Origin of the sequence: Nocardioides sp. JS614 (genome assembly GCF_000015265.1) — a bacterium.
Lineage (GTDB): Bacteria > Actinomycetota > Actinomycetes > Propionibacteriales > Nocardioidaceae > Nocardioides.
Genome location: NC_008699.1, coordinates 4,174,853 through 4,287,434 on the forward strand (window position 1 = coordinate 4,174,853; position 112,582 = coordinate 4,287,434).

General features: G+C 72.6%; 103 protein-coding genes, 1 tRNA gene, 2 pseudogenes and 1 riboswitch (2 of these 107 cut by a window edge). Of the genes and pseudogenes, 33 read left to right on the forward strand and 73 right to left on the reverse strand.

Features of this window, described 5'->3' with window-relative positions; translation table 11 throughout:
• On the reverse strand, positions 1-463 hold the beginning of the coding sequence (locus tag NOCA_RS21495) for an ABC transporter permease (RefSeq protein WP_011757387.1). It extends 2,075 nt beyond the left edge of the window; the window shows 463 of its 2,538 coding nt (coding positions 1-463); its start codon is at positions 461-463; its stop codon lies off the left edge, out of view.
• Between the two features lie 180 nt (positions 464-643).
• The gene (locus NOCA_RS21500) at positions 644-1,411 is read right to left on the reverse strand and encodes an ABC transporter ATP-binding protein (RefSeq protein WP_011757388.1); all 768 of its coding nucleotides are present in this window, start codon (positions 1,409-1,411) and stop codon (positions 644-646) included.
• Between the two features lie 136 nt (positions 1,412-1,547).
• On the opposite strand from NOCA_RS21500, the gene NOCA_RS21505 reads away from it, so the two are divergent.
• Both NOCA_RS21505 and NOCA_RS21510 read left to right on the forward strand, forming a co-directional pair.
• Positions 1,548-2,162, forward strand: coding sequence for an alpha-ketoglutarate-dependent dioxygenase AlkB (locus tag NOCA_RS21505; protein ID WP_011757389.1), 615 nt, complete (start codon positions 1,548-1,550; stop codon positions 2,160-2,162).
• A 110-nt stretch (positions 2,163-2,272) separates the two neighbouring features.
• On the forward strand, positions 2,273-2,908 hold the full coding sequence (locus NOCA_RS21510) for a methyltransferase (protein WP_041548089.1): 636 nt from the start codon (positions 2,273-2,275) through the stop codon (positions 2,906-2,908).
• A 56-nt stretch (positions 2,909-2,964) separates the two neighbouring features.
• Here NOCA_RS21510 and NOCA_RS21515 read toward each other — a convergent pair whose 3' ends face one another.
• The 4 genes from NOCA_RS21515 to NOCA_RS21530 all read right to left on the reverse strand — a co-directional run bounded on the left by NOCA_RS21515 (position 2,965) and on the right by NOCA_RS21530 (position 6,724).
• Positions 2,965-3,174 carry a CDGSH iron-sulfur domain-containing protein gene (locus tag NOCA_RS21515; RefSeq protein ID WP_041546789.1) on the reverse strand — a complete coding sequence of 70 codons (210 nt, stop codon included), beginning with the start codon at positions 3,172-3,174 and terminating at the stop codon, positions 2,965-2,967.
• Entirely contained in the window at positions 3,171-4,139 is a 969-nt protein-coding gene (locus NOCA_RS21520; RefSeq protein WP_011757391.1) for an iron-containing redox enzyme family protein, read from the reverse strand. The genes NOCA_RS21515 and NOCA_RS21520 overlap by 4 nt, the downstream gene beginning before the upstream one ends.
• 213 nt (positions 4,140-4,352) lie before the next feature.
• Positions 4,353-4,916: a LemA family protein gene (locus NOCA_RS21525; RefSeq protein WP_011757392.1), complete on the reverse strand. Its 564-nt coding sequence runs from the start codon at positions 4,914-4,916 to the stop codon at positions 4,353-4,355.
• Between the two features lie 53 nt (positions 4,917-4,969).
• A complete protein-coding gene (locus NOCA_RS21530; protein WP_041546793.1) occupies positions 4,970-6,724 on the reverse strand; it encodes a DUF2207 domain-containing protein in 1,755 nt (584 codons plus the stop codon).
• Positions 6,725-6,808: 84 nt separating this feature from the next.
• On the opposite strand from NOCA_RS21530, the gene NOCA_RS21535 reads away from it, so the two are divergent.
• Positions 6,809-8,164: an MFS transporter gene (locus NOCA_RS21535; RefSeq protein ID WP_083768220.1), complete on the forward strand. Its 1,356-nt coding sequence runs from the start codon at positions 6,809-6,811 to the stop codon at positions 8,162-8,164.
• A gap of 62 nt (positions 8,165-8,226) precedes the next feature.
• On the opposite strand, the gene NOCA_RS21540 is transcribed toward NOCA_RS21535, so the two are convergent.
• The 5 genes from NOCA_RS21540 to NOCA_RS21560 all read right to left on the reverse strand — a co-directional run bounded on the left by NOCA_RS21540 (position 8,227) and on the right by NOCA_RS21560 (position 14,277).
• On the reverse strand, positions 8,227-8,967 hold the full coding sequence (locus NOCA_RS21540; RefSeq protein ID WP_011757394.1) for an SRPBCC family protein: 741 nt from the start codon (positions 8,965-8,967) through the stop codon (positions 8,227-8,229).
• 6 nt (positions 8,968-8,973) lie between these two features.
• On the reverse strand, positions 8,974-9,828 hold the full coding sequence (locus NOCA_RS21545; RefSeq protein WP_011757395.1) for an FAD binding domain-containing protein: 855 nt from the start codon (positions 9,826-9,828) through the stop codon (positions 8,974-8,976).
• A 52-nt stretch (positions 9,829-9,880) separates the two neighbouring features.
• The gene (locus NOCA_RS21550; protein ID WP_011757396.1) at positions 9,881-12,388 is read right to left on the reverse strand and encodes a xanthine dehydrogenase family protein molybdopterin-binding subunit; all 2,508 of its coding nucleotides are present in this window, start codon (positions 12,386-12,388) and stop codon (positions 9,881-9,883) included.
• Positions 12,385-12,855 (reverse strand): (2Fe-2S)-binding protein, encoded by a 471-nt coding sequence (locus NOCA_RS21555; protein ID WP_011757397.1) that lies wholly within the window; start codon positions 12,853-12,855, stop codon positions 12,385-12,387. The genes NOCA_RS21550 and NOCA_RS21555 overlap by 4 nt, the downstream gene beginning before the upstream one ends.
• A 186-nt stretch (positions 12,856-13,041) precedes the next feature.
• Entirely contained in the window at positions 13,042-14,277 is a 1,236-nt protein-coding gene (locus NOCA_RS21560) for a transcriptional regulator (protein WP_011757398.1), read from the reverse strand.
• A 174-nt stretch (positions 14,278-14,451) separates the two neighbouring features.
• Here NOCA_RS21560 and NOCA_RS21565 point away from each other — a divergent pair, with 174 nt between their 5' ends.
• Entirely contained in the window at positions 14,452-17,598 is a 3,147-nt protein-coding gene (locus NOCA_RS21565; protein ID WP_041546795.1) for a PKD domain-containing protein, read from the forward strand.
• Here NOCA_RS21565 and NOCA_RS21570 read toward each other — a convergent pair.
• The 6 genes from NOCA_RS21570 to NOCA_RS21595 form a co-directional block, all read right to left on the reverse strand.
• Entirely contained in the window at positions 17,584-18,780 is a 1,197-nt protein-coding gene (locus NOCA_RS21570; protein ID WP_011757400.1) for an XdhC family protein, read from the reverse strand. The two genes, NOCA_RS21565 and NOCA_RS21570, sit on opposite strands and share 15 nt — an antisense overlap.
• A complete protein-coding gene (locus NOCA_RS21575; RefSeq protein ID WP_011757401.1) occupies positions 18,773-19,885 on the reverse strand; it encodes a vWA domain-containing protein in 1,113 nt (370 codons plus the stop codon). Before NOCA_RS21575 ends, NOCA_RS21570 begins: the two co-directional genes overlap by 8 nt.
• Before the next feature lie 199 nt (positions 19,886-20,084).
• Positions 20,085-20,969 carry an AAA family ATPase gene (locus NOCA_RS21580; RefSeq protein WP_011757402.1) on the reverse strand — a complete coding sequence of 295 codons (885 nt, stop codon included), beginning with the start codon at positions 20,967-20,969 and terminating at the stop codon, positions 20,085-20,087.
• Positions 20,970-21,017: 48 nt separating this feature from the next.
• Positions 21,018-21,575 carry a nucleotidyltransferase family protein gene (locus NOCA_RS21585; RefSeq protein ID WP_011757403.1) on the reverse strand — a complete coding sequence of 186 codons (558 nt, stop codon included), beginning with the start codon at positions 21,573-21,575 and terminating at the stop codon, positions 21,018-21,020.
• A 43-nt stretch (positions 21,576-21,618) separates the two neighbouring features.
• Positions 21,619-22,239, reverse strand: coding sequence for a hypothetical protein (locus NOCA_RS21590; protein WP_011757404.1), 621 nt, complete (start codon positions 22,237-22,239; stop codon positions 21,619-21,621).
• Positions 22,236-22,760: an RNA polymerase sigma factor gene (locus tag NOCA_RS21595; RefSeq protein ID WP_011757405.1), complete on the reverse strand. Its 525-nt coding sequence runs from the start codon at positions 22,758-22,760 to the stop codon at positions 22,236-22,238. Before NOCA_RS21595 ends, NOCA_RS21590 begins: the two co-directional genes overlap by 4 nt.
• Positions 22,761-22,814: 54 nt before the next feature.
• Between NOCA_RS21595 and NOCA_RS21600 the strand changes: the two genes are divergently transcribed.
• The gene (locus NOCA_RS21600; protein ID WP_238383383.1) at positions 22,815-23,942 is read left to right on the forward strand and encodes a tellurite resistance/C4-dicarboxylate transporter family protein; all 1,128 of its coding nucleotides are present in this window, start codon (positions 22,815-22,817) and stop codon (positions 23,940-23,942) included.
• 66 nt (positions 23,943-24,008) lie between these two features.
• Here NOCA_RS21600 and NOCA_RS28565 read toward each other — a convergent pair.
• Both NOCA_RS28565 and NOCA_RS28570 read right to left on the reverse strand, forming a co-directional pair.
• Positions 24,009-24,337 (reverse strand): annotated as a pseudogene (locus tag NOCA_RS28565) (DUF2249 domain-containing protein).
• Between the two features lie 100 nt (positions 24,338-24,437).
• Positions 24,438-24,848: pseudogene (locus NOCA_RS28570) on the reverse strand (hemerythrin domain-containing protein); the annotation flags it as partial.
• Between the two features lie 114 nt (positions 24,849-24,962).
• On the opposite strand from NOCA_RS28570, the gene NOCA_RS21610 reads away from it, so the two are divergent.
• Positions 24,963-25,637, forward strand: a complete 675-nt coding sequence (locus tag NOCA_RS21610; RefSeq protein ID WP_238383384.1) for a helix-turn-helix transcriptional regulator — start codon at positions 24,963-24,965, stop codon at positions 25,635-25,637.
• Positions 25,638-25,888: 251 nt separating this feature from the next.
• Here the strand turns inward: NOCA_RS21610 and groL are convergent, their stop codons facing one another.
• From groL to NOCA_RS21660, 10 genes are all read right to left on the reverse strand, one after another.
• Positions 25,889-27,514, reverse strand: coding sequence for a chaperonin GroEL (gene groL, locus NOCA_RS21615; RefSeq protein WP_011757409.1), 1,626 nt, complete (start codon positions 27,512-27,514; stop codon positions 25,889-25,891).
• A 378-nt stretch (positions 27,515-27,892) separates the two neighbouring features.
• Positions 27,893-28,765, reverse strand: coding sequence for an ATP-grasp domain-containing protein (locus tag NOCA_RS21620; protein WP_011757410.1), 873 nt, complete (start codon positions 28,763-28,765; stop codon positions 27,893-27,895).
• Positions 28,766-28,843: 78 nt separating this feature from the next.
• Positions 28,844-29,863, reverse strand: coding sequence for a LacI family DNA-binding transcriptional regulator (locus NOCA_RS21625; protein WP_011757411.1), 1,020 nt, complete (start codon positions 29,861-29,863; stop codon positions 28,844-28,846).
• A 252-nt stretch (positions 29,864-30,115) separates the two neighbouring features.
• A complete protein-coding gene (locus NOCA_RS21630) occupies positions 30,116-31,012 on the reverse strand; it encodes an SGNH/GDSL hydrolase family protein (protein WP_011757412.1) in 897 nt (298 codons plus the stop codon).
• A gap of 72 nt (positions 31,013-31,084) precedes the next feature.
• A complete protein-coding gene (locus NOCA_RS21635) occupies positions 31,085-31,366 on the reverse strand; it encodes a MoaD/ThiS family protein (protein ID WP_011757413.1) in 282 nt (93 codons plus the stop codon).
• A gap of 26 nt (positions 31,367-31,392) precedes the next feature.
• On the reverse strand, positions 31,393-32,667 hold the full coding sequence (thrC, locus tag NOCA_RS21640) for a threonine synthase (RefSeq protein WP_011757414.1): 1,275 nt from the start codon (positions 32,665-32,667) through the stop codon (positions 31,393-31,395).
• 10 nt (positions 32,668-32,677) lie between these two features.
• Positions 32,678-32,826, reverse strand: a riboswitch (SAM riboswitch).
• Positions 32,827-32,913: 87 nt separating this feature from the next.
• Entirely contained in the window at positions 32,914-35,223 is a 2,310-nt protein-coding gene (gene lon, locus NOCA_RS21645) for an endopeptidase La (RefSeq protein WP_011757415.1), read from the reverse strand.
• 181 nt (positions 35,224-35,404) lie between these two features.
• Positions 35,405-36,250: a trehalose-phosphatase gene (otsB, locus tag NOCA_RS21650; protein WP_011757416.1), complete on the reverse strand. Its 846-nt coding sequence runs from the start codon at positions 36,248-36,250 to the stop codon at positions 35,405-35,407.
• Positions 36,251-36,301: 51 nt separating this feature from the next.
• Positions 36,302-36,793: a LytR C-terminal domain-containing protein gene (locus tag NOCA_RS21655; protein WP_011757417.1), complete on the reverse strand. Its 492-nt coding sequence runs from the start codon at positions 36,791-36,793 to the stop codon at positions 36,302-36,304.
• A 3-nt stretch (positions 36,794-36,796) separates the two neighbouring features.
• Complete coding sequence (locus NOCA_RS21660; RefSeq protein ID WP_011757418.1) at positions 36,797-37,090, reverse strand: DUF3263 domain-containing protein; 294 nt, start codon at positions 37,088-37,090, stop codon at positions 36,797-36,799.
• 117 nt (positions 37,091-37,207) lie between these two features.
• Between NOCA_RS21660 and NOCA_RS21665 the strand changes: the two genes are divergently transcribed.
• Positions 37,208-38,218: a Gfo/Idh/MocA family protein gene (locus NOCA_RS21665; protein ID WP_011757419.1), complete on the forward strand. Its 1,011-nt coding sequence runs from the start codon at positions 37,208-37,210 to the stop codon at positions 38,216-38,218.
• Positions 38,219-38,242: 24 nt separating this feature from the next.
• Here NOCA_RS21665 and NOCA_RS21670 read toward each other — a convergent pair whose 3' ends face one another.
• The gene (locus NOCA_RS21670; RefSeq protein WP_011757420.1) at positions 38,243-38,764 is read right to left on the reverse strand and encodes a sensor domain-containing protein; all 522 of its coding nucleotides are present in this window, start codon (positions 38,762-38,764) and stop codon (positions 38,243-38,245) included.
• Between the two features lie 105 nt (positions 38,765-38,869).
• On the opposite strand from NOCA_RS21670, the gene NOCA_RS21675 reads away from it, so the two are divergent.
• The 4 genes from NOCA_RS21675 (at position 38,870) to NOCA_RS21690 (ending at position 44,764) form a co-directional block, all read left to right on the forward strand.
• Positions 38,870-40,318 carry an alpha,alpha-trehalose-phosphate synthase (UDP-forming) gene (locus tag NOCA_RS21675; protein WP_011757421.1) on the forward strand — a complete coding sequence of 483 codons (1,449 nt, stop codon included), beginning with the start codon at positions 38,870-38,872 and terminating at the stop codon, positions 40,316-40,318.
• A gap of 106 nt (positions 40,319-40,424) precedes the next feature.
• Positions 40,425-41,789, forward strand: a complete 1,365-nt coding sequence (locus NOCA_RS27750) for a histone H1-like repetitive region-containing protein (protein ID WP_041546796.1) — start codon at positions 40,425-40,427, stop codon at positions 41,787-41,789.
• 96 nt (positions 41,790-41,885) lie between these two features.
• Positions 41,886-43,217 carry an MFS transporter gene (locus NOCA_RS21685; protein ID WP_011757423.1) on the forward strand — a complete coding sequence of 444 codons (1,332 nt, stop codon included), beginning with the start codon at positions 41,886-41,888 and terminating at the stop codon, positions 43,215-43,217.
• On the forward strand, positions 43,214-44,764 hold the full coding sequence (locus NOCA_RS21690) for a pyridoxal phosphate-dependent decarboxylase family protein (RefSeq protein ID WP_011757424.1): 1,551 nt from the start codon (positions 43,214-43,216) through the stop codon (positions 44,762-44,764). The genes NOCA_RS21685 and NOCA_RS21690 overlap by 4 nt, the downstream gene beginning before the upstream one ends.
• Here the strand turns inward: NOCA_RS21690 and NOCA_RS21695 are convergent.
• Together NOCA_RS21695 and NOCA_RS21700 are read right to left on the reverse strand one after the other, a co-directional pair.
• A complete protein-coding gene (locus tag NOCA_RS21695) occupies positions 44,713-45,639 on the reverse strand; it encodes a carbohydrate kinase family protein (protein ID WP_011757425.1) in 927 nt (308 codons plus the stop codon). The genes NOCA_RS21690 and NOCA_RS21695 overlap by 52 nt on opposite strands.
• Positions 45,636-46,310, reverse strand: coding sequence for a TetR/AcrR family transcriptional regulator (locus NOCA_RS21700; RefSeq protein WP_158305692.1), 675 nt, complete (start codon positions 46,308-46,310; stop codon positions 45,636-45,638). The genes NOCA_RS21695 and NOCA_RS21700 overlap by 4 nt, the downstream gene beginning before the upstream one ends.
• Positions 46,311-46,377: 67 nt before the next feature.
• On the opposite strand from NOCA_RS21700, the gene NOCA_RS21705 reads away from it, so the two are divergent.
• From NOCA_RS21705 to NOCA_RS21720, 4 genes are all read left to right on the forward strand, one after another.
• Positions 46,378-47,925, forward strand: a complete 1,548-nt coding sequence (locus NOCA_RS21705; protein WP_197687754.1) for a flavin monoamine oxidase family protein — start codon at positions 46,378-46,380, stop codon at positions 47,923-47,925.
• A complete protein-coding gene (locus tag NOCA_RS21710; protein WP_041546800.1) occupies positions 47,922-48,992 on the forward strand; it encodes a hypothetical protein in 1,071 nt (356 codons plus the stop codon). The genes NOCA_RS21705 and NOCA_RS21710 overlap by 4 nt, the downstream gene beginning before the upstream one ends.
• A gap of 164 nt (positions 48,993-49,156) precedes the next feature.
• On the forward strand, positions 49,157-49,813 hold the full coding sequence (locus tag NOCA_RS21715) for a uracil-DNA glycosylase (RefSeq protein ID WP_049774615.1): 657 nt from the start codon (positions 49,157-49,159) through the stop codon (positions 49,811-49,813).
• A 28-nt stretch (positions 49,814-49,841) separates the two neighbouring features.
• Entirely contained in the window at positions 49,842-50,618 is a 777-nt protein-coding gene (locus tag NOCA_RS21720; RefSeq protein WP_011757430.1) for a dioxygenase family protein, read from the forward strand.
• A 122-nt stretch (positions 50,619-50,740) separates the two neighbouring features.
• Here the strand turns inward: NOCA_RS21720 and NOCA_RS21725 are convergent, their stop codons facing one another.
• Both NOCA_RS21725 and NOCA_RS21730 read right to left on the reverse strand, forming a co-directional pair.
• On the reverse strand, positions 50,741-52,300 hold the full coding sequence (locus NOCA_RS21725) for a succinic semialdehyde dehydrogenase (protein ID WP_011757431.1): 1,560 nt from the start codon (positions 52,298-52,300) through the stop codon (positions 50,741-50,743).
• Positions 52,301-52,305: 5 nt separating this feature from the next.
• Positions 52,306-53,943 (reverse strand): GMC family oxidoreductase, encoded by a 1,638-nt coding sequence (locus NOCA_RS21730; RefSeq protein ID WP_011757432.1) that lies wholly within the window; start codon positions 53,941-53,943, stop codon positions 52,306-52,308.
• Positions 53,944-54,087: 144 nt separating this feature from the next.
• Here NOCA_RS21730 and pdxY point away from each other — a divergent pair, with 144 nt between their 5' ends.
• On the forward strand, positions 54,088-54,939 hold the full coding sequence (gene pdxY, locus NOCA_RS21735; RefSeq protein ID WP_041546801.1) for a pyridoxal kinase PdxY: 852 nt from the start codon (positions 54,088-54,090) through the stop codon (positions 54,937-54,939).
• A 57-nt stretch (positions 54,940-54,996) separates the two neighbouring features.
• On the opposite strand, the gene NOCA_RS21740 is transcribed toward pdxY, so the two are convergent.
• Complete coding sequence (locus tag NOCA_RS21740) at positions 54,997-55,746, reverse strand: sulfotransferase family protein (protein ID WP_011757434.1); 750 nt, start codon at positions 55,744-55,746, stop codon at positions 54,997-54,999.
• Between the two features lie 200 nt (positions 55,747-55,946).
• Between NOCA_RS21740 and NOCA_RS21745 the strand changes: the two genes are divergently transcribed.
• Positions 55,947-56,582 (forward strand): DUF305 domain-containing protein, encoded by a 636-nt coding sequence (locus NOCA_RS21745; protein ID WP_083768223.1) that lies wholly within the window; start codon positions 55,947-55,949, stop codon positions 56,580-56,582.
• 4 nt (positions 56,583-56,586) lie between these two features.
• On the opposite strand, the gene NOCA_RS21750 is transcribed toward NOCA_RS21745, so the two are convergent.
• The 3 genes from NOCA_RS21750 to NOCA_RS21760 form a co-directional block, all read right to left on the reverse strand.
• Positions 56,587-56,662, reverse strand: a tRNA-Thr gene (locus NOCA_RS21750).
• 82 nt (positions 56,663-56,744) lie between these two features.
• Entirely contained in the window at positions 56,745-57,467 is a 723-nt protein-coding gene (locus NOCA_RS21755; RefSeq protein ID WP_011757436.1) for an SDR family NAD(P)-dependent oxidoreductase, read from the reverse strand.
• Positions 57,468-57,512: 45 nt separating this feature from the next.
• On the reverse strand, positions 57,513-57,959 hold the full coding sequence (locus NOCA_RS21760; protein WP_011757437.1) for a nuclear transport factor 2 family protein: 447 nt from the start codon (positions 57,957-57,959) through the stop codon (positions 57,513-57,515).
• Positions 57,960-58,024: 65 nt separating this feature from the next.
• Between NOCA_RS21760 and NOCA_RS21765 the strand changes: the two genes are divergently transcribed.
• Positions 58,025-59,230 carry a DUF4032 domain-containing protein gene (locus tag NOCA_RS21765; RefSeq protein WP_011757438.1) on the forward strand — a complete coding sequence of 402 codons (1,206 nt, stop codon included), beginning with the start codon at positions 58,025-58,027 and terminating at the stop codon, positions 59,228-59,230.
• 126 nt (positions 59,231-59,356) lie between these two features.
• Entirely contained in the window at positions 59,357-60,655 is a 1,299-nt protein-coding gene (locus NOCA_RS21770; protein WP_011755226.1) for an ISL3 family transposase, read from the forward strand.
• 233 nt (positions 60,656-60,888) lie between these two features.
• Here NOCA_RS21770 and NOCA_RS21775 read toward each other — a convergent pair whose 3' ends face one another.
• The 9 genes from NOCA_RS21775 to cysS all read right to left on the reverse strand — a co-directional run bounded on the left by NOCA_RS21775 (position 60,889) and on the right by cysS (position 72,688).
• Positions 60,889-61,476 (reverse strand): hypothetical protein, encoded by a 588-nt coding sequence (locus NOCA_RS21775; RefSeq protein ID WP_011757439.1) that lies wholly within the window; start codon positions 61,474-61,476, stop codon positions 60,889-60,891.
• Between the two features lie 2 nt (positions 61,477-61,478).
• Positions 61,479-63,164, reverse strand: a complete 1,686-nt coding sequence (locus NOCA_RS27685) for a hypothetical protein (RefSeq protein WP_011757440.1) — start codon at positions 63,162-63,164, stop codon at positions 61,479-61,481.
• Positions 63,161-63,868 carry an ABC transporter ATP-binding protein gene (locus tag NOCA_RS21785; RefSeq protein ID WP_011757441.1) on the reverse strand — a complete coding sequence of 236 codons (708 nt, stop codon included), beginning with the start codon at positions 63,866-63,868 and terminating at the stop codon, positions 63,161-63,163. Before NOCA_RS21785 ends, NOCA_RS27685 begins: the two co-directional genes overlap by 4 nt.
• Positions 63,865-64,683 carry an ABC transporter ATP-binding protein gene (locus NOCA_RS21790; RefSeq protein WP_011757442.1) on the reverse strand — a complete coding sequence of 273 codons (819 nt, stop codon included), beginning with the start codon at positions 64,681-64,683 and terminating at the stop codon, positions 63,865-63,867. Before NOCA_RS21790 ends, NOCA_RS21785 begins: the two co-directional genes overlap by 4 nt.
• Entirely contained in the window at positions 64,673-66,757 is a 2,085-nt protein-coding gene (locus tag NOCA_RS21795) for a branched-chain amino acid ABC transporter permease (RefSeq protein WP_158305693.1), read from the reverse strand. The genes NOCA_RS21790 and NOCA_RS21795 overlap by 11 nt, the downstream gene beginning before the upstream one ends.
• Positions 66,758-67,228: 471 nt before the next feature.
• A complete protein-coding gene (locus NOCA_RS21800) occupies positions 67,229-68,650 on the reverse strand; it encodes an ABC transporter substrate-binding protein (RefSeq protein WP_041546804.1) in 1,422 nt (473 codons plus the stop codon).
• A gap of 131 nt (positions 68,651-68,781) precedes the next feature.
• Positions 68,782-70,224, reverse strand: a complete 1,443-nt coding sequence (locus NOCA_RS21805) for a metallophosphoesterase family protein (protein ID WP_011757445.1) — start codon at positions 70,222-70,224, stop codon at positions 68,782-68,784.
• A gap of 101 nt (positions 70,225-70,325) precedes the next feature.
• Complete coding sequence (rlmB, locus tag NOCA_RS21810) at positions 70,326-71,270, reverse strand: 23S rRNA (guanosine(2251)-2'-O)-methyltransferase RlmB (RefSeq protein ID WP_011757446.1); 945 nt, start codon at positions 71,268-71,270, stop codon at positions 70,326-70,328.
• A gap of 2 nt (positions 71,271-71,272) precedes the next feature.
• Positions 71,273-72,688, reverse strand: coding sequence for a cysteine--tRNA ligase (gene cysS, locus NOCA_RS21815; protein ID WP_011757447.1), 1,416 nt, complete (start codon positions 72,686-72,688; stop codon positions 71,273-71,275).
• 22 nt (positions 72,689-72,710) lie between these two features.
• On the opposite strand from cysS, the gene NOCA_RS21820 reads away from it, so the two are divergent.
• Positions 72,711-73,907, forward strand: coding sequence for a C39 family peptidase (locus NOCA_RS21820; protein WP_011757448.1), 1,197 nt, complete (start codon positions 72,711-72,713; stop codon positions 73,905-73,907).
• A 155-nt stretch (positions 73,908-74,062) separates the two neighbouring features.
• On the opposite strand, the gene NOCA_RS21825 is transcribed toward NOCA_RS21820, so the two are convergent.
• Positions 74,063-75,628 (reverse strand): molybdopterin-dependent oxidoreductase, encoded by a 1,566-nt coding sequence (locus NOCA_RS21825; protein WP_011757449.1) that lies wholly within the window; start codon positions 75,626-75,628, stop codon positions 74,063-74,065.
• A 38-nt stretch (positions 75,629-75,666) separates the two neighbouring features.
• Between NOCA_RS21825 and ispF the strand changes: the two genes are divergently transcribed.
• Positions 75,667-76,161, forward strand: coding sequence for a 2-C-methyl-D-erythritol 2,4-cyclodiphosphate synthase (gene ispF, locus NOCA_RS21830; protein WP_011757450.1), 495 nt, complete (start codon positions 75,667-75,669; stop codon positions 76,159-76,161).
• Here the strand turns inward: ispF and nirD are convergent.
• The 13 genes from nirD to eat form a co-directional block, all read right to left on the reverse strand.
• Positions 76,133-76,516, reverse strand: coding sequence for a nitrite reductase small subunit NirD (gene nirD, locus NOCA_RS21835; RefSeq protein WP_011757451.1), 384 nt, complete (start codon positions 76,514-76,516; stop codon positions 76,133-76,135). The two genes, ispF and nirD, sit on opposite strands and share 29 nt — an antisense overlap.
• 221 nt (positions 76,517-76,737) lie before the next feature.
• Positions 76,738-77,064: a hypothetical protein gene (locus NOCA_RS21840; RefSeq protein ID WP_011757452.1), complete on the reverse strand. Its 327-nt coding sequence runs from the start codon at positions 77,062-77,064 to the stop codon at positions 76,738-76,740.
• Positions 77,051-77,674: a hypothetical protein gene (locus NOCA_RS21845; protein ID WP_011757453.1), complete on the reverse strand. Its 624-nt coding sequence runs from the start codon at positions 77,672-77,674 to the stop codon at positions 77,051-77,053. The genes NOCA_RS21840 and NOCA_RS21845 overlap by 14 nt, the downstream gene beginning before the upstream one ends.
• Before the next feature lie 81 nt (positions 77,675-77,755).
• Complete coding sequence (gene eutJ / locus NOCA_RS21850; RefSeq protein ID WP_011757454.1) at positions 77,756-78,607, reverse strand: ethanolamine utilization protein EutJ; 852 nt, start codon at positions 78,605-78,607, stop codon at positions 77,756-77,758.
• A complete protein-coding gene (locus tag NOCA_RS28365; RefSeq protein ID WP_011757455.1) occupies positions 78,607-79,170 on the reverse strand; it encodes a cupin domain-containing protein in 564 nt (187 codons plus the stop codon). Before NOCA_RS28365 ends, eutJ begins: the two co-directional genes overlap by 1 nt.
• Positions 79,171-79,204: 34 nt before the next feature.
• On the reverse strand, positions 79,205-79,504 hold the full coding sequence (gene eutM / locus NOCA_RS21860; protein ID WP_041546806.1) for an ethanolamine utilization microcompartment protein EutM: 300 nt from the start codon (positions 79,502-79,504) through the stop codon (positions 79,205-79,207).
• A 142-nt stretch (positions 79,505-79,646) separates the two neighbouring features.
• Entirely contained in the window at positions 79,647-81,182 is a 1,536-nt protein-coding gene (locus tag NOCA_RS21865) for an aldehyde dehydrogenase family protein (protein WP_011757457.1), read from the reverse strand.
• Positions 81,182-81,838, reverse strand: coding sequence for an ethanolamine utilization microcompartment protein EutL (gene eutL / locus NOCA_RS21870; protein ID WP_011757458.1), 657 nt, complete (start codon positions 81,836-81,838; stop codon positions 81,182-81,184). The genes NOCA_RS21865 and eutL overlap by 1 nt, the downstream gene beginning before the upstream one ends.
• Positions 81,838-82,869: an ethanolamine ammonia-lyase subunit EutC gene (gene eutC / locus NOCA_RS21875; RefSeq protein ID WP_238383385.1), complete on the reverse strand. Its 1,032-nt coding sequence runs from the start codon at positions 82,867-82,869 to the stop codon at positions 81,838-81,840. Before eutC ends, eutL begins: the two co-directional genes overlap by 1 nt.
• Before the next feature lie 5 nt (positions 82,870-82,874).
• Positions 82,875-84,242, reverse strand: coding sequence for an ethanolamine ammonia-lyase subunit EutB (locus NOCA_RS21880; RefSeq protein WP_011757460.1), 1,368 nt, complete (start codon positions 84,240-84,242; stop codon positions 82,875-82,877).
• A gap of 30 nt (positions 84,243-84,272) precedes the next feature.
• The gene (locus NOCA_RS21885; protein WP_011757461.1) at positions 84,273-85,709 is read right to left on the reverse strand and encodes an ethanolamine ammonia-lyase reactivating factor EutA; all 1,437 of its coding nucleotides are present in this window, start codon (positions 85,707-85,709) and stop codon (positions 84,273-84,275) included.
• A 6-nt stretch (positions 85,710-85,715) separates the two neighbouring features.
• A complete protein-coding gene (locus NOCA_RS21890; RefSeq protein ID WP_011757462.1) occupies positions 85,716-86,006 on the reverse strand; it encodes a EutN/CcmL family microcompartment protein in 291 nt (96 codons plus the stop codon).
• Between the two features lies 1 nt (position 86,007).
• Positions 86,008-87,468 carry an ethanolamine permease gene (eat, locus tag NOCA_RS21895; RefSeq protein ID WP_011757463.1) on the reverse strand — a complete coding sequence of 487 codons (1,461 nt, stop codon included), beginning with the start codon at positions 87,466-87,468 and terminating at the stop codon, positions 86,008-86,010.
• Positions 87,469-87,723: 255 nt separating this feature from the next.
• On the opposite strand from eat, the gene NOCA_RS21900 reads away from it, so the two are divergent.
• Positions 87,724-88,395, forward strand: coding sequence for an IspD/TarI family cytidylyltransferase (locus tag NOCA_RS21900; protein ID WP_011757464.1), 672 nt, complete (start codon positions 87,724-87,726; stop codon positions 88,393-88,395).
• On the opposite strand, the gene NOCA_RS21905 is transcribed toward NOCA_RS21900, so the two are convergent.
• Both NOCA_RS21905 and NOCA_RS21910 read right to left on the reverse strand, forming a co-directional pair.
• Positions 88,352-88,954 carry a 2-C-methyl-D-erythritol 4-phosphate cytidylyltransferase gene (locus tag NOCA_RS21905; RefSeq protein WP_011757465.1) on the reverse strand — a complete coding sequence of 201 codons (603 nt, stop codon included), beginning with the start codon at positions 88,952-88,954 and terminating at the stop codon, positions 88,352-88,354. The genes NOCA_RS21900 and NOCA_RS21905 overlap by 44 nt on opposite strands.
• 83 nt (positions 88,955-89,037) lie before the next feature.
• Entirely contained in the window at positions 89,038-89,523 is a 486-nt protein-coding gene (locus tag NOCA_RS21910) for a CarD family transcriptional regulator (protein WP_011757466.1), read from the reverse strand.
• A gap of 419 nt (positions 89,524-89,942) precedes the next feature.
• Here NOCA_RS21910 and NOCA_RS21915 point away from each other — a divergent pair, with 419 nt between their 5' ends.
• The 3 genes from NOCA_RS21915 to NOCA_RS21925 all read left to right on the forward strand — a co-directional run bounded on the left by NOCA_RS21915 (position 89,943) and on the right by NOCA_RS21925 (position 92,050).
• Positions 89,943-90,638 carry a hypothetical protein gene (locus NOCA_RS21915; protein ID WP_087530621.1) on the forward strand — a complete coding sequence of 232 codons (696 nt, stop codon included), beginning with the start codon at positions 89,943-89,945 and terminating at the stop codon, positions 90,636-90,638.
• A gap of 94 nt (positions 90,639-90,732) precedes the next feature.
• A complete protein-coding gene (locus NOCA_RS21920; RefSeq protein ID WP_011757468.1) occupies positions 90,733-91,275 on the forward strand; it encodes a hypothetical protein in 543 nt (180 codons plus the stop codon).
• Positions 91,276-91,306: 31 nt separating this feature from the next.
• Positions 91,307-92,050 (forward strand): phosphoglyceromutase, encoded by a 744-nt coding sequence (locus tag NOCA_RS21925; protein ID WP_011757469.1) that lies wholly within the window; start codon positions 91,307-91,309, stop codon positions 92,048-92,050.
• Between the two features lie 516 nt (positions 92,051-92,566).
• Here the strand turns inward: NOCA_RS21925 and phoU are convergent.
• Entirely contained in the window at positions 92,567-93,220 is a 654-nt protein-coding gene (gene phoU, locus NOCA_RS21930; protein WP_041546808.1) for a phosphate signaling complex protein PhoU, read from the reverse strand.
• A gap of 120 nt (positions 93,221-93,340) precedes the next feature.
• Here phoU and NOCA_RS21935 point away from each other — a divergent pair, with 120 nt between their 5' ends.
• The 4 genes from NOCA_RS21935 to NOCA_RS21950 all read left to right on the forward strand — a co-directional run bounded on the left by NOCA_RS21935 (position 93,341) and on the right by NOCA_RS21950 (position 98,044).
• Entirely contained in the window at positions 93,341-94,495 is a 1,155-nt protein-coding gene (locus NOCA_RS21935) for a sensor histidine kinase (protein ID WP_011757471.1), read from the forward strand.
• Positions 94,492-95,169: a response regulator transcription factor gene (locus tag NOCA_RS21940; protein WP_011757472.1), complete on the forward strand. Its 678-nt coding sequence runs from the start codon at positions 94,492-94,494 to the stop codon at positions 95,167-95,169. Before NOCA_RS21935 ends, NOCA_RS21940 begins: the two co-directional genes overlap by 4 nt.
• Positions 95,170-95,361: 192 nt before the next feature.
• Positions 95,362-96,300 carry a DMT family transporter gene (locus NOCA_RS21945; protein WP_011757473.1) on the forward strand — a complete coding sequence of 313 codons (939 nt, stop codon included), beginning with the start codon at positions 95,362-95,364 and terminating at the stop codon, positions 96,298-96,300.
• 73 nt (positions 96,301-96,373) lie between these two features.
• Positions 96,374-98,044: an ABC1 kinase family protein gene (locus NOCA_RS21950; RefSeq protein ID WP_011757474.1), complete on the forward strand. Its 1,671-nt coding sequence runs from the start codon at positions 96,374-96,376 to the stop codon at positions 98,042-98,044.
• Here NOCA_RS21950 and NOCA_RS21955 read toward each other — a convergent pair.
• From NOCA_RS21955 to NOCA_RS21965, 3 genes are read right to left on the reverse strand one after another with little or no spacing between them, the layout of a single operon-like run.
• Positions 98,029-98,628 carry a YbjN domain-containing protein gene (locus tag NOCA_RS21955; protein ID WP_011757475.1) on the reverse strand — a complete coding sequence of 200 codons (600 nt, stop codon included), beginning with the start codon at positions 98,626-98,628 and terminating at the stop codon, positions 98,029-98,031. The two genes, NOCA_RS21950 and NOCA_RS21955, sit on opposite strands and share 16 nt — an antisense overlap.
• Positions 98,625-99,947 carry a D-inositol-3-phosphate glycosyltransferase gene (gene mshA / locus NOCA_RS21960; RefSeq protein ID WP_049774436.1) on the reverse strand — a complete coding sequence of 441 codons (1,323 nt, stop codon included), beginning with the start codon at positions 99,945-99,947 and terminating at the stop codon, positions 98,625-98,627. The genes NOCA_RS21955 and mshA overlap by 4 nt, the downstream gene beginning before the upstream one ends.
• Positions 99,948-99,990: 43 nt before the next feature.
• Positions 99,991-100,374, reverse strand: a complete 384-nt coding sequence (locus NOCA_RS21965) for a hypothetical protein (RefSeq protein WP_011757477.1) — start codon at positions 100,372-100,374, stop codon at positions 99,991-99,993.
• 98 nt (positions 100,375-100,472) lie between these two features.
• Here NOCA_RS21965 and NOCA_RS21970 point away from each other — a divergent pair, with 98 nt between their 5' ends.
• Complete coding sequence (locus NOCA_RS21970; RefSeq protein WP_011757478.1) at positions 100,473-101,219, forward strand: SDR family NAD(P)-dependent oxidoreductase; 747 nt, start codon at positions 100,473-100,475, stop codon at positions 101,217-101,219.
• 156 nt (positions 101,220-101,375) lie between these two features.
• Here NOCA_RS21970 and NOCA_RS26105 read toward each other — a convergent pair whose 3' ends face one another.
• Both NOCA_RS26105 and NOCA_RS21980 read right to left on the reverse strand, forming a co-directional pair.
• Positions 101,376-102,176, reverse strand: a complete 801-nt coding sequence (locus NOCA_RS26105) for a hypothetical protein (RefSeq protein WP_011757479.1) — start codon at positions 102,174-102,176, stop codon at positions 101,376-101,378.
• Positions 102,173-102,745 (reverse strand): DUF6318 family protein, encoded by a 573-nt coding sequence (locus tag NOCA_RS21980; protein WP_238383386.1) that lies wholly within the window; start codon positions 102,743-102,745, stop codon positions 102,173-102,175. Before NOCA_RS21980 ends, NOCA_RS26105 begins: the two co-directional genes overlap by 4 nt.
• Positions 102,746-102,823: 78 nt before the next feature.
• Between NOCA_RS21980 and NOCA_RS21985 the strand changes: the two genes are divergently transcribed.
• Complete coding sequence (locus tag NOCA_RS21985; RefSeq protein WP_011757481.1) at positions 102,824-103,513, forward strand: aspartate/glutamate racemase family protein; 690 nt, start codon at positions 102,824-102,826, stop codon at positions 103,511-103,513.
• A gap of 60 nt (positions 103,514-103,573) precedes the next feature.
• Here the strand turns inward: NOCA_RS21985 and NOCA_RS21990 are convergent, their stop codons facing one another.
• From NOCA_RS21990 to NOCA_RS22005, 4 genes are all read right to left on the reverse strand, one after another.
• On the reverse strand, positions 103,574-104,866 hold the full coding sequence (locus NOCA_RS21990) for a protealysin inhibitor emfourin (RefSeq protein ID WP_011757482.1): 1,293 nt from the start codon (positions 104,864-104,866) through the stop codon (positions 103,574-103,576).
• A gap of 12 nt (positions 104,867-104,878) precedes the next feature.
• On the reverse strand, positions 104,879-107,611 hold the full coding sequence (locus tag NOCA_RS21995) for an immunoglobulin domain-containing protein (protein ID WP_011757483.1): 2,733 nt from the start codon (positions 107,609-107,611) through the stop codon (positions 104,879-104,881).
• 129 nt (positions 107,612-107,740) lie between these two features.
• Entirely contained in the window at positions 107,741-108,214 is a 474-nt protein-coding gene (locus NOCA_RS22000) for a PPOX class F420-dependent oxidoreductase (protein WP_041546809.1), read from the reverse strand.
• A gap of 133 nt (positions 108,215-108,347) precedes the next feature.
• On the reverse strand, positions 108,348-110,159 hold the full coding sequence (locus NOCA_RS22005) for a hypothetical protein (RefSeq protein ID WP_140404212.1): 1,812 nt from the start codon (positions 110,157-110,159) through the stop codon (positions 108,348-108,350).
• A 60-nt stretch (positions 110,160-110,219) separates the two neighbouring features.
• On the opposite strand from NOCA_RS22005, the gene typA reads away from it, so the two are divergent.
• Positions 110,220-112,115 (forward strand): translational GTPase TypA, encoded by a 1,896-nt coding sequence (gene typA / locus NOCA_RS22010; RefSeq protein WP_011757486.1) that lies wholly within the window; start codon positions 110,220-110,222, stop codon positions 112,113-112,115.
• Positions 112,116-112,351: 236 nt separating this feature from the next.
• Positions 112,352-112,582, forward strand: the start of a protein-coding gene (locus tag NOCA_RS22015; RefSeq protein ID WP_011757487.1) for an FAD-dependent oxidoreductase. The gene runs 1,200 nt beyond the window's last position; only the first 231 of its 1,431 coding nucleotides appear in the window; the start codon lies at positions 112,352-112,354; the stop codon falls past the right edge of the window.

Here is a 112,582-nt window from a genome sequence, read left to right on the forward strand (position 1 = left end):
CGGCCGCGACGTCGAGGGCCACCTCGTCGGCGCCCTCCGGCACCCGGCCCTCGACGACCGAGAGCCCCTCGAGACCGTGGCCCGCAGGGGCGTCGTTCCAGTTGACGCCGATGCCGGGCGCGCCGTTGCCGCCGATCAGCTTGTTCTCGCGGCTGACCACGAACACGCCGACGGCGCTGACGTTGCCGTCCACCCGGGCGGCGCCGGGGACCGACTCGAGCCGCGGGAGCAGGTCGGACGGGACCGTGAGCGTGGAGGGGGTGCCGTCGAGGGACGCGCCACCCTCCGGGCGCACGATCACGTCGCCGACCGTCGAGGCGAAGATCGCGGTGAAGCTCCGGTTGAGCATGTCGGAGAAGATCAGCGAGCCGGCGACGAACGCGACCCCGAGCACGATCGCGAAGGTGCTCATCAGCAGGCGCAGCTTGCGCCCGAGCAGGCTCCTGAGGGCGGCCTTGATCATGCGGGGTCCCCGCGGAAGTGCGGGCCGGAGGAGCGCAGCGGGGGAAGTGCGCAGTTTCGTGGGGTGTTCATGCGGGGTCCCCGCGGAAGTGCGGGCCGGAGGAGCGCAGCGGGGGAAGTGCGCAGTTTCGTGGGGTGTTCATGCGGGGTCCCCGCGGAAGTGCGCAGGTTCGTGGGGTGTTCATCGGGCGTGCTGCTCGGCCAGGCGGTTCATGACCTCGAGTACCCGCTCGCGGGTGGGCTCGCGCAGCTCGTCGACGACCCGGCCGTCACCGAGGAAGACGACCCGGTCGGTGTACGCCGCGGCCACGGGGTCGTGGGTCACCATCACGACCGTCTGGCCGTAGTCGTCGACGCTGCGGCGCAGCAGCTCGAGGACCTCGGCGCCGGAGCGGGAGTCGAGGTTGCCGGTCGGCTCGTCGGCGAAGACGATCCGCGGCCTGCTGACGAGCGCCCGGGCGACCGCGACCCGCTGCTGCTGGCCCCCGGAGAGCTCGTTGGGCTTGTGGTCGAGCCGATCGGACAGGCTCACCGTGTCGATGACCGCGTCGTACCACTCGCGGTCGGGGCGGCGGCCCGCGATCGCCAACGGAAGCGCGATGTTCTCGGCCGCAGACAGGGTCGGCACCAGGTTGAAGGACTGGAAGACGAAGCCGATCTCGTCGCGGCGCAGGCGGGTGAGGGCCTTGTCCTTGAGGGTGGTCAGGTCCTGGTCGCCGATGAACACCGAGCCGGAGTCGGCCCGGTCCAGCGCCGCGCAGCAGTGCATCAGCGTGGACTTGCCCGAGCCGCTCGGGCCCATCACCGCCGTGAACTCGCCGGCCGCGAGGTCGAGGCTGACGTCGTCGAGCGCGACCACCATCGCCGGGCCGGAGCCGTAGGTCTTGGTGAGGTTGCGCACGCGCGCTGCCGGAGGGACGGGGGTCCCCTGGAGGGTGGCCTCGGTCATGGGCCCAGCCTCTCGCGGGCGGCGTGCTCGCCGCCACGGGAATTGGTCCCCTCCGACCCTGGCTTCCCCCTGGGTTCCCCTGGTTCCCCTGGGATTCGCTCGAACAATTGTTCGATCCCGGCGTATGCTCGGGCCCATGGACTTCCAGGGAACGCTGTTCGGGGCCCCGCCGGCGACCGCTCCGGTCTTCGACCTCCTGGAGCGCCAGGTGCTCACCCGTGGCGCCTGGGTCGACGTGTGCCGGACCTGGCTGCCCGAGGCCGACGACGTCCTCGCGACGCTGCTCCGCGAGGTCCCGTGGCGGTCCGAGCGCCGCCAGATGTACGACCGCGAGGTCGACGTACCCCGCCTCCTGCACACGTACGGCGTCGGCGAGCCGCTGCCCCACCCGGCCCTGGCGCGCGCCCGCGGCGCGCTGTCCGCCCACTACCGGCCCGAGCTCGGCGAGCCGTTCGTCACGGCCGGCTGCTGCTACTACCGCGACGGCCGCGACAGCGTCGCCTGGCACGGCGACACCATCGGGCGCGGCAGGACCCAGGACACGATGGTCGCGATCGTCTCGCTCGGCGACCCGCGCCGGCTGATGCTGCGGCCCCGGCTCGGAGGTGAGTCCATCTCGGTCGAGATGGGCCACGGCGACCTGCTGGTGATGGGCGGCTCGTGCCAGCGCACCTGGGAGCACGCCGTCCCCAAGGTCGCGCATGCCGGGCCCCGGATCTCGGTCCAGTTCCGCCCGCTCGACGTGGCCTGAGCATCGCCCGATCCGGTCGTGGGTCCACGCCGACCCATGGTCGGCGTGGGCCGCACGACCGGCCGGGCGCAGGAGGCGTGCCGGTCACCGGCAGCGGGTACCACGACGCCATGACCACGATCAGCCACGCTCCGGAGACGATGGGCTTCGGCCCGCTCCGGATCAGCTTCGACGGCCGGGTGCTACGCCCTCGGCCGTGGACCGCGGCCCAGTCGGAGTGGGCCGCCGAGATCCTCGCGGACGCACCCCCGGGCCCGGTGCTCGAGCTGTGCGCCGGTGCCGGCCAGATCGGCCTGCTCGCCGTGGCCGGCTCGGACCGGCCGCTGGTGTGCGTGGACGTGAACCCGGTGGCCTGCGACTACGCCCGGGCCAACGCCCAGGCCGCGGGCCTGGCCGACCGGGTCGAGGTCCGCGAGGGCTCGGTGCACGAGGTGCTCGGCGACAGCGAGCGGTTCGCCCTGGTCATCGCGGACCCGCCGTGGGTACGCCGCGAGGAGGTCGCCCGCTTCCCCGAGGACCCGGTGCTGGCCATCGACGGCGGGGCGGACGGGATGGCCCTGGCCTGGTTGTGCATCGACACCGCCCGCCCGCACCTGCCCCGGGGCGCCAGTGTGCTGCTCCAGCTGGGCAGCGTGGAGCAGGTCGACCTGCTGCGCGAGCGGCTCCGGGAGACCGACGACGAGCTGGCCATCAGCGAGCTCCGCTGGTGCGAGCGAGGCGTGCTGGTCCGGCTCGACGCGACCTGAGTCGACGCGACCTCAGTCGACGCGACCTCGGCGGGCGCGCCCGGCCGGGCCGGCGGTCAGGTCGGACGCAGCCGCTCGGGCAGCAGCTTGTGGGTGCCGTCGCACCACGGCAGGGACGCCGACTTGTGGCACCGGCAGACCGCGGTGACCGGCCGGGTGGTCTCGTGGGCGACCCCGGCGGGATCCTCGATGGTGTGCTGGCCGCGCAGCAGCATCGGTCCGCCGGGGCAGAGCACCACATCCGGATGGTCGTAGCACCCACTCACGCGACCTCCTCCTTCCGCTCCTCGCCGACTCCCCAGCGCTCGAGCATCGTGCCGGCGAACCGGTCCTCGAGGTCCAGGCAGGTGAACGCCCCGAACCACACGTCCTCCTCGAGACCCGGCTCCTCGGCCAGCAGGCCGCCGCAGATGGTGCGCACCGCCAGCTGCTCGTGGACCGCGTCCGCCTCCACGTGCTCGGCGTAGTAGGCCACCACCTCCTCGGGGAAGCCGAGCCGCTCCAGGCCCTGCACCATCCGCCGCGACGGCAGCGAGCTGGTCGCCTCGAACGCCGCCAGATGGCCCAGGGCCGCGCCACGCAGGCGCCGGTGCAGGCCGAAGAGCGACATCGCGTTGTTCTGCTCGAGCACCTCCAGGGGCACCTCGTCGACGTGGGCGCCGTACGACGCCGCCAGCCCGCTGGCCTCCATGCCCTGCGCGAACAGGTGGTGGTGCAGCCGGTTGGGGTCGCCGCCGCCGTACTCGTCGTACTGGAGCTCCATCAGCGCGGCCTTGGCCCGCACGCCGAGGCGGGGCACGACCCACGCGGCGGGGTCGGACTCCTTGAGGTGGTAGATCGAGCGCACCCGGAGGAGCTCGAGGACCTGCTCGCGGTCGGCGTCGCGCTGCACGTGCGTGGCGACCGAGGCGCCGTCCTGCTCGGCGACCCACCCGAAGAAGTCCTCGACGAAGGAGAGACCCACGGGCGGCGTGAAGCGCTCCCACAGCCGCTGCTCGAGGTCGCGCTCCAGCAGCCCACGCAGCCGCACCAGCTGCGGGTCCCACTCCAGGTCGTCACGGACCTCGTCGAACCCGCGGTAGTGCAGCTCGTGGAGCGCCCAGAGCGCCAGGGCGGCGTCCTCGCCCTCCGAGGCGCCGACCGCGAGGACCGGGTAGAAGTCGTCCGAGCCGGCCCGGAGGGCGCCGAAGAGCTCCTCGGTGAGCGGACCGCGAGGCTGGGGGATCTGCATGCGCGGTGAGTACCCGCCCGGATTTGCAGCCATGCCTACCGGCGCGCTGATCCCGAAGGTCGCTGGTCGAGCAGCGGGCGCCAGCGCGTATCGAGACCGCACACCTGCTGCTGTCTCGATACGCCCGTCGCGACCTCCTTCGTCGGTCGCGGGGCTACTCGACCTGGCTGCAGCTTCCACGCCTCCCGAGCAAGCTCGGGTGGCGTGGGCAGCTCAGAAGCTGACCTGGGGCGCCTGCTCGTGGCCGTCCGGGGCGTCGTAGAAGTCGCGCTTGTGCACGCCGGCCACGCCGGTGAAGAACATCCACGGGATGGTCTGGGTCAGCTTGTTCAGGGTCGCCACGGCGTCGTTGTAGTACTGCCGGGCGAAGGAGATCTGGTTCTCGGTCTCGGCCAGCTGCTGCTGGAGGTCGAGGAAGTTCTGGTTCGCCTTGAGGTCCGGGTAGGCCTCGGCGACGGCGTTCAGGTTGACCAGCGCGCCCTGGAGCCGGGCGTCCGCGGCGGCCTTGGCGGCGACGTCGTCGCCCTTGGCCGCGGCCTGCACGCCGGTCCGCGCCGCGGTCACCTCCTCGAACACGCCCTTCTCGTGCGCGGCGTACCCCTTGACGGTCTCGACCAGGTTGGGGATCAGGTCGGCGCGCCGGGTGAGCTGGACGTCGATGCCGCCGAGCGCCTCCTGGGCCCCGATGTCGGTGGTGCGCAGCTTGTTGAAGCCGACGACGCCGAAGGCGACCAGGGCGACGAGCACCACGACGATGACGATGATGGCGATGAGCATGTGAACTCCTCAGAACACGGGTGGGTACAGGTGGACGTGGGATGGTCGGTCGGTCACCAGGAGCCGCCGCCCCCGCCGCCGCCTCCGCCGCCACCCGAGAACCCGCCGCCGCCCGAGGACGACGACTTCTGGGTGGCCTCGTAGGAGGAGATCGCGGAGCTGACGGTGGAGTGGAAGTCGTCGACCATCGACGAGGCCACCGAGCCGGTGTAGGCGCCCGCGTACGCGGGACCGAGGTACGACGGGACCGGCGGCTCGGCGCCCATCTCGGTGCGGTACTTGCCCGCCCACTCCTCGGCGCACCCGAACGCCACCGCCCAGGGCACGTAGGCGGTGTAGAACTCCTCGCGTCCGGAGAAGTCGAACCGGTCCTGTGCGGACGGCGTCGCCAGGATCCGGCGGAACCCGCCGGCCCGCGACCAGAGGTCGCGGCCGGCCTTGGTGCGCCGGGTGCCCGCGCCGGAGGCCGCGAGGGAGGCGCCGAAGACCCCGAAGGCGCCCGGCACCAGCCCCACGATCGACATGTTCAGCGGGTTCCAGATCGCGATCGCGACCACCGCGGCGAGGCAGAGGCCGATGACCACTCCGCCACCGCCGCCCAGCCCGCTCCTGACCATCAGGCCGGAGGTGGCGGCCCAGGTCCGGGTGCTCTCCTCGAACGACTCGATCTCGGTCTTGAGCCGCTGACCGGCCGCGACGTCCTTGGGCGCGGCGACGAACGAGGTGCCCGGGCCGCCGAGCAGGTGTGCCACCCCACTGGTCACGGGATCGAGGCCGGCCCAGCCCGCTGCGCCGTTCTTGTCCGAGATCGTCCACGTGCCGTCGGCGCGGTCCAGGTCGACGGCACCCTTCTCGGCGGCGTACATGAGGGTGGCGACGTACTGCTCGTCGTCGACCTCCTCGGTGACCAGGTAGGCGGCCTGGGCGGGGCCGATGCCGTCCGGCGGCGCGTACATCACCGGGAACTGCGGGTCCTTCTCCCTGGCCCGCCGGGCCAGGTGGAAGCCGTAGCCGCCGGCCGCGGCGGCCAGGACGAGCACGACGGCCAGCGCGGCCAGGTTGGGCCCGAGCACGGCGTCCAGCGCCGGGCCCCAGGGTCGCTCGTCGCCGGGCGGAGGCGTTGCCAGGTCCAGGCCCACCTTGACCGTCACGGGGGTGCGCGGGTCGAGCGACGTCGCCCGGATCCGCAGGTCCGCGGTGCCCTCCCCTCGGAGCCGGCAGCCCGTCTCGTCGGAGCCGACGGCGCACTGGACCCGCTCGGCCGCGGCGGGCAGGTGGACCGTGAGGTCGGCCGAGTCGATGCGCTGGGCCCAGCCGCTGGGGATCAGGTTCCAGTAGAGCTGGGTGCGGGAGCCGTTGGTGCCCGGCTCCAGGATGCCGGCGATGTCGTAGCGGATCTCGTACACGTGCTCGCCGGGCTCGACGGTCGAGTCCGGATCGCCGATGCGGGCGACCTTGAACTGGCCACCGCCCTCGTAGGACGTCTCGACCGGGACGTCGGCACCGTCCATCGTGACCTCGATGCCGCGGGGGATCCGGCGGACGGTGTCCGGGGCCGTCTGGTCGTGGGTGTCCCAGAACCGGAAGATCCCGTGCTTGCCGGGGAACGGGAAGTCGACCGTGAGGGTCTCGACGGCCGTCAGGTCGCCCTGGTCGTCCACGTCGAAGTCCGCGACGTACGACGTGATCGTGGTCTCGTCCGACTCGGCGGGTCCCTCGTCGCCGCTCACCCCGTAGAGCGCCGCGGGGAGCATCAGCACCAGCACCACGACCGCCAGGCCGACCACGGTCCCCACCACACGCTTCATGGCCCGGAGCCTAGGGGGCGACGGGACAGCCGCGTCGGAAAACCGCGTGCCGGGTGTCGCCGGCCGCTGGGAGACTGCTCGGCGATGAGCTCGCCGACCCGCCCCGACGCCGACCGCCCGACCCTCGCCTCCTTCTGGCACGACCTGCCCCGCGAGGGCCGGCTGCTGCTCTCGGTCGTGGTCTTCGAGTTCATCGGCACCGGCCTGGTGCTGCCCTTCCACGTCGTCTACCTGCACGAGGTGCGCGGCTTCGCGCTCAGCGACGTCGGGCTGCTGCTCGCGCTCCCGCCCCTGATCGGCTTCCTCGTCGTCGGGCCCGGCGGTACCGCGATCGACCGGCTCGGCGCGCGCCGGATCCTGATCGGCGCGCTGGTCCTCCAGACCGTCGCGAACGTCACACTCGCGTTCTCGGCGGCGGAGTGGATGGCGGCGGGGGGGCTGATGCTCTCCGGCGCGGCGTTCGGGGTGTCGTGGCCGGGGTTCCAGGCCTTCATCGCCGCGGTGGTCCCGGTCGAGCTGCGGCAGCGCTACTTCGGCGTGAACTTCACGCTGCTCAACCTCGGCATCGGGATCGGCGGCATCGTCGGCGGCGCGTTCGTCGACGTGGACCGGCTGGTCACCTTCCAGGTCATCTACCTCGGCGACGCGATCAGCTACCTCCCCGCCCTGGTCCTCCTGCTCTGGCCGCTGCGGCTGGTCGCCGGTCGGCCGGTCCACGAGGGCGGCGCCCCGCCGGCGACGGTGAGCTACCGCGAGGTGATGCGTCGGCCCGCGGTCGCCTCGCTGATGCTGCTCAGCTTCGTGTCGTCGTACGTCGGCTACTCCCAGCTCAACGCCGGGATGCCGGCGTTCGCGCGCGCGGTGGGCGAGGTCTCGACGCAGGGCCTCGGGCTGGCGTTCGCCGCGAACACCGTGGTGATCGTCGTGCTCCAGCTGGTCGTGCTCCAGCGGATCGAGGGGCGGCGCCGCACCCGGGTGATCGCGGTGATGTCGGTGGTCTGGGCGTGCTCCTGGGTGCTGCTCGGCGCCACCGGGCTGGTCTCCGGCACGTGGGGCGCGACGCTCCTGGTCGCCGGCTGCGCGTCGGTGTTCGCGTTCGGCGAGACCCTGCTGCAGCCGACCGTCCCCGCCCTCGTCAACGAGCTGGCCCCCGACCACCTGCGGGGGCGCTACAACGCGCTCAGCTCCGGGTCCTTCCAGCTCGCCGCGATCATCGCACCGCCGGTCGCCGGCTACCTCGTCGGCCACGGCCTGGGCAGCGTCTACATCGGCTCGCTCGTCGTCGGCTGCCTGCTCTGCGGCGCGCTGGCGGTCCTGCGGGTCGAGCCACAGCTGAGCCCCGAGGTCAACGGTGTGCGAGCTCCGGCGCAGGTCACCACGGCCGCGGACGTCACCGTCCCCGTGCCGACGGCCAAGACCCAGTCCAGCGCCCTGGACTAGTCGCGCCGGTGGGTCGTGTGCCTGAGAACGCGCCATGGCGCGTTCTCAGGCACACGACCCGACTATCCCGAGCGGCGAGCGAGCAGCCGGCGGAGCACCAGCAGCACGACCAGCGCGCCGACCGCCTGCCGCCAGTAGGTCCGCGCCAGCACCGGCAGCACCGTCGCCCCCAGGTCCAGGTGGTCCTCCCCCGCCGTCGCCGCGGCGACATGCCTCGGCCCCGCCGTCTGCGCCGGCCCCGGCGGCGGGGCCGGCGAAGCGGGGGGTAGTCCCTGACGATTGCGGGGTTCCTCGGCCTCCGGGACCGCGGAATCGTCAGGGAGTACCGGCGGCGTTTCGGTCTCCGGCGCACCCATGCGCTGCTCGAGGCAGTCGATGAACTGGCCGAGGAGCTTGTCCGAGACGTCCTGCATGACACCCCGGCCGAACTGCGCGGGCTTGCCGGTGATGGCCAGGTCGGTGACGACCTCGACGTCGGTGCTGTTCGCGCCGGCCTCCCCACCTGACGGGGCCATGGTCAGCGTGACGGTCGCGCCGGCGGTGCCGTTGCCGCGCTTGTCCTTGCCCTTGGCGTCGACCACGAAGCGGTGCGCGGCCTCGTCCTTCTCCACGAACGTGCCCGCGCCGTTGTAGACCAGCGCGATCGGGCCGAGCTTGACCTTCACCGAGCCCTGGAAGGTCTGGTCCTCGACCGAGGTGACCGCCGCGCCGGGGAAGCACTCGGCGACGGAGGCGATGTCGTTGAAGTGCGCCCACGCCTCCTCGATGCCGGTGGGGACGGTGAACCGGTGGGTCAGGTCCATCGGGCGTCAGCCCCCGGCGGCGGCGAGCACCGCCCGACGCGTGATCACGGTGGCCAGGTGCCGCCGGTAGTCGGCGTCCCCGTTGAGGTCCGAAGGCGGGTTCGTGCCCTCGGTGGCCCGCGCGGCCGCTGCGCGTACGGCGTCCTCGGTCGCGGGCTGGCCGGCCAGGGCCTCCTCGACGCCACGGGCCCGCAACGGGGTGGACCCCATGTTCGTCAGCCCGATCCGCGCCTCGGCGATGCTGCCTGCATCCATGCGGACCGTGGCGGCGACCGCCACGATCGGCCACTGGTGGGCGACCCGGACGAACTTCTCGTAGTGCGCACCCCAGCCGGTGTGCTTGGGGATCCGCACCTCGGTGAGGATCTCGTCCTCGCCGATCGCCGTCTCGAACAGGTCCACGAAGAAGTCGTCGGCCGCCACCCGGCGGGCGCCGCCCGGACCCTGGATGACGAACTCGGCGCCCAGCGCCAACGCCGGCGCCCCGAGATCGCCGGCGGGGTCGGCGTGCGCGAGCGCGCCGCCGAAGGTCCCGCGGTGCCGGATCTGCGCATCCGCGAGGTGCTCCACGGCCCTGCTGATCACCGCGGCGTGCTCGGCCACCAGGGGGTCCGCGCCGACCACGGCGTGCGGGGTCATCGCGCCGATCACGATCGCGTCGCCGTCGTCGCGGACCCCGCGCAGCGACTCGATCCGCCCGAGGTCGATGACCAGCTCCGGCGCGTTGAGCCGCATCCGCAGCACCGGCAGCAGGCTCTGCCCGCCGGCGATGATCTTGGCGTCGTCGCCGTGCTCGGCCAGCGCCGCGAGCGCGTCCTCGACCGAGGCGGGGGCGACGTAGTCGAACGATGCGGGGATCATGCGGGGCCCCCGTTCAGACCGGAGCGAAGTGAGGATGTGAATGGGGTGGCGATCATGCGCCCGCTCCTTCCGTGCTCGAGGTGCCGGGTTGCTCCTGGTTGCCGCTCGCTCCACCGGACTCGAAGTGCGGCATCGCGGCGCCTTCGGTCGATCCACCCGCACCGGCGCCGGTGATCGCCTTCCACACCCGCTCGGGGGTGCACGGCATCTGGATGTCGTTGATGCCGAGGTGGCGGACCGCATCGACGACCGCGTTGACCACAGCCGGGGTCGAGGCGATCGTCCCGGCCTCGCCGACGCCCTTGGTGCCGAGCGAGTTGGTGGTGCTGGGCGAGGTGGTGTGGTCGATCTCGAAGCTGATCGTGTCGGCGGCGGTCGGCAGCAGGTAGTCGACGAACGACCCGGACACCAGCGTCCCGGCGTCGTCGTACACCGCCTCCTCCCACAGCGCCTGCGCGATGCCCTGCACCAGCCCGCCGTGCACCTGCCCGCTGACGATCAGTGGGTTGATGATCGTGCCGATGTCGTCGCAGCAGACGTACTTGCGCAGCTTCAGCGCGCCGGTCTCGGTGTCCACCTCGACCGCGCACAGGTGGGTGCCGTGCGGGAAGTTGAAGGCCACCGGGTCGTACGTCGCGTCCGAGTCGAGCGAGGCCTCCACGCCGTCGGGCAGGTTGTGGGCGGCGAAGGTCGCGAGCGCGACCTCCCCGATGCCCATCCCCTGGTCGGTGCCGCGCACCGAGAACCGGCCGCCGGAGAACTCGACGTCGTCCACCGACGCCTCGAGCAGGTGCGCCGCGATCGGCTTCGCCTTCTCGATCACCTTGTCGGCGGCCCGGACGATCGCCTCGCCGCCGACGACCAGCGACCGGGAGCCGTAGGTGTCCAGGCCCTTCGGGGCGACCTGGGTGTCGCCGTGGAGCACCTCGACGTCCTCGAAGGCCACCCCGAGCCGGTCGGCGACGATCTGGCTGAACGCCGTCTCGTGGCCCTGCCCGTGCGCCGAGGTGCCGGTGACGACCTCGACCTTGCCGGTGGCGAGCATCCGCACGCTCGCGTGCTCCCACCCGCCGGCGCCGTAGTCGAGCTGCCCGAGGACCCGTGAGGGTGCCAGGCCGCACATCTCGGTGAAGGTCGAGACGCCGATCCCCAGCTGCACCGGGTCGCCCGCCTCGCGGCGGCGACGCTGCTCGGCCCGGAGCTCGTCGTACCCGAGCATCTCCTTGGCGCGCGCGGTGGCGGCCTCGTAGTTGCCGGAGTCGTACTCGAGGCCGGCGACCGTGGTGAACGGGAACTCCTCGTGCTTGATCCAGTTCTTCTCGCGGATCTCGAGCGGGTCGACGCCGACCTCGGCGGCGAGCTCGTTCATCATCCGCTCGATGGCGTACGTCGCCTCCGGCCGCCCGGCGCCCCGGTAGGCGTCGGTCCAGGTCTTGTTCGTGAGCACCGTCTGCACCGCGAACCGGTAGGCCGGGAACTTGTAGATCGAGTTGAACATGAACGCCCCGAGCACCGGGACGCCGCCGCCGACCAGCGACACGTACGCGCCCAGGTCGGCGAGCAGGTCGACCTTGAAGCCGGTGACGGTGCCGTCCTTCTCGGCCGCGAGGGTGAGCTTCTGCCACTGGTCGCGGCCGTGGTGGCCGGACATCAGGCTCTCGGAGCGGGTCTCGGTGTACTTGGCCGGTTTGCCGAGCCGGCGGGCCACTGCCCAGGTGATCCATTCCTCGGGCGTCGTCTGCAGCTTGCCGCCGAAGCCGCCGCCCACGTCGGGCGCGATCACCCGGATCTTGGACTCCGGCACCCCGGTCGTCGCCGCGAGGGCGAACCGCAGGATGTGCGGGATCTGGGTGGCCGTCCACATCGTCAGCTGCTCGCCGGTCGGGTCGACGACGGTGGACCGCGGCTCCATGAACGCCGGGATCAGCCGCTGCTGGCGGTACTCCCGCTCGATCACGATGCCGTCGGTGCGGGCCTTCGCGATGGCGTCCTCCACGGAGCCACCGGTGCCGGCCTCGCCGGAGTCGAAGACCCAGTACGCCGACTTGTTGGTGCCCAGGTCGGGGTGGGCCAGCACGCCCTGCTCACTGCTGGCGGCCGCCGCCTCCTTCAGGTCGAGGGCCGCCGGGAGCTCGTCGTACTCCACGTCGACGAGCTCGGCGGCGTCGCGGGCCTCGGCGGCGCTGCGCGCGACGACGACGGCGACGATCTCGCCGGCGAACGCGACCCGGTCGCTCGGCATCGGGGAGTGCGTCGGCGTGACCTGGTCGGGGGTGATCGGCCAGGCGTTGATGTTCACGCCGAGCGACTCGCCGAGGTCGGCGCCGGTGAGGACGTCGACGACGTTCGGCGACTGCTTGGCCGCGGCGGTGTCGATCGCGACGATCCGCGCGTGGGCGAACGGGCTGCGCACCATCGCGAGGTGCACCATGCCCGGCAGCGTCATGTTGTCGGTCCAGCGGGTCCGGCCGGTGATCAGCCGCTGGTCCTCCTTGCGGCGGCGGTCACGGCCGATCTCGCGCTCGACGGCGTCGGCGGGTCGCTCCTGGGTGGTGCTCATGCCGGGGCTCCCTGCCCGCTCGCCTGCTGAACCGCGCGCACGATGTTGTGGTAGCCCGTGCACCGGCACAGGTTGCCCTCGAGACCCAGGCGGATCTCCTCCTCGGTGGGCTTCGGGTTGTTGTTGAGCAGGTCGACGCTCTGCATGATCATCCCCGGGGTGCAGAAGCCGCACTGCAGGCCGTGGCACTCCCGGAACGCCTCCTGCACCGGGTGCAGCTGCCCGTCGGTCGCCAGGCCCTCGATGGTGGTGACCTCGGTGCCGTCCGCCTGGACCGCCAGCACGTTGCAGGACTTCACGCTGATGCCGTCGAGGTGGACCGTGCACGCGCCGCAGTTGCTGGTGTCGCAGCCGATGACGGTGCCGGTCTTGCCGAGACGCTCGCGCAGGTACTGCACGAGCAGCATGCGCGGTTCGACGTCGTCGGAGACCCGCGCTCCGTCGACGGTGAGGCTGATCCGGGTCATGACGCTCCTGGGGACGTGGCCGGCGGTGTGGTGCAGGTCACGTTAAGGAGCGAGCGGTTGGTCAAGGGTTGGTCGGGCCGGCGCAGCTGCTGCAACCCGCGCGCCCACCGCAACCACACCGTCGAACGATGAGCCCAGGAACGACCCGCGGCCGGCGTGGCGGCGAAGCCGACACGCCAGACGCGGTCAGCGGGCGGCGGCGGCGAGGCGGGCCTTGAGCAGGGGTACGGCGGGGTGGGCGCGGCCGCCGAGGGCGGCCAGGCAGACCTCGACCACCTCGGTGTCGTACGGCGCCAGCTCGCCGTAGCGGACCACCGCATCGGGCTGCGGGTCGGTGAGCAGGGCCTCGCGGACCGCGACCGCGACGTACTCCCCCAGCTCGGTGAGCGCCGGGGAGTTGGTGCCGGGCAGGAGGTCGCCTCCGTAGGCGTCGACCGCCGCGGCGACCCGGCCCCGGCGGAGCAGCCCGAGCACCAGGTCGACGTCGGTCGTGATCGGCATCGGCAACCGGTAGGGCCGCGAGGTGAGCTGGCCGCCCAACGCGGAGCGCAGGTGCGACACCTCGGCCTTGAGCGTGGACAGGGTGACCGCCTGGTCGCCGTAGACCAGCGCGTGCAGGTGCTCCAGCGAGAGCCCCTCCGGGTGCATGGCGAGCAGCGCGAGGACCTCGGTCTGCCGGCGATTGAGCAGCAGCCGCTGCCCGTCGAGCCAGGTCTCGGCGGTGCCGAGCAGCCGCATCACGAGGCCCGGCTCGGTGCCCTCGTCGGCGGTCGCGGTGGGGTGGTACGCGGAGACCGGCATCGCAGTCTCGATCAGCCGGGCCAGCACTCGCGCGGTCGCCAGGCCGATCGGGTGGGTCCGATCCCAGGTGGTGGACAGGTCGATGACGCCGAGCTGCGCGCCGGTCACCGGGTCGTGCACGGGCGCGGCCCAACAGACCCAGTTGTGCACGATCGGCGCGTAGTGCTCGGCGCTGAAGACCATCGCCGGGGCGGCCAGCCGGTTGGCGAGGTCGAGGGCGTTGGTGCCCACGCTCTGGTCGTCCCAGCGTCCACCGACCACGAAGTTCACGGTCTCGGCCTTGCGGCGCATCACCCGCCCGCCGTACGTCCACAGGATCCGGGTCTGGGCGTCGGTGATGGCGACGACGAGGTCGCCGTCCTCGGCGGTACGCCGCAGCTCCGCCTCGACCCGCTCCACCGCGGCCTGCAGGGGCGAGCCGCGCCAGCGGGCCGCCGTGTCGGCCTCGTCGGCGAGCGGCGCCTCGCTGACATCGGTGCGTACGGCGGCCTCGGAGCGGGTCCAGCTGCTCAGGATCTCGGGACGCACCAGTCCCGCCGCGTCGTCGCCGCGCTCGACGAACGACGTCCACGCGCGCACGGCGTCGAGGCGTCGCGCCTGGAGATCCGCGTCAACCGTCATGTGTGGCCCTCGTCACTCTCGGCTGCCGTCACGGTAACGCGGCGCCGGTCGCCGGGGAAGCGCCGTGGGCCGATCACCCGACCGGGCAGCCGACCCGACACGTTCGGGCTATCGACGTCCTGGGGGTCCGGACCTACTGTCCAGAGATCGATCCCGGTTGGGAGGGCGGTTCTCGTGGGCACGGCTGTCGGTTCCACCGCCCCCGCTCCCGCGCGCTCCTCGGCGCGCCGGCGTCGGGCCGTGCGGCTCGTCACCGTCACCGTCCTGGTCCTCGGCTCGCTGCTCGTGCCGGGACCCGCCTCCGCCCAGCTGGCCGTCAGCCTCTCCCCGGACCGGCAGGTGGCCGCGCCCGGTGAGACGGTCACGTTCACGGTCTCCAGCGACGCGAGCGGGAACCCGACGTTCGTGTGGAACGTCGACGGGCTCGACGTCCAGTCCGACAGCTCGTCGCTCCAGTGGGCGTTCCAGGGCGAGGGTCAGCACACGGTCACGGTGACCGTCGACGACGGGTTCGACTCCGGCACCGCGTCGACGTCGATCGAGGTCCGCACGCCCCAGCCCAACCACCCGCCGTCGGTGACCCTCGACGCCGACCACCAGCAGGCCGCCCCCGGCGAGCCGGTCACGTTCACCGCGAGCTTCGCCGACCCCGACCCCGGTGACTCCGTCGCGCTCGCCTGGTACGTCGACGGCGACCGGGCCGCCGAGAACGGGCTCACGTTGACCCGTTCGTTCGCGGCGACCGGCACGCACGGCGTCCGGGTCGTCGCGACCGATCTGTCGGGGGCCTCGAGCGAGGCGTCGATCCAGGTGAACGTGGTGGGCACGGCGCCGGAGGCGGCGATCGCCGTACGCACGCCGTCGCCGAAGACCCGCAAGGTGACCGTCCTCGACGCGTCCGGCTCGGTCCCGGCGTCGCCGTCGGGCTCGATCGTCTCCTACCACTGGGACCTCAACGGCAACGGCACCTTCGAGACCACCTGCGCCGGACCGGTCGTCGGCGTGATCAGCGCCGCGGCGGGCGACCACCCGGTCTCGGTGCTGGTGACCGACGACAGCGGCGGGACGTCGACGCCGGTCACGACGGTCCTCTCGCTCGCCACCTCGCGGCTCGACCAGGAGTACGCCCCCGGCGCGCTCGCCGTCACCGCGGGCGGCTGCGCGGGACCGGCCAAGGACGGGGTGGTGCCCGAGGGGTACCCCGCCGACGACCTCACCTGCTACACGACGGTCCGCGCCGGCATCGCCGAGGCGATGTCGACCTGCTTCCGCCGGCGTACGGCCCCCGTCGGTGACCGGCTGCTCGTGAAGGAGCTCTACGCCAGCACCAGGACCGTCCGGCTCAACGGCATCGACGTCCGGCCCAGCTCCGGCGTGGCCATCGAGATCGACACCTGGACCGCGGAGGTCAAGACGATCGGCGGCAAAGCGAAGGCCTCGGTCGACGCCGGCAGCACGCTGGGCAAGCTGACGTTCTACTACGGCAGCATCAGCTGGGACCTGCCCAGCGGCAAGGCGTCGCGCTTCAACCTCGGCAGCCTGTCGATCACCAAGGGCGCCGAGCTGTTCGGGCTCTCGGTCGAGGGCGACGCCCGCCTCGACCTCGTCTACCGCGGCGCCGAGGTGCCCGTGACGATCCACCTGCCCGCACCGCTGGACGTGTCGGCGACCGTCACCCTCAAGACCGACAACCTCAAGGGGCTGCGCCTCGAGGAGGTGCACCTGCGCGTCAAGAACGCGACCTTCGGGGCGTTCACGGTCAACGACCTCGACCTGCTCTACAACGCGGCGGCCTACCAGTTCGACGGCTTCGCGGACCTCTCCCTGACGTCCGTCGGCAACCTGCAGGTGAGCATCCAGGTCGTCGGCAGGACCGTCACCATGTTCGCCGCGAACTTCACGCCCGTGCCCCCGCTGGCGCTCGGGTCGGGGGTGTTCCTCCAGCACATCGACTTCGGGTACGACGCCGGCCCGCCGCTGACCCTCAACGGCGGCGTGAAGCTCACCGCCGGACCGCCGATCAACGGCACCGCGGCCGCCGCCATCGAGGGGACCTTGAAGTTCGTGGCGTCCGACCCGTGGCTGCTGCGCGCCGACGGCAACGCGTCGATCGCGGGCTTCGGCGTGGCCAGCGCCTACCTGCAGTACCAGTCGAACGGCATGATCCGGCTCGGCGGGCGGATCGACGCCCGGCTCTACGACATCGTCAGCGCCAAGGCCAACATCGACATGTGGCTCTACGCGCCCACGATGAAGTTCAACGCCCAGGCCCGCGGCGACGTCTGCGTCTGGAAGGGCTGTGGGGGCGGCGCGCTGGTGGTGTCCAGCACCGGCGTCGGCGGCTGCGTCTACACGTTCTTCGCGGACTTCGGCCTCGGGTACCGGTGGGACGGGGAGTTCAAGTACTACCTGACCGGCTGCGACATCAACCACTGGGCGTCCGCGTGGGACGGCGGCGCCCGCAACCGGCTGGCGTCGTACGCCAGGACCGCCGCGGTCAGCTCCGAGGACATGGTCGTCGCCCGCGGCGAGCGGGCCGTCTACTTCCGGTTCGCCTCCGTCGACGACCCGCCGCAGGTCACCGTGACCGGACCCGACGGCACCGAGATCGCGGTGCCCGCCGGCACCGAGAACTTCGAGGCGACCGACGACCACATCGTCCTGCAGGTGCCGCCCGAGCACGCGACGTACGTGATCGTCCGCGACCCCGCGCCCGGACGCTGGCAGGTGCGCACCGCGGACGGGACGCCCGACCTGGTGGCGGTCGGGCAGGCCTCGGCGCTGCCGAAGCCGCGGGTGCGGGCGAGCGTCGGCGGTCGTGGGCACGCCCGGACCCTGGACTACCGGCTGAACGCGGTCGAGGGGCAGACCGTGCAGTTCTTCGAGCGCGCCGGGCGCACCACCCAGCGGCTGGGCACCGTCTCCGACGCGCAGGGCCGGATCCGGTTCAGCCCGGCGCCGGGGCCGGCGGGCGAGCGGTCGATCATCGCGGTGGTCCAGCACGACGGCGCACCGCGCGAGCAGGTCACCGTGGCCAGCTACCGGGCTCCCGGGCCGCTGCGCCCGGCCGCGACGCGTCGGATCGCCGTCAAGCGGACCGCGACGCGGGCCGTCGTCACCTGGGCGGACGCGCGGCGCGCGGCGAGCTGGCGGGTGGTCGCCACCGCCGACGACGGGCGCCGGTGGTCGGTGCGGCTGGACCGCCGCACGCTGGTCCTGCCCAGCGTGTTCCGCGGCAGGACCGTGACCGTGACGGTGCGCGGGGTCAGCGCGGACCAGGTCGCCGGGCCGGCGAAGCGACAGGTCTCACGCGGTCGGTGAGGGCAGCGGCTCCCGGTGGATCCGGCCCTCGGTGGCGGCGAGCGGCTCGCCGGAGCCGCCCCAGCGGCCGGCGATGATCTCGGCGGCGATGCTGATCGCGGTCTCCTCCGGCGTCCGGGCGCCCAGGTCGAGGCCGATCGGGCTCGACAGCCGGGCGATCTCGGCGTCGGTCAGGCCCGCCTCGCGCAGTCGGGCGAGCCGGTCGTCGTGGGTGCGGCGCGAGCCCATCGCCCCGACGTACGCGACCTCGGGCAGCCGCAGCGCGACCTCGAGGAGGGGTACGTCGAACTTCGGGTCGTGGGTCAGCACCGTGACGACCGTGCGGGTGTCGATCCGGCCGGCCTCGGCCTCCGCGGCCAGGTAGCGGTGCGGCCAGTCGACGATCACCTCGTCGGCCTCGGGGAAGCGGCTGTGGGTCGCGAACACGGGGCGGGCGTCGCACACCGTCACGTGGTAGCCGAGGAAGCTGCCGACCCGGGCCACCGCAGCGGCGAAGTCGATGGCCCCGAACACCAGCATCCGCGGCTTCGGGGCGAACGCCCACACGAACACCCGCATGCCTTCGCCGCGGCGCTCGCCGTCCGGACCGTAGGTCAGCGTCGCGTTGTGCCCCGCCGCGAGCAGCCCCAGGGCGTCGTCGTGCACCGCGGCGTCGGCCCGCTCCGACCCCAACGTCGCGGTAGTCCCTGACGTTTGCGCGGTCCCCTCCGGCGTGTCGGCCGCGGAACCGTCAGGGACTACCGTCGGCGGGCGGACCACCAGGCGGCGGCCCAGCCAGGCCGGGTCGGGGTGCTCGATCACGGTGGCGAGGGCGACCGGGCGGCCGGCCTCGATGTCGTCGGCGATCTCGCCCAGCTCGGGGAACCGCTGCTGGTCGACCTGCTCGACCCAGACGTCCAGGATCCCGCCGCAGGTCAGGCCGACGGCGAACGCGTCGTCGTCGGAGACGCCGTACCGCTGCAGGACGGGCACGCCGGACTCCACGACCGACTCGGCCAGGTCGTAGACCGCGCCCTCGACGCAACCCCCGGACACCGACCCGACCGCGGTGCCGTCGGGGCCGACCAGCATCGAGGCGCCGGGCGGGCGCGGCGCGGACCGGAACGTCGCCACGACCGTGCCGACACCGACCGTCTCACCGGACCGCCACCACTGCAGCAGCTCGGGCAGCACGTCACGCACGGGACACCACCTCCACCAGCTCCGCGAAGGTCGCCAGGGAGTGCCCGGCGACGAAGTCGTCGCAGTGCGGCAGCGCGGCGACCACGCCCTGCTGCACGGGCTCGTAGCCGTCCTTGCCGCGGTGCGGGTTGACCCACACCACCCGGTGCGCGACCCGCTGCAGCCGCGCCATCTGCTCGCCGAGCAGCGTCGGGTCGCCGCGCTCCCAGCCGTCGCTGAACACGACGACGACCGCGCCGCGCGCCAGGCCGCGCTGGCCCCACCGGTCCAGGAAGATCCGCAACGTCTCGCCCAGGCGGGTGCCGCCCGACCAGTCGGGCACGGTCTCACCGGCCGCGACCAGCGCCCGCTCGGGGTCGCGGACCCGCATCGCGCGCGTCAGGTGGGTCAGCCGGGTCCCGACGGTGAACGTCTCGACCACGCCGCCGCTCTCGCGCCCCACCTGGGTGAACCGGTGCGCCAGGCGCAGCAGCGCGTCGGCGTACCCGCTCATCGAGCCGGACACGTCCACGAGCAGCACCACCCGTCGCGGCCGCCGGCGGCGGCGCCGCCAGGCGATGTCGGCCGGCTCGCCCATCCGGCGCAGCGAGGCCCGCAGCGTGCGCGAGGCGTCGACCTCGCCGCGGTGCCACGCCTGGTGGCGGGCGGTACGCCGCGTCGGTGGTCGCGGCCGCAGGGTCGCGAACATGCCCGCGAGCCGGTGCTTCTCAGCCGCGCTGAGCGAGGCGACGTCGCGCTGGCGCAGCACCTCGGTCTCGCTGGCCAGGGCCCGCAGCACCTCCTCGTCCTGGCCCTCGCCGGTGCCGGTGGACTCCTCCAGCGGCAGCCCGGCGAACGGTGCCCCGGGGTGGGCCGGACGCGACCGGGGCAGCCCGTCGCGGGCGTTGAAGAACGCGTGGAAGACCTGGTCGTAGCGCTCGAGGTCGTCCGGCCCGGCGCACAGCGTCGCGCGGCCGGCGAGGTAGGTCGCGCGCTGGTCGGCCACGCCGAGCTCGGCGGCCGCCGCCAGGAACCCCTGGGCGCGGTCGTGGGTCACGGGGACGCCTGCGGCCCGCAGCGCCCGGGCGAAGGCGAGGAGGATCTCGTCCGGCAGCCGGTCGGTCATCGGCCCCCCACCACCCGGCCGGCGGAGAGCCAGCCACCGAGTCGCGTGCCGCAACGGTTGCCTGCGCACCGCTCGCCCGCCCGCCGCCCGGCCGGCGGTGAGCCGGCAACCGAATCCCCCACCGGAACGGTTGCCTGCACACCGCCCACCCGCGACCCACCCGCCCGCGACCCACCCCGCCCGGGAGGCCACCGTCCGCTCATGCCCGCAGCACCTGGTCGAGTGCGTGCCGGACCCGGTCGGCGTCCTCGCGGTACTTCACCAGGGCGCCGAGGGTCGCCGAGGCGGTGGCCAGGTCGATGTCGGCGGTGCCGAGGTGGTGCAGGGCGCGCGCCCAGTCGAGGGTCTCGGCGACCCCGGGCGGCTTCTGGAGGTCGTCGCGGCCGCGCAGCTGCTGGACCAGCTCGACGACCTGGCGGCGCAGCGTCTCGGAGACCTCGGGCGCCCGCGAGCGCAGGATCTCCACCTCCCGCTCGAGCCCGGGGTGGTCGATCCAGTGGTAGAGGCAACGCCGCTTCAGCGCGTCGTGCAGCTCGCGGGTGCGGTTGGAGGTGAGCACCACGATCGGGGGCGTCGACGCCCGGACGGTGCCGAGCTCGGGGATCGAGACCTGGTAGGTCGAGAGCACCTCGAGCAGGAACGCCTCGAACTCGTCGTCGGCGCGGTCGACCTCGTCGACCAGCAGCACCGCCGGGCTCTCCTGGAGCGCCCGCAGGACGGGGCGCGCCAGCAGGAAGCGCGCGTCGTACAGGCTCTTCTCGGCCTCCTCGACGCCCTGCCCGTCCCGGCCACCGCCGGCCGCCTCGAGCGCGCGCAGGTGCAGGATCTGGCGCGGGAAGTCCCAGTCGTAGAGCGCCTGGGTCGCGTCGATGCCCTCGTAGCACTGCAGCCGCACCAACGGAAGCTCCAGGCTCTCTGCGATCGCCTCGGCCAGCGCGGTCTTGCCGGTTCCCGGCTCGCCCTCGAGCAGGAGCGGGCGCTGCATGCGCAGCGCCAGGTAGGTCACCGTCGCCAGCGCGTCGTCGCTCAGGTAGCCCGTCGCGCCCAGGCGCGCGGCGACGTCGGCGGGGGACGAGGGCTCCATGTGAGCAAGGTTACGGTGCGGGGTGTTGGTCCCCGGTTGGCGGTCGCCTCAGCCCGGCGGCCGGTCCAGGTCGACGCCGGTGGCCAGGTCGCCGCACTCGACGGCCGCGACGACGTGGCGGGCGAGGTAGTCGCGCGCGCCCCGGTCGCCGCGGGCGGTGTCGTCGATGCCGGCCCAGTGGTCCCGGCCGAGGACGACCGGGTGGCCGACGATGCCGTCGTACGACGCCCGCCGCAGCGTGCCGGGCCCCGGCCGCGGCTCGAGCAGCCGCCGGACCACCTCGGCCCCGACGTCGGGCAGGTCGACGAGCGTCACGACCACGGCGTCGGCGTCGGTGGCGAGCGCGGCCGCGAGGCCGGCGTGCAGCGACGCGGACATCCCGTCCGCCCAGTCCGCGGCGACCACCGCGGTCGCGCCGGTGCCCTCGAGCAGCGGCAGCGCGTCCTCGGCGGCGGCGCCGAGCACGACGGTCACCTGGGTGCAGCCACCCTCCGCGAGCGCCCGCACCCCGCGGACCAGCCAGGGCTCGCCGTCCGCGCCGCGGACCAGCGCCTTGGGCCGACCCATCCGGGTGCCCGCGCCGGCGGCGAGCAGCAGTCCGTGCACGTGCCCAGGATGGCAGGCCGGCGGCCCTCCGGGGCCGACCCGGTCAGCTGCCGAACGCCTCGTCGTACCGCGCCGCGAGGTCCGCGGACCAGGGGGCACTCATGCCGCACACGGTCACCCGGCCGTCAGTCGCGGAGACGAGGTACCGCCCGCCGGACTCGAAGCTCACCGCGCCAATCAGCTGCTGCAGGTCGGCGGGCGGCGCCTGCACCCGCACCAGGTCGGTCGGGTCGCCGGTGTACCAGTGGCCGACGGCGAGCGTGACCATGCCGTCGGCGATCGCCGTGACCGTGCCCGCGAAGGCCACGGTCTGCTGGCCGATGAGGTCGGCGCTGGGCACCATGCACTTCGCGGCGTACGCCGCCCCGCTCGGCGCGGTCAGCTCGGTGACCGTCTGGTCGTCGACCGCGGTCGGCGGGGCCATCGGGTCGTCGTCGTGGTTGAGCACCCCGAACAGGCCGATGCCCGCGATGATCAGCACCGCCGCGGCGGCCACCAGCCAGGTGAGCGGGCCGCGGTCGCGGGTGCCGGTCTCCCGGTTCTCGCTGGTGAGCTCGGTGCTCATGACGTCCTCCAGGAGTCGGGCCGTCCCGTCGGGGTCGGCCGGCGGCAGGGAGGAGGCCGGGTCGGCCGCCCGCAGCCGGTCGCGCAGCTCGTCGCTCATGACCTTCTCCCCTCTCTCGACTCCTCATGTCCGGCACCCGCGCCGGTCTTACCGAGCTGGTCGGCCAGCTTCGTGCGGGCGCGGTGCAGCCGGACGCTCGCGGCGTTGGCGGTGATCCCGAGCACCACCGCGATCTCGGCAGGCTCGAGCTGCTCCCAGGCCCACAGCCGGAGCAGCTCGGCGTCGTCGGCGCGCATCCGCAGCAGCGCGTCGCGCACGTCCTGGTCGGGCTCGATCGCCGAGGTGGCCTCCGCGGGCGGGTCCACCGTGGCGATCCGGGCCGCCACCCGCTGCTGGCGGCGCACGGCGCGCTCGGCGTTGCGCAGGCAGTTGCGGGCCACGGCGTACGCCCAGGGCAGCGGGTCCGCCGGTAGCTCCTCGGCGCGGCGCCAGCACACCAGCAGCGTCTCGGCGAGCACGTCCTCGGCGGTGGCCGGATCGGTGCGGCGGGCCAGGAACCGCCGCAGCGGCTCGATCAGCCCGGGCGCGACCTCCTCGAAGCGATCCCGTCGACTCTCCACGTCTCCACCCTCACACACCTGCGCGATCGGCCGCGGACGCCGTACCCTGCCCGGGTGCCTGCCACGCCCAGCCCCGCACCCAGACGCGTTCCCACCCCCGCGCCGACCGCCGGGCGGGGGCCGTTGCCGGGCGCGACCCTGGGCGAGCGCATCCGGGTCGGGGTCGAGGGACTCGCGCCGGGCTACTTCGCGCTGGTCATGGCCAGCGGGATCCTCTCGGTCGGCATGGAGCTCCAGGGCTACCGGGTGCTGTCCGACGTGCTGCTGGCGGTCTGCGCGGGCGCCTTCGTGCTGCTGCTGTCGCTGACGGCCTGGCGGTTCGTCGCCTACCGCGAGGCCACGTCCGACGACTTCATGGACCCGCGCCGCGGCTTCGGCTTCTTCACCTTCGTCGCGGGCACCAACGTGCTCGGGGTGCGCCTCGGCCTGGACGGCCACTACGCCGCCACCGCGGTGCTGTTCGCGCTGTCCGGCACCGCCTGGCTGGTGCTGGGGTACGTCGTGCCGTGGACGGCGGTGCTCGGTCCGCAGCCGCGACCGGTGGTCGGCGCGGCCAACGGCACCTGGTTCATCTGGACGGTGGCGACCCAGTCGGTCGCGACCGCGGCGGCCACCCTCGAGCCGCGGGCGGACACCGGCCGGATCGCGCTGGCCCTGCTCGCGGTGGTGGCCTGGTCGGTCGGGGTCTTCCTGTACGCCGCGACCGGCGTGATCGTGACGCTGCGGCTGATGCTCTACGAGTTCGGGCCCGAGGACCTCAACCCGCCGTACTGGGTGTCCATGGGGGCGCTGGCCATCACGGTCCTGGCCGGGGCCCGGATCGTGGAGATGGCCGACGCCCCCATGGTCGACGCGACCCGCGACCTGATCGCCGGCCTGGCGGTGGTCTTCTGGGCCTTCGCCACCTGGCTGATCCCGCCGCTGGTCGCCGCCGGCGTGTGGCGGCACATGATCCGGAAGATCCCGCTGCGCTACGACCCCACCCTGTGGAGCATGATCTTCCCGCTCGGCATGTACGCCGCCGCCGGGATCTACCTCGGCCGGGCCGACAACCTGCCGCTCGTGCACCGGATCGCGAGCATCGAGCTGTGGGTCGCGTTCGCCGCCGCGCTGACGGTCTTCATCGCGATGCTGGTGCATCTCGACCGGACCGTGCGGCGTCGGCCCACCGCCCGCCCCTGACCCGGCGTCGACGAGCCGTCGACCCGCCCGGGAGGCCCGGACGGGTCGACGCCGTGGGACGAGGGGTCAGCCCGCGCGGAGGATCTGCAGCCGCCACGCCTCGGGGCCGCGCTCGAGGTACTCGACGGTGAGCACGCCCGGGTCGCGCTGCTCGAGCTGGGCCAGCAGCGGCAGCGGGTCGTGCGGCGCGATCAGCACCAGGCCGCTCCCGGGGCGCACCCCGTCGACGGCCCCGAAGACGGTGGCGTGCCGGATCGCGTGCGGGATGCTGCGCACGTCGAGCTCGGGGAAGCCGGCCGGGTCGGTCTCGCCGCAGGTGCAGCCGCCGTGTCCGTGGCCGTGACCGGCGGGTGCCGCGTGGTCGTGCCCGTGCCCGTGGTCGTGCCCGTGGTCATGCCCGTGCCCGTGGTCGTGATCGTGGTGCTCGAGCTCCTCGTGCATGCCGTCGAGAAGAGCCGCGAGGGAGACGGTCCTGGAGGTGGCGAGCAGCGGGACGATCAGCTCGTTCTCCTTGGCCAGGTGGGTCTCGAAGACGGTGCGCAGCGAGCCGGCGGTGATGGCGGCGGAGACGACGTCCTGCGCCTTGCCGAGCTGGTCGACGAGGCCGAGGAGGAGCTGGTGCTCGGCGAGCATCGCGGTGACGAGGAGCGACGCGGTGGGCTGGTTGCCGGCGGCCGGGTAGAGCGCGGCCTCCTCGGCGAGGGCGTGCGGCACCAGGTCGGTGCGGCACCAGGCGAGCAGCTCGCCCCGGACCCGCTCGGCGTCGGCCGCGTTGCCCGACCGGGCGGCCGAGGCGAGCTGCGTCACGTGGGTGGTCAGCGTCCCCGCCATCGCCGCGTGGTGGGCGACCATCGCCTCGGCTGCGCGCGCGTCCGCCTCGGAAGAGGCGACCAACAGGTCGTTCATTCGATGTGCTCCTCAGGGTGTGGGTGGGTCTCGGGTGCGGTCGCGCCTGGGCCGGCCGCGTCGGCGCCGGCCCGGGAGGTGACCGTACGAGCCATGTTTACTACAGTATGGCCCGTGAAAAATAATCAGCTGGGCCCCCTCCCCGGTCGACGGCCGCGGCCGCTGACCCCGGGCCGCGCCGCGGTGCTCCAGCTGCTCCTCGACCAGCCGGAGGCGCCCCGGCTGGCGGCGCTGGCCCAGGCCAGCGGCCTGCACCCCAACACGGTGCGCGAGCACCTCGAGGCCCTGGTGGCCGATGGGTGGGTGCGCCGGGTCCGCAGCGAGCCGCAGGGTCGTGGCCGGCCCGCGTGGCGCTACCAGTCCGTCGAGGAGCGGGGCCGCGACGAGTACGCCGGTCTCGCCACCGCACTGGCCGCCTCGATCGCCAGCACCAGCCCGGCGCCGACCGAGACCGCACGGTTCGCCGGCGAGCACTGGGGCCGCGACCTGGCCGCCGAGCGCGACCGCCGGCCGGAGACCCCGGAGGACGCCCGCGACGAGGTCGTCACGATGCTCGACGAGCTCGGGTTCGAACCCGAGGCGGACGCCGAGCGCGACGACGTGGTGCGGCTGACCAGGTGCCCCCTGCTCGAGGCCGCCCACCGCTACCCCGGCGTCGTGTGCGAGGTCCACCGCGGCCTGGTCAGCGGCGCGCTCGCGACGTACGGCGCGGACCCGGAGGGCACCGACCTGATCCCGTTCGCCGAGCCCGGCGCCTGCCTGCTGATGGTGCCCCCGCGCGCCGACTGATGGGTCGTGTGCCTGAGCACGCGCCATGGCGCGTGCTCAGGCACACGACCCGGCACCTCCCGAAATGACGTCGACCCGCCGGAGGTGATCCTCCGGCGGGTCGACGTTCTGCTGCTGTGCTGCTGCTCCACTGAGCGACCGGGTCTCGAGACGCGTCGCCGTTCCTCGCTTCGCTCGGTCCGGTCGACGCTCCTCGACCCGGCACCTGGCTTTGATCGGCCTGGCTCGGAGCCAGGCCGACCAAGGGGTGCTCAGAAGTCCATGCCGCCCATGCCGCCGGACGGGTCGCCCATCGGGGCGGCCTTCTCCGGCTTGTCGGCCACGACGGCCTCGGTGGTGAGGAAGAGCGCCGCGATGGAGGCGGCGTTCTGCAGCGCGCTGCGGGTCACCTTGGCGGGGTCGATGATGCCCGAGGCGATCATGTCGACGTACTCGCCGGTGGCCGCATTGAGGCCGTGACCGGCCGTGAGGCCGCGCACCTTCTCCGCCACGACGCCGCCCTCGAGGCCGGCGTTGATCGCGATCTGCTTGAGCGGGGCATCGGTCGCGAAGCGCACGATCTGCGCACCCACGGCCTCGTCACCGGTGAGGTCGAGCTTGTCGAACGCGGCGTTGGCAGCCTGGACGAGCGCCACGCCACCACCGGCGACGATGCCCTCCTCGACGGCCGCCTTCGCGTTGCGAACGGCGTCCTCGATGCGGTGCTTGCGCTCCTTGAGCTCGACCTCGGTGGCCGCGCCGACCTTGATGACGGCCACGCCGCCGGCCAGCTTGGCGAGGCGCTCCTGGAGCTTCTCGCGGTCGTAGTCGGAGTCCGACTTCTCGATCTCGGCGCGGATCTGGTTGACCCGGCCGGCGATCTGGTCGGCGTCGCCGGCACCCTCGACGATCGTGGTCTCGTCCTTGGTGATGACGACCTTGCGGGCCTGGCCGAGCAGCTCGATGCCGGTCGACTCGAGCTTGAGGCCGACCTCCTCGGAGATGACCTGGCCGCCGGTGAGGATCGCGATGTCCTGCAGCATGGCCTTGCGGCGGTCACCGAAGCCCGGGGCCTTGACGGCGACGGACTTGAAGGTGCCGCGGATCTTGTTGACGACCAGCGTGGACAGGGCCTCGCCGTCGACGTCCTCGGCCAGGATCAGCAGCGGCTTGCCGGACTGCATGACCTTCTCGAGCAGCGGCAGCAGGTCCTTGACCGAGGAGATCTTCTGGTTCGCGATCAGGACGTAGGGGTCCTCGAGGACCGTCTCCATCCGCTCGGGGTCGGTGACGAAGTACGCCGAGATGTAGCCCTTGTCGAAGCGCATGCCCTCGGTGAGTTCGAGGTCGAGCCCGAAGGTGTTCGACTCCTCGACGGTGATGACGCCTTCCTTGCCGACCTTGTCCATCGCCTCGGCGATGATCTCGCCGACGGTCGTGTCGGCCGCGGAGATGCTCGCGGTGGACGCGATCTGCTCCTTGGTCTCGACGTCCTTGGCCATGCTCAGCAGCTGGCCGGACACGGCCTCGACGGCCGCCTCGATGCCGCGCTTGAGGCCCATCGGGTTCGCACCGGCGGCCACGTTGCGCAGGCCCTCGCGGACCATCGCCTGGGCGAGGACGGTGGCGGTGGTGGTGCCGTCGCCGGCGACGTCGTCGGTCTTCTTGGCGACCTCCTTGACGAGCTCGGCACCGATCTTCTCGTAGGGGTCCTCGAGCTCGATCTCCTTGGCGATGGACACACCATCGTTGGTGATCGTGGGGGCGCCCCACTTCTTCTCGAGGACGACGTTGCGACCCTTGGGCCCGAGCGTGACCTTGACAGCGTCCGCGAGCGTGTTCATGCCACGCTCGAGACCGCGCCGGGCCTCCTCGTTGAAAGCAATCAGCTTCGGCATAACTCCTGCGATCCTTCGCAATGAAGAGAGTTCATGGATCCGGGTCGACGGGTTGCCCGCGACGGACGGCCACCCTGGCTCCGGCGAACCCTTTCTCGCCGGTCAGGAGGACCTCAACGTCGCCGATCCGGTGTTGTCACTCTCCGGGGGAGAGTGCCAGCCCCATGTTTAGCACTCGACCCCTGAGAGTGCAAGGCGCCCGGCTCCCGCGCGCGAGGCACGAGCGTGCGGGATCGGCCGGGCGGGTCGAGCGAGCGCACGCCCGAGCCCGCGAGGGCGTGATCGCGGGTCGAGACACCAGGATCTCCCGCGCGAGGCACGAGCGGGCGGGGATCGGGCGGGCGGGTCCGGAGCGCGTACGCCGGGACCGGCGCCGGGTCACCAGGTGCGCGGCAGCGCCCGGGCGGCGACCGTCTCGGCGAACGGCAGCGCGTTGAGCGGGAGCACGTCGAGGTAGAGCCCGGGCTCGGTCAGCTCGACCTCGCTGACCACCAGCCGGCCCTCGTGGCGCATCATGTCGACCCGGGCGTAGACGACCTCGTCGCCGAGCAGGTCCACGACGGCGGCGACCGCCTGGGCCGCCAGCAGCGCCGCCTCCTTGGTGAGCTCGACCGAGCGCATCGTGCCCCCGAACTGCTCGTGCACCCGGATGTCGGTGGTGCTGGGCAGCTTCTGCACCTGGCTGACCGGGTGCCCGGCGATCATGAACACCGAGGTCTCGCCGTCGTGGTGGATCGACTCGACCAGGGGCTGGACGATCCACGGGCCGGGGTGCCCGTCCGGGCTGGGCAGCCACACGCGTCCGTCGGAGACCACCTCGAGGCCGCGGCCGCCGGCGCCCACCCGCGGCTTGACCACCGCGACGCCGTACCGGTCGGCGGCGGCACGCACGTCGAACACCGTGTCCGCGGCAACCGTGGGCACCACCGGCAGGCCGGTCGACTGGAGGTGGACCAGGTAGCGCTTGTCGGTGTTCCACCGGAACACGTCCACGCCGTTCAGCAGCGCCGGGCCGACCCCGGACGCCCAGCCGAGGAACTCGCCGAGCCGGCGGTCGTAGTCCCACGTGGAGCGCACCGCGACCACGTCGGCCGCGCCCCAGTCGACGCTGAGGTCGTCCCACTGCACCCACCGGGCGGTGAGGCCCTGGGCCTCGAGCGCGACGTCGAGGGCGCCGTGCCCGGGCTCGCCGTCGGGCCACTCGGCGCAGGTCACCAGGAGCACGAGCGGTTTCGTCGGCTGCTGGTCCACGGGGGAAGATTAGGACAACCGGAGCCCGGGCGCGGAGCGGGTTCAGACCGGTTGGGCCGGCTGCCCCGCTGCTCCGGTTCAGCTGCTCTGGCGCACGACCAGGCGGGTGGGCAGCATCCGGCCGGGCGGCGCGGGGTCGGTGCCGGCCATCGTCTCCAGCAGGAGCGCGACCATCTCGCCCCCCATCGCCCCGGGTGACTGGTGCACGGTCGTCAGCGGGGGCACCGTCGCCCGGGCGATCGGAGCGTCCTCGAAGCCCACGACGGAGACGTCCTCGGGGACCCGGCGGCCGTGCTCGCGCAGGGCCTGGAGCGCGCCGACCGCCATCAGGTCGTTGGCGCAGAAGACGCCGTCCACGCCCGGCTCCCGGTCCAGGAGCGCCCGCATCGCGCGGGTGCCGCTCTCCTGGCTGAAGTCGCCGCGCGCCACCAGTCGCTCGTCGATGGGCCGGTCGGCGGCGGTGAGGCCGGCGACGTACCCCTCGAAGCGGGAGCTGCCGGCGACCATGTCCGCCGGGCCGGCGATCGTGGCGATCCGGGTGCGGCCGCGGTCGACGAGGTGGGCCACGGCGAGGCCGGCGCCCTGCACGTTGTCGACGTCGACGAAGCCGGTCGCGACGTCGGGCCGCGGGCGGCCACCCACGACCACCGGCAGCCCGTGGCCGCGGATCCGGTCGGGCAGCGTGTCGTCGCCGTGCAGCGAGAGCAGCAGCACCCCGTCGACGTGCTGGCGGGTGAGGTAGTGCTCGAGGCCGCCGCGGCGGCGGGCATCGGCCAGGATCAGCACGAGCTGGCGATCGGCAGTCGCGAGCGCCGCCCCGATGCCGCGCACGATCCCTGCGAAGAACGGTTCGCCGAACACCCGCTCCTCGGACTCGGCGATGACCAGCGCGACCGCGTCGGTGCGCCGGGTGACCAGGGCGCGGGCGGCGGCGTTCGGCACGTAGCCGAGCTCGGCGATCGCGTCCTCGACCGCCTGGCGCGCGCGGTCGGAGACCTTCGCCCCACCGTTGATCACGCGCGAGGCGGTGCCGCGGCCGACGCCCGCGAGCGCGGCGACCTCCTCCAGGGTGGGGCGGGTGCGGGGGCGGCGGGCCATGGCGTCAGTATGCCGTCGCGCGGGCGGGCGGCCGCGGACATCGCGGCGCGGCACGGTGCGGCACGGGCGGCGCACCGGCGCGGAGCGAGCGGCGGGTCCGGGACGTCGAGGTCTTCCCGGACCCGCCGCTCGGCGGGTCGCCGACCGACCGCCGTCGGCCGCGGGCGCTCCCCGTCCGCCCGGGCTCGGCCACAGCTGCTGGTCCACCCCAGGTCCGGAACCGGTGGATTGGGAGCGTTCCCACCGCTACTGTCATCCGCCACCCGGGTCGGTGTCAAGGGTGCGGAGCGCCGGCGCCGCGGTCGCCGCGTCCGCACCCCGCCCTCCCCGCGGCCGGCGGTGGCCGAAGGGCACCTCCTCGCGCAGCCCGAGCGCGGCGAGGATCGAGGGCAGCATCGCCTTCGCGGTGCGCTTGTAGCCGAGCGCGCTGGGGTGGAACCGGTCCAGGCTGAACATCTCGTCGGGGTTGGTGATGAAGAACGGCCCGACCACGCGGGCCAGCGAGACGGCGTGGGCGCCGGCTGCCACCGCGACCGCCTCCTGGGCCAGGGCCAGCTGGCGCGACGCGCGCGAGCCGAGCGCGCGCAGCGGCTGTGGCACCGGCCGCAGCGCGCCGAGGTCCGGGCAGGTGCCGACCACCACGCCCGCCCCGAGGTCGCGCAGGCCGTGGACCGCCTCCTCGAGGTGCTTGACCGACTCGGCGACCGGGACCCGGTGGGTGACGTCGTTGCCGCCGACGACGATCACCGCGACGTCGGGGCGGTAGGTCGGCGGCAGACCGGCCAGCTGGGCGGCGAGCGTCGAGGACTCCGAGCCGACCCGGGCGGCGGTCCGCAGCCGCACGGCGCGACCGGTCTCCCGCGCGAGCGCCCGGGCCAGCCGGCCGCCGAGGGTCTCCTTGGGCCGCTCGGCGCCGAGCCCGGCCGCGATCGAGTCACCGAGGAGCAGCAGGTCCAGCGGCGCGCCGTACTTCTTCCTCCAGACCCGGTCGGCGTCGACGGCGGTCTCGCCGAGCGGCTTGCCGATCACCCGGCGCGCGGCGGCCGCCTGGCGGTGCAGCAGCCCCCTGCCGGCCAGAGCCGCCCCCGCCACCGTCCCCGCCAGGGTGGCGGCGGTCAGCGCGGCGAGACGGGTCCGGGCACGGGTCACCGGTCCGTTCAATCATGCCCGGGTGAACGCGACGTGTCGCGGGCCGCCCGCACGCATGACGAGCGGGCAGCCTCAGCAGCAACCGCCGGCGACGGCCGGGATGACCGAGATCTGGGCGCCGTCGGGCGTGGGCGTCGCCAGGTTGTCGAGGAACCGCACGTCGTCGTTGCCGACGTAGACGTTGACGAAGCGGCGCAGCTCGCCGGCGTCGTCGAGGATCCGGGCCTTGATCCCGCCGTAGCTGCCGTCGAGGTCGTCGAGGACCTCGGCCAGCGTGGCGCCGGAGGCGCTCACCTCGGACTCGCCGCCGGTGTAGGTGCGCAGGATCGTGGGGATCCGGACGGAGACGCTCATGGTCAGCTCCTCGGGTGCTCGGGTGCTCAGGCCAGGCCGGTGGCGGCGAAGGCAGGGTACGACGGGTCGATGGTCGCGGCGGGCGCCACGGTGCCGGAGACCGCGTCCAGGGTCTTCAGGCCGTGGCCGGTGTTGATCACCACGGTCTCGAGCGAGGTGTCGAGCTGGCCGGTCTCGACGAGCTTCTTCAACACGGCGACGGTGGTGCCGCCGGCGGTCTCGGTGAAGATCCCCTCGGTGCGGGCCAGCAGCACGATGCCGGCGCGGATCTCGTCGTCGGTGACGTCCTCGACCGCGCCGCCGGTCTCGCGGCAGATGTCGAGGACGTAGATGCCGTCGGCGGGGTTGCCGATCGCCAGGCTCTTGGCGATCGTGTCCGGCTTGACCGGGCGGATGGCGTCGACGCCGGCCTTGTAGGCGACCGAGACCGGGGAGCAGCCCGCGGCCTGCGCGCCGTACACGCGGTAGGGCTTGTCCTCCACGAGGCCGAGCCGGATCAGCTCCTGGAAGGCCTTGTGCACCTTGGTCAGCTGCGAGCCGCTCGCGACCGGGATCACGATCTGGTCCGGCAGCCGCCAGCCGAGCTGCTCGGCGATCTCGTAGCCGAGGGTCTTGGAGCCCTCGGCGTAGTAGGGGCGGACGTTGACGTTCACGAACGCCCAGCCCTCCTCCTCGCCGGCGATCTCGGAAGCGAGCCGGTTGACGTCGTCGTAGTTGCCGTTGACGGCCACCAGGGAGTCGGTGAAGACGGCGGAGTTGACCTGCTTGGGCTGCTCGAGGTTGCTCGGGATGAACACCACGGTCTTGATGCCGGCGCGGGCGCCCGCGGCGGCGACCGCGTTGGCGAGGTTGCCGGTGCTCGGACAGGCGAAGACCTTGCTGCCGAACTCGCGGGCCGCGCTCAGCGCGCAGGCGACGACGCGGTCCTTGAAGGAGTTGGTGGGGTTGGTGGAGTCGTCCTTGACCCACAGGTTCGCGATCCCGAGCTCGGCGGCCAGGTTGCCCGCACGCAGCAGGCGGGTGAAGCCGGGCTCGGTGTTGGGGCTGTCCTCGATGTCGGCGGGCACCGGCAGCAGCGCCTTGTAGCGCCAGATGTTGCGCGGGCCGGCCTCGATCTCCTCGCGGGTGACCCGGGGGAAGTCGTAGGCGATCTCCAGGGGGCCGAAGCACTCCGGACACGCGTAGTGCGGTCCGAGCTCGACCTGGTGGCCGCACTCGCGGCAGGAGAGGGCGGTGGCGTTGCCGAACGCGCCCTCGCGCAGGCCCGGCGTGCTGGTCTTCTCGATGACGACGGCGCTCATGAAGTCCTCCTTCTCATCTTCCCCGGGTGCGGCGGTCGCCCCGGGCGGAATTGGCACCGTTTCCGCGAACCGCTTCCTGGCTGGATGCCGGGCGGCGGAGGATCGCGGCGGTTGCCGGGACTTCACAGGGCCGTATCCCTCAGTCCCTCTTGATGAGCTGTGGAGAACAGTACGACGGCCGTCTCAGCATGTGCACATCGCATCCACATGTTGGACGGCCGTCGTCTCGCGCCCGGAGGCGTCCGGTCACGCTGCGACCGTGGCCGCCTCGGTGCTGGCCAGCGCGCCGCGGACCACGTCCAGGACGTCGCTGACCGGGTGCACCGTGACGCTCCCGAGGACGTCGGCCGGTACGTCGTCCAGGTCCGGCTCGTTGCGCAGCGGCACGAACACCTCGGTGAGGCCGTGGCGCTGGGCCGCGAGCAGCTTCTGCTTGAGCCCGCCGATCGGCAGCACCCGGCCGGTCAGCGAGACCTCGCCGGTCATGCCGACCTCCGAGCGCACGGGGCGGCCGGTGGCCAGCGAGGTGAGCGCGGTGACCATGGTGATGCCGGCGGACGGGCCGTCCTTGGGGGTGGCGCCGGCCGGCACGTGCACGTGGATCGCCTTCTCGAAGAACGACGGCTCCACCCCGAGCTCGGCCGCGTGCGCGCGGACGAAGGACAGCGCGATCTGCGCCGACTCCTTCATCACGTCGCCGAGCTGGCCGGTCAGCGTGAGGCCGGCGGTCCCCTCCGCAGCCGACGCCTCGATGAACAGCACGTCGCCGCCGAGCCCGGTCACCGCCAGGCCGGTCGCCACGCCCGGGACCGCCGTACGCTCCGGTGCCTCGGGGGTGAACCGCGGCCGGCCGACCAGGTCCTTGAGGTCCGCCACGTCGATGTCGACCTGGACCGCGCCCGTGGCGAGCCGGGTCGCCGCCTTGCGCAGCGCCTTGGCGAGCAGCCGCTCCATCTGGCGCACGCCGGCCTCGCGGGTGTAGTTGGCGGCCATCTCGCGCAGCGCGGCGTCGGTCACCCGCACCTCGTCGGAGGTCAGCGCCGCGCGCTCGAGCTGGCGGGGCAGCAGGAAGTCGCGGGCGATGCCGACCTTGTCGTCCTCGGTGTACCCGTCGAGCGTCACCAGCTCCATCCGGTCCAGCAGCGCCGACGGGATCTGCTCCACGACGTTCGCGGTCGCGATGAACAGCACGTCGGAGAGGTCCAGGTCCAGCTCCAGGTAGTGGTCGCGGAAGGTGTGGTTCTGCGCCGGGTCGAGGACCTCGAGCAGCGCGGCCGCGGGGTCGCCCCGGTAGTCGGAGCCGACCTTGTCGACCTCGTCGAGGAGCACGACCGGGTTCATCGAGCCGGCCTCCTTGATCGCGCGCACGATCCGGCCGGGCAGCGCGCCGACATAGGTACGGCGGTGCCCGCGGATCTCGGCCTCGTCGCGCACGCCGCCCAGGGCGACCCGGACGAACCTGCGGCCGAGCGCCCGGGCCACGGACTCGCCCAGCGAGGTCTTGCCGACACCGGGAGGCCCGGCCAGCAGGATCACGGCGCCCGAGCCGCGGCCTCCGACGACCTGCAGGCCGCGCTCCGCGCGACGGGCCCGGACCGCGAGGTACTCCACGATCCGCTCCTTGACCTCGTCCAGGCCGTGGTGGTCGGCGTCCAGGACGGCGCGGGCGCCGGCGACGTCGTTCGCGTCCTCGGTGGTGGTGCTCCACGGCAGCTCGAGCACCGTGTCGAGCCAGGTCCGGATCCACGCGGCCTCGGGGTTCTGGTCGCTGGAGCGCTCGAGCTTGCCGACCTCGCGCAGCAGCGCCTCGCGCACCGCGTCGGGCACGTCGGCGGCCTCGACGCGAGCCCGGTAGTCGTCGGCCCCTTCCGGCTCGCCCTCGCCGAGCTCCTTGCGGATCGCGGCGAGCTGCTGACGCAGGAGGTACTCGCGCTGCTGCTTCTCCATCCCGTCGCGGACCTCCTCACCGATCTTGTCGGTCAGCTCGGCCTCGGCGAGGTAGTCGCGGGTCCAGCCGATGACGCGCAGCAGCCGGGACTCCACGTCGGGGTCCTCGAGCAGCTCGCGCTTGCGCTCGGTGGAGAGGTACGGCGCGTAGCCCGCGGTGTCGGCGATCGCGCTCGGGTCGGTCATCTGGTGCACCTGGTCGACGATCTGCCAGGCCTCGCGGCGCTGGAGCACGGCGACGACCAGCCGCTTGTACTCCTCGGCGAGCTCGCGGGCGCGCGGGGTCACGACGTCCTCGGCCGGCTCGACCTCGACCCACAGGGCCGCCCCGGGCCCGGTGACGCCGCTGCCGATGGCGGCCCGGGGACCGGCCTTGAGGACCGCGGCCGGGGAGCCGCCCGAGAACTTGCCGACGCGCTCGATGGTCGCGATGACGCCGTACGACGCGTAGCGGTCGTCCAGCCGCGGCGCGACCAGCACCTGGCTGTCGCTGCCCGCGCGGGCGGCGTCGATGGCGGCCTGGGAGGACTCGTCGAGCTCGAGGGGAACGACCATGCCGGGGAGGAGGACGACGTCCGGGACGAAGAGGACGGGGAGCTTGAGTGCCATGTCCGCTCAACTCCCGAGCCCGGGCCGGTGTTCCGGAGAGCGCCTCCTGTTCGCTGTTGACGAACACCGGAACACCCGAGGGTCCTGGGTGCCCCGATCCGGCGGGATACTCCCTGACGATTGCGGGCTCGACACGCCGGCGGGGACCGCGCAATCGTCAGGGACTACCGGGCCGGCGCGTTCAGACCCGGGCGGCGCGGGCGTCGGCGGTGAGCCGGCGGAGCAGCTCGAGGACGCCCTCGGGGCCGTCGACGACGACGTCGGAGAGCTCGACCAGGGCGCTCTGCTCGAACGAGGCCGAGCAGACCAGCAGGGTGGGCAGCCCGTTCTTGGCGAGCGCGCCGACGGCCTCGAACGCCTCGACGTCGCCCAGGTCGTCACCGGCGAAGAGGAACGCACCGGCACCCACCTCCTCGACCAGCCTGTCGACGGCCTGGCCCTTGTCCATGCCGGGCGCGCGGACCTCGATGACCCGGCGGCCGGGCTCGAGGACCAGGTCGTTGCGACCGGCCAGCTCCCGCAGCACCGGCAGCAGCCGCTCGAACGCGGCGTCGGGGTCGGGCAGCCGGCGGGTGTGCACGGCGTACGCGAGGCCCTTCTCCTCGACGTACGCGTCGGCCGCGCCGGCGGTGCGCAGGGCGCGCGGCAGGTCCCGGAGGAAGGTCGCGAGCCCGGCGGGCGGCCGCGGGGAGATGATCCGGCGCCGGTTCGCGCTCCACCGCTCGTTGCCGTACTGGCCGAAGACGAAGAGGTCCTTGCCGGCCGCGGCGACGGCGTCGCCGACCTCCTCGAGGCCGCCGAGGTCGAGGGCCTGGCGGGCGGGGCGGCCGGTGATCACCGCGATCGCGGCGACCTCGGCGGCGAGTTCGACGAGCACCTCGCGGGCCTCCGGGTGGATGCGCGCCTGCGCGGGGTCGTCCACGATCGGCGACAGGGTGCCGTCGAAGTCGAGGCCGACCACGGCCCGGCTCGCGGCGCGCACGAGCGCGGCGTACTTCTGCTCCCCCTCGGGCGAGGTGAACTCCATGCCCCCACCCTGCCATCCCCGCTCACCCGGACGGCCGGGTGCGGGTCGGGCTCAGTCCAGCGGACCGGTCAGGATGAGGGTCAGCCGGTCGAGCCGCATCGGGTCGACGGCGGGCGCGGTCCGCCGGATGCCGAGGTCCAGCGCGAGCGTCTTCGCGGCCTGCTTCAGCTTCGGCGGGTAGTAGACCGTCGAGGCGGGGATCGTGCCGTACCAGTTGTCGGAGCCCACGACCTGCCAGCCGATGCCGGTGGCGCGCTCGGCGACCCGGCCGGCGAGCCCGGTGATGCCGGAGTTGTTGTAGACCTCGACGTAGACCTTGCCGCGCTTGACGGTCGGCTGGGGCTTCGGCTCCTTCGTCGGGGTCGGCTGCGCCGACGGCGACATGCTCGGCCCGGCCTCACGGGCCACCGTGGCCACCTCACGCTCAGCGGGCTCGCCGCCGCGGGTCGCGACGAACGCGATGCCGGCCATCGCCACCGCGATCACGCTCAGCATCACCACCGGGGACGGGGTGACCACGCCGCGCTGGTTGCGGGTGCGCACCGCTCAGACCTCGAAGCCGAGCCGGCGGGCCGAGCGCTGCCGCTGGCGCGCCGAGCGCAGCCGCCGCAGCCGGCGGACCAGCAGCGGGTCGGCCTCGAGCGCCTCGGGCCGGTCGATCAGCGCGTTGAGGACCTGGTAGTAGCGGGTCGAGGACATGTCGAACTTCTCCCGGACCGCGGTCTCCTTGGCGCCGGCGTACTTCCACCACTGGCGCTCGAAGTCGAGGATCTCCCGGTCGCGGTCGCTGAGGGTCGGCGTGACCTCGGCGGCGCCACCGAAGGCGTTCGCGGCATCCATGAGATCTCCTGAGGACAGTGGTCCGGCTCGTTCGCCTCACTGTAGGCGACGAACCACAACGATGTCATTCGACCTGCCGAGAGTCCCCGGAGGAGTCGCCACCGATAGCGTCCGGGCATGGAGACCATCGGCTGGGGAATCCTCGCCACGGGCAAGATCGCCCACACGTTCGCACGCGACCTGGCGCTGGTGCCGGGCGCCCGGCTGGCCGCCGTCGGGTCCCGGCGCGCGGAGAGCGCCGAAGCGTTCGCGAAGGAGTACGGCGCGGCCGCGGCGCACGGATCGTACGAGGAGCTGGTGGCGGACCCCGCCGTCGACGTCGTCTACATCGCCACGCCCCACGCCCTGCACCTCGACAACGCGCGGCTGGCCTTCGAGGCCGGCAAGCACGTGCTGTGCGAGAAGCCGCTGACCCTCGACGTGGCCGACGCCGAGGAGATGGTCCGCCTGACCGGCGCCCACGACCGGTTCCTCATGGAGGCGATGTGGACCGCCTGCCATCCGGTCGTCCGGGCTCTCCGCGAGCGGCTGCAGTCCGGTGAGTTCGGCACCCCGCGGCACCTGCACGCCGAGCTGGGGTTCCGCGTCGACGCGCCTCCCGGGGACCGGATGCTCGACCCGGCGCTGGGGGCCTCCGCGCTGCTGGACATGGGCATCTACCCGCTGACCATCGCCCACCTCCTGCTCGGCCCGGCGGAGCGGCTGACCGCCACCGGTGACCTGTCCGAGCGCGGGATCGACCTCGACATCGCGATCAGCGGGCGCTACCCGGGCGGCGCCCTGGCGACGATGACCGCGTCGATGACGTCGTACTCCTCCCGCGCCTGCGAGATCGCCACCGACCGCGGCCGGATCCGGTTCGACGACTTCCACCACCCGGCCCGCGCGGTGTTCACGCCGTACGCCCCCGGTCCGGGCAGCTGGGTGGTCGAGCCCGGCGCGCCGGTCGAGGTCGTCGGCGCCGAGCCGGTGCTCGGCAAGGGCTACGGCAACGAGATCGCCGAGGTGGGCCGCTGCCTGCGCGAGGGCCTGCGCGAGAGCCCGCTGGTCCCCCACGAGCAGACCCTCGCGCTGCTGCGGCAGATGGACGACCTGCGTGCCCAGGTGGGGGTCGAGTTCCCGGTCTGACCGGCGCGCTGGGGGGTTCGGCTGTCAGCAGCCGAAACCCGCAGGACACGCCGAGGGGCCACGGCGTGTCGTGCGGGTTCCGGCCGCCAGGTGTGACTGGTGGGGCAGCTGAGGTGACCCTGGAGCCACGCCCGGCGAGAACGCGAAGTTGCCGGTCACCAGTGCGACCAGCGACCACACGACGTCGAGCCAGGACTGCGGGTCGCGCAGCGGCGTGAGCGCCCGGCGCCAGAACCCGTCCCCGACGCGCCCGCACAGGTACCTCGGGGTGGGCGCGCAGCGGCCGAGCAGCTCCCGCATCAGCAGCCGCTCGAACCGGGCGAAGCCGCGCGCCACCATCACGCCGACCCAGAGCAGCAGGACGCCGCCGATGATGACCGAGCGCCCGACCCCGAGGGCCAGGTCGGTGACCACCACCACGAACCCCACGAGCGCGATCGGGAAGGCAGAGAGGTGGTAGCCGGTCTCGAGCAGTACCCGTCGTACGCCGCGGGGTTGGCGCGAGGTCGCGAGAGGGTACGTCTGGCTCATGGTCAGGTCCGCCATGGGAGAAACGCTAGGAACATGCGGGCTCGCGCACGATCCTGCCAGCCCGACATCCGCTGTCGGGCCAACCCGACAGCGGCGGCGGCCTGTGGAGGCTCAACTAGGGTGAAGAACGTGGCTTCCTCTGGCTCGGCTGACCTGGTCATCGTCGCGAACCGACTCCCCGTCGACCGGGTGCCGCTCGGAGACGGGACGGCCGAGTGGCGGCGCTCACCCGGCGGCCTGGTCACCGCGATCGAGCCGGTCATGCGCGCCAACGACGGCAGCTGGATCGGCTGGCCGGGCGGCACCGAGAGCGACCTGGAGCCCTTCGAGGACGAGGGCCTCGACCTGGTCCCGATCACGTTGACCCAGCAGGAGGTCGAGGAGTTCTACGAGGGCTTCGCGAACGGCACCCTGTGGCCGCTCTACCACGACGTCGCCGCGAAGCCGGAGTTCCACCGCGAGTGGTGGGACGCCTATGTGGTGGTGAACCGGCGGTTCGCCGAGCAGGCCGCTGCAGCTGCCTCCGAGGGTGCGACCGTGTGGGTGCACGACTACCAGCTGCAGCTGGTGCCACAGATGCTGCGCGAGCTGCGCCCGGACCTGCGGATCGGGTTCTACCTGCACATCCCGTTCCCGCCCACCGAGCTGTTCCAGCAGCTGCCCTGGCGACGCCAGCTGCTCGAGGGCCTGCTGGGCGCCGACCTGGTCGGCTTCCAGCTCCCCGGCGCCGCGCAGAACTTCGTGCGACTGGTCCGCCAGCGGGTCGGGCACAAGACGCACCGCGACCTCGTCTACCTGCCCGACGGCCGCACCGTGCGGGCCGCAGCGTTCCCGATCTCCATCGACGCGAAGGGCTTCGAGGACCTGGCTCGCTCCGAGGAGGTCGAGAAGCGCGCCGCCGAGATCCGCGACGCCCTGGGCAACCCGAGCCGGATCTTCCTCGGCGTCGACCGACTCGACTACACCAAGGGCATCTACGCCCGGCTCCGCGCCTACAGCGAGCTGCTGGCGCAGGGCGACCTCGACGTCGAGGACGCGGTGTTCGTGCAGGTGGCGACGCCCTCGCGCGAGCAGGTCGAGCAGTACCGCATCCTCCGCGACGACATCGACCGCCTCGTGGGGCGGATCAACGGCGACCTCGGGCGGATCGGCCGGCCGGCGATCAGCTACATGCACGCGTCGTACCCCCGCGAGGAGATGGCGGCGCTCTACCGCGCCGCCGACATCATGGTGGTGACGCCGTACCGCGACGGCATGAACCTGGTCGCCAAGGAGTACGTCGCCTGCCGCTTCGACAACGACGGCGCACTGGTGCTCTCGGAGTTCGCGGGCGCGGCCGACGAGCTGCGGCAGGCCTGGCTGGTCAACCCCTACGACATCAACGGGATGAAGTCCGCACTGCTGGAGGCCTACCGCGCCGACGAGAAGGAGCGGACCCGGCGGATGAAGGCGATGCGCAAGACCGTCAGCCAGAACGACGTCGCCGCCTGGGCCGACAGCTTCCTCGCCGAGCTCACCGCCGTGCGGCCCTCGCACGGCAAGACCGTGCGGCCCGCCCGGCGGTCCTGACGGCTGGGCGGTCCTGCCTCCTGGCGCTCACCGCGCGTGACCGGGCTCATGCCCCGGCCCCCGGACCTGCCTCGTGACCTCCGTGTCGGGGAGTAGTTTTCCGGGCATGGACCTCGTTCCGAAGCCGGACCAGGTGGCGTCCGCAGCGGGCAACGTCGCGCACTTGGTGCTGTACGGCGGCCTCGCGGACCTGCGGCCGATGCCGCGCACCCTCATCGACGACGGCACGCTGCGCGAGGTCTACCACTACCGGCCGATGGCCGGCGTCCGCGACCAGGGCGACCCGGTGCTGCTGGTGACGCCGTTGGCCGCGCCGGCGATCTGCTTCGACCTGCGCCGGGGCTGCTCGCTGGTCGAGCACTTCGTGCGCGGCGGCCGCCCGACGTACCTCGTCGAGTACGGCAACGTCTCCTTCCGCGACCGCAACCTCGGCCTGGAGCACTGGGTCGAGGAGGTCGTACCGGCTGCGGTGCGCGAGGTGTCGGCGCACGCCGGTGGCCGGCCCGTGCACGTCATCGGCTGGAGCCTCGGCGGGATCTTCGCGATGCTCGCGGCGGCCGACTCCCCCGACCTGCCGATCGGCTCGCTCTCGGTGATCGGCTCGCCGGTCGACGTGACCCGGGTGCCGCTGGTCGCACCGCTGCGCCCACTGCTCGACCTCACCGGCGGGCACGGGCTGGTGACCCGGGCCTACCGGGCCGCCGGCGGGGCGCCCACGCCGCTGGTGCGCTGGGCGTTCCAGCTCTCGTCGTTCCAGAAGCTGGTCACCAAGCCGCTGGCGATCGCCACCCACCTCGACGACACCGACTTCCTCGCCCAGATCGAGGCGGTCGACCGGTTCACCGCGAAGATGACGGCGTACCCGGGCCGTAGCTTCGGCCAGCTCTACCACCGGTTCGCGAAGGGCAACGCGATGGCCACCGGGGCCGTCGAGATCGGCGACCACGACGTCTCGCTCTCGGAGATCTCGGCACCGGTCCTGGTGTTCGCCGGCGCGACCGACGGCATCGCTCCGGTCGAGGCGGTCCGCGCCGTGCTGCCGCTGCTGTCGGGGGCTCGCGAGGTGCGCTTCGAGATCGTGCCCGGGGGCCACCTCGGGATGCTGACCGGCCGCGCCGCGCGCGGCACCACCTGGCAGGTGCTCGACGAGTGGGTCGAGCAGTGGTCCGGCAGCGAGCCGGCCGCGCCGGCGAGGAAGGCGGCCGCCAAGAAGGCGGCCACGAAGAAGACCGCCGCCAAGAAGACCGCCGCCAAGAAGACGGCCACGAAGAAGACGGCCACGAAGAAGGCTCCCGCCAAGAAGGCCGCAGCCACCAAGCCAGCTGCGAAGAAGGCTGCCGCGAAGAAGGCCCCGGCCAAGAAGACCCCGGCCCGGAGCACCGGGGCCAAGAAGGTCGCCTCGGCGGAGACGATCGGCTCGAACCCGCGCCGCCGCTACGGGTCCGGCGGATCACGCGCCCTCTCCCGCTGACTCCTCGGGCAATACCGGAACTGTTGGGCCGAAGTTTCGGGCCAACAGTTCCGGTTTCCCCGGGTACCCGGGGAAACCGACCGCTAGCCTCCGGGCATGCCAGCCAGCGACACCCTGCCCCGCGGGGTCCGGGTCGGGTACGGGTCGGGCAGCGTGGCCACGGGCGCGTTCGGAACCGTTCCGGGGCTGATGCTCCTGCCCTACCTGACCGACAGCCTCGGGATCAGCGCGATCGTCGCCGGGTTCATCGTGTTCCTGCCCAAGGCGTGGGACGTGGTCCTCAACCCCATCGCCGGCCGGATCAGCGACCGCAGCGTGGATCCGCGCGGGCCACGCCGGCCCTGGCTGCTGCGCGCGGGGATCGGCCTGGCGGTCGGGTTCGCGCTGCTGTTCGCGGCCCCGGAGATGGGCCGGGTCGCCGAGGCGGCCTGGGTGCTGGCGCTGTTCCTGGCGTGCGCCACGGCGTACGCGTTCTTCCAGGTGCCCTACGTGGCGATGCCCGCCGAGATGACCTCCTCCTACGACGAGCGCACCCGGATCATGACCTGGCGGGTGGCGATCCTGGCGTTCACGATCCTGCTCGCCGGGGCGAGCGCCCCGGCGATCCGCGACGCGGTCGGCGGCCGGGACGGCTACCGGGTGATGGGGGTCGCGATGGCGCTGATCATCCTGGTCGGCGTCGTCAGCGCGTACGCCGGCACCCGCCGGGCACCGGTGACGGCACCGCAGCCGGGCGCGGGCACCCTGCGCGACCAGCTCCGGATCGTGGCGGAGGCCCGGGACTTCCGCTGGCTGCTGACCTGCTTCGTCATCCAGGCGCTCGCCACCGGCTGCATGCTCGCCGGCGTCGACTACCTGGCCTCCGACGTGCTCGGCAAGGATGGCGCGGCCACGGTCCTGTTCGTCTGCTTCGTCGGCCCCGCGCTGCTGCTCACCCCGGTGTGGTCGGCGATCGGCACCCGGATCGGCAAGAAGCGCGGCTACCTCGCGGCCTCGGTCTTCCTCGGCGCCGGCGCCCTGCTCACGGTGACGGCGCGCAGCGCGCCGCCGGCTTTCGTCTTCCTCGCCGTTGCCGTCGTGGGGGTCGGGTACGCCGGGTGCCAGGTGTTCCCGATGGCGATGCTGCCGGACGCCGCGGCCGTCGACGCGGTCCGCACGGGGTCGAACCGGGTCGGCGTGTACACCGGCGTGTGGACCGCGGGCGAGACCCTCGGCCTCGCGCTGGGCCCGGGCGTCTACGCGCTGGTCCTGGCGATCGGCGGCTACCGGTCCTCCACCGATGGCGACGTGGCCCAGCCGGACTCGGCGCTCACCGCGATCGTGCTCGGGTTCTCCGTCCTGCCGGCGGTGCTGACGGCGCTCAGCCTGCTGTGGCTGCGGCGCTACTCCCTGGACGCGGCCCAGGTCGAGGCGGCGGTGGCGGCATGAGCGACGCAGCGACGGACCGCGACGAGGCCATGGGGCCTGACCAGGCCCTGGGCCGTGACGACGCCCTGGCCCGGCTCCGGGCGATGCAGGCCGCCGACCTGCCGGTACACGGCGGCCGCACCCTGGCCTACGTCTACGACTCGGGCCTGCCCGACGTCGACCGGATCGGCCGCGCGGCGGTCGCCGCGTACGCCGGCTCCAACGGCCTGGACCCGACCGCGTTCCCGAGCCTGCTGCAGATGGAGAACGAGCTCGTCGGCTTCGCCGCCGACCTGCTCGACGCCCCGGGCACGTGCGTGGGCACCGTGACCTCGGGCGGCACCGAGTCGGTGCTGCTCGCCGTGCAGGGCGCGCGCGACAGCCGCCCCGACCTCGCGCGGCCGCGGATGGTGCTGCCCGCCACCGCGCACGCGGCCTTCCACAAGGCCGCGCACTACTTCGGCGTGGAGGCCGTGCTGGTGCCGGTCGGACCGGACTTCCGCGCCGACCCGGCCGCGATGGCCGCCGCGATCGACGAGGACCCCGACCGCACCGTGCTCGTGGTGGCGTCGGCGCCGTCGTACGCCCACGGCGTCGTCGACCCGGTCACGGAGGTGGCGGCAGCGGCCGCGGCCCGTGGCATCCGGTGCCACGTGGACGCGTGCATCGGCGGCTGGGTGCTGCCCTACGCGACGCGCCTGGGCCGGTCGGTGCCGGCGTGGACGTTCGCGGTCGAGGGCGTCACCTCGATCTCGGTGGACCTGCACAAGTACGGCTACGCCCCGAAGGGCACGTCCGTGCTGCTGCACCGCACGGCCGGGCTGCGGCGTCCGCAGTACTTCGCCTCCGCGGCGTGGCCGGGCTACACGATGCTGAACTCCACCCTGCAGTCGACCAAGTCGGGCGGACCCCTGGCCGGCGCCTGGGCGGTCGTGCAGTCGCTGGGTGACACGGGGTACGAGCTCCTCTCCCGAGAGACCTTCGAAGCCGTCGACGCGATCGTGGCAGGGCTCGCCGACATCCCGGCGCTCGTCCTCGCGGCCGTCCCCGACTCGACGCTGGTCGCGATCGCGACCGACGACAGCTGCGACGCGTTCACGGTGTGCGACGAGATGGCGACCCGCGGGTGGTACGTCCAGCCGCAGCTGTCGTATGCCGGGCACCCGCCGACCATCCACCTCTCGGTGAGCGCAGCGACCAACGCCCACGTCGACGACTTCCTCGCGGCACTGGCCGCCTCGGTGGCAGCCGCGCAGGCGGCCGGGCCGGTGTCGGTGGACCCCGGGATCGCGGAGTTCATCGGCGCCCTCGACCCGGCGACGCTCTCGGACGCGGACTTCGACGGCCTGCTCGCCGCCGCAGGCCTGGTGGGCGGCGACGCCGCGGCGGGCCTCGACCTCCCCGAGCGGATGGCCGAGGTCAACGCGATGCTCGACCTCGCGTCCCCCGCGATGCGCGAGGCGCTGCTCGTCGCGTTCCTGGACCGGCTGGCCCGGCCCCGGCGGCAGGGCCAGGGTCAGCGGGTGGCGGTCGACCCGGCGAAGGCCAGCACCGAGTCCAGCGAGTAGTCGCCGGCGTCGGTGCCGAGGCCCTGCGCGACCTGGGCCGCGGTGGCGCAGCCGAGCTCCGCGGCGTCCCGGAGGTCACGGCCCAGCGACAGCCCGCGGAGGAAGCCCGCGGAGAAGGCGTCGCCGCAGCCGGTGGTGTCGACGACCTCGATGGCGTACGCCGGCACCTCGACCACCTCGTCCGCGGTCACGACCAGCGCGCCGCGGCTGCCCTGGGTCACCGCCACGCAGCCCGCGCCGGCGGCGACGAGCGCCCGGGCGCCGTCGGCGATCGAGGACGCGCCGGTGAAGCCGAGCACCTGCTCGTCGTTGGGGAGCAGGTAGTCGGTGTGCGGGAGCGCGTCGGCCACCCAGGCGAGCAGGTCGGGGTCGCCCGGAGCCAGCAGGTCCAGCGAGGTGGTCGCCCCCAGCGAGCGCGCGTGCTCGAGCAGCTTGCCGGCGGCCTCGCCGCCGAGGAACTCCGGCCCGCCCAGGTGCACGTGGGTGCACCCGTCGAGGGCAGCGAGGTCGAGGTCGTCGAGGGTGAACGCCCCGTTCGCGCCGATGCAGTGCCAGGCCGGGCGGTCGCCGTTGGGCCGCACCGGCAGCACCGAGGCCGAGGTCTGCTGGTCGGGCTTGCGGACCAGCCCCGTGACGTCGACCCCCTCGCGCTCGAGCAGCGCGAGGAGGGTGCTGCCGATCGGGTCCGCGCCGACGGCGCCGAAGCTCCGCACCTCGGCGCCGAGCCGGCTGAGCACGACCGCCGTACCGCCCGCCGTGCCGGCCGGGGACATCCGGATCGTCTCGACCAGTTGGCCGTCGGAGCGCGCGGGGATCGACTCGATGCCGAGCACGTGGGTGTCGAGGACGTGCACGCCGACGGTGGCGATCTTCATCTGCTCTCCTGGGTGCTGCCGCTGGGCCCGGTGAGGCCTGCCGGCGTGGCGTAGCGCTCGAGGTAGGCGGTGACCATCGCGATGCCCTCCTCGACCAGCGCCTGGTCGCCGTCGCGGGACTCCTCGAACGCGAGCTGGAAGACGCGGTCGCCGACCTCCACGGCCAGCAGCGCGGCCGAGCGCGGCAGGTCGGCGCGGGCCAGCCCGGCGTCGATCGCGAAGCCCTGCAGGGTCTCGGCGATCCGGGCGTTGTGCTGGCGACCGAAGCGGTGCACGGCCAGGTTCGTGCGGCCGCGCAGGTAGATCTCCACGAACGCCGGGCGCCGGTGGTAGACGCTGACGAAGGCCCGCATGGTGGTCCGCACGAGGGTCGCGACCGAGAGCACCTCGACGGCGGCGAGGTCCTCGGCGACCTGGGCGTCCATCTCCGCCATGTCGCGCTGGGCGAGCGCGAGCATGACGTCCTCCTTGTCGGCGAAGTACTGGTAGAGGGAGGCGACCGGCACGCCCGCCGCCTCCGCGATCTCGCGGGTGGTGAGCGCCTCGACACCGTGCTCGACCACCAGCCGCGCCGCCGCGTCGAGCAGGTCCTCGACGCGGCGGCGGCTGCGCTCCTGGCGCGGGACCCGTCGCTTCGGGGAGGTGGTCGGGGTCACCGCCGCAGCAGGCACGGGAGCGAGTGTAGAGTATGAACCCGAATCTGACACATGTTCAGATAATCGCCGTCCAGGAGCCGCCGTGACCCAGCCCCTGCCTCCCGCTCCCGCCCGCATCCCGGCGGCGACCATGCCGCGTCCGGCACTGTCCCGCCGCCTCCTGCTCGGCGGCGCCGCGGCCGGCGGGCTGGCGCTCGGCACCGGCCCCCTGCACGACGCGGTCGCTGCCGGCTCGCGCCAGGGTGCGCTGCCCAGGCGGGTCGACGCCGTCGTGGTCGGCGGCGGCCTCTCCGGGCTCGTCGCCGCGCGCGACCTGGCCCGCGACGGGCACGACGTACTGCTCCTCGAGGCGCGGGACCGCGTCGGCGGCCGGGTGCTCAACCACCACCTGACCGTGCCCGGAGCCCGCGGCGCCACGATCGAGGCCGGCGGCGCGTTCATCGGCCCCACCCAGGACCACATCGCGCGGCTCGCGCGCGAGCTGAAGGTGCCGACGTTCCCGGAGTACAACGAGGGCAACAGCGTCTACGTGTCCTCGCTGACCGGCCGGCAGGAGTACTCCGGCACGGTCCCGCCGGACCCCACGATCCTCCCCGACGCGGCCGTCCTGCTGACCCGCATCGACAACATGGCCGCCGAGATCGCCGTCGACGCGCCGTGGACCCACCCCAGCGCCGCCGAGTGGGACGCGATGACGCTCGGCGAGTGGATCCGCGCCAACGCGGTCAACGGCGACGGCGTCGAGAACCTCATCGAGTGCTGGACCCAGCCGGGGTTCGGCGCCGACCCCAACGAGCTGTCCCTGCTCTACGTGCTCTGGTACGTCGCGTGCTCGGGCAACGAGCGCAACGTCGGGACGTTCTCGCGCAACTCCGACACCGCCAACGGCGCCCAGGAGCGCCGCTTCGTCGGGGGCTCGCAGCTGGTCCCGCTCCGGCTGGCGCGCCGGCTGGGCGACGTCGTGGCCCTGCGGGCGGCGGTGCGCCGCATCGAGCAGCGCGACGGCCACGTGCTCGTGCACAGCGCCCGCGGCACCGTCCGCGCCCGCCGTGTCGTCGTGGCGGCGCCACCGCCGCTGGTGCTCGGCATCGAGTGGTTCCCCCGCCTCCCCACCCGGCGCCTGCAGCTGCTGCGCCACCTCGACATGGGCCAGCTGATGAAGTGCGACGCGGTCTACCGCACGCCGTTCTGGCGCGACGCCGGGCTCAACGGCTTCGGCATCAACGACGCCGGCGCGGCCCGCGCGGTGTTCGACAACTCGCCGGCCGACGGCGAGCCGGGGGTGCTGCTGGCCTTCGTCGGGGGCTCCACCTGGCGTCAGTACGGCGTGCTGCCGCGCGCCGAGCGCAAGCGCGCGGTGCTCGAGGGCTTCGCGGCGATGTTCGGTGAGCAGGCGCTGCACCCGATCGAGTACGTCGAGCAGGACTGGACCGAGGAGCGCTGGACCACCGGCGGGCCGGTCGCCAACTATGCACCCGGGACCATGGTGCAGCTCGGGTCCGCGATCCGGCAGCCGTTCGGCCGCGTGCACTGGGCCGGCACCGAGACCTCGACGTACTGGACCGGCTACATGGACGGTGCCGTGCGCGCCGGCGAGCGCGCGGCGATCGAGGTCGGGGAGCGCCTGTGACGCGGCTGTCGGCGCTGCTCGCGGCCGGCCTCCTTGCGGCCGGCCTCCTTGCGGCCGGCCTCCTCGCAGCGACCACCGGGGCGACCGCCCACGCGCAGGCCCGGTCGGCCCGCGAGCCCGGCGACACCCGGGTCTTCTCGCTGGTGCCGTCGCCGCGGTTCCCGGCGTACGTCCACGCCCACACCAACGGCCGGGTCTACGCCGGCAGCTACGTCGACTCGGGCAGCACGGCGCCCTCGCGGGTCTTCGAGTGGGCCGCGGACGGCACCCTGCTGCGGTCGTGGTCGGTGCCCGGCCAGCACCTCGACGAGGACCACGGGGTCCAGGTCGCCAACCAGACCCGCGCCGGCCGGCTGGTGCTGCTCGAGACATCCACCGCCTCGGTGCTCACCCTGGACGTCCGGACCGGCCGGTTCCGCCGGGTCGTGCGGTTCCCCGACGGCGCGGTGCCGAACTACGCGACCTGGGGCCCCGGCGGCGCGCTGTTCGTGACCGACTACGCCGACGGCGCGATCTGGAAGGTGCCGCACGGCTCGCGCACCCCCCGTCGGTGGTTCACCTCGCCCGCGCTCGAGGGCGCGGTCGAGTTCGGCACCGCCGGCATCCGCTACCGGCCCGGCCGCGGCGACCTCCTGATCACCCAGCAGACGGTCAGCGACGGCACCGACCTGCCCACGAACGGCGCGCTCTACCGGCTGCCGATCGACGACTCCGGCCGCCCCGGCACGGTCGAGACGCTGTGGACCTCGCAGCCCGGCGACCTGCCCGACGGGTTCGGCATCGGGCGTTCGGGGCACGTGTACGTCGCCCTCGCCGGCCTGGCCAACCAGCTCGTCGAGCTCACCGCCGCCGGCGAGGAGGTGCGGCGGTTCGGCACCCCGCTCACCGGCGACAACGGCTCGCCGATCCCCTTCGACACCCCCTGCAGCGCGACGTTCGTCGGCCGCAGCGTCCTGGTCGCCAACCAGTCCGCCGTCGCCGGCGACGCCAGCCACCAGGCGATCCTCGACGTCCACGTCGGCGAGCGCGGCCGCTCGCCGTACCTGCCCCGGCGCGCTGGGTTCTGAGCCGGGCGCGAGTTTCATCGGTCGACCGACGAACCTCGTGCCTGGACGATGAGATTTCATCGTCCAGGGTCGGGTTTCATCGGCCGGCCGATGAAGCTGGAGACCCGTCGGCCGTTAGCCTGCGGACCGTGAGCGCGCTGGCGGGGCTGGTCGACAAGGGGCTGATGGCGCCCGACTGGGCGCAGGCGCTGGCGCCGGTCGACGAGCAGATCGCGGCGATGGGCCGGTTCCTGCGCGAGGAGCTTGCGGCGGGGCGGACCTACCAACCGACGGGCGAGTGGGTCTTCCGGGCGTTCCAGCGCCCGCTCGCCGACGTGCGCGTGCTGATCGTCGGGCAGGACCCCTACCCCAATCCCGAGCACCCGATCGGGCTGAGCTTCGCGGTCCGCGGGGACGTCTGGCCGCTGCCGCCGAGCCTGGTGAACATCTACACCGAGCTGCGCGACGACCTCGGCCTGATGCCGCCGCGCCACGGCGACCTGACCGCGTGGGCGGACCAAGGCGTCATGCTGCTCAACCGGAGCCTCACGGTGCGGCCCGGCGCCTCCAACAGCCACCGCGGCAAGGGCTGGGAGCCGATCACCGCGTGCGCGATCGAGGCGCTCGTCCGCCGAGGCGGGCCGCTCGTCGCGATCCTCTGGGGCAGCGACGCGCGCAACCTCAGGCCGATGCTCGGCCAGATCCCGGTCGTGGAGTCACCGCACCCGTCGCCCTTGTCGGCGTACCGCGGGTTCTTCGGCTCGCGGCCGTTCAGCCGGGCCAACCGGCTGCTGGTCGAACAGGGCGGTCGGGCCGTCGACTGGGCCCTCCCCATGGAATAAAGTTGAAGATCAAACCATTGGAGGGACCATGAACGACGCACGCATGCCGGCCCTCTACATCGGCCACGGCGCCCCGCCACTGCTCGACGACCCGGTGTGGTCGGGACAGCTCGCCGCCTGGGCCGCGGACCTCCCGAAGCCGAAGGCGATCCTGATCGTCAGCGCGCACTGGGAGTCGGCGCCGGTCAGCCTCAGCGCCAGCGGCGCACCGCTGGTCTACGACTTCGGCGGCTTCGACGCCCGCTACTACCGGATGACCTACGAGACACCCGACGCGACCGCGCTCGCCCAGCGGGTCGCCGCGATGATGCCGGCGGGCGAACCGGTCCACCAGCACGCCAGCCGTGGCCTCGACCACGGCGCCTGGGTGCCGCTCAAGATCATGTACCCGCAGGCCGACGTCCCGGTACTCCAGATGTCGCTGCCCACCCACGACCCGGTCCGGCTGCTCCGGCTCGGCGAGCGGTTGCGGCCGCTGCGCGACGAGGGCGTGCTGATCATCGGCTCCGGCTTCCTGACCCACGGCCTGCCGTTCCTCACCGAGTGGCGCATCGACGCCGCCGCCCCCGGCTGGTCGACGGACTTCGACGCGTGGGCCGGCGAGGCGCTCGCCCGGGGCGACGTCGACACGCTCGCCAACTACCGGACGCAGGCACCGGGCATGCCCTATGCCCACCCCACCGTGGAGCACTACACACCGCTGTTCGTCACCCTCGGCGCGGCCACCGACCCCGACGCCCCTGGCCTCCAGGTGATCGACGGCTTCTGGATGGGGCTCTCGAAGCGCTCGCTGCAGGTGGCCTGAGCCGGGACGGTTTCCCCGGTTCACCGGGGAAACCGTAACTGTTGGGCCGAAACTTCCCCCAGGAAGTGGCAGTTTCCCCGGCCCACCGGGGAAACTGCCCGAGCGCCCGACCGCCCGAACCACTAGCGGATGCCGGTCTTGCGCATCATCCGCAGGCCGCTGAGCATCCCCTTGACGTACTTCTCGTAGTCCTGGCCGGGCCGCGCGCCCATCACCTGCTTCTTCAAGACGGCGAGGTTCTGCACGTCGGTGTACTTCAGCAGGCCCTGGTCGCCGTGCCGGGCGCCCACGCCGGACTGCTTGACGCCGCCCGAGGGCGTGCCCTTGGACGCGTACGCCGTCGCGAGGATGTCGTTGACGTTCACGTTGCCCGTCTCGATCCGCTGGCCGACCTGGCAGGCGCTGGCGATGTCGCCGCCCCACACCGAGGCGTTCAGCCCGTAGTCGGTGTCGTTCGCGAGTGCGATCGCCTCGTCGACGGTCGCGTACCGGTGCAGCGCGACGACCGGGCCGAAGGTCTCGGTGACGCCGCAGAGCATGTCCTGGGTGACGCCCTCCAGGATGGTCGGCTCGAAGAAGGCCGGGCCGAGGTCGGGCCGTGACCGGCCGCCGGTGAGCACGGTGGCGCCCTTGGCCACGGCGTCGTCGACGTGCCCCCGGACCCGCTCCATGTGGTCCGGCGAGACCAGCGAGCCCATGTCGGGGCCGAAGTCGTACGCCGCGCCGATGGTCAGCGCCTCGGTCGCAGCGACGAACCGCGAGCGGAACTCGTCGTACCTCGACGCGGGCAGGTACATCCGCTCGATGTGCATGCAGATCTGGCCGGTGTTGCCGAACGCGCCGAAGATCGCGCCCTGCACGACCTCGTCGAGGTCCGCGTCCTCGAGCACGATCATCGGGTTCTTGCCGCCGAGCTCGAGGCAGCAGCCGATTAGGTTGCGCCCGGCCCGCTCCCCGATCACCCGACCGGTCGCGGTCGAGCCGGTGAACATCACGTAGTTGGCGTTGTCGATCAGCGTCGGGCCGACGTCCGGGCCCTCGCCGCAGACCACCTGGAAGAGCCCCTTCGGCAGGCCGGCCTCCTCGAGCATCTGCACGCCGTACAGCGGCGAGAGCGCCGTCTTGTTGTCCGGCTTGAGCACGATCGCGTTGCCGGCCATCAGCGCCGGGATCGAGTCGGAGATGCCGGTCGCGAACGGGAAGTTCCACGGCGCGATGATCCCGACGACGCCCTTGGGCTGGCGGATCTCGGTCGAGCTGGACAAGAACGGGATCGGCCCGCCGCGCTTGACCGGCTTGAGGAGGTGCGGGGCCCGCTTGAGGTAGTGGCTCATCACCATCACCGGGTCGCAGGTCTCCTCGATGGCCATCCGCCGGTTCTTGCCGCTCTCGACCTGGATCAGGTCGGTCGTGGTGTGGGCGTTGTCGAGGAACAGGGCGTGCGCGCGCTTGAACACCTCGAGCCGCTCCTTGAGCGGTCGGGCCGCCCACGAGCGCTGGGCCGCGCGCGCCGCCGCGAACGCCGCCTCGATGTCGGCGGGTGTCGACTGCGGGAGCTCCACGAGCAGGTCACCGGTGTAGACCTCGGTGAGCTTCCAGGTGCCGCCGCTGGTCGACGGCACGCGGGCCACGAGCCGCTCGAGGAACGCGTCGGTGATCGACGCCGGTCGCTGGAGTGCCATCGTGCTCACGCCCTTCCGAGAACGGTGCCGAGAACGAGGTCCGCGCCGCGCTCACCGATCATGATCGCGGGCGCGTTGGTGTTGCCCCCGGTGATCGACGGCATGATCGAGGCGTCGCAGACCCGGAGGTTCTCGACGCCGCGGACCTTGAGGTCGGGGGTCACGACCGACAGGTCGTCGGTGCCCATCCGGCAGGTGCCGACGCCGTGGTAGACCGAGGTCGCCCGGTTGAGGATCGCGTCGCGCAGCTCCTGCCCCTTCAGGCGGGCCCCCGGATGGATCTCCTCCTTGACCGCACCGCCGAACGCGGCGCCGGCCATGATCTCCCGGACCATCTCCGAACCCTCCGCGAGCACCTCCAGGTCGCCGGGGTCGGCGAGGTACTGGAAGTCGATCAGCGGTGGGGTGGTCGGGTCGTCGGACGCGAGCCGCAACGTGCCGCGGCTGCGCGGGTAGATCAGCGTCGAGAGCAGCGTGATCGACGTACGCGGGTCGACGTCGTGGCGGATCGGCTCGTCCTGGTTGGGCGAGACGTAGGACCACGGCAGCAGGTGCAGCTGCAGGTCGGGCACGTCGGTCGCCTGCGACGTACGCAGGAACGCGACGGCCTCGAACACCGAGTTCGCCATGAACGTCCTGCCGGGGCGCAGCGCCTCCTTGAGGACGCCCTTGCCGAAGAAGAAGGCGTTCCCGCGCATCTTCGAGGAGGTCACGTGGAAGGTCAGCGCGTGGAACATGTGGTCGTGCAGGTTGTCGCCCACCGGCAGGTCCGCGAGCACCTCGATGCCGTGGTCGCGCAGGTGCTGGGCGGGGCCGATGCCGGAGAGCATCAGGAGCTGCGCGGACCCGACGAAGCCGGCCGAGAGGATGACCTCCTTGCCGGCCCGGACGGTACGCCGGCTGCCGCTCTTGTCGGTGACCTCGACGCCCGTCGCCCGCCCGTTCTCGATGACGACCTTCCTCACCAGCACCTCGGTCTGCAGCTGCAGGGTGGGTACGTCGAGGTGGTGGAGGTAGCCCCGCGACGCGCTGTAGCGCAGCCCGCCGGCGGCGTTCTGCTGCATCCGGCTGACCCCCTCCTGCGACTCGGCGTTGTAGTCGTCGAGGACCTTCACGCCCAGCACGTCCGAGGTCGCCTGGATGAACTGCAGGGAGCCCTCCTGCGGCGCGGCGTTGCGGGTCACCTTGATCGGCCCGCCCGCACCGCGGTAGTCGTTGGCGCCGTCCTCGAAGTCCTCCATGCGCCGGTACGCCGCGTTGACCTCGTCGGCCGACCAGCCGGTGCAGCCCTCGGCTGCCCAGGAGTCGTAGTTGGCGCGGTTGCCGCGCACGTAGACCATGCCGTTGATCGAGCTCGAGCCGCCGACCACCTTGCCGCGCGGGACCGGCATCTTGCGCTCCAGGAGGTGCTTCTGCGGCGTGGAGTAGTAGCCCCAGTCGACGCGCTTCTTGATCTCGGGCACCGAGTGCATCGGGCCGATCATGCCGGGCTTCTTCACCAGGTACTGCTCGTCGCTCTTGCCGGCCTCGAGCACGATCACGCTCGCGCCGGACTGGGCCAACCGGCCGGCGATCGCGGCGCCCGAGCTGCCGGAGCCGACCACCACGTAGTCGGCCTCGTTCTTGTACGGCGTCTTGGCCATGGGTGTTACCTCGCTGGGCAGGCGGCATACCGCGGGAATGTGTGCGCGACCACACTGTAACGCGTTCTAGTTTTCCGAGCCAGAGGGTCGGGCCTTCCCGGCGGGGAGCCTGGGGTGGGGCGGCCGGTGCGACACACTGCACGGGTGCAGATCCTCTCCATCCAGTCCTCGGTGGCCTACGGCCACGTGGGCAACTCGGCGGCGGTGTTCCCGCTGCAGCGCCTGGGCCACGAGGTCTGGCCGGTGCTGACCGTGCACTTCTCCAACCACACCGGGTACGGCGCGTGGCGCGGGCCGCTGCTCGGCCCCGAGGACGTCCGCGCGGTGATCGCGGGCATCGACGACCGCGGTGCGCTGGCGGGCGTCGACGCGGTGCTGTCCGGCTACCAGGGTGACCCGGCGGTCGGCGGCGTGATCCTGGACGCGGTCGCCCGGGTCAAGGAGCTGAACCCGGACGCGGTCTACTGCTGCGACCCGGTCATGGGCGACGTGGGCCGCGGGATGTTCGTCCGGCCGGGGATCCCGGAGTTCCTGCGCGACACCGTCGTGCCGCACGCCGACATCCTCACGCCCAACCACTTCGAGCTGGACTTCCTGACCGGTCGGGAGACCCGCACGCTGGCCGCGATCGTTGCGGCCGTGGACGAGCTGCGGGAACGCGGCCCGCGCGAGGTGCTGGTCACCAGCGTGGTGCACGGTGAGGTGCCCGAGGGGCGCATCGACGTGGTCGCGGTCTCCGACGAGGGCGCCTGGGCCGTCGAGACCCCGCTGCTGCCGATCGTCCCGAACGGGTGCGGCGACGTGACCGCCGCGCTGTACCTCGCCCACCTGCGCACCACGGGCTCGGCGCCGACCGCCCTCGCCCGGACCACCGCGTCGGTGTTCGCGATCCTCGAGGAGACGATCGCGGCCGGGACCCGGGAGATCCAGCTGGTCGCCGCCCAGGAGGCGATCGCGCACCCGCCGAGCCGGTTCGAGGTACGCCGCCTCCGCTGAGCCCACCTCAGGGTCCATCCGCGGAGGACCGGTCGACCAGATCCCGCAGCAGCCGGCTCACACCGCCTGACGGGTCACGGCCTGCCACAGCCGCCGGTCGGCGAGGCCGTCGACGAAGCCGCGCAGCTCGGGGGACAGCGTCCGCTCGCGGCCGGCCACGCTGTCGACGTACTCGCGGTGCGTCGTCTCGAACGCCGCCGCGACGGCCGGGGCGTAGGCGAGGCCGAGGAAGTCGAGGACGGCCCGCAGGCCGGCGGCCTCCGGGTCGCCGAAGAACCGGGCGTACTCGACGACGACGGCGCGGTCGGGGTGCTGGCGCACGGCCCGGCGGATCCGCTTGAGCGCGAGGTTCCAGCGCTCCACCGACGCCTGCGCATCGGCGCGCTCGGGCCAGCCGACGTCGGCCGCGTCCTGGGCGCGGCGCTCCCAGGAGTGGGCGACCTGGTCGATGTCGCGGACGATGAAGACGAACCGGGCGTCCGGGTGCAGCTCGTGCAGCCGGTCGAAGCGGATCGTCGTCATCTTGTCGCCGACGTACGTCGCGTCCGCCCACTTGGCCCGCAGGGCGGCGTAGTCGACGCCCCACCGGGCCGCCTCCTGCGGATCCTGGTTGGTCAGCCCGTCGGAGAAGTCGAAGAACCGGTCGGCCTCGAACAGGTCGGCTGTGAGCCGGTCGACGCCGCTGCTCCAGAGCCGTTTGTAGCGCTCCATGCCGACCGCGACCTCGGGGTGGGCGTTCATCACCTGCAGCAGCGCCGTCGTCCCGGATCGCGCGAGTCCGGCGAGGAAGAGCAGGTTCCGGGCCATGGCGGCACCCTAGTGCCGCGCCCAGAGACGAGCGGGTATGGCGGCGCGCCGGCGCCTTGCGATGCACACCCCCTGAGAACGCCAACCGTCCAACAGCTTGCGAGACACGACCCTGGACGACCGCTCGCGCGGGTCCGCGGTCCCCCGGCTCGGGACCTTCGCCCCGGGTTACCGGGCGGTATCGGACCTAGCGTCGGAGCATGGCGGCCCTTCGACATCGCGCCCTGCGGGGCGCAGCGACCGTGCTCGCGCTCGTGGGCCTCGCCCTCACCGGGTGCGGCAGCGAGGCCGGGACGACGGCCCGCGACGCGGCGGACCCGGCGCACAAGGAGGCGGACGTGGCGTTCGCAGCCGAGATGGTGCCGCACCACCAGCAGGGCCTGCGGATGGTCGCCATGACCGCCGGGCGGGACCTCACGCCGGGCTTCGCGGAACTTACCGACCGGATCGCCGCGCAGCAGCGGGCCGAGATCGGCCGGATGGACGGCTGGCTCACCGCGTGGGACCAGGAGGCGTCGTACGGTCCGGGACACCCGATGGACGGCGGCACCATGATGCGGCGCTCGACGGCCGGCACGATGCGCGGCCTGATGCGCACCCGGATGGGGCCGTGGGCGCTCGGCGCCGACGACCTGGGCCGCGTGGCCGACAGCTGGCCGGCCGACTTCGAGCAGCACTGGCTGCAGACGATGATCACCCACCACCAGGGCGCCATCTCGATGGCCCGGCACGAGATCAGCCAGGGCGAGTACCCGCCCGCGATCGCGCTCGCCGAGGACATCGTCACCACCCAGCAGGCCGAGGTGGAACGGATGCAGGAGCTACTGCAGGAGTGATGCGTGGAGCCGGTGACAGGAGTCGAACCCGCGACATCCTCATTACAAGTGAGGCGCTCTACCAACTGAGCTACACCGGCGCGGCGAGGCCACATGCTACGGGTCGTGTGCCTGAGGACGCGCCATGGCGCGTCCTCAGGCACACGACCCGACAGCGGCGGCTCAGCTCATCCCGCCGTCGAAGGCCAGGATCTCGCCGGTGATCATCCGCGCCTGCGGCGAGGCGAGGTAGACGATCGCGGAGCCGATCTCGTCGGGCCGGATCGCGCCGCCGGGCAGCATCATCATCAGCCGGTCGGCGACCCGGGTGTCGAGGTCGTCGGTGAGCTTGTGGAAGACCTGCTCGACGATCGGCGTGTCCACGGTGCCCGGGCAGATCGCGTTGACCCGGATCCCCTCCGGCGCGAGCTCGAGCGCGAGCGCGCGGGTGAGCTGGGTGAGTCCGCCCTTGGCGGCCGCGTACGCCGTGGCGTAGGGCTGCGCCTTGTGGCCGGCGACGGACGAGACGTTGACGATGTTGCCGCCGCAGGCGCGCAGGTGCGGCAGCGCGGCCTGGATCAGCAGGAACGGGCCCTTGAGGTCGACCGCGTGGACCCGGTCCCACTCCTCCTCGGTCACCGTCTCGATCCGGCCGAACTGGACGATGCCGGCGACATTGGCCAGCACGTCGATCCGGCCGTCGGCCGCGCAGGTCTCGACGGCGGCGAGCACCGAGGCCCGGTCGCCGACGTTGCACTCCACGTAGGTGACGCCGTCGGGCACGGTCGGCCGGAGGTCCAGGCCGTAGACGGTGTCGCCGAGGTCGCGGAACAGCGCCGCCGTCGCGTGCCCGATGCCGGACGCGGCTCCGGTGACGACGACGACGCGACTGCCGGGCTGGTTCATGGGGTGGGCCTTTCGACGCGGGATCAGCGAGAGTCAGGAAGCGAGTCAGAGGGCGATCGTGAGGTGGTGCTCCAGGACGCCCGAGCGCCCGACGCCGAACCGGCGCTCGGCGAACCGCCAGCCACCGGACGCGTCCGGGGCGAAGGTGTCGACGTACGTCCCGGTGATGATCGGCTGCAGCGGCACGGCCGCGACCGCCTGGAAGACCAGGTACGTCGAGGTCGCGACCACGGAGCCGTCCTCAGCCGGCTCGGCGAAGCCGGTGTTGGCGACGACGTGCTGGGTCCCCGGAGTGCCGTCCTCGTGCAGCCGCACCAGCCCGGCGTAGAGCCGCTCCACCTCGGCGGCCCCGGTGGCGAGCGTCGTGCCGTCCTCGGCGCGCAGCACGGCGTCGGCCATCAGCGCGCCCACGCCGGCGAAGTCGCCGGCGTCGAGCAGCCGGCAGTAGGTCGCCAGCAGGCCGCGGATCCGGTCGCCGTCGGTCAGCTGCACGCGCGGACGCTATCACCTCTGCTAGAACGCGTTCTAGCTCTGGCCCGGGGGCGGATAATGCGGGCATGGCGCTCCGCATCGTCGCGAACCGGCCGGCCCCCGCCCTCCTCAGGCTGCCGTGGGCGACCCCGCTCGAGGAGTGGGTGGAGCACGTGGTGCCGCTCCCCCGCGGCCTGTCGCGGCACGTGGTCCGGATCGTGCGCGTCGAGCAGCGCACCTACGCGGTCAAGGAGACCGTCGAGGAGATGGCGTTCCGGGAGTACCGGCTGCTGCGCGACCTGCAGCGCCTCGGGCTGCCCGCAGTGACCCCGCAGGGCGTCGTGACGGGCCGGGTCGACGACGACGGCGAGGAGCTGCCGGCGGCGCTGCTCACCGAGCACCTGCAGTTCTCGCTGCCCTACCGCAGCCTGTTCGCCCACGGCCTCACCGCCGCCAACCTCCCCGAGCTGGTCGACGCGATGGTGGTGCTCCTCGTCCGGCTGCACCTGGCCGACTTCTACTGGGGCGACGTGTCGCTGTCCAACGTGCTGTTCCGGCGCGACGCGGGCGGGTTCGCGGCGTACCTCGTCGATGCCGAGACCGGCGAGCTCAAGCCCTCGCTGTCGGACAACCTGCGCGAGTACGACCTGACCGTGGCGGTCGAGAACGTCTTCGCCGAGCTGCTCGACCTGCAGGCCAGCGAGTCACTCGACCAGGAGGTCCAGGCCCACGCGATCGTGGAGCTGCTCGCCGAGCGCTACCACGCGCTCTGGGACGAGCTGACCCGTCCCGAGGAGTTCTCGAGCGGTGAGCTCTGGCGCATCGAGCGGCGCGTGGAGCGGCTCAACGACCTGGGCTTCGACGTCGACGAGCTCGACATCGTGACCGACTGGCACGGCGAGCGGGTGCGGATCCAGCCCAAGGTCGTCGAGCTCGGCCACCACACCCGCGAGCTGCAGGCGCTCACCGGCCTGGACGTCGAGGACGCCCAGGCCCGGCGGATGCTCAACGACATCGCCTCGTTCACCGCGCACTTCGACCTGGGCCGCGAGGACCGCAGCCTGGTCGCGAACAAGTGGCTGACCCAGGTCTACGAGCCGATCATGGCGATGGTGCCCGCCGAGGCCCGGGGCAAGCTGGAGCCGGCCGAGATCTTCCACGAGATGCTGGTGCACCGGTGGTACCTCTCGGAGAACGCCGGCCACGCCATCGACATCTTCGAGAGCGCGCGCGACTACATCGACAACTACCTGCTCGCCAAGCCCGAGGAGAAGGTCGCCGCTGACGACTGATCCCTCGAGTCGGGCTCTCCTGCTGAATGTGTGGGTGGGTTGAGCGTGCCGTAGACGGGCGCACGCCGCTCTCTGCCTAGGTTTTGGAGCTGTCTAGGAACCAGAACCGGCGTCAAGGAGAGCGGCGTGCGTGATGTCAGCCTATGGCGGTGCCTGCTCGGGCTCGAAGACACCGTGATCGAGGGTGTCGAGCTCGATCGCGATGAACGGGTGCTCGTGGTCGCTGTTCGGCCGATGGCGCGTCGCCGGGGCCGGTGTGGGCGGTGTCGCGCGCCGGCGGCCGGGTACGACGCTGGGCGCGGTCGGCGGCGGTGGCGTGCCCTGGATAGCGCCACTGTGCGGGTCTACCTGGAAGCCGACTCGCCACGGGTGCGGTGCCGCGCGCATGGCGTGGTCGTCGCGCACGTGCCCTGGGCTCGCCATCGAGCCCGGGCGACGCACGCGTTCGAGGATCAGGTCGCCTGGCTGGTCACCAAGACCTCGCTGTCCACGGTGGCTGAGCTGATGCGGGTGTCGTGGCGCACCGTGAGCGGGATCTTGACCCGGGTCTGGAACCAGATCGCCGCCCGGGTCGACTTGCTCGACGGGTTGACCCGGATCGGGATCGACGAGGTGTCCTGGCGCCGTCATCAGCGTTACCTGCTCGCGGTCGTCAATCACGACACCGGTCGTTTGGTGTGGGTCGGCAAGGGCAACACCACCGCGACCGTCCAGTCGTTCTTCGATGCCCTTGGGCCGCACCGGTGCGCACAGATCACCCACATCAGCGCCGACGCCGCGCCCTACATCGCCAAGTCGACGGCTAAGAACTGCCCGCAGGCGGTCCGGGTCGCCGATCCCTTCCACGTGGTGAAGTGGGCCAACGACGCCCTCGGCGAGGTCCGGCTCGAGGTCTGGCGCGAGACCCGTCGGATCGCCCGGGCCAACTCCCGCGGCCGCGGCCGCGCACCCGCCGACGTCCAGGAGGAGTTCCCCGCCTACCAGCGGCTGCGGATCTTGACCCGTTCGCGGTACGCGCTGTGGAAGAACCCCGAGAACCTCACCACCCACCAGCAGGCCCGACTGGACTGGATCGCCAAGACCGACCCCCGACTGTGGCGGGCCTACCAACTCAAGGAAGGCCTCCGCGCCGTCCTGCGACTGCCGGCCGCCGAAGCCCGCATCGCGATCGACGCCTGGTGCCGCTCGGCACGGCGATGTCGTATCGCCCAGTTTGTCGACCTCGCCCGCATGGTCGCCGAGCAACGCGGCCCGATCCTGGCCGCGATCGAGCACGGCCTCTCCAACGCGATCAGCGAATCGGTCAACACCCGCATCCGACTCCGCAACCGGATCGCGTTCGGCATCAAGGACCCCGACGCCCTGATCAGCCTCCTGATGCTCACCCTCAGCGGCCACACACCCGCACTACCGGGCCGAACATGACCCACACAAACGACAGGAGAGCCCGAGTCGGCGCGTCTTGCCCACGCACCACCCTCGAATCGGCACGTCTTGCTCACGCACCACCCTCGAGTCGGCGCGTCTTGCCCACGCACCACCCTCGAGTCGGCACGTCTTGCCCGGCTCGTCGCCCGCTCTGTGAAGGGGCGGGCAGGATGCGCCGAGTCGACCAGCCCCAGCGGGCAAGATGCGCCGAGTCGACCAGCCCCGGCGGGTCAGGGGCGGCAGACCCGGCAGGTGGTCAGGTGCCCGTTGTTCTCCCCGACGGGGTGCAGGTCGGTGCGGTGGGCGATCAGCGCGCAGTCCCGCCGGTGCACGGTGGTGCCGTCGCCGGCGGTCACCGGCAGCGCGGAGACGTCCACCCCGTCGTCGCGCTGGTTCGCCGAGCGCGAGGTCACGTCGGCGAGCACGAGCAGGGTGTCGGCGAGGCGGCGCGAGGACTCCTTGCCGTCGGCCGCGATCCGCGCCAGCCAGGCGCCGAAGTACAAGAACCCGCCGGTGAAGGTGAGGCCCAGGCCGAGCAGGCCGCCGGAGACGACGTAGGACAGCTGGTCGTACTGGTACGGCGTGTGCGCGGCGCCGTACCAGCCGAGCACGATCACGACCAGGCCGAGCGGCAGCAGGACCGCGCCCGCCCAGAACAGGATCAGCTGGAGCAGCTGGTAGTGGTTGTCCTTCAGCGGCGCGGCGCCGGAGCCGGAGCGGCTGCCGGCCCGGGGCAGGCCGATCGAGAGGCGCTGCGCCGGCGCGGCCGGGGCGGGCTGCTCCGCGGCGGGCGTCATCCCTGGTGTCATGGTGGTCATGGTCAGGCCTTTCGGAGGTCGGGCAGGCCGCTGTCGAGGCCGTGCGTGCAGGACCCGGCGCCACCGAGCGCGATCGCGCCGATCCGGCGGAGCCAGGTGCCGCCGACGGCGGCCAGGGCCAGGCTCGCGACGAGGATGGCGCCGGGGATGGAGTAGAGCGGGGGGAGCCCCGATCCGGTGAGCTGGGCGTCCCCGAGGTCACCGGCCGCCGACGGCGCACTGCCCGTCGGGCCGGGTCCGATTGCCGACGGGGAGCCGCCGGCGGCCGTCGGCCCGCCGGCCGCGGCCGGACCGCCGGTGTCCCCGGACCCGGCCGGGTCGTTGTCGGGGAGGTCGCCGGTGGGCAGCTCGATGCCCTGCACCGTGTCGACCTCGCTGCCCGCGTTGCCGAGGGTCACCACGATCCGCGGCGAGAGCCCGACCAGGGTCTGCAGGGCCTTCTTCAGGTCGGGCGGGTCGTTCGGGAAGGCGTTGACGATGTCGTCGATCGGGAGCGCGTCGAGCTGACCGCGCAGCTTGGCGGTGTCGATCTCGACGACGAGTCCCGCCATGGTGCTGCTGGCCTGGTCGCCCTGCTTCGCCAGGTCGGGCTTCGGCAGGATCAGCTTGATACCGAGCTGGTCCAGGGCCGCGGTCGCCTGGTCGGGAACGGCCGGTACGTCGGCGTGCTGGCCGGCCCCCTCGGCCCCACCGGGCCCGAAGGAGAACTCCTGGCCCGCGATCGTCAGGCCGCCCAGCGTCGCCTTGCCGCCGGAGCTGCCCTTGGCGCCGTCGCTGGAGCTGGTGCTGGTCACCACGACGCCGTTGAGCACGACGGTGCCGCCGAGCAGGTAGACGTCGCCCAGCGCGGAGCGGGACGAGGCCACGACCTTCGAGTCGGTCACGACGTTCTTGCTGGTGGAGGCGTAGCCCTCGAAGTCGACGAGAGCGGCGACCTGGGGCGGCAGGCCGGGCGCGCCGGAGCCACCCGGCGGGTCGTCCTGGGGGTCGTCGGCGGCGCCGGCCAGCCCGGCCGAGCCGGTGATCGCCTGACCGAACTGCTGAAGGAGGTCGCCGCCGCCGGCGCTGCCGGGCAGGCCCGGGATCGGAGGCAGGCCGGGGACACCCGGGAGTCCGGGCGCACCGCCTCCGTCGCCGCCGTCTCCTCCGTCGCCGGATCCGTCCCGGACCTCGTTGTCGGGGGAGAACCCGACCTGCGCGACGGTGGTCTTCGCGCCGGCACTGGTGCGCATGACCGTGCCGGGGAACGGCTCGTCGGACGCCTTCGCCTCCCCGGAGGGCTGCGAGGCGTTGACCTGGACGGGGTAGCCCTGGGCGGCCAGCGGCCCCGAGAGCTGCTCGGGCAGACCGAGGTTCTCGATGACGGTCTTCGCGCCCTCGCCGATCGAGTCGCCGGGCCACAGCCAGCTGGCGCGTCCCAGCGAGCTGCCCGAGTCGGCCTCCACCTTGGAGTAGCCCATCTCGAGCTCCATCTGCGGGTTGGCCGGGATGGGGATGGTCGGCTCGTAGATCTCGACCTTCACCGGCGCCGCCCACGCCGAGGAGCTGAACCCGCTGAACGCCGGCTTGGCGGTGTCGTCCTGGCCGGCCGCGGGAGCACTCGCCGACATCGGCAGAACGACGCCGGCGAGTGCTGCGGCCGAGATCGGGGCGGCGAGGCGTTTCCACGTGCCTCTGGTCGACTTCATGCGGCACCTCCGAGGATGACGTCGGACATGGTGGCGAGGATCTCGGCGGGCTCGCCGGTGGCCACGATCCGGCCGCCGGTCATCACCGCCGCGTAGTCGGAGACCCGCAGCGCGGTGCGGGCGAACTGCTCGATGCACAGGATCGAGACCCCGCTCTCCGCGATCTGCGCGACCGTGTCGTAGAGCTCGTCGACGATCAGCGGCGCGAGCCCCATGGACAGCTCGTCGAGCAGCAGCAGGGCCGGGTCGGAGGCGAGCGCCCGCGACATCGCGAGCATCTGCTGCTCGCCGCCCGACATGGTGCCCGCGAGCTGGTGCCGGCGCTGGTGCAGCCGGGGGAAGTAGGAGTACGCCGTGTCGAGCACCGCCTCGGCGGACACCCCGGCGTACGACATCAGCGTGAGGTTCTCCTCGACGCTGAGGTTGGGGAACACCGACCGGCCCTCGGGGACCGTGCACAGCCCGAGCCGGGCCAGCTCCTCCGGCTCGGCGCCCGAGACGTGCACGCCGCCGAGGTGGATGTCACCCGAGGTGGGCTTCTTCTGGCCGCTGATGACCTTGACCAGGGTGCTCTTGCCGCCGCCGTTGGGGCCCAGCAGCGCCACCACCGCGCCCTTGGGGACGCGGAGGTCGACGCCGCGCAGCACCTCGATCCGGCCGTAGGCCGCGTGCAGGTCGACGACCTCGAGGATCGGCACGCTCATGTCGCGGCCCCTTCCAGACGGATCTCCTGGGTGAGCTCGACCGCGGGGAGCTCGACGTGCGTGCGGTCGTCGGCCGACTCGTCGGAGTAGCCGAGGTAGGCCTGCTGGACAGCCGGGTCGGCCCGCACCTCCGCGGGCGGCCCGGAGGCGATCACCCGGCCGAAGTCGAGGACGTGGATGTCGTCGCAGACCGACATCACCAGGTCCATGTCGTGCTCGACCATGAGGATGCCGCGGCCGTCGTCCGCGAGCGCGGCCAGCAGCTCGCCGAAGGCGTCGGTCTCGGACTCGTCCAGGCCGGAGGACGGCTCGTCGAGCAGCAGCAGCTTCGGGTCGGCGGCCAGGCACCGCGCCAGCTCCAGGAGCCGGGCGACGCCGGTGGGGATGGAGTCGGCGCGCTCGGCGGCGTACGCCGCGATGCCGACCCGCTCCAGCAGGTGGTCGACGTCCGCGGCGGCCGGCCGGACCAGGCCGGCGATCCCCCGGTGGATGTCGCGCGCGACCCGGACATTGTCACGCACGGTGAGCGACCCGAACGCCTCCAGCCGCTGGAAGGTGCGGCCCATGCCGCGGCGCGAGCGCCGGTGCACCGGCAGCCGGGTGATCGACCGGCCCTCGAAGCGCACCGATCCCTGGGTCGGCCGCTGCAGGCCGGTGATCACGTTGAAGCACGTGGTCTTCCCGGCGCCGTTGGGCCCGATCAGGCCGGTGATCCGGCCGGCGTGGGCGGCGAAGCCGGCGTGGTCGACAGCCGTCACGCCGCCGAACTGGACGACGACGTCCTCGACCTCGAGGAGCGGTCTCTCAGCGGACATGGGCAGGCGCCTCCTTGGAGGGCTCGATCGCCGTAGCGGCGCGGTGACCGGGCGGTTGGGTCGGCTCGGGATCCGGGCCGGCCTCGGCCGCCGTCGTGGGAACGGGCCCGTGCTCGGGCACGATCAACACCGACCCGGAGCCAGGGTCGGCGAGGGGTACGGCGGTCGCGCTGTCGTCCCCGACCCGCGCGCCGGGCAGGGGCAGCACCGGGACCACGGAGCGGACCCGGTCGCCGAACCGGCTCTCCAGGCGCCGCCCGAACGCGAAGACCAGGTTGGCCAGGCCGTTCGGGTCCCGGCCGAGCGCGACCGCGCCGAAGCCGAGGACCGCGAACACCAGGCCGGCCAGCTCGGGCCGGGAGCTCTGCAGCACCGGCAGCAGCATCAGGCCGACGCCCCCGAGCGCCGCGCCGGTCACCGAGGTGACGCCGCAGACGACCGCCAGCAACAGCAGCGGCAGGCTGTTGAACAGCTGGAAGTCGGCGGCCCCGATCGTGCCGCGCAGCCCCGCGAACAGGCCGCCGGCCAGGCCGGCCATCCCGGCGGACAGGCCGAACAGGGCGACCCGGAACCACCGCATGTCCAGGCCGAGGGTGCCGCACGCGGCCGGGCTGTCGCGCATCGCGATCAGCAGCCGGCCGAGCGCGCCCCGGCGCAGCAGCAGGAGGCCGAGTGCCATCAGCACGAAGAACACGGTCATCACCAGGACGTAGCCGCCGGTGGAGGAGAACTCCCGGCCGAGCAGCGAGAGCCGCTCGGCGTGCAGCGTGCCGTTGTAGCCGAAGGCGAAGTCGGCCTGGAAGACCAGCTTGTCCATGAGCACGCCGAACGCCAGCGTCGAGAGCGCCAGGTAGAGCCCGGTCAGCCGCAGCACCGGCAGCGCCACCAGGGCGCCTACCCCGGCCGCGATGCCGGCCGCGACGAGCAGCCCGAACAGGTTGGGCTCGTCGAGCTTGGCGTAGGCGAGGGCTCCGACGCCGGCGAAGGTGAACTGGGCCAGTGACACGTGCCCGCCGTAGCCCGTGAGCAGCACCAGCGAGAGCATCACCATCGCGTACGTCGCGGCGGTGCCGACCAGCAGCAGGTCGGCGTCGCCCGTGGTGACCGTCAGCAGCGCGACGAGGACGAGCAGGACCGCACCCCAGCTGAGCGACTTGGTGAACGTCGGCAGCGGCGCGGACACGATGCCCTTGACCTGGCCGATCCGCAGCTGGGCCTGGGGCATCGCGACGATGACGACGAAGAGGAACAGGGCCGGCACGACCGCACGCAGGCCGGCCAGGTTGCCCTCGGAGGGCAGGTAGGCGACCGAGAAGGACTGCAGGATGCCGAGGCCCATCGCGCCGACGAACGTGAGCGGCAGGCTCTTGAGCCGCCCGAGCATCGCCGCGGCGTACGCGTTGATGACCAGCAGGGTGAGGTCGTAGTAGGACAGGCCGATGACCGGGGTCAGCAGGATGCCGGCCAGCGCGGCCAGCGAGATCCCGATCGCCCAGGACAGCGAGGCGACCAGGTCGGGCCTGCCGCCGAAGAGCCGCAACAGCACCGGGTTGTCGACCGAGGCGCGCATCGCGGTGCCGATCCGGGTCCGGTTGAGCAGCACGTACAGGGCGGCCGCGACCAGCGCGGACAGCGCGATCGTGATGACCTGGTGGGCGGTGACGTAGGTGCTGCCGATGCGGATCCCGTCGTCGGGCAGGAACGGGGGCACCGTGCGCGGCGCCGGTGGCCAGATGTACTGCGCCACCCCGATCAGGCCGACGAACAGCCCGACCGTGACCACGAGCGAGACGCTCACCGGTCCCTCGCCGAGCCCGCGGGTCACGAACCGCTGCACGAACCAGCCGATCCCGGGCGCGACCACCCCGAGCACCAGGGTCAGCGCCAACCAGGTCGGCATCCCCTGCCGCTGGCTGAAGTCCCAGAACGTGAAGGCCATGACCATGCCGAACGCGCCGTGCGCGATGTTGAACACCCGCGTGGTCGTGTAGGTCAGCACCAGGCCGCTCGCCGCGATCGCGTACGCCGCGCCGGTGAACAGGCCGAGGATCGTGAAGGACAGGATCGAGGTCATGGCAGGCATGTCTCCTTGTCCCCGGCCGGAGCGAGCGTCGTCCGGCGCGTGCGATCGCAAGGCGCCGGAGCGAGGGCATACCGGGTTGTCTGTCGAGCGACGGCAACGCCGCGAGCGTGCGTGCCGGGCGACGCGCAGACCAGCCCGGGGTCGACCGCCTGGGCCGCGCAGCAGGTCGAGCAGTCGCGGCGGTCCGGGGTGACCCGCGCGACCGGGTCCGGGTCGAGCTGGGAGCCGCAGGCCGCGAGCGCGACGCAGGGGGCGCCGACGGCGAGCAGTGCTAGGGCGTGGCTCTCGATTGTCGGCCGTCGCGAGTGTGCGTGCTGGGCGGCGTGTGGCAGGCCATGGGATCGAGAGCCACGTCCTAACGGACTACGCATCGCTTCCCTCCCAGGAACCAGAGCACGTCGGACGGCTCAACGACCCAGCTGGCGCGAGGTGACGTACGACACACCGGCTGGTCGACATGGGTCAGCTGCTGGTCGTGCCGCTGCACTGGTAGCGGGTGCCGCCGATCGGCACCCACTTGCCCTTCTGCAGCTGGATGAAGCGCCAGCACTCGCCGGTGTGGCGGGGGCCGACGTGCTGGGGTGAGTGCAGGCCGTTGGCCGTCCAGTTGTCGACCTTGGCGATGCCGGCGAGCAGCGACGGGCGGGTGAGCTTGCCGCCGAGTGCCGTCGCCTGCTCGACGAAGAGCCGGGCCGCGGACCAGGAGAACAGCCCGAAGAAGCTCGGCTCGGCGCCGGGCTTCACCTGCTGGAGCCAGCTGAGGTACAGCTGGAGCTCCTTGTTGCTCGCGGCCTCCTCGAACGGCGTGAAGTTGATGAACAGGGTGGTGCCCTCGACCGCGTCACCGCCGTTCTGGACGAACTCCGAGGTGTAGGCGGTGGGGTCCAGCATGAAGACCTCGGGCTTGAACCCCTGCTGCTGCATCGCGTCGGCCAGCCGGACGAACTGCGCGGACGCCCCGATCATCTGGACGTACTCGATGCCCTTGTCCTTCATCTCCTGGACGTAGGGCGAGTAGTTGAACTCCGAGATGTCGATGCCCTTGACGTAGTCGAAGTTCATGCCGCGGTTCTCCATCGCGGCGACCTGGGTCTTGGCGTTCTCCGAGGCGGCGCCGGCGTTGATGTAGAGCATCGCGGCGTGCGCGGCGGCGTCCGGGTGGTTCTTCTTCACGAAGTCGGGAACCGCGTTCTGGAACTCGGTCGCGACCGTCGACTGGGCGCCGTAGCAGGTGGTGCAGTCCTGGCGGTCGAAGGTGACGGAGGCCGAGCGGATGTCCGGGAGGCCGCAGGACTGCGCGGTCGCGGCGCCGCCGGAGTCGAAGGCCGACATCGAGCCGACCATCGCGAAGACCTCGTCGCAGGCCTTCGTGTACGCCTGCTGGTCCGCCGCCGCGTCGGTGCGGCTGTCGTAGGTCTTGAGCTGCAGCTTGTGGTCGCACAGGGAGCTGGTCGCGTTGTAGTAGGCGACGTAGGCCCGCACCGCGTCCTGGCTCGCCTCGAACAGCCCGGGGACCGGGCCGGAGACGTCGGAGGAGTTGCCGATGGTGATCGTGTCGCCGGTGATGCCGGTCTGGTTCTTGAAGCCCGCGCAGCTGGCGGCCTCGGTGCCGCCGGTCGCCGAGTTGTCGCCGGTCCCCTTCGGGGCGTCCCCTCCCCCGGCCGCGCCGCTGGCGCTCGACCCGCCGTCGGTCGTGGTCGAGCCGCCGGTGTCGCCGGACGCGCCCGGCACCGACCCGTCGGGACCGGCCACCGTGCCGTCGCCGGTCACCACCTGGCCGTTGGCCCCGACCGTCGTCCCGTTGACCTGGGCCACCGTGTCGGGGTCGAGCTGGGAGCCGCAGGCCGCGAGCGTCAGCGCGAGGAGTGCGCCGACGGCAGGCACGGCTGCGCGGGGATACGAAAGCACGGGCCCTCCACCATTTCTAGAACACGTATCAGTTCGTCAACGACACAGGTCCCCGGAGGTGACGCAGGCCACGCGAGGTTCTCGTGGCGGTCCGGACCGGGCCGGGCTCAGCGGGCGGCGCGACCGGGCTGCTCGGTCTCCTCGACGACCTCCGGCGGGTCCTCGGGCAGGTGCAGCGGCACGTAGTTGCCGGTCTCGTAGCTGCCGTCGGTCTGCAGCGTCACCCACTGGATGCCGACCGGGCGGCCACCGTGGTAGGTGATCAGGCTGATGTCGGCCGCACGCCGGGGCTTGCTCCCGAGCGCGAAGGCGTACGCCGCGCCCCCGGCCGTCCCGGTCGTGTAGCTGTAGCCGACCTCGCCGTTGCTGCCGATGATCCGGTCGGGCCCCTGGCGCACGTGCAGGTGGCCGCCGATCACCAGGTCGGCGCAGCCGCGGGCCAGCGCCTCGTCGCCGAGGTTGGCGTCGTGGACCAGGATCGTGTCGACCCGCTCCTCGGCTTCACACGCGGCGTCGGTGAGCCGCTGCTCGACCTCGTCGAAGGTCAGGCCGGTCTCGTCGCGCCAGTTCCCGAGCCCGCTGGAGCGCGGGTCGTCCACGCCGAGGATCGTCGTACCGCCCGGGCCCTCGACGACCTCGCCGTCGAGCATCGTCCAGCCGTGGTCGGCGAGGTAGGAGTGCACGAAGTCGCCGTGGTCGTGGTTGCCGGCCACGCCCCACCGGTCCAGCCCGTCGAAGGCCTCGCTCACCGAGTCGAGGGAGAACGCCTCCCAGCTGTTGCCGGAGGAGGTGTCGTCACCGCCGTCGAAGACCGCGGTCGCGCCCGCCCGGTCGGCGATCGCCCGGGCGACCTTGTCCATGCCGATGTTGTCGTGCCGGTCGGAGACGAAGGCCACCACGGTGTCCCCCTCGACCGGATGGCGCAGCCCGAGCCGCGCGGCGTCCTCCGCGGCCTGCGCGTAGAAGTCCTTGCTGGTGTTGTAGGTGTCGACGGCGCTCTCGATCAGCCGGCGGGTCTGCTTGGTGGTGACGTCGCCGCTCACCTCGACGCCGTCCGCCTCGTCGGGCAGGGGTACGCCGGACCCGAGGAACTCCCCCAGCGGGATCCAGTCCCGGTGCACGTCCTCGATGTCGTCGTCGCCGAGCCACGGCTGCCACAGCGCCAGGCCGACCAGCACGACGCCCACGCTCAGCAGCACCAGGTGCGGCGGATGCACGCGGGCGGCGAGCTCGCGGCGGCGCGCGGCACCAACCAACGCCCACCCGAGCACCGGCGGCAGCCCGAGGACCGCGCCGCGGAGGGCCGCACTCAGCGCCATGTCCCGCACCGCGTGGGTGACCTTCGCGACCTGGCCCTCGGGCTGGCCGGCGATCGCGGCGTAGCGCTGGAGGAGCTCGTCGGTGGAGGTGGCGTCGGTCTTGCCGAGCCGGATGTCGACGCCGAGGACGCCGGGGGCGTCGACCCGGACGTCGGGGATCACCGGGCCGGTGCGCAGCACCACGTGGCCCGAGAACGTGGGACGCAGCACGGCGTCGTGGCTGGCCAGCACGATGGAGCGGCTGCTGGTGAGGAAGAGCAGCAGCGCGATCGCGGCCGAGCAGGCGAACCAGACCCCGACGTACGCCAGGGCCCGTGGGATCCGCCTGATGCTCAGCGACGCGCCTCCGAGATGGCGTAGAGCGCCACCGAGGCGGCGACGCCGGCGTTGAGGGACTCCAACTGGTTGGCCATCGGGATCGATACGAGCTGGTCGCAGGTCTCGCTGACCAGGCGGGACAGGCCGCTGCCCTCCGAGCCGACGACGACCACCAGTGGCCCGTCGGCCAGGTCGAGGTCGGGCAGGCTGACGTCGCCGTCGGCCGCCAGGCCGACGACCATGCAGCCGGCCTCCTGGTAGGCCTTGAGCTGGCGGACCAGGTTGACGGTCTGGGCCACGGGGAGGCGGGCGGCCGCGCCGGCACTCGTCTTCCAGGCCGACGCGGTCATCCCGGCCGAACGGCGCTCGGGGATCACGACGCCGTGTGCGCCGAAGCCGGACGCGCTGCGCACCACGGCACCCAGGTTGCGCGGGTCGGTGACCGAGTCCAGCGCCACGATCAGCGGCGGCGCACCGCTCTCCGCCGCGGCGTCGAGCAGGTCGTCGGGATGGGCGTACTCGTACGGCGGGATCCGGGCGGCCAGCCCCTGGTGGACCGCGCCGCCGGTCATCCGGTCCAGCTCGCCGCGGCTGACCTCCTGGATGTTCAGCCGCCGCTCGGCCGCCGTCGCGAACGCCTCGCGCAGCCGGCCGTCCCGCTCGGCCCCCTCGGCGACGTACACGCCGGTCACCGGGACCCCGGCGCGCAGCGCCTCGACGACCGAGTTGCGCCCGGCGACCCACTCGGCGTCGCCGGCGGTCTTGCGCTTGGGGCGCCGGGTCGCGGACTTCTCGGCGCGCTTCGCGGCCTTGTGGGCCTGGTGGTAGGGCCGATCCTTGGCCTTCGGGGTCGGGCCCTTGCCCTCCAGGCCGCGGCGGACCCGGCCGCCGGAGCCGGCGGTGGGGTTGCCCTTGCCGGACTTCTTGATCGCGCCCTTGCGCTGGCTGTTGCCTGCCATGACTAGGAGAGGCTCCACTTCGGTCCGTCGGGGGTGTCTTCGAGCTGGACGCCGACCGCATGCAGTCGGTCCCGGATCGCATCCGCCGACACGAAGTCTCGGTCGGCACGGGCCTTCTCCCGTTGGGTGAGCAAGTCCGAGACCAGCCCCTCGACCACGGTCTCGAGACGTTCGGCCGTCCGGCCGCCTCCTGGGGAGCTCCATGCCGGGTCGGCCGGGTCCAGGCCGAGCACGTCGAGCATCGCGACCACCGACGCGGCGTTGCCGCGCAGCGCGGGCGAGTCCCCCGCGGCCAGGAGCTTGTTGCCCTCGCGCACCACCTCGTGGATCGCGGCGACGGCTGCGGGGGTGCCGAGGTCGTCGTTCATCGCGTTGAGGAAGTCGGCGCAGGCGATGCCGCCGCCGATCCCGCCGAGCACGTCGGCGGCGCGGTCGAGGAAGTTCTCGATCCGGCGGAACCCCGTGGCGGCCTCGTCGAGCGCCTCGAAGCTGAACTCCACGTGGCTGCGGTAGTGCGCGGCGACCAGGTAGTAGCGCAGCTCGATGCCGCGGTACTTCTGGAGCACGGCCGGGATCGTCAGCGAGTTGCCGAGCGACTTGCTCATCTTCTCGCCCGCCGTGGTGATCCACGCGTTGTGCATCCAGTACGTCGCGAACGGCCGGCCGGCCGCGCGCGACTGGGCCTGCTCGTTCTCGTGGTGCGGGAACCGCAGGTCGACGCCGCCGCCGTGGATGTCGAAGGCGGGGCCGAGGTACTTGCCCGCCATCGCCGAGCACTCGATGTGCCAGCCCGGGCGTCCCGGGCCCCACGGGCTCGGCCAGGCGGCTGTCTCCGGCTCCGAGTCCTTCTTCCAGCCCTTCCACAGCGCGAAGTCGCGCGGGTCGCGCTTGCCACGGGGGTCGGCGTCCTCGGCCGCCTCCATGTCGTCGATGCCCTGCCGGGTCAGCTCGCCGTATTGCGGCCAGGACCGCACGTCGAAGTAGACGTCGCCCGAGCCGTCCTCGGCGGCGTACGCGTGCCCCTTGGCGATCAGCTCCTGGATCAGCACGATCATCTCGGGCACGTGCCCGGTGGCGGCCGGCTCGTAGGTCGGCGGCGCCACGTTGAGGTCGTCGTACGCCCGGTCGAGCTGGCGCTTCATCCGGTAGGCCAGCTGGTACCACGCCAGGCCCTGCTCGGCCGACTTGACCAGGATCTTGTCGTCGATGTCGGTCACGTTGCGGATGAACGTGACGTCGTAGCCGAGGTGGCGCAGCCAGCGCTGCAGCACGTCGAAGTTCACGCCCGAGCGGACGTGCCCGACGTGCGGCTCGGACTGCACGGTGAGACCGCAGACGTAGAGACCCGCCTTCCCCTCCTCGAGGGGGACGAAGTCACGGACTTCGCGGGTCGCGGTGTCGTACAGCCGGAAGGTCACCCAGGAAGTCTAGGGTTTGTGGGTGCGCCGACTGACATCCGTGATCGCGCTCGCTGCGGCGCTCCTGCCCGGCGTGGCACTCCCACCCGCCGACGCGGCACCGGCCCGCCGGATCGACTACACCGTCTGGGACGCGCCCGCGCAGCTGCGCGCCGGCACCCTCGACGCGCTGCGCGTCGGCGCCGGCCGGCTGGCGCTCGAGACCGGGACCGACACGGGCCGGTGGACCTCGCCGTGGACGCGTCCCGGCTTCGCGGCGACCCGGCTGATCGCGTCCTGGTCGGCCCGGACACCCGGGGACAGCAGCATCCGAGTCGAGGTGCGCGGCCGGTCCGGCACGAGCAGGTCGAGCTGGGACACCCTGGCGCAGTGGGCGGCCGGCGACCGGTTCACGCGGCGTACGACGGACTCCGGCCAGTCCGACGACCTCGGCTCGGTCAACGTCGACACGTGGGAGGTGCCGGGCGGGGTGACGGCCTACCAGCTGCGGGTCACGCTGGTGCGCGCCGTCGGCCAGGCGAAGTCGCCGACCGTCGACTCGGTCGGCGCGATGACCTCACTGCTGCCCGACACCTCCGACGTGACCACTTCGCGCCCGGGTGTGGCGCGGGGCATCGTGCTGGACGTGCCGCGCTACTCGCAGATGGTGCACCGCGGCCACTATCCGAGGTACGGCGGTGGCGGCGAGGCCTGGTGCTCCCCCACGTCGACGTCGATGGTGCTCGGCTACTACGGCGCGCTGCCCCCGGCGGCGGCGTACTCCTGGGTGCCGGAGGGCCATGTGGACCCGTGGGTGGACCACGCCGCCCGGATGACCTACGACTACGACTATGCCGGCGCCGGCAACTGGCCGTTCAACACCGCCTACGCCGCGTCCCTGACCGACCAGGCGTTCGTGACCCGGCTGCGCTCGCTGCGCGAGGCCGAGCGGTTCATCGCCGCCGGCATCCCCCTGGTCGCCTCGATCGCGTTCGGCCGCGGCGAGCTCACCGGCGCCCCGATCAGCTCCAGCGCCGGACACCTGCTGGTGATCGTCGGCTTCACCGACGCCGGCGACGTGGTCGTCAACGACCCGGCCGCCGCCACCCGCTCCGGGGTGCGCCGTACCTATGACCGCGGCGAGTTCGAGAACGCCTGGATCCCCGCCTCCGGCGGCACGGTCTACGTCATCACCGACGACGCCCACCCGCTCCCGGCGAACAGCCCCGGCAACTGGTAGCGGGGACGCGCCAGCGGCTCCGCTGATGGTGGTCGGTCGGGCTGGGAGTTTCATCGGCCGGCCGATGAAACTCTCGCTTGGACGACAAAGCTTCATCGTCCAGGCACGAGTTCTGTCGGCCGGCCGATGAAACTGGCGCGCCGGCCGCGGGCCAGTCAGCCGTCCTCCTGCTGGGGCTCGCGGGCGGTGAGGTCGATCGTGTGCCAGCCGGTGGCACCGTCCGGAAGCACATCCTGCTCGACGCCCGTCTGCAGCAGGCCCACGGCATCGGTGGCCCGCACGGTCAGCGTGTGCTCGCCTGGGGGTACGTCGAGGTCCGCGACCCACTGCACCCAGGTGTCGTTGCTCGGCACCCGCGCCAGCCGGGCCGGGAGCCAGCTCCCGCCGTCGACCGACACCTCCACCCGCGAGATGCCGGTGTGCTGCGCCCAGGCGACGCCGGCCACCCGGGCTCCGCCGGAGTCGATCTCGCCGCCGTCGCGGGGGACGTCGATGCGCGAGGCGATCTTCACCGGCCCGAGCTCGGACCAGCCCTTCTGGGTCCAGTAGGCCTCGATGTCGGCGAACCGGGTCACCAACATGTCCACGACCCACTTGCACGCCGACACGTAGCCGTACAGCCCGGGCACGATCGTGCGCACCGGGAACCCGTGGTCGATCGGCAGCGGCCGGCCGTTCATCGCCACCGCCAGCATCGCGTCCCGGTCGTCGGTGAGCACGTCGAGCGGGGTGCCGCAGGTCCAGCCGTCCTCGGACGTCTGCAAGACGGCGTCCGCACCGGCATGCACCCCCGCGGCGCTCAGCAGCCCGGCGATCCGGACGCCGCTCCACCAGGCGTTGCCGATCAGGTCGCCGCCGACCTCGTTGGAGACGCAGTTGAGCGTCACCCAGGCCTCGGTGAGCTGCCGGTCGATCAGGTCCCGGTAGGTCAGCACGATCTCCCGGTCGACCATCCCGTGGATCCGCAGCAGCCAGTCCGAGGGCTCGATCGCCGGCACCACGAGAGCGGTGTCGATCCGGTAGAAGGCGTCGTTCGGCGTCAGCCACGGCGTCATGTCGGGGACCTCGACCCGCGTTCCCTTCGGCACCAGCGGCCGGGTCACGCCGGGCAGCCGCAGCAGCCGGCGGCTCGCCTCGACGTGCCGCCGGCCGCGGCCGACCACCCGTCCGGCCGCGGCCGCCACGACGCCCACCGCCGCGATGGCGCCGACCCGCAGCAGGAAGGTACGGCGGGTGTGGTCGGGGTGCGCCGGGTCCGTGACGTCCTCCGGCGCCGCGGCGAGGGCCCGTGTGTGCCGCCGCAGCGGCTCGGTCAGCAGCGAGAGGCAGACCACCCAGGTCGCGAACCCGGCGGCGACCGGCAACCCGTCGAGCGCCGTGGCGCCGCGCTGGAGCCACACCGCGACGCCACCGATGACGGCAAGCCCGGCGAACACCAGGGTGGAGCGCCACCACGAGTGCCGCGCCAGCCGGCCGGCCCAGGCGAACACCGCCGCGCTGATCAGCAGCAGCACGACCAGCAGCACCGTCTTGTCGTGGTGGCCGAAGAACCGGATCGCGCGCTCGACGACCGGCCCGGGGGTGAGCCGGACGACCAGGTCGGCGACGGCGAGCAACGGCGAGTCGCGGATCGTCATCACCATCGCGAGGCTGTAGCTCACGGCGAGACCGGCGAACCCGGCGACCAGGCCGGCGACCGACCACGCGCGGGAGGTGCTCACCCCGACGATTCTTGCGCACTCTCCGGCATGATCGCCTTGTGGATCTCCTCCCCCGGGTCGGCATCGGCACCGACGTGCACCGGCTCGTCGACGGCGTCCCCCTGCACCTCGCGGGCCTGCACTGGCCCGACGAGCCGCAGGGCCTCGAGGGTCACTCCGACGCCGACGTGGCCGCCCACGCCGCCTGTGACGCGCTGTTCTCCGCGGCCGGCCTCGGCGACCTCGGCTCCAACTTCGGTACGGCGGACCCGGCCTGGGCCGGCGCGTCCGGCGCGGCCCTCCTCGAGGAGACGGCGCGCCGGGTCCGGGCCGCGGGCTTCGAGATCGGCAACGTCGCGGTGCAGGTGATCGGCAACCGCCCCCGCCTCGGTGGGCGCCGGGCGGAGGCCGAGACCGCCCTGAGCGCCGCCGTGGGCGCGCCGGTGAGCGTCTCGGCCACCACCGCCGACGGGCTCGGCCTGACGGGACGCGGCGAGGGCGTCGCCGCGATCGCGACCGCCCTGGTCACGCCCCGTCACCACGGGTCGGCGTGACCACCGCCTTGCGGTGCCCCACGAGCACCACGCCGTCGGCGACCCGGACCTCGTAGGCCGGGACCGACACGTGGTCGTCCTCCAGGCACCGCCCGCTGCGCAGGTCGAAGGCGTGCTTGTGCGTCGGTGACGCCACGAACGGCACGTCCCCGCGCAGTCCGACGATGCCGCGGGCGATGACCGATGCCCGAGCGAACGGGTCGTGGTTGCCCAGCGCGTAGACCCGGTCGTCCTGGGTGCGGAAGATCGCGATCGCCTGGCCGTGCACCAGCGCGGTCGCGCCCCGCTCGACCTCGAGCTCGGCGACCCGGCAGACCGGCTGCCACCGCCCGGTTGCCGACTCCTCGGTGCCCATCGGAGCCCCTTCCTGGTCCGACGAACCTAGGCCCGGGGTGTTGAGTCCCTGTTTCGGCGTGTAACAGCCGTGGAAACGCTCGGCGTCGGGGAGGCCGAGCCGCGCCGCGCCGCGGCGGGCCTACCCCCACGAGGCACGGTGGGCGCACGAGGCCCGACGGGCCCGGGCGGGGCCGCTCGGGCACACGCGCCCCACGGCCCGCTCGGGGACGCGGGGCCCGCTCAGCGCCCGCGGCGCTCCAGCACCCGCTCGATCGCGGCCGCGAGGCCGTCGGGCTCGTGGCCGAGCTCGGCGACGACCGCCCGCTGCACGGCCTGCCGCAGGTCGGCCGGGGCGGCGGGCGGCGCCGCCGGCGGCGGCGCGGGGGCGGCCGCTGCGCGCCCGGGCTCCCCGCGCTCGATGCGGACGCCGAGGTCCTCGGCGCGCTGCGCGGCCTCGTCGGTGACGACGTCTCGGCCGCTGGCCCGGATCGGCTGGCCCGAGCGGGCGGCGTCCTCGACGTCGTGGCGGGTGATGAAGCGGCGCCGCCGGGCCTCAGTCGCGCCCATCGATCGCCTCCAGTGCTGCGACGGCGGCATTGCGGGCCGCGAGGATGTCGGCCTCCGTGCCCGCCATCCAGAGCCGGCCGTAGACGCCGACCGAGGCGACGTGCATCAGGTTGACCGCGGCCGCCTTCTCGGCCTCGTTGGCGGCGAGGTTGATGTAGGCCGCGGGGGTGCACTCCAGCACGAGCATGGTCTGCCCGGCGACCAGCATCATGCCGCGGGTGAACCGATTCAGCAGCTGGGACTGGTACGGACTGACGTTCGTGATCACCTGCATCGAGGCGATCTGGGGCTTCAGGCGCTCGCTCACGTGCAGGTCGAGCTCGCCGAGGACGGCGTCGCCGGCCTGGAGCACCTCCGCCTGCGACTCCGAGTGCAGCTCGAACATGCCGAACTGGCGCTCGACGATCTGCGCGCCGGGCCGGGCCATGGTGGCCTTGACGGCAACGTCGACCACCCGGAACACGTGGTTGCCGGGAGCCATCTCGACGTACAGCGCAGCCATGCCTTCGACCGGCAGATCACCTTGCGTGACGGTACCCACGAAACTGGCGTACTGCGGCTGCATCCGGTCGATGTAGCAGTAGGCACGCAGCTCGAAATCATCTGCCATGGGGGCACTTCTCCTTCTTCGAGGTCATCGGTCGGTCGTCGGGGTGGTGGTGGTGGTGGTGGGCGGTGCCCGGCGGGGGACTCATGGGTAGCCCGCTGCGCCGCCCGCCTCGAGGGCGGGCGCGCTGCGCGCGATGCCGAGCGGGGTGACGAACAGGGGCGCCACCGGCACGACGACGTCGAGCCCGGTGGCCGCCGCGACCACGTCGGCGAACCCGGGAAATGCGGCCGTCCCGCCGACGAGGTAGACCTTCGGGGTCGGCCAGCCACGGGTGCTGCTCGACACGATCGAGGCCACCTTCTCCATCACCGGCCGGATCACGGGGAACAGCCGGGGCTGCTCCACGGGGTCCTTCTTCAGCCGCTCGGCCTCCTCGAAGGACACCTTGAGCGCGCCGGAGATGACCAGGCTCAGGTGCGTCCCCCCGGTCGGCTCGTCGGCGGTGTGCACGACCGTGCCGTCCTGCACGACGGCCACCCCGGTCGTGCCGCCGCCGATGTCGACCACGACGCCGTCGCGCAAGCGAAGCACCGCGTTGGCGGCGCTCGGCTCGTCGACGAGGCCGGTGCACTCCATGCCCACGGACTCGATCACGTGGCGCACCGCGCGGACCGAGCCCGAGTCCACTCCGGGCGGGTAGGCGCCGTGCGCGCCCGGGACGGCCACCCCGAGCCGGTCCTCGACCTGCGCCTTGAGCCGGCGGAGCACGTCGATGGCGCCCACGAAGTCCGTGACGACGCCGTCTCGGACCACGTCGGCGGTCTCGTACGCCGCCGCGAGCGGACGGTCGTCGGCGTCCAGCGCGACCATCACCAGGTACGCCGTGCCGAGGTCCACGCCCCCCTTGATCAGGGTGGGTGGCCGGTCGAGGGGGGTGCTAACCATGGCCGCCTCGAGGGCGGCCATGGTGTCGCGCAGCGCGGTCTGGTCCATCACCCGCTCCAGTCCGCGGGGTAGGTGACGTAGAGGAACTTGGCCCACGACGGCGTGCCGAACGTGATCGAGGATCCCTTGGGCACCGCGATCACGTCGCCGGGCCGGCCGACGACCTGCCGGTCCGCGGTCGTGATGTGCAACTCCCCTTCGATGACGTACTCCACCTCGTCGTAGTCCAGGGTCCACGGGAACGAGCCCGCTCGCAGACTCATCACCCCGGCCGCCATCGGGAATCCGTGCTCCCCCGTGACCACGTCGAGCAGTCGCACGTCCATCTCCGGGCGGTGCAGCTCCACCGGGAACGGGTCGAGCGCGGCCAGGTTCGCCCCGGGCATGTGCCGCAGGGCGGGGCGTCCCTCGGCCCCGAGCGGACCGCCCGATGCCGGTCCGGCACCGTGGCCGGGATCGTCCGGACGCTGGAGGGTGATCCGCAGACCCCGTTCCGCGGCCACGTCACGGGCGAGCGGCGTCACCAGGTCGCCGGGCGCGACGACGAGCTCGGTCCTGCCCGCACGGGCGAGACCGAGCACGTCGTCGGCGGTGTGGACCCGGCGGCTCACCGGAGCGCCTTAGTTGCTCGCGCGATCCGGTGGCTCACTTGGTGGGGGTCGGCGCGGTCCCGGCGTTCTGCGAGGGCAGGATGAACTCGACGTCGCCGTGCGGGCGGGGGATGACGTGGACGCTGACCAGGTCACCGACGCGCTGCGCGGCCGCGGCGCCGGCGTCCGTGGCGGCCTTGACCGCGCCGACGTCACCGCGGACCATCACGGTGACGTAGCCGCCACCGATGTGCTCCTTGCCGATCAGGGTGACGTTCGCCGCCTTCACCATGGCGTCGGCGGCCTCGATCGAGCCCACGAGACCGCGGGTCTCGATCATGCCAAGTGCGATCATCTGGGGATTTGCCACTGGAATTTCCTCTCACTGTGGTGCTGCCGGGGTGCTACGAAGTCGAGGTGCTGAAGCTGCGGTCCCGCCATCGGTGGCGGTTGGGCTCGAGCCGGCGGGGCCGGCCCTCGGATGCCGTGCGCGCCGGTCATCGGCCGGCTCCGAGCTCGCTGAGCACCCGGCGGACGATGCGTTCCACCTGGTCCCCGCTCACCGCAGCGGGTTCGGCGACGCGCGCCGCCGGGGTCGCCTCGGCCGAGCGGGGGCCGTCGTGGCGGGGGGCGCCCCGCACGTCGGGTGCGTGCTCGTACGCCGCGGCGGGCGGCTCGTGCAGCTTGAAGGCCAGACGCTTGACGTTGAGCAGGTGCGTAACGGTGATGTTGTCGCTGACCACGGCACCGCCGATCCCGCCCGGGGCGAGCGTCAGCGCCGGCATCACGCCGGTCGTCGCACCGATCGCGCCGAGGGTGCCCCAGGTGTTGACGAGGATCCGGAAGGCGGGCTTCTCTAGCCCGAACGCCATGATCACCTCCTCGTCGGTCGCGTGGATCACCAGCGAGTGCCCGTCGCCGCCGAACTTCAGCAGCTCGATCGACCGCTCGCAGCCGGCCCGCCAGCCGTCCTCGACGTACCAGCCGAGCACGGTGGTGAGCTTCTCGGCGCTGAGCGGCTCCTGCGGACCGACGCTGCCCAGCTCGGCAACGAGGATCCGGGCATGCTCGGGGACCTGGATGCCCGCCAGCGCCGCCAGGGCCTGCGGCGACTTCCCGACCGCCTTGGGGTTCATCGCGCCGCCCGGGTTGAACACGGTGCGCTCGAGCGCCGCCTTCTCCTCCGCAGAGACGAAGTAGGCGCCGAGGCGCTCCATCTCGGCGCGCAGCGCGCCGGCGATCGGCGCGTCCGCTACGACCGCCTGCTCGGTCGCACAGATCGTGGAGCAGTCGAAGGACTTGCTGTTGACGATCGCGGTGGCGGCCGCCAGCACGTCCGCACTGCGGTCGACGTACGCCGGGACGTTGCCGGGCCCGACGCCGAGCGCGGGCTTGCCCATGCTGTGGGCCGCGCGCACCATCGGCGTGCCGCCGGTGGCCAGGATCATCGACGTCGCGTAGTGCCGCATCAGCTCCTGGGAGCCGGGGAGGCTGACCTCCTGCATGCAGCCGACCAGGCCCTTGGGCATGCCGGCCCGCTCCCCCGCCTCGATCATGATCCGCACCGCCTCGTAGGTGGCGGCCTTGGCCGAGGGGTGCGGGGCGATGATGCAGGCGTTGCGCGCCTTGACCGAGATCAGCACCTTGTAGATCGCCGTCGAGTTGGGGTTGGTGGAGGGGCACAGGCCGACGATCACGCCGACCGGCCAGCCGATCTCGACGATCCCCTTCGCCTCGTCTCGGCGCAGCACGCCCACGGTCGGCACGTCGCGGATCGACTCCCACACCGTGCGCGAGGCGAACTCGACCTTGAGCCGCTTGTGGGCGGGTACGCCGTACCCGGTCTCGTCGGTCGCCAGCTGCCCGAGGCGGGCGGCCTCACGGTAGACCGCGTCGGCCATCGCCGCGCAGATCCGGTCCACCTCGGCCTGCGAGGCGTGGGCGAACTCCCGCTGAGCCGCCCGGGCCGCCGTGGCGAGGCGGCGGGCCTCCTGGATCGAGCGCAGGTCGCTGTCGAGCTCGTCGTGCGTCATCAGACCTCCCGCGGCTGTGCCGCAATCTCGAGAACACCGTCGCGGAACGCGTTGCACGCGGCCACCACGGCGCTTTGGGAACCGACCAGGAACCCTCCGGAGAAGTTCGTCTCGGAGGGCGGCGGGAACCACACCTTCAACTCGACGTCGGCCGCCTTGAGTGCCGCGTCGAGGGCGTACGTCGCCTCCAGCGGCGGCGCGATCAGATAGGCCAGCGGCGTCCCCTCGGCGACGTCGGCCTCCTTGCTCAGGTAGCTGCCGGTGCGCGAGACCGGGTGGGCGAAGAACGCCAGGTCCCCGCCCTCGTCCGCGGCGTGGAACCACGCCTCCTGCTCGGCGTAGTCGATGCACGCGGCCATCCCGGCGCGGGCCTCGGCCGGCGACGGTCCGGCGAGGATCCCGATGATCTCACCGGACAGCGGGCCAGAAGCATGCGCCGAGCCCGCATAGAAGCTGTGCGCGTAGACGACCTCGACCTCGGCCATCTTGGTCGCCTCGTCGAGCGAGACGTAGAGGCTGTCGTCGATGTCGCAGGTGATCAGCGCGAGGCTGCGCTGGTCGTCACGGAGGTCGAGCTTGGCGGCGAGGGCCCGATCCACGTTGGGGATCAGCTTGGCCGCGAGGATCGTGGGCTTGATCGGGTCGAGGACTGCCATCAGCGGGTCCCGCTCTCTTGGAGTCGCAGTTCGACGCCACTGGCCTGGTGCTTCATGACGTTCTTGACGTGCTCGACCGCGAAGGCGCCGGCCTCCAGCGGGTTCGTGCCGCCGTTCTGCGTGATCATGCAGATCACGTCGCGGTGGGCGTCGGTCTTGCCGGCGGTGGGACGCCATCCGGAGTAGACGCTCAGCGCATCCGCGACCCCGAGCCCGGGACGCTCCCCGATGAGGAGCACGACCACGTCCGCCCCGACGATGTCGTTGATGTCGTTGATCACCCCCACCCGGCAGTACCGCACGAAGAACGGCGTGCCCAGGGTCAGGCCGGCGTCGCGCAGGCCCGCCTCCAGCACCGGGTAGATCTGCGGCAGGTTGTTGGTCACCGCGGCGGCCGAGAGGCCGTCGCCGACGACGATCTGCACCTGCGGGCCCTTGACACACTTCTCGGCGACCACGAGCTTGGCGGCGTCGTCCAACTCCCGGCCGAGGTCGGGACGCAGGAGGAACTCGTCCTGCGTCGTGACCTTGGTCTGCACAGCGAACAGCCCGAACTGGTCCAGGAGCGCGGTGGGCACGTCGCCGAAGATCGCGTCCTGGGTCACCGCGTGGTCGGCGCCGAACAGCAGCACGCTCTCGGTGCGCGGCCGCGGGCCCGCCCGGCCGACGGCGATCCGGGCGGCGGTCGAGGCGGCGAGGTTCGCGAGCCCGCTCGGGTTCGCGGGGTTCTCGACCCCGATCCGGTGGCGCGCCTCCGGCACCGTGGGGTCGGAGACCTCGATGCTCACTGGCGCACCGGACAGGGTGGGGCGGGTGATCTCCGTCGCGCTCGACGCGGGCACCGCCGCGGGCTCGGTGGCCGCCGACGATGGCGCGTCGGACTCCTCCGGTGCCGGCGTCGACGTGGGCCCGGAGGGCCCGGCGGTCGTGGCGGGCGTGGTGAGGCGGGCGAAGGCGTCACCGGGCTCCGCAAGCTCGGCGAGGACCTCCGCGACGATGCTGCGGAGCTCGTCGGTCGACATCGCGCTCATCTCTCCTACCTGCTCAAGAAGAAGGAGGCGTCGCCTGCCTTCTCGGTCAGTCGGCCATCGCGCAGCAACCCGAGGCCTTCCATCCAGGCCTCGAACTCCGGCAGTGGGCGCAGTCCCAGCAGCTGCCGGAGGCTGGGCGCGTCGTGGAAGCTGGAGCTCTGGTAGCTCAGCATGGAGTCGTCACCCATCGGGATGCCCATGATGAAGTTGACGCCGGCAGCCCCGAGCAGCACGGCCAGGTTCTCCAGCTCGTTCTGGGTGGACCGAGCGTGGTTCGTGTAGCAGACGTCGGCGCCCATGGAGATGCCGGTGAGCTTGCCCATGAAGTGGTCCTCGAGGCCGGCCCGGGTGATCTGGGTCGAGTCGTAGAGGTACTCCGGGCCGATGAAGCCGACCACCGTGTTGAGCTGGAAGGGGTCGTAGCGCTTGGCCAGCCCGTAGCAGCGGGCTTCCATGACAACCTGGTCGGCACCGTGGTGAGCGTCCGCGGACAGCTCCGATCCCTGACCCGTCTCGAAGTACATGTAGTTCGGGCCGGTGGCGACCGAGTACCGCTTGGCCAGGGCGTAGGCCTCGTCGAGCATCCCCACGTCGATGCCGAACGACTCGTTGCCCTTCTGCGAGCCCGCGAGGCTCTGGAAGACCAGGCCGACCGGTGCGCCGTGACGCATCGCCTCCATCTGGGTGGACACATGGGCGAGCACGCAGTTCTGCGTGGGGATCTCCCATCGGGTGATGACCTCGTGGGTCATCTCCAACAGCCGGGAGACGCTCCCGAGCGAGTCGTCGGAGGGGTTGATGCCGATCACGCTGTCGCCCGAACCGAAGCTGAGACCCTCGTAGACGGCGGCTCGGATGCCCTCGACGGAGTCGGTCTGGTTGTTGGGCTGGCAGCGCGACGCGAGCGTGCCGCGCAGACCGATGGTGTTGTTGGCGTGCTTGACGATCTTGATCTTGCTGGCCGCCAGCATCAGGTCCAGGTTCGACATCAGCTTGGTGACCGCGGCGACCATCTCGGCGGTCAGTCCGTTGCTGAGCCGGCGGATCATCTCGCCGGTGGTCGTATCGGCCAGCAGCCACTCGCGCAGCTCACCGACCTGCATGCCCTTGATCTCCGCGTAGACCGCTTCGTTCACGCCGTCGTCGATCACCCGCGTGACCTCGTCCTCCTCGTACGGGACGGCCGGGTTGGCGCGCAGGGTCTCCAGGGTGACCTCGCTGAGGACGAACCTGGCCGCCATCCGCTCCGCCGCACTGTCGGCGGCGACGCCGGCGAGCCGGTCACCCGACTTCTCCTCGTTGGCCTTGGCCAGCAGGTCCTTGATGTCGCGGAACTGGTAGCGGGTGCCGAACAGCGTTGCGGCTAGCTGCATCGGGGGGCGCTCCTTCGCGGAACGACGAGGTCAGTCATAGAAGACCAGCGTCTTGATGGACAACGGGACGGCGCGGCCGTCGAGAACGGGCAGGCCGATGTCGATGAAGTCGCCCTCACCGAGGCCGACCTGGTCGATGGCCAGGAGCGGGATGCCGGGGCGGATGCCCTGGATGGTCTGGCCGAGGACCTGCGCGTAGTCCTGCTGGAGCACGAGCACCAGTGGTCGCTCGCGGTGGCCGGCGTCGTGATAGGCCACGATCTCCGCGGCGACCGCCTGCAGGGCGGGGTAGCCCAGCTCCATGGGGAGGTCGACGACGATGGCCGCCTCGGCGTCCTCGTCGAGGTCCCATCGCGCCATCGCCTCACGGACCGCGCCGGCGAACGGCAGGCCACCTCCGCGACCGGGCAGGGCCGGCCGGAGCACCGGCAGATTGCGCAGCGGAAGCAGGTCCCGGTCGGCCCAGATAGTCGACCCGCTCAGGGTGACGGTCTGGCCCGCAGCGCCCAGTACGGTGGCGCGCAGGGTCTCCGGTGGCTGCCGGACGGTCAGACTCTGCAGCCGCGCGTTGCGGTGCAGGGCCTCGGCCAGCAGCGGACCCACGTCGCCGTACCGGGCGACCTCGGCGATCGTCGAGACCGGCAGGCGGTCGTAGTAGCAGGCACCGACCCCACCGGTGAGGAACACCGAGGAGGACGCGTCGGTCCCGGTCAGCGGGGGCGTCAGCTGCAGACCGTGACCGACGCGGGCCTCCTGACCGGTGGCCAGGTCGACGACGAGGTCGGCCATCACCTCGCAGAAGGCCCGCAGCTCCTCGAGCGTGGCGACACTGCCCTCCTTGATGGCCAGCCCCAGGTCGTCGATGATCGTTCGTCCCGGCGGCGCGATCCGCACCACGAGTCCGGTGGCGTCGATCTCGATCTGCCGCCCGCCGACGGCGAGGCCCGAGGAGCACATGTGGCGACCCACCTTGAAGATGGCGGCATTCGACGTGCCGCCCCCGATGTCGACGGTGGTGACCTGCTCGTAGTGGTCGGCGGACCAGCGGGCGACGCCCGAGCCCCGGCCCGCGATCTGGGCCTCGGCGTTGGGGCCGGCGATCGTGACCACGAAGTCACCGGCGTTGGCGGAGAGCGCGTGCAAGATCGCGTCGGCGTTCTTGGTGCGCGCCGTCTCGCCGGTGATGATGACCGCTCCGGTCTCGATGCTCCCCGCGGCGACGCCCGCTGCGTCGTACTCGTTGCGCACCACCAGCGCCAGCGCCTCCGCGTCGATGGCGTCCGGCGCGGTGAGCGGAGTCGGGTGCGCCTCCCCGCGGTACAGCACCGACTTCTCGTCGACCTGGATCCGCGGGACCTGGCCGGGACGGGCCACGTCGTGCAGGATCAGCCGGGAGAACACCACCTGGGTGGTGGTGGTCCCGACATCGATCCCGACACTCAATACCTCTCGCTGGACGCCTGCCATCGGGCGTCAGCTCTTCCTGAAGGTGACGGCGCCGTCCACCTCCAGCGAGTCCAAGATCCCCATGATCACCGCGTCCACGGGCTGCCCCGTCGTCGTCGCGCTGTGCCGCGCGGCACTGCCTTCGGAGACGAGCACGAGCTCCCCCGAGCCAGCGCCGACGACATCGATCGCAACGAAGACCGAGCCGGTGACGGCGCTGCTTGCGTCCGTCTCCTGGACCAGGAGGAGCTTGTGCCCGACCAGGCTCGGGTCCTTGACGGTCGAGACCGCCGAGCCAACCACTCGTGCGATGCGCATGTCAGTGCAGCTCGGACTCGGAGGACTCGATCAGGGCGAACTCCTCCTCGGGAGCCGACGCCACGATGTGGTGTCGGCTGTAGAGGCCGAAGTAGGCGATGGCGATCACGTAGACGCCGGCGGTGATGGCGACCACGCGGGTGTCCACGAGGAACCCTGCGATGAGGGCCACCACGCCCAGCACACAGGCGATGCCGGTCGTGACGACGCCACCGGGCGTGCGGTAGGGCCGGTCGAGCTCGGGCTCCTTGAACCGCAAGATGATGTGCGAGAGCGTCATCATGACGTACGAGATCGTGGCGCCGAAGACCGCCACCAGGATGAGCAGGTCGCCCTGGTTGAGCACGGCCATGACGAAGCCGATGATGCCCGGGACGATCAGGGCGACGTACGGCGTCTTCCTCTGGCCGGTGAGCGAAAGGAACTTCGGCAGATAACCGGCACGCGACAGCGCGAACGTCTGGCGGGAGTAGGCGAAGATGATCGAGAAGAAGCTCGCGATCAGGCCGAGGAGGCCGACCAGGTTGATGAACTGACTGACCAGGTTCTGGCCGCCATAGGCGCCGGGGGCCTCGAGGGCCTCGACCAGCGGGTTGCCCGAGTCCTTCAGGAAGTCCGAGCCGGCCGCGCCCGGCGCCACCAGGAGGATGACGAACGCGAAGACGAGCAGCGTCACGATGGCGGCGATGATGCCGCGCGGCATGTCCTTGGCCGGATCCTTGGACTCCTCAGCAGCCAGCGGCACGCCCTCGACGGCCAGGTAGAACCAGATGGCGTAGGGCAGTGCGGCCCAGATGCCGACCAGACCGAACGGCAGGAACGAGCTCGACCCGAACGCCGAGGTGTCCACCGGGATGCTGTTGAGGTTCGAGGCGTCGAACTTCGGCAGCGCTGCGATCACGAAGACGAACAGGGCGACGACCGCGATCGCGGTGATCACGAACATGAGCTTCAACGCCTCACCGACGCCCCACAGGTGGAGGCCGATGAAGACGGCGTAGAAGACCAGGAAGACGACCCAGCCGACGTCGAAGCCGGTCAGCGACTCGACGTAGGCGCCGATGAAGTTCGCGATCGCCGCGGGCGCGATGGCGTACTCGATGAGAATCGCGGTGCCGGTGAGGAACCCGCCCCACGGCCCCATGGCCCGGCGGGCGAACGCGTAGCCGCCCCCGGTCGTCGAGATGGTCGAGGAGAGCTCCGCGAGCCCCAGGACCATGAACAGGTACATCGTCCCCATCAGGCCGGTGGCGATCAGCATCCCGCCCCAGCCGCCTTCGCCCATGCCGAAGTTCCAGCCTGCGAAGTCTCCGGAGATGACGTAGGCAACACCCAGCCCCGCCAGGAGCAGCCAGCCGGCCACCCCACCTGCGAGCTGACGCTTCTCGAAGTACTCGGTTCCTTCGACGGAAGCATCGATCCCACCCCGCTCGTGGATACGTCTCGGGGCTTGTTCGCTCATTCGGACCGTCCTTAGGTCGCGCCAATGTGGCTCTAGAGCGGCCCGAGAGCCGCGGGGTGACGCTAAACATTTCAACCGTCCTCGAGCAACGAGTTCGGGCTGATCGAGGACCAAGGTCCTACGCAGTCAGGGCCAGCGACCCCACGCCCCGGGACATCCGGCACCCGCGTGGCCGACCGCGAGCTCGGACGCCGCTGATCTCGGCCGGTCACCGGCATCGGATCCGCTGGCGCGGCTGCGATCTAGACTCCGGTCGTGCCCGCCGCCGCCGTCGTGATCCTGGCCGCCGGGTCCGGCTCGCGGGTCGGGGCGGCGACCAACAAGGTGCTGCTGCCCCTGGGCGACCGGCCGGTGCTCGCCTGGTCGGTGCGCGACGCGCTCGGCCTCGAGGACGTACGCCGGGTGCTGGTGGTGGTCCGCCCGGGCGAGCGTGATGCGGTCGCCGCGGCCCTCGCCCCGCACCTCGGCGCGGCGGAGATCGGGGTGGTCGAGGGTGGCGCGACCCGCCACGGCTCGGAGTGGAACGCGCTGCGCGCGCTGGCCGCCGAGGTCGAGACCGGAGAGATCGACGTGATCGCGATCCACGACGGGGCCCGGCCGCTGGCGGGACCCGACCTGTTCCGGGCCACCATCGCCGCGGCCCGGTCACGCGGCGGCGCGATCCCGGTCGTCGCGCTCCGCGGGCTGCTGGCCCGAGACGGCCGGGCGCTGCCGGAGCTGGACGGGGTGCAGACCCCCCAGGCGTTCCGGGCGCGCGAGCTGGTGGCCGCCTACTCCCGTGCGGCGGCGGACGGCTTCGAGGGCACCGACACCGCGACCTGCTGGGCCCGCTACACCGACCTGCCGGTGGTCGCCGTACCGAGCAGCTCGCACAACCTGAAGGTCACGTTCCCGGAGGACCTGGCGGTCGCCGACCGCCTGCGGTGAGCGCCTCCAGCAGCCGGACGTCGTCCTCGGACCCGACCCGGCGCGCGGCGGGCGGGGCCTCGACCAGCTCGACCGGGTGCTCGCGGCGCAGCGCGGCGACCAGCCCGACCAGGTCGTGGGAGGGCAGCCCGTCGAGCGCGGCCACCACCGACGCCGGCAGCACGACCGGCGCGGCCACGCAGACCAGCGAGTCGCGGTCGACGGTCTCGCCGACCAGCCCGTCGGCGACCACCTTGACCGTGTCGGTCACCGGCCGCACCCCGACCACCACCGTGTCCTCCTCGACGGCACGCCGCACGCACGCCGCGACGAACTCCGGCGGGGTCATCGGGCACAGCGGGTCGTGCACGACGAGCGGCTCGCCGGTCGCGACCACGGCCGACCACTCGATGCCGTCGTCGATCGGGAGCACGCCGGCCTCGCCGAGCGCCCACGCCGCACAGGCGACCAGCGCCTCGCCGTGGATCAGCGCGAACGGCAGCGACCCGCGCCCGTCGGCCAGCACGGTCCCGAGCGCCGGCGCGGGATCGTCGGGGACGTCGTACGGATCGTGGGTCATGGCCCCCACAAGGTATGACGTCTCACCCCGGGAAGCAGCGAGGCCCCCGGGGTCACCCCGGGGGCCTCGTCGCGATGACCAGGTCAGGAAGCGAGCACCTCGTCGAGGAGGGCCTCGGCCTTGTCCTCGTTGGTGTGCTCGGCCAGCGCCAGCTCGGAGACCAGGATCTGGCGGGCCTTGGCCAGCATCCGCTTCTCCCCGGCGGACAGGCCACGGTCGCGCTCACGGCGCCACAGGTCGCGCACGACCTCGGCGACCTTCATGACGTCGCCGCTGTGCAGCTTCTCCAGGTTGGCCTTGTAGCGGCGCGACCAGTTCGTCGGCTCCTCGACGTGCGCGGCCCGGAGGACGTCGAACACACGGTCCAGGCCCTCCTTGTCGACGACGTCGCGCACCCCGACGAGATCGAGGTTGCAGGCGGGCACTCTGACCACCAGGTCCTGCTGGGCGACGATACGGAGTACGAGGTACTGCCGGTCCTCTCCCTTGATCTTCCGCATCTCGATGTCCTCGATGACTGCGGCTCCGTGATTCGGGTAAACAACCGTTTCGCCGACGGTGAAAGTCATATGTCAGGTACCCCTTCCTAGGGGGCTATCTTAACACGCGCTGAGAAACCGCTCCCGGCTGTTTGCGCAGGTCAGGGGCACAATCCGGGCTTGACAGATCCGTCGATCGTGTGGTGGCGGCCCGATCGGGCCCGCCCGTGGACGCACCCCGGCACGCAGAATCCGCGCCCGGGTGGTGCCCCTGACCGATACTGCGGGGTATGTCGCCGTCCCTCCGCCACCGCTTGCGCCGTGGGGCCGCCGTGGCCCCCGACGAGCCGCCCGCGCCGGAGCCGGCCGCCACCCCGACGCCCGGGCTCGAGCCTGGACCTGAGCCCGGGCCCGAGCCTGCGCCTGGGCCTGGGCCTGCGGCTGCGCCCGATCCTGGGCCTGGCCCGGCGCCCCGGCGGCGCGCCGAGCGGCGCCGCACGCTCGCCCACATGACCCCGGTGCTGCTGCTGCGTGCCGCCCACCCGCGCCAGGCACTGCTCACCGCGACCGGGCTCGCGGTCGCCGCCGCGCTCAGCGGCCGAGCGGGGCGCGAGGTCGGCCTGGTGTTCGCGACCGTGCTGGTCGGCCAGGCCGTGCTCGGCTGGCACAACGACCTCGTCGACCGCCGGCGAGACGAGCGCCGGCTGCCGAGCGGCAAGCCGATCGCCGACGGCTACCTCGACCCCGGGACGGTCTGGTTCACGCTGATCTGCGGCGTCCTGCTGCTGGTGCCGCTGGCCATCTCCCACGGCGTCACCGCGGGCAGCGTGTACCTCGCGACGGTCGCCGTCGGCCTGGTCGGCAACGTGGTGCTGCGCCGCAGCTGGTTCTCGTGGGCGCCCTGGGCGGTCGCGTACGCCGGCTACCCGGCGTTCCTGTCCTACGGCGGCTGGGGCGGCGCGGCCGTCGGTGCGCCGCCGCAGGTCGCGATGGTGGTCCTGGCCGCCGCGCTGGGCCTCGGCGTCCACGTGCTGTGCGCGCTGCCCGGCCTGGTGGCCGACCACGAGGACGGGCTGCGACACCTCCCGCTGCGGGTGGCGCTCCGGATCGGGGCGACCCGGCTGCTCGTGCTCGCCCTCGCCGGGACGGTGCTCGCCGTGGCGGGACTCCTGGTCGTCGGCAACAGCGTCGGCCTGAGCCGCTGATCGGGGCACCCGGGCGCTCCCGGGGCCCCGTCGGCGCACCGAGCCAGACCGCTAGGCTGTGCCTCGCAACCCGCCGTAGACCCGTGAAGGCCAGATGATGCAGCTCCGCATGCCCGCCCGCCTGCTCGCCTCCGCCGGCGCCCTCGTCCTCGCCGCGACCCTGTCCTCGTGCGGCTTCGACTACGCCACCGACCGGGAGTACACCCCGACCGCGGGCGTCAACGACCGCGACGCCCAGGTCGACGTGCTCAGCGCGGTGATCGTCGCCGACCACGACGGCGAGGGCGCGTTCGTGGCGTCGTTCGCGAACAACGACCAGCAGGAGCCGATCACCGTCGAGTCCCTGGCCGGCGCCGGGGAGACCACGCTGACGGCCAGCGACTTCAGCCCGGTGGAGATCGCGCCCGGCCAGCTGGTCAACCTGGCGACCGACGGCGGCGTCACGGTCACCGGCGACTTCGGGCCCGGCTCCTTCGTGGCGGTCAAGATCGGCTTCGACAACGGCGAGAACGTCGAGATGTCGGTCCCGGTCGTCGCGCCCTGCGACGAGTTCGAGGGCCTGGCCCCGTCCGCTTCCGGGAGCACCTCGGGCGAGAGCTACGACTGCGACGTCCCGGCCCCGGCCACCGAGCACTGACCACCGGATCGACACCCGAGGGAGGGACCTCATGACCCACACGCTCATCCTGCTCCGCCACGGTGAGAGCGAGTGGAACGCGAAGAACCTCTTCACCGGGTGGGTCGACGTCAACCTCACCGAGAAGGGCCGTGCCGAGGCGGTCCGCGGTGGCGAGCTGATGCGCGAGGCGGGCGTCCTGCCCGACGTGGTCCACACCTCGGTCCAGCGCCGCGCCATCAACACCGCCTGCCTGGCGCTCGACGCCGCCGACCGGCACTGGATCCCGGTGCGCCGCTCCTGGCGGCTCAACGAGCGCCACTACGGCGCCCTGCAGGGCAAGAACAAGAAGGAGACCCTCGAGGCCTACGGCGAGGAGCAGTTCATGCTCTGGCGCCGCTCCTTCGACGTCCCGCCGCCGCCGATCGAGGAGGACAGCGAGTTCTCCCAGTTCGGCCTCCCGCAGTACGCCGGGCTCGGCGACGACATGCCGCACACCGAGTGCCTCAAGGACGTGATCGCCCGCTTCCTGCCGTACTGGGAGTCCGACATCGTCCCCGACCTCCGGGCCGGTCACACGGTGCTGATCGCCGCCCACGGCAACAGCCTGCGGGCGCTGGTCAAGCACCTCGACGGCATCAGCGACGAGGACATCGCCGGCCTGAACATCCCCACCGGCATGCCGCTGGTCTACGAGCTGGACGACGACTTCCGGCCGACGGTCCCCCACGGCCGCTACCTCGACCCCGAGGCCGCCGCCGCGGCTGCGGCCGCCGTCGCCAACCAGGGTCGCTGACCAGCCGTCCGCGACGAAGTCGCGGACAGCGCCGGGTCAGCGCACCATCAGCGGACCAACCTTGCGATAGTCCCTGGCGCGCCAGCAAGGCGACGAACGCCGGCCGAACAGAAGGGCGGCGAGCGAAGCGAGCTCTGCGCCCTCCTCAAGCGGCCCTCTGGCCGCGAGCGCAGCGAGCGAGGCCAGATCGCCGAACCGCGAGCGAAGCGAGCCTGGTTCGGCGGAACAGAAGGAGCGGCGAGCGAAGCGAGCTCTGCGCCCTCCTCAAGCGGCCCTCTGGCCGCGAGCGCAGCGAGCGAGGCCAGATCGCCGAACCGCGAGCGAAGCGAGCCTGGTTCGGCGGAACAGAAGGAGCGGCGAGCGAAGCGAGCTCTGCGCCCTCCTCAAGCGGCCCTCTGGCCGCGAGCGCAGCGAGCGAGGCCAGATCGCCGAACCGCGAGCGAAGCGAGCCTGGTTCGGCGGAACAGAAGGAGCGGCGAGCGAAGCGAGCTCGACGCCTTCCCCAGGCGAAGCCTGCTAAGCGATAGCCCTCGGGTTCTCGCCGGTGACCACGAAGACCACCCGGTTCGCGACCGAGACGGCGTGGTCGGCGATCCGCTCGTAGTACCGGCCGAGGAGGGCGACGTCGACCGCCGCCTCGACGCCGTGGCTCCAGTCGGCGGAGAGCATCTCGGCGAAGGTGGTGCGCCGCAGCTTGTCCATCTCCTCGTCCATGTGGGCGAGCGCGCGGGCCTCCTCGACGTCGCGGTCGGCGATGATCTTCGAGACCCGCCGCACCATCTCCTCCGCCACGTGCGCCATCCGCTCGATGATCGGCGAGACGTCCGCGGGGACCGCGAGGTTCGGGACCCGCAGCCGGGCGATCTTCGCGACGTGCACGGACAGGTCGCCCATCCGCTCGAGCTCGCTGACCATCCGGAGCGCCGCGACCACCGTGCGCAGGTCGCTGGCGACCGGCTGCTGCAGCGAGAGCAGCAGGAACGCCGAGTCCTCGACCCGCTCACGGGCCTGGTCGATCTCGGCGTCCGCGGAGATCACGCCCTCCGCGATCGTGGCGTCGCCGGACAGCAACGCCTCGGTGGCGAGCCGCACCGCCGTCTCGACGTTCTCGCAGATGCTCGCCAGGTCGCCGAACATGCCGTCGAGCTGTTCGTGGAATGCCTCTCGCATGGTGACCAGCCTAAGTGCCCCAGGTTGCCGATCGGGGCCGCGACGTGAACGAGGGATGAACATCGCGAAGCCGACGCTCCGCGGGCGAACTCGCGATGAAATGGCTCGTACGATTCAGGTGTGGATGCGACGACGCAGGCGTTCCTCGCCGCGCTCATCGGAGCCGTCGTCGCGGGCGGCGCGGTACTGGCGTGGCACCTCAGCGACCGCCAGCAGCACCACATCCCGCCCGTCGAGGATCCGGTGGTGCCTGTCGGGGTCGCCGCGGTGCTCTCCGTCCTGCGCAGCAGCGCGGTCGTCGTCGACGACGCCGACGTCGTCCTGAAGGCCTCCGCGCCGGCGTACGCGATGGGCCTGGTGCGCGGCACCGCCCTGGCCTCCACCGACCTCGCGGACCTGGTCCACCAGGTCCGCCGCGACGGCCAGATCCGGGAGACGGAGCTGCTGATGAGCCGCCCGGGCCTCCCGTCTCGGCACGTGACGGCGCGGGTCGCGCCGCTCGGCTCGCGGCTCGTGCTCGCGCTGGTCGAGGACCGCACGCGCGAGCGTCGCGTGGAGGCGGTACGCCGGGACTTCGTCGCCAACGTCAGCCACGAGTTGAAGACGCCGGTCGGCGCCATCCGGCTGCTGGCCGAGGCGGTCCATGACGCCGCGGAGGACCCCGAGGCGGTCAAGCGCTTCTCCGACCGGATGCTCACGGAGAGCGACCGGCTCTCCCGGCTCGTGCAGCAGGTGATCGAGCTGTCCCGGCTCCAGGGCGACGAGCCGCTGGAGCAGCCGATGCCGGTCGAGCTCGACGAGGTGATCAAGGTCGCTGTGGACACCAGCGCGATCGACGCCGACTCCAAGCGGATCTCGATCGTCACCGGCGGCGTCTCGCACCTGCAGGTCTTCGGCAGCGAGGAGCAGGTCACCGCCGCGGTCGCGAACCTGGTGGCCAACGCGGTGTCGTACTCCGAGAGCGACGCCACCGTGCTGGTCTCGACGAAGGCCGATGACGACATGGTGGAGATCTCCGTCGTCGACCAGGGCATCGGGATCCCGCCCGGCGAGATGGACCGGATCTTCGAGCGGTTCTACCGGGTCGACCCGGCCCGGCACCGCTCCACCGGTGGCACCGGCCTGGGCCTGTCCATCGTCAAGCACGTCGCGGCCACGCATGGCGGAGAGGTCCGCGTGTGGTCCGTGGAGGGGCAGGGGTCTACGTTCACCTTGACCCTCCCCCGACATGTCTCGGCCCGTTCGAACACGTGGAACCAGGAGGCTGGCCAGTGACCCGCGTACTCGTCGTCGAGGACGAAGAGAGCTACAGCGACGCTCTCGCCTACATGCTGCGCAAGGAGGGGTACGAGGTCGCCATCGCCGCCAACGGCAACGACGCCCTCACCGAGTTCGACCGCAACGGCGCCGACATCGTGCTGCTCGACCTGATGCTCCCGGGGCTGCCCGGCACCGAGGTATGCCGCCAGATCCGGCAGACCTCGAGCGTGCCGGTGATCATGGTCAGCGCCAAGGACGACGAGGTCGACAAGGTCGTCGGCCTCGAGCTGGGCGCCGACGACTACGTCACCAAGCCGTACTCGCCACGCGAGCTGGTGGCCCGGATCCGCGCCGTGCTCCGCCGCGGGCAGGAGCCCGACCTCGCCCCGCCGACCCTCGAGGCCGGCCCGGTCCGGATGGACGTCGAGCGGCACGTGGTGACCGTGGACGGCCAGGCCCAGCGGCTGCCGCTCAAGGAGTTCGAGCTGCTGGAGATGTTCCTGCGCAACCCCGGCCGGGTGCTCACCCGCGGCCAGCTCATCGACCGGGTCTGGGGCTCCGACTACGTCGGCGACACCAAGACCCTCGACGTCCACGTCAAGCGGCTGCGCGCCAAGATCGAGCCCGACCCCGGCGAGCCGAGGTACCTGGTCACCGTCCGCGGCCTGGGCTACAAGTTCGACGTCTGAGCCGGAGCCGGGGTCGGTTTCCCCGGTTAACCGGGGAACTTGGAACTGTTGACCCGAAGTTTCGGGCCAGAAGTTCCGGTTTCCCCGGGTAACCGGGGAAACCGCCGGCGCGCGCACCCGCTGGCGGCATCTCGCGCATCGACGTCCGAAAACCGCGTGTCGGGTGTCGGCGGGGCTCTCTAGGCTGGGTCGGTGACGAGTACGACGGCCCCGACGACGACCACCGAGGCCGACGCCCCCGCCCCCTGGCTGCCGGTGGCGGCGGTGGCGGTGACGCTGGTGTTCTGGGCGTCGGCGTTCGTCGCGATCCGCCACCTCGGCCAGGACTTCTCGCCCGGCGCGCTGTCGCTGGGCCGGCTGCTGGTCGGCACGCTCTGCCTGGGCGCGGTCGCGCTGAGCCGCGGCATGCCGCGCCCGACCGGCCGGGAGTGGATGTCGATCGTCGCGATCGGCGTGCTCTGGTTCGGTGTCTACAACGTCGCCCTCAACGAGGGCGAGCACCGCGTGGACGCCGGCACCGCCGCCATGCTGATCCAGATCTCGCCGGTGCTGATCGCGTTCCTCGCCGCGGCGTTCCTCGACGAGCGCTTCACGCTCTACCTCGGCGTCGGCCTGGCGCTCGCGTTCAGCGGCGTGGGCCTGATCAGCCTGGCCACCTCCGAGGGCGGCGGCAGCGACGTGGTCGGCGTCCTGCTCTGCCTGGTCTCGGCCGCCGTCTACTCCGTCAGCCTGATCCTGCAGAAGCCGCTGGTCGCCCGGCTCTCCGCGCTCCACGTCACCTGGCTGGCCTGCACCGTCGGCGCCGTCGTCTGCCTGCCGTTCCTGGGCCAGCTCCTCGACGAGGCCGGTGACGCGCCGACGTCCTCGATCCTGTGGGTCGCCTACCTCGGCGTCTTCCCCACCGCGATCGCGTTCACGACCTACGCCTACGCCCTGCGCCACATGTCGGCCAGCAGCCTCGGGGTGACGACGTACCTCGTCCCCCCGATCACCATCGCGATGGGCGTGGTGTTCCTCGACGAGGCGCCGCCGGCGATGGCGTACGTCGGCGGCGCGCTCGCGCTGGTCGGCGTCGCCGTCGCCCGGCGCAAGCCGCGCACGCTCGCCGAGGAGGTCAGCCCGCCGGCCTAGTGTCGCGGGGCTCGTCGTGCCGGTCACACCCGGCGCACGCGTGCCGGGCTCGCCGATCGGGAACGAGGCGGCCATGAGCTCCTCCTCGCACCCACCCCTGTCGCGCTACGCGGCCCTGGCGCGGCTGCTGGTCCGGCACCGTCGCAGCGACCTCCTGTCCGGACTGGGCCTGGACGGGTTCCCGCGCGACGACGACGCCCCCGAGGGCGACGAGGCCCTCGCGGAGCGGTTCGCGGCCGACCTCGAGGAGCTCGGGCCGACGTTCATCAAGCTCGGCCAGCTGCTCTCGACCCGGTTCGACCTGCTGCCCCCGGCGTACACGACCGCGCTCGCCCGGCTCCAGGACGACGCCGAGCCGGCGGACTTCGACAGCCTCCGCGAGGTCGTGGAGGCCGAGCTCGGCGGCCGGATCGGCGACCTGTACGGGTCCTTCGATCCCGAGCCGCTGGCGGCCGCATCGCTCGGCCAGGTGCACCGCGCGACGCTGCGCAACGGTCGTGAGGTCGTCGTCAAGGTGCAGCGTCCCGGCGTCCGGGAGCAGGCGCGGGAGGACATGGAGACGCTCGCGCGGCTCGCGGGCCTGGCCGACCGACACACCGACACCGGCCGCCGGTTCGGCTTCGAGCAGCTGCTCGCCGAGTTCCGCCGCTCGCTGAGCGGTGAGCTCGACTACCGCCGCGAGGCGCGCAACCTGCGCCGGTTCCGCGAGCTCACGTCCGACTACGACCTCCTGGTGGTGCCGGCTCCGGTCGAGGAGCTGTCGACGTCGCGGGTGCTGACGATGGACCGGGTCGACGGGCGCAAGGTCACCGACGTCGGACCGCTGGGCCTGCTCGACCTCGACACCCGGCCGATGGTGGAGCAGCTGTTCGGCTGCTACCTGGACGCGATGCTGCGCCACGGCTTCCTGCACGCCGACCCGCACCCGGGCAACATGCTGGTCACCGACGACGACCGGCTGGCGCTGCTCGACCTCGGGATGGTCACGACCGTCCCGCCGCGGCTGCGCGACCAGGTCACCAAGCTGCTGCTCGCGCTGGGCGACGGGGACGGCGACGAGGCGGCCGCGGTGCTGGCCGCCCTCGGCCACCCGCTGCAGGACTTCGACGCGGCCGCGTTCCGTGCGGACGTCGGGCAGCTCGTCTCGGAGGCGACCAGCGCCGGGTCCGACGTCCAGGCCGGCTCGGCCCTGGTCCAGCTGAGCCAGGTCTCCGGGCGGCACGGGCTGCGCCCGCCCGCCGAGATGTCGATGGTCGGCAAGGCGCTGCTGAACCTGGACCAGGTCACGCTGCACCTCGACCCGACGTTCGACCCGGCGGCCGCGGTGCGCGACAGCCTGGTGTCGCTGCTGCGCAGCGGCCTGAGCTTCAGCGCCGCCGGGATGATGAGCGCGGCGCTGGAGGCCAAGGAGTTCACCGCCAACCTGCCGCGGCGCGGCAACCGGATCCTGGAGGCGCTCTCCGAGGGCGAGCTCAGCATCCGGGTGCACGCGGTCGACGAGGAGCGGCTGCACACGGTGCTGCACCGGGTCGCGAACCGGCTCACGTTCGGGATCGTGATCGCGGCGACCGTGATCGGGGCGGCGATGATGATGCGGGTGCCGACCGAGCACGAGGTGCTGGGCTACCCGGCGGTGGCGATGGCCTTCTTCGTGTTCGCGGTGCTCAGCGGCGGCGGGCTGATCGCGTGGGTGCTGCTCACCGACCGGCGGGTGGCCCGGGAGCGGCGTCAGGACCCGGGCTGACCGGATCCGTCCGGGCCGGACCCGGGCTGGCCCGACTCGGCGCCGGACTCCGCGCCGGACTCGGGGCCGGACTCGGCGCCGGACTCGAGCCAGCCGCGGAACGCCTCCAGGTTGTGGGTCGGCTCGCCGCGCAGCGTGCGCCACTCCCACTCCTTGCGGATCGAGGAGGCGAAGCCCAGCTCGAGGATCGCGTTGAACGACTCGTCGGCATAGGTCAGCACCGAGCCGAGGAGCCGGTCCAGCTCGTCGGGCGTGACCATGCCGAGCGGCAGCCGCGCGTCGAGGTAGATGTCGCCCAACCGGTCCAGCGCGAAGGCGACGCCGTACATCCTCAGGTTGCGTTGGAGCAGCCAGCGATAGACGCCCTCGTGGTTCTCGTCGGGGTTGCGACACACGAACGCGTGCACACCGAGCGCGTGGGTCCCGATGTCGAGGCGGACCGCCGTCTGCAGCTTCTTCTCCCCCGGCAGCGAGAACGAGAAGAAGCCGTCGGCGACCTCCTCCACCTCGAGGTCGTTGGCGGCGAGGTAGTCGCGGACGACCTGGCGCGGATCCGGCTCGGGAGCCCCGTCCGCCGACGTCACACGGCCTCCCGGATCTCGGCCCGCGCCCGCCGGTAGACGTCGAGGGTCTGCCGCGCGGTGTGCTCCCAGGAGAACAGCCGCGCCTGCTCGAGCGCCCCCGCGGCCAACCGGTCGCGGAACGCGTCGTTCTCGACCACGCGGCGCAGCGCGTCGGCCCAGTCCCGCGGGTCGTGGGTGTCGACGAGCAGGCCGCTGCGGCCGTCGCGCACGACCGTCGTGAGGCCGCCGACCGCGGCGGCGACGACCGGGGTGCCGGTGGCCTGGGCCTCGGCCGCGACCAGCCCGAAGGACTCGTTGTACGACGGCACCGCGACCAGGGTCGCGGCCGCGCACCAGCGGGCCAGCTCCTCCTGGGAGACCGGAGGCACGAAGCGCACCACGGGGCCGGTGCCGCCGGCGCCGTCGAGCCCGAGCTCGCTCGCCAGCTGGGCCAGCGACTCGGGGTGCTCGAGCCCGGAGCCCGAGGGCCCGCCGACGATCGGGACGACCAGCCGTGAGCGCAGCTCCGGGGTCTGGGCGAGCAGCTCGGCGACGGCGCGCAGCAGCACGTCCGGGGCCTTGAGCGGCTGGATCCGGCCGGCGAACAGCAGCACCGCGGCGTCCTCCGGCAGGCCGAGCCGGGCCCGGGCGGTCGAGCGGTCCTGGGGCCGGAACACCCCGAGGTCGACGCCGGGGTGGACGACCTCGACCCGGCTGGGGTCGGCGTCGTACATGTTGACCAGCTGCTTGGCCTCGATGTCGGTGTTGGCGACCAGCATGTCGGCGGCCTCGACGACCTGCTCCTCGCCGATGATGCGGGCCGCGGGCTCGGGGGTGTCGCCCTCGGCGAGCGCGTCGTTCTTGACCTTCGCCATCGTGTGCATGGAGTGCACCAGCGGCACACCCCACCGGTCGCGGGCCAGCGCGCCGACCTGCCCGGAGAGCCAGTAGTGGGAGTGCACGACGTCGTAGTGCCCGACCGGCTGGGCCGCCTCGGCGCGCAGCACCTCGCGGGCGAAGACGCAGAGCTGGCCGGGCAGCTCGGCCTTGGTGAGCCCCTCGAACGGCCCGGCGTGGATGTGCCGGACCTGCACCCCGTCGTACGCCTCGACCAGCGGCTCGACCGCCGAGGTGGTGGCCCGGGTGAAGATGTCGACGGCGATGCCCTGGGCGGCCAGTCGCTTGGACAGCTCGATGACGTAGACGTTCATCCCACCCGCATCACCCGTCCCGGGCTGGTCGAGGGGCGAGGTGTGCAGGCTGATCATCGCCACACGCCGGATCGGGTCCACTGCCACCTCGGGGTCGTCGCGCTCGTCGGGTCCAACCAAGGTGAACATGCCGGGGCCCGGATTGATTCCCCTCGAGCGGTGCCCCGGCCGGTCAGCGCGCATGCGAGCCGCGGTTGCGGTGGGGCGGCGGCGTCGGCTCGGTACGCCGGCCGCGGGCGAGCAGGATCGCCGCCACGACGACCGCGGCGGCACCGAAGACCGCGTCCACCGTCACCGGGTCGCCACCCTCGCGCAGCACCTCGAGCACCGATCCGGCCAGCAGCGCGAAGCACACCGCCACGAGCACCCGCAGCCAGGTGGCGCTGCGACTGACCAGGCTGGCGCCGGCCACGAGGGTCGCCACGACGAGCAGCGCGAGCCCGGCCCAGGTGAGGCCGTCGACGAGACCGGAGCCGGCACCGGCCGCATCCGCGGCGTACGCAGCCAGCCAGCAGAGCCCGCCGAGGAGACCGGCTACTGCGGCAGGTACGCGCATGCCTCCACCCTCCCGACCGGCTCTCCTGGACGACAGGTCAGTGTGCCACCGTCCGACGCCGGCGACCACGGGCGTCCGGCGACCGGCACAATGGCGCCGTGAGCCACCCCCGCACCGCCGTCGTCACCGGAGCCAGCAGCGGGATCGGCGCCGCCACCGCGCGCCGCCTCGCCGCCGAGGGCTTCCAGGTGTTCTGCGCCGCCCGGCGGCGCGACCGCATCGAGGCGCTCGCCGCTGAGATCGGGGGTACGCCGGTCGAGTGCGACGTCACGTCCGCCGAGTCGGTCGCCGGCCTGGCGGCCGCGGTCGGCGAGCGGCTCGACGTACTCGTCAACGACGCCGGCGGCGCGTTCGGCTCCGCCCCGGTGGCCGAGGCCGACACCGAGGACTGGCGGCGGATGTACGAGGTCAACGTGATCGGCCTGATGCAGGTGACCCGGGCGCTGCTGCCCGCGCTGCTCGCGAGCGGGGCGGGGGTGATCCTGAACGTCGGGTCGACGGCCGGGCGGATCGCCTACGAGGGCGGCGCCGGCTACACCGCCGCCAAGCACGGCACCAAGGTCGTCACCGAGACGTTGCGGCTCGAGCTGTGGGACCAGCCGGTCCGAGTCATGGAGATCGCGCCCGGGATGGTGAAGACGGACGAGTTCGCGCTGGTGCGCTTCGAAGGCGACCGCGAACGGGCCGACGCGGTGTACGCCGGGGTCGCCGAGCCGCTCACCGCCGAGGACATCGCCGACGCGATCGGCTGGATGGTCACCCGCCCGCCGCACGTCAACGTCGACGAGCTGGTGATCAAGCCCCGCGCCCAGGCCGCCCAGCACAAGGTCCATCGTCGGGCCTGAGTCGCGGAGCAGCTCAGGCCTGCCACGATGATGGTCGAGCCCGGCCCGCGACCGAGCGCCGGCGAGGTCGCGACGGCCGTGTCGAGACCGGTCCAGTGCAGCGGCGGTCAGATCAGTGTGGAGTCCCTGACGTACCAGGCACGTCACCGACTCCACTCAGCCGCCGACCAGCACCGGGCGTGCCGTCACGACCCGCAGCCCCTCGGCCGCACCGGGGATCGTCACCGTCCCGTCCACGTGCCGCCACCCACCGGCACCGACTCGGAAGTCGGCCGCGTACGTCGTGTCCACCCGCACCGCCACCCGACCCCGCCGCAGGTACCGGTGGGTGATCTCCAGGTCCGGGTACGGCGCACCCGCACCCCTGGTCCGCTCACTGACCCCATCCCCGTAGTGCCAGGTGAACGTCTCGGGCCAGATCCGCAGCTCCACCCGGCGCCCCAACAACCGCACCACCCGGGTCAGCTCACCGCGCTCGGTGTAGAAGTTCGTCTCGAAGTTCACCAGCGTCCGCCCACCCGGCGGCTGCACCACCAGCTCCGAGGCCGGCAACGGGACCCGGCGGAACGCCCGGAGCACCAACCCGGGCGTCACCTCCGGTGACGCGGCGACCGCGCCCACCGGGCAGTTGTCCCCCGCCGCGTATGTCTCACCAGAATCGGTGACGAAGTAGGCGTAGGTCTGAACGCTGCCGTCGTCACATCGGGCGGGTTCGTTGCAGGTCTGATCGCCCCCCATGAAGCACTGCGTGACGTGGATCCAGTGCCCGGGCGTCGTCTGAGCTGCCACGGGCACGTTCTCCGGGACCCCGTCGTTTTGAGCGAATCCGCTGAGGGTGACAGCACCACCGCCGGACTGTCCGCCGATGTGGTGATCGACGGCAACGGCCTCGTCCGAGGTCAGGAGCGCGACAGTCACCAACAGCGCCGAGACCAGGATGCGGGTGGTGCGGGTCATCGGTCCTGGCCCCAGAATTCAATGACCCAGCCGCCGTCATCCAGCCGGAGAACGCTCTGGAGCTTCACGCTGCCGGCGACGTAGATCTCGTCGTCGCTCTTCCCCGGAAAGTCCACGATCTGCTTGGTATTCGCCAGGTCACACCAGACTGTGATGCGCCTACCGTCGTCAAAGAAGGCGCTCCGGACGTGGGAGATCGAGTTCTCGCCGCCGACCACCTCGCCACTCCGCTTGACGACGTCGCGGATGAACTGCACGCCTCCGTCACAAGCGTTGCATCCCTCCGCACCCAGGCTTCGAAGCCCCTCGACGTCCCCGGTCGCCTGGGCGTAGTTGACCATCTCCCAGTAGAACCGCACGAACGCCTCGGCCGCGGCCGCGTCGCTCCCCCGCGCCGCGGCCGGCATGGTCGGCTCGACCGGCCCCGACACCGCGGTGGTGGACGGCGAGGACGGCGCGGAGGACGAGGGCGGGGCGAACCTGGGCTCGGGGTCGTCGCCGGAGCAGGCGCCGAGCGCGAGCACCGACACGACACACAGGGCGGCGATGACCGTCCGAGACCGGGTCACGGCGACGATCATTCCCCCTGCGGACGCACAGCGAAACCGCCGTACCGGCATCTGTGGATCTCTGACAGGATGCGGCCCATGCAGACCATCGGACTCGTCGGCGGGATGAGCTGGGAGAGCAGCGCCGCGTACTACGAGGCGCTCAACCAGGGCGTCGAGGAACGGGTCGGCGGGCTGGCGTCCGCGCGGACCGCGATGGTCTCGGTGGACTTCGCCGAGGTCACCGCCCTGCAGGAGCAGGAGCGCTGGGACGACGTCGCCGAGATCCTGGCCGGCGCCGCCCGCGGGGTCGAGGCCGCCGGGGCCGACTTCCTGCTGCTGTGCACCACCACGTTCCACCGGGTCGCGGACCAGGTGGCCGCGGCCGTGGAAATCCCGCTGCTGCACCTGGCCGACGTGGTCGCCGACGCCTGCAAGGCCGAGCGCCTCGACTCGGTCGGCTTCCTCGGGACGACGTTCGCGATGTCCCGCTCGTTCTTCACCGACCGGATCGCCGCGCACGGCCTGACCGTGCACGTCCCGGAGACCCGCCACCACGAGACCCTGAACCGGGTGATCTACGACGAGCTCGTGCACGGCAAGGTGCTCGACAGCTCGCGGCGTACCGTCGTCGGCCTCGTCGACGAGCTGTGGGACGCCGGCGCGGGCGGCGTGATCCTCGGCTGCACCGAGCTCGAGCTGCTGGTCCACCAGGCCGACGCCGACATCCCGGTCTTCCCCTGCACCACCCTCCACGTCGCGGCCGCCCTCGACCGCGCCCTCGCCTGATCCCGAGCGATAGTCCCTGACGTATACGTGGTCTGGGCGCGCTCCCACACCCCGCAACCGTCAGGGACTACCGTCCAGGAGCAGCTCCACCAGGCGGGCGAGGTCGGGGGTGAGGTGCTGCTCGGGGACGGTGGCACAGGAGCCGCAGAGGTCGAAGGAGTAGACGTACCGGTCGGGTTGTGGGTCGCCGGGGGCCACGACGCCCAGGTCCACCCGGTCGACCAGGTCGGCGACCTCCGCGGCCCGCGGGTCGTCGCCGTCGAGGTCGAGCTCGCCGGCGGCGCGCAGGCCCGCGAAGCCGCCGGTACGCCGCACGCTCACCCGCCGCGACCCACCTGCTGACCCGCCGGCTGACCCCGCCCCGGCCGGAACGACACCACCCTCCGGCGTGACCCCCACCTCCGCCCACGCACCGCGCACCGCCTCGGCGTGCGCGCCCGCGGCGGCGACCGTCGCGGCGGCGAAGCCCGCGAAGTCCGTGCCCGCGCCGACGGCGCCGCCGACGAGCGCGTCGTACCAGACCCGGCCGGCGCCGTCCCACGTCGAGCCGCCGATGGCGGTCGCGGCGAGCTGGAAGGCCCGGTTGGGGATGCCCGAGTTGAGGTGCACGCCGCCGTTGTCGTCGGCGGTGTCGACGTAGTCGCGCAGGTGGCCCACCTGGGGGTCGCGACCCAGCGCGGGGTCGTCGTACGCCGTGCCGGGCGCGGCCATGTCGCGCAGCGCGCGGGCGTGGATGCCGGGCAGGAAGATCCCGGCGCCGATCAGCCAGTCGGCCTCGGCCGCGGTCTGCCCGAGCAGCCGCTGCTTGAGGCAGGCCGCGAAGACGTCGGAGACCGACTCGTTCAGCGCGCCGGGCTGATCGCGGTAGCGCAGCCCGGCGGTGTGCTCGGTGACCGCGTGCGTGAGCTCGTGCCCGAGGACGTCCACCGGAGCGGTGAACCGGCCGAAGACCCGGCCGTCCCCGTCGCCGAACACCAGCTGCGTGCCGTCCCAGAACGCGTTGTCGTAGTCGCGGCCGTAGTGGACCGTCAGGCTGACCGGCGCGCCGGCCCCGTCGTACGACGAGCGGCCGTAGACCTCCGCGAACAGCGCGAGCGCCCCGGTGATGCCGGAGGCCGCCTCGTCGACGGCGGCGTCACCGACCTCGGGATCGCCGGCCGACCGCACCACCTGCCCCGGCAGGGTGGTCGTGTGGTCCGCGGTGTGCACGGTCCACGCCGCACCGCCCGCCGGCAGGACCGAGCGCCGGTCGGCGGCCGGCACCGTCCGGCCGCTCCGCAGCCGCTCGTCGACCAGCAGGCTCTCGGGCGCGACCCGGCGCAGCAGGTACGGCGGCACGAAGCGGCAGCTCATCCCGCCAGCGTGTCACCCGCCGGTCCGGTCCACCAGGATGCTGTAGCCGTAGATCATCGGGCTGGACCCGAACCGCACGAACACCGAGGACATCGCCGCGACCCCCGGCGTCGAGCGCAGCGTCCACGCATACGTGCACGACGGCGTGACCGGCATGGTCACCGCAGTGGCGAAGTCGAAGTCGTTCGAGATCGTCACCGACGTGACGCCGCTGGGCGCGACGATGCCGAGGACGACGTCCGCCGTGGTCACCCGGGTGGCGCCGTCGTTCACGGTGACGCCGATCTGCCCCAGGCAGGACGCCGTGCCTCCACCCCCACTCACCGCCACCCCGGGCGAGGCGACCGCCGCCTTGCCGTAGCCGTTCGCGACCACGACGACGCAGCGCAGGCTGCTGCCGGCGTCGGCGGCCACCACGTCGTACGTCGCGGCCGTGGCGCCGGCCAGGGCCCGGCCGCTGCGCTGCCAGGAGTACGTGGTGACGAGCTCGGGGATGCCGACCCAGGCGCCCGGGTCGCAGGTGAGGGTCTCACCCGGCGCCGCCGTACCGGACAAGGACGGCGGGGTGACGTTGCTGGGTGCGTGGCCCGACGGGCCGCCGATCCCGAAGCCGGCCGAGGTCGCCTGGGCGGTGCCCTGGCCGTTGCTCGCGGTCACCGTGCAGGTCAGCGAGGCGCCGACGTCCTCGGAGAGGATCGTGTACGACGACCAGGTCGCCAGCGGGATCGCGACGTTGTTGCGCTTCCACGCGTACTCGTAGCTCACCCCGCTGCCGGACCACGCCCCGGGCAGGCAGGTGAGCGCCTCGCCGATGTTGGCCGAGCCGGACACGATCGGCGGCACCGTGTTCACCGGGCTGTCGGCTGTCACCGTCACCGGCGCCGAGGTCTGCGGCGTGCTCCCGGAGCTGTTCGACGCCGTCACCGTGCAGGTCAGCGCCCGGCCACTGTCCGTGGCGGTCACGACGTACGTCGTGCCGGTCGCCCCCGAGATCGCCGCACCATCACGCCGCCACTGGTAGCCGTAGCCGGTCGGGCTCCCCGACCAGGTGCCCAGCGAGCACGACAGCGTCTGCCCCACCACCGCCGTGCCGGAGATCGCCGGCGGCACCGTGTTCACCGGGCCGGCCGCCGCGGCCACCGTCACCGGCGCCGAGGTCTGCGGCGTGCTCCCGGAGCTGTTCGACGCCGTCACCGTGCAGGTCAACGCCCGGCCGCTGTCCGTGGCGGTCACGACGTACGTCGTGCCGGTCGCCCCCGAGATCGCCCCTCCGTCGCGCCGCCACTGGTAACCGTAGCCGGTCGGGCTCCCCGACCAGGTGCCCTGCGAGCACGACAGCGTCTGCCCGACGGCCGCCGTACCGGAGATCGCCGGCGGCACCGTGTTCACCGGAGCCGTGGCGACCGGGCCCGACCCGCCGATGGTCACCGTCGCGGTGGTCACCCACTCACTCGTGCCGGCCTCGCTGTCCGCCCGGACCCGGCAGGAGATCTGGGTCCCGGCGTCGGCGGCCGTGAGCAGGTACGTCGCCCCGGTGGCGCCGGCGATCGGCGCGCCGTCGCGCAGCCAGTTCCGCTCGAAGGCCTGTGGGCTGCCCGACCACGAACCGGTGAAGCAGGTCAGCTGGAAGCCGACCTCGGGCGGTCCGCTGAGCTGGGGCGGGGAGAGGTTGGTGGGCGGGGTGGTCGTTCCGCCGCCGCCACCGCCGCCACCACCACCGCCGCCGCCGGAGCCGCCGGAGCCACCACCGCCACCGCCGCCGCCACCGGAGCCGGGCCGGACGCCCTTCGCCCAGTAGGTGTAGCCGCTGGTGTTCCACCGCTGGGCCCGGTCGTTGTCGGTGTCCGCGATGAACAGGTCGCCCGAGAGCGATCCGCCGTCCTGGGCGTGCTGCGCGATGGCGGCGGGGTAGCTGAGCCGCCCGGCCGCCCGGCTGGCCCGCGGCGGGTGGCCGAGGGTCCGGTAGAGCGAGAAGTCGTGGTTGGTGTCGAACAGGTACAGCGCGTTGTTCGCCATGTCGGAGACGGTCAGCTGGCCCCACTTGTCCACCGCGACGCCGGCCGGCTGCGGCCTGTTGCCGCCGCCGGGACGCCGGATCGTGAAGGTCCGCGACGGCTTCGAGGAGCTGCGCAGGCCGGCGGCCTCGTAGGACAGGATCTGGCCGCGGTCCGGGATCGCGACGTACAGCGTGGCCGGGCGGCCGGCCTGCGGCCCGCCGTACGCGATGCCCCGGGGGTGGTCGTTGCCGGGCAGGTCGACGGTCGCCTGGAGGTCGCCGTTGCGGGCGTACACCGAGACGCTGTCGTCGCAGCGGTTGGCGACGTAGATCCGGTTGCCGTTGGCGGTGATCCCGCCGTACCGGTGCGCGGGCGAGCTGTTGTCGCAGGAGCGTGCCGGCTCGTGGTCGTAGTGGACGATCAGTCGGCCGGCAGCGTTGAACAGCGACATGCCGGTCTCGTAGTCGACCCAGATGTCGTCGCCTGCGGTCACGAAGATGCCGTCGACGGCCTCGTCCTGGTCGAGGGAGATCGACGGCTTGGGCTTGCCGGACACCGAGATCCGCCGCAGCTCGCCGCCGCTGGCGAACCCGACGTACGTCGTGCCGTTGGAGCTCACCCCGATCGCCGTCGGGCCGTCCGCACTGGCCGCGTGCGCGGTCTCGGCGGTCGCCAAAGTAGCGGTCCCGAGCCCCGCGACGACCATGGCCAGGCCGAGGAAGCGGCCCAGGGGGGCGAAGCCGCGCACGGCTCGACCCTAAACCGGGTCGGGCCCGCGCCGAGCGCGCCGCCACGGCCGGACTGGACCGCCCGACTGGACCGGTGGGAAGCGCGCGAGCTTCATCGGCCGGCCGATGAAACTGGACGGGGGCCGCGCTCAGCCCGCGGGGGCGCGGTCCGGCGGGAACCCGCCGGTGGCGATCGGGCCCCAGGAGTCGACCCGGATCCGGATCAGCGACTTGGCCTGGCGGCGCATCGCGGCGCGGTACTCCGCCCAGTCGGGGTGCTCGCCGGCGATGCAGCGGTAGTACTCGACCAGCCCGTCCTCGGCCTCCGGGGACGGCATGTCGAGGACCTCGGCGGTGCCGTCGACCTGGACCCACGCGTCGTCCCACTCGTCGGAGAGCACCAGCACCGTGGCCGCCGGGTTGCGGCGCAGGTTCACCGCCTTCGCGCGGTCGGGGTACGTCGACACCACGATCCGCCCGTCCGCGTCCACGCCGCCGGCGACGGGCGAGAGCTGCGGGCGGCCGTTCGCGCGGGTGGTGACCAGCACCAAGTGGTGGCGGGTCCGGACGAAGTCGAGCAGCCGGTCGAGCCCGACCCGGTCGGTGGTGGCGATCCTGGGCATGGGCCCACGGTAGCCCGGTGGGCGGCGCGCGAGTTTCGTCGGCCGGCCGACAAAGCTCGACCCTGGACGATGAAGCTGCATCGTCCAGGCACGGGTTTCATCGGCCGGCCGATGAAACTGGACGGGCCCGCCCTCAGCCCCGGGGCACCACCGGCGCGGAGCTCGCCCGGTCCGAGCCGGCCGGGTTGGTGCCGGTGACCAGGCAGGTCAGCCGGTGCCCGCGGTCGTCGCCGAGCACCTCGTAGCGGTCCTTCTCCGAGCCGCCGAGCGCGGCGCCGTCGCGGCGCCACACGTAGGTGAGCACCGGCGCGTTGCGCCACCGCCCGGGGTCGCAGTACAGCACCGCCCCGACCTTGGCCCGGCCGACGATCCGCGGCCGCGCGGTGCTCACCGGCGGGCCGACGTGGCCACCACTGCTGCCGTCGTCGACGGCGACCGGGTCGCTGAGCGCGACCTTGCCGGCGCCGTTCCGGTTCACCGCGGCGACCCGGCAGGTCAGCTCGTGGTAGCGGTCGTTGTCGGTGACGAGGTACTCCGGGGCGTTCGTGCCGGGCAGGAGCTGGCCGTCGCGCAGCCAGCCGCGGAGGTACGACGTGGGTCGCCCGGTCCAGGTCCCGTTGCCGCACCGCAGGATGGCACCGGAGGTGGGCTGGCCGCTGATCACCGGACGGTCCAGGACGTAGGGCGGCGAGTGCGGGCCGGGGATCGCGAACACCTCGCTGGCGCTCGGCGCCGAGCTCGCGCCGTCCGCGGCCACGGCGGTCACGGTGCAGGTCAGCGCGGTCGCCACGTCACGGGAGGTGACGGTGTACGTGGCGCCGTCGGCGCCGGGGACCGGCAGCCCGTCGCGCAGCCACGCCAGCCGGTACGACGCCACCGCGCCGTCCCACGTCCCGGGCTCGCAGTCGAGCACCCGCCCGGCGTACGGCGATCCGGTGATCCGCGGCAGCCCGACGTTGACCGGGGCGCCGGGGTCGCCCGGCGGCAGCGCGTCGGCCATCCAGTCGGTGGTGCCGAGGTGGTCCCAGTGCTGCACCCGCCCGTTGCCGGTGTCGGCGACCCAGAAGCCGTCGCGGAAGCTGCCGTCCGCGTTGTCGAACGCGGTCGGCTGATCGAGGAACCCGCGGTCGGACGCCGGGTCGGGCGGGTGGCCGAGGGTGCGGTAGTACCAGTAGTCCTCGGGGCCGTTGTAGAAGTGCACCGCGTTGTTGGCGACGTCCACGACGGCGAGCTGGCCCTTCTCGTCGGCGGCCAGCGGCCCGGGTGCGGGCGAGCGATAGCCGAAGAACCGCTTGATCGCCAGCGTCCGCGCGGGCTTCGGGTCCGCGCGCAGGCTCGCGGTGTTGTAGGCGTAGACCCGGCCGGCGTCCGGCACCGACACGTACATCCGCGCGGGCAGGGACTTGGCCGCCGGGGCGAGGACGACGTCGCCCGGGTAGGCCCGCCCCGGCAGGTCGACGCTCGCCAGCAGCTCGCCGTCGGGGCGGTAGATGCCGACCGTGGCGGCACAGCGACCGGCGACGTACACCGCGTCCCGGGTCACCTCGAGGCCGCCGTACCGCGCCGGGTCGTGCGCCCGGTCGACCGGGCACGCCCCGCCGGCGACCGGGAAGTGGGTGCGGACGGCGCCGTCGGGCGCGAGCTCGCTCACGCTGGCGCCGTAGTGGACCCAGACGTTGCCGTCGGGCCCCACGTCGAGGGCCGTGACGGGCGCGTCCTGGTCCAGCGGCACCGAGCCGGCCACCCCGCCGGCGGCGTCGAGCCGGAGCAGCCGGTGGCCGGCGGCATAGCCGACGTACGACGTCCCGTCGTCGGCCGCGGCGACCGCGATCGGCCGGCCGGTGCTGACGGCGGCCGCGGGCCCGGCGGGCAGCGCGACCAGGCCGCCGACGACCACCGTCGTCGCGAGCCCCCCAGTCAGCGCAGCACGCAGCGCTCCCCCCACGGGTCCGAGGCTAGTTGTCGATGCGGGTCGGAGGGGCCGAAATCGGTAGACTCGATCCTCGTGCCTACTACCGCCCGCACCGACCTCCGCAACGTGGCGATCGTCGCCCACGTCGACCACGGCAAGACGACGCTCGTCGATGCGATGCTGCGCCAGGGCGGCGCGTTCACCGAGCACCAGGCCGAGGGCGTCGCCGAGCGGGTGATGGACTCCGGTGACCTCGAGCGCGAGAAGGGCATCACGATCCTCGCGAAGAACACCGCGATCCACTACGCGGGCGCCGCCGCCGAGGGCCGGCCGATGACGATCAACATCATCGACACCCCGGGCCACGCGGACTTCGGCGGCGAGGTCGAGCGCGGCCTGTCGATGGTGGACGGGATCGTGCTGCTCGTCGACGCGTCCGAGGGCCCGCTGCCGCAGACCCGGTTCGTGCTGCGCAAGGCGCTCAACGCCGACATGCCGGTCGTGCTCGTGGTCAACAAGGTCGACCGCGGCGACGCGCGGATCGAGGAGGTCGTCGACGAGACCTACGAGCTGTTCATGGACCTGCTCGACGAGCACCACAGCCAGGACGCCCTGGACTTCCCCGTCGTCTACGCGTCCGCGAAGTCCGGCCGGGCCTCACTGGAGATGCCGGAGAACGGCGGCCTTCCGGACTCCCCCGACCTCGAGCCGCTGTTCAAGACGATCCTCGAGACGATCCCCGCGCCGACGTACACCGAGGGCGCGCCGCTGCAGGCGCACGTCACCAACCTGGACGCCTCGCCGTTCCTCGGCCGGCTCGCGCTGGTGCGCGTCCACGAGGGCACCCTGCGCAAGGGCCAGCAGGTGGCCTGGATGAAGCGCGACGGCTCGACGAAGAGCGTGAAGATCACCGAGCTGCTGGTCACCGAGGGCCTCGAGCGCAAGCCGGGCGAGTCCGCGGGCCCGGGCGACATCGTCGCGGTCGCGGGGATCCCGGAGATCACGATCGGTGAGACGCTGGCCGACGCCGAGAACCCGGTCGCGCTGCCGCTGATCCACGTCGACGAGCCCGCGATCTCGATGACGATCGGCACCAACACCTCACCGCTGGTCGGCAAGGGCGGCAAGGGTCACAAGGTCACGGCCCGGCTGGTCAAGGACCGGCTCGACGCGGAGCTGGTCGGCAACGTGTCGCTCAACGTGCTGCCCACCGAGCGTCCCGACGCGTGGGAGGTGCAGGGCCGTGGTGAGCTGGCGCTGGCGATCCTGGTCGAGCAGATGCGCCGCGAGGGCTACGAGCTGACCGTCGGCAAGCCGCAGGTGGTCACCAAGGAGATCGACGGCAAGCTCCACGAGCCCGTCGAGCGGCTGACCATCGACGCGCCGGAGGAGTACCTCGGCACGATCACCGAGATGCTCGCGACCCGCAAGGGCCGGATGGAGCAGATGACCAACCACGGCACCGGCTGGGTGCGGATGGAGTTCCTGGTGCCGGCCCGTGGGCTGATCGGGTTCCGGACCGAGTTCCTCACCGCGACCCGCGGCACCGGCATCGCCCACCACATCTCCGAGGGCTACGAGCCGTGGGCCGGCGAGATCCGCTCGCGCGCGTCCGGCTCGCTGGTCGCCGACCGGTCGGGCGCGGCGACGGCGTACGCCATGACGTCGCTGCAGGAGCGCGGCGTGCTGTTCGTCGACCCGACCACCGAGGTCTACGAGGGCATGATCGTCGGCGAGAACTCGCGCGCCGACGACATGGACGTGAACATCACCAAGGAGAAGCAGCAGACGAACATCCGCTCCTCCACGTCCGACAACTTCGAGAAGCTGGTGCCGCCGCGCAAGCTCTCGCTCGAGCAGTGCTTGGAGTTCTGCCGCGAGGACGAGTGCGTCGAGGTCACCCCGGAGACGGTGCGGATCCGCAAGGTCGTCCTCGACCAGAACGCCCGGGCGAAGTCGGCGAGCCGGGCGCGCAAGGCGAGCAGCTAGCCGCCCCCGGCGGCGACGGGCCCGCGCAGACCCGCTCGCGCAAGGAGGGGGCCGAGGGGGCCGAGCTCGGGTGTTCCGCGTACGTCGGCCAGCTGACGAAACATCGTTCCCGCAAGAGGAATACTTCTCGCCGCGTTCCCCTCCCGTACTCTTTGACACGCGGCGAATACCGCCCTAGTTTTGTGACGGTGTTCCAATGATCGGAACGCATTTCGGATCGAGGAGGCCACGTGTCGATGGACTCGGTGGAGTACGACGTCCTCGTCGTGGGGGCCGGGACCGCGGGGATCCCGTGCGCGGTCGAGGCTGCCCTGGCCGGCGCCCGAGTCCTGCTCGTGGAGAAGGACGCCAGGATCGGGGGCACGCTCCACATCAGTGGTGGACACATGTCCGCCGCGGGCACCCGTCGCCAGAGGGCGAAAGGGATCACCGACACTCCCGAACGTCACCACGAGGACATCCGCCGG

What these genes read in the sequence shown, in the direction of transcription:
- NOCA_RS21500 (WP_011757388.1), bottom strand. Translation starts at nt 1,411, where the DNA reads ATGACCGAGGCCACCCTCCAGGGGACCCCCGTCCCTCCGGCAGCGCGC.
- NOCA_RS21505 (WP_011757389.1), top strand. Translation starts at nt 1,548, where the DNA reads ATGGACTTCCAGGGAACGCTGTTCGGGGCCCCGCCGGCGACCGCTCCG.
- NOCA_RS21510 (WP_041548089.1), top strand. Translation starts at nt 2,273, where the DNA reads ATGACCACGATCAGCCACGCTCCGGAGACGATGGGCTTCGGCCCGCTC.
- NOCA_RS21520 (WP_011757391.1), bottom strand. Translation starts at nt 4,139, where the DNA reads ATGCAGATCCCCCAGCCTCGCGGTCCGCTCACCGAGGAGCTCTTCGGC.
- NOCA_RS21525 (WP_011757392.1), bottom strand. Translation starts at nt 4,916, where the DNA reads ATGCTCATCGCCATCATCGTCATCGTCGTGGTGCTCGTCGCCCTGGTC.
- NOCA_RS21530 (WP_041546793.1), bottom strand. Translation starts at nt 6,724, where the DNA reads ATGAAGCGTGTGGTGGGGACCGTGGTCGGCCTGGCGGTCGTGGTGCTG.
- NOCA_RS21535 (WP_083768220.1), top strand. Translation starts at nt 6,809, where the DNA reads ATGAGCTCGCCGACCCGCCCCGACGCCGACCGCCCGACCCTCGCCTCC.
- NOCA_RS21540 (WP_011757394.1), bottom strand. Translation starts at nt 8,967, where the DNA reads ATGGACCTGACCCACCGGTTCACCGTCCCCACCGGCATCGAGGAGGCG.
- NOCA_RS21545 (WP_011757395.1), bottom strand. Translation starts at nt 9,828, where the DNA reads ATGATCCCCGCATCGTTCGACTACGTCGCCCCCGCCTCGGTCGAGGAC.
- NOCA_RS21550 (WP_011757396.1), bottom strand. Translation starts at nt 12,388, where the DNA reads ATGAGCACCACCCAGGAGCGACCCGCCGACGCCGTCGAGCGCGAGATC.
- NOCA_RS21555 (WP_011757397.1), bottom strand. Translation starts at nt 12,855, where the DNA reads ATGACCCGGATCAGCCTCACCGTCGACGGAGCGCGGGTCTCCGACGAC.
- NOCA_RS21560 (WP_011757398.1), bottom strand. Translation starts at nt 14,277, where the DNA reads ATGACGGTTGACGCGGATCTCCAGGCGCGACGCCTCGACGCCGTGCGC.
- NOCA_RS21575 (WP_011757401.1), bottom strand. Translation starts at nt 19,885, where the DNA reads ATGACCGACCGGCTGCCGGACGAGATCCTCCTCGCCTTCGCCCGGGCG.
- NOCA_RS21580 (WP_011757402.1), bottom strand. Translation starts at nt 20,969, where the DNA reads ATGGAGCCCTCGTCCCCCGCCGACGTCGCCGCGCGCCTGGGCGCGACG.
- NOCA_RS21590 (WP_011757404.1), bottom strand. Translation starts at nt 22,239, where the DNA reads ATGAGCGACGAGCTGCGCGACCGGCTGCGGGCGGCCGACCCGGCCTCC.
- groL (WP_011757409.1), bottom strand. Translation starts at nt 27,514, where the DNA reads ATGCCGAAGCTGATTGCTTTCAACGAGGAGGCCCGGCGCGGTCTCGAG.
- NOCA_RS21625 (WP_011757411.1), bottom strand. Translation starts at nt 29,863, where the DNA reads ATGGCCCGCCGCCCCCGCACCCGCCCCACCCTGGAGGAGGTCGCCGCG.
- NOCA_RS21635 (WP_011757413.1), bottom strand. Translation starts at nt 31,366, where the DNA reads ATGAGCGTCTCCGTCCGGATCCCCACGATCCTGCGCACCTACACCGGC.
- thrC (WP_011757414.1), bottom strand. Translation starts at nt 32,667, where the DNA reads ATGAGCGCCGTCGTCATCGAGAAGACCAGCACGCCGGGCCTGCGCGAG.
- lon (WP_011757415.1), bottom strand. Translation starts at nt 35,223, where the DNA reads ATGGCACTCAAGCTCCCCGTCCTCTTCGTCCCGGACGTCGTCCTCCTC.
- otsB (WP_011757416.1), bottom strand. Translation starts at nt 36,250, where the DNA reads ATGGAGTTCACCTCGCCCGAGGGGGAGCAGAAGTACGCCGCGCTCGTG.
- NOCA_RS21660 (WP_011757418.1), bottom strand. Translation starts at nt 37,090, where the DNA reads ATGGATGCCGCGAACGCCTTCGGTGGCGCCGCCGAGGTCACGCCGACC.
- NOCA_RS21665 (WP_011757419.1), top strand. Translation starts at nt 37,208, where the DNA reads ATGGAGACCATCGGCTGGGGAATCCTCGCCACGGGCAAGATCGCCCAC.
- NOCA_RS21670 (WP_011757420.1), bottom strand. Translation starts at nt 38,764, where the DNA reads ATGGCGGACCTGACCATGAGCCAGACGTACCCTCTCGCGACCTCGCGC.
- NOCA_RS27750 (WP_041546796.1), top strand. Translation starts at nt 40,425, where the DNA reads ATGGACCTCGTTCCGAAGCCGGACCAGGTGGCGTCCGCAGCGGGCAAC.
- NOCA_RS21685 (WP_011757423.1), top strand. Translation starts at nt 41,886, where the DNA reads ATGCCAGCCAGCGACACCCTGCCCCGCGGGGTCCGGGTCGGGTACGGG.
- NOCA_RS21690 (WP_011757424.1), top strand. Translation starts at nt 43,214, where the DNA reads ATGAGCGACGCAGCGACGGACCGCGACGAGGCCATGGGGCCTGACCAG.
- NOCA_RS21695 (WP_011757425.1), bottom strand. Translation starts at nt 45,639, where the DNA reads ATGAAGATCGCCACCGTCGGCGTGCACGTCCTCGACACCCACGTGCTC.
- NOCA_RS21715 (WP_049774615.1), top strand. Translation starts at nt 49,157, where the DNA reads ATGGCGCCCGACTGGGCGCAGGCGCTGGCGCCGGTCGACGAGCAGATC.
- NOCA_RS21720 (WP_011757430.1), top strand. Translation starts at nt 49,842, where the DNA reads ATGAACGACGCACGCATGCCGGCCCTCTACATCGGCCACGGCGCCCCG.
- NOCA_RS21725 (WP_011757431.1), bottom strand. Translation starts at nt 52,300, where the DNA reads ATGGCACTCCAGCGACCGGCGTCGATCACCGACGCGTTCCTCGAGCGG.
- NOCA_RS21730 (WP_011757432.1), bottom strand. Translation starts at nt 53,943, where the DNA reads ATGGCCAAGACGCCGTACAAGAACGAGGCCGACTACGTGGTGGTCGGC.
- NOCA_RS21740 (WP_011757434.1), bottom strand. Translation starts at nt 55,746, where the DNA reads ATGGCCCGGAACCTGCTCTTCCTCGCCGGACTCGCGCGATCCGGGACG.
- NOCA_RS21745 (WP_083768223.1), top strand. Translation starts at nt 55,947, where the DNA reads ATGGCGGCCCTTCGACATCGCGCCCTGCGGGGCGCAGCGACCGTGCTC.
- NOCA_RS21755 (WP_011757436.1), bottom strand. Translation starts at nt 57,467, where the DNA reads ATGAACCAGCCCGGCAGTCGCGTCGTCGTCGTCACCGGAGCCGCGTCC.
- NOCA_RS21765 (WP_011757438.1), top strand. Translation starts at nt 58,025, where the DNA reads ATGGCGCTCCGCATCGTCGCGAACCGGCCGGCCCCCGCCCTCCTCAGG.
- NOCA_RS21775 (WP_011757439.1), bottom strand. Translation starts at nt 61,476, where the DNA reads ATGACCACCATGACACCAGGGATGACGCCCGCCGCGGAGCAGCCCGCC.
- NOCA_RS27685 (WP_011757440.1), bottom strand. Translation starts at nt 63,164, where the DNA reads ATGAAGTCGACCAGAGGCACGTGGAAACGCCTCGCCGCCCCGATCTCG.
- NOCA_RS21785 (WP_011757441.1), bottom strand. Translation starts at nt 63,868, where the DNA reads ATGAGCGTGCCGATCCTCGAGGTCGTCGACCTGCACGCGGCCTACGGC.
- NOCA_RS21790 (WP_011757442.1), bottom strand. Translation starts at nt 64,683, where the DNA reads ATGTCCGCTGAGAGACCGCTCCTCGAGGTCGAGGACGTCGTCGTCCAG.
- NOCA_RS21795 (WP_158305693.1), bottom strand. Translation starts at nt 66,757, where the DNA reads ATGACCTCGATCCTGTCCTTCACGATCCTCGGCCTGTTCACCGGCGCG.
- rlmB (WP_011757446.1), bottom strand. Translation starts at nt 71,270, where the DNA reads ATGGCAGGCAACAGCCAGCGCAAGGGCGCGATCAAGAAGTCCGGCAAG.
- nirD (WP_011757451.1), bottom strand. Translation starts at nt 76,516, where the DNA reads ATGGGCACCGAGGAGTCGGCAACCGGGCGGTGGCAGCCGGTCTGCCGG.
- NOCA_RS21840 (WP_011757452.1), bottom strand. Translation starts at nt 77,064, where the DNA reads ATGGGCGCGACTGAGGCCCGGCGGCGCCGCTTCATCACCCGCCACGAC.
- NOCA_RS21845 (WP_011757453.1), bottom strand. Translation starts at nt 77,674, where the DNA reads ATGGCAGATGATTTCGAGCTGCGTGCCTACTGCTACATCGACCGGATG.
- eutJ (WP_011757454.1), bottom strand. Translation starts at nt 78,607, where the DNA reads ATGGACCAGACCGCGCTGCGCGACACCATGGCCGCCCTCGAGGCGGCC.
- eutM (WP_041546806.1), bottom strand. Translation starts at nt 79,504, where the DNA reads ATGATCGCACTTGGCATGATCGAGACCCGCGGTCTCGTGGGCTCGATC.
- NOCA_RS21865 (WP_011757457.1), bottom strand. Translation starts at nt 81,182, where the DNA reads ATGACGCACGACGAGCTCGACAGCGACCTGCGCTCGATCCAGGAGGCC.
- eutL (WP_011757458.1), bottom strand. Translation starts at nt 81,838, where the DNA reads ATGGCAGTCCTCGACCCGATCAAGCCCACGATCCTCGCGGCCAAGCTG.
- eutC (WP_238383385.1), bottom strand. Translation starts at nt 82,869, where the DNA reads ATGAGCGCGATGTCGACCGACGAGCTCCGCAGCATCGTCGCGGAGGTC.
- NOCA_RS21880 (WP_011757460.1), bottom strand. Translation starts at nt 84,242, where the DNA reads ATGCAGCTAGCCGCAACGCTGTTCGGCACCCGCTACCAGTTCCGCGAC.
- NOCA_RS21885 (WP_011757461.1), bottom strand. Translation starts at nt 85,709, where the DNA reads ATGGCAGGCGTCCAGCGAGAGGTATTGAGTGTCGGGATCGATGTCGGG.
- NOCA_RS21890 (WP_011757462.1), bottom strand. Translation starts at nt 86,006, where the DNA reads ATGCGCATCGCACGAGTGGTTGGCTCGGCGGTCTCGACCGTCAAGGAC.
- eat (WP_011757463.1), bottom strand. Translation starts at nt 87,468, where the DNA reads ATGAGCGAACAAGCCCCGAGACGTATCCACGAGCGGGGTGGGATCGAT.
- NOCA_RS21905 (WP_011757465.1), bottom strand. Translation starts at nt 88,954, where the DNA reads ATGACCCACGATCCGTACGACGTCCCCGACGATCCCGCGCCGGCGCTC.
- NOCA_RS21910 (WP_011757466.1), bottom strand. Translation starts at nt 89,523, where the DNA reads ATGACTTTCACCGTCGGCGAAACGGTTGTTTACCCGAATCACGGAGCC.
- NOCA_RS21915 (WP_087530621.1), top strand. Translation starts at nt 89,943, where the DNA reads ATGACCCCGGTGCTGCTGCTGCGTGCCGCCCACCCGCGCCAGGCACTG.
- NOCA_RS21920 (WP_011757468.1), top strand. Translation starts at nt 90,733, where the DNA reads ATGATGCAGCTCCGCATGCCCGCCCGCCTGCTCGCCTCCGCCGGCGCC.
- NOCA_RS21925 (WP_011757469.1), top strand. Translation starts at nt 91,307, where the DNA reads ATGACCCACACGCTCATCCTGCTCCGCCACGGTGAGAGCGAGTGGAAC.
- phoU (WP_041546808.1), bottom strand. Translation starts at nt 93,220, where the DNA reads ATGCGAGAGGCATTCCACGAACAGCTCGACGGCATGTTCGGCGACCTG.
- NOCA_RS21950 (WP_011757474.1), top strand. Translation starts at nt 96,374, where the DNA reads ATGAGCTCCTCCTCGCACCCACCCCTGTCGCGCTACGCGGCCCTGGCG.
- mshA (WP_049774436.1), bottom strand. Translation starts at nt 99,947, where the DNA reads ATGTTCACCTTGGTTGGACCCGACGAGCGCGACGACCCCGAGGTGGCA.
- NOCA_RS21965 (WP_011757477.1), bottom strand. Translation starts at nt 100,374, where the DNA reads ATGCGCGTACCTGCCGCAGTAGCCGGTCTCCTCGGCGGGCTCTGCTGG.
- NOCA_RS26105 (WP_011757479.1), bottom strand. Translation starts at nt 102,176, where the DNA reads ATGACCCGCACCACCCGCATCCTGGTCTCGGCGCTGTTGGTGACTGTC.
- NOCA_RS21985 (WP_011757481.1), top strand. Translation starts at nt 102,824, where the DNA reads ATGCAGACCATCGGACTCGTCGGCGGGATGAGCTGGGAGAGCAGCGCC.
- NOCA_RS21990 (WP_011757482.1), bottom strand. Translation starts at nt 104,866, where the DNA reads ATGAGCTGCCGCTTCGTGCCGCCGTACCTGCTGCGCCGGGTCGCGCCC.
- NOCA_RS22000 (WP_041546809.1), bottom strand. Translation starts at nt 108,214, where the DNA reads ATGCCCAGGATCGCCACCACCGACCGGGTCGGGCTCGACCGGCTGCTC.